Genomic DNA, 115,343 nt, shown 5'->3' with positions numbered 1-115,343 from the left:
TTAACTCTGAAGGTTTTAAAGAAAATGCGGTGTCTATCTCTCCAGATCAAAATATACTTTTCTTTGCCAGTGATAGACCTGGTGGTTTTGGTGGTATAGATATCTACTACAGTATTAAAAATAAAGCAGGTGAATGGACACGCTCCAAAAACCTAGGAGACATTATTAATACAGAATATGATGATGATGGCCCTTTCATTGATTATGATGGTAAAACCCTATATTTTTCTAGTCAAGGTAGAAAAGGTATGGGAGGGTACGATATTTTTAGGTCTGTTTATGATAGTGCTAGTTCTAAATGGAGTGAGCCGGAAAACTTAGGATTCCCAGTAAATACCCCTGACGATGACATTTACTTTGTGGCTACAAAAGATGGCAAAAGAGGATATTATGCATCGGTAAGAGAAGATGGCCAAGGATATACTGATATCTACATGGTATCTATTTTGAAAGAAGGAGAAGAGGTTGAGGAAGTGGCTAGTAGAAAAGGAGATAAAGAAGAGATAGAAAAGCCTGAGACTAAAGATCAAATAGCTAAGGTTGAGAATAATAATACGGAAGAAAATAATGTAACTCAGGTTGAAGCGGAGCCAGATGAGCCGCCAGTGGATACTACCCCTGAGCCTGATGTACAGCCTGAAACGGAACCAGACCCAGAGCCTGTGGAGCAACAAAAGGCCGTGGAATTAAAGCCGGTTATAGTTACCGTAAAAATTACAGATGAAAGTGGTACCCCAATGGATGCAAAAGTTAATATGCATAGTATACCACAAAATATAGTGGCAGGAAAAACTCATAAAGGCACGGGTATTTATGAATTTAGAATGACTAACGAAGATGCGAAGCAATATCAGCTTTCGGTGGAAAGTAATGGTTACGTTTTTCAAAATTTAAAAGTAAATGTGCCTGCATCATCATCAGAAACTCAAGAAGTGATGACAAAGGAAATTACTTTGCAAAAATTGAGGTTAGGTACAAGATCTGTATTGAGAAACATTTATTTCAACTTTGATAAAGCAACATTTAAAAAAGAATCTTACGAGGAACTGAATAAACTGGATGCCATGATGGCTCAAAATCCTGGTATGATCATAGAGATTTCAGGGCATACAGATAATATTGGAGCAAAAGATTATAATAAAATGTTGTCTTACAGAAGGGCGACAGCAGTTAAAAATTACCTCACACAAAAGGGGATAGACACAAGGAGAATTCAGGCTGTAGGCTATGGAGAAGAACGTCCACTGGCTACTAATGATGATGAGAAAGAAGGTCGCGAATTAAATAGAAGAGTAGAGTTTAGGGTAACAGGAGGTAAATAATCATAAAAAAAATATAGATTAAAAAAAGGGGCGTAACAAAGCCCCTTTTTTATTTTTAGCAGAAATAAGATATTTGCAGCAACTTAAACAAGGTCGATGAATATCGGGTTCTTATTCAAATAATAAAAAATGGCTGTATTACCATATAAAGAGGAGAAAAGTGGCAAAAAAGAACAAGTAGCCACAATGTTTAACAACATTAGCAAAAAGTACGATTTCTTAAATCACTTTTTAAGTTTGGGAATTGATATCATATGGAGAAAAATGGCTATAAAAATGCTAAAAACTTCTCAACCCAAATTAATACTGGATATTGCTACAGGTACGGGTGATTTTGCCATAGAGGCATTAAAATTAAACCCTGATAAGGTTATAGGTGTTGATATTTCTGAAGGAATGCTGGCAGTGGGTAAGGAGAAAATGAAAAAGAAGAACCTAGAACATAAAATAGAATTGCAGCTAGGTGATTCTGAGAAGCTGTTGTTTGAAGACAATAAGTTTGATGCAGTTATCGTTTCTTTTGGAGTAAGAAACTTTGAGCATTTAGAAAAAGGACTGGCCGATATGTACAGGGTGTTAAAGCCTGGAGGTAAGGCTGTGATATTGGAGTTTTCTCGACCATCAAAGTTTCCGTTTAAAAATATTTACAATTTTTATTTCAAAGCTATTTTGCCAAAAATCGGGAATATGGTTTCTAAGGACAGGGCAGCATATACCTACTTGCCAGAGTCTGTACAGGCCTTCCCTGATGGTAAAGATTTCTTGAAAGTATTAAACAAAGTAGGATTTAAAGATTCCAAATGCAGGCCTTTAACTTTTGGCGTAAGCTCGATTTACATTGGAGAAAAGTAATACTTGTAGCAGTATTACTGATCTCATTTATTAATTCAGGTAGTGCTCAGCGTCAGGTGGCGATGAATAATCCCAATTATGACGATCGCTTTTTAAGCTATGGATTCTTGATTGGGATTCATACTTCTGCTTATCAACTAAAGTACTCCGATGAATTTGTAACACAGAGTTTAGATTCATTATATTCAATAGACCCCACGTGGGGAGGAGGTTTCTCTCTTGGCTTTATAGTGAATATGCGCGCAGCTGATTTTTTAGATATCAGAGCTATGCCGCAAGTGGCTTTTTATGAGCATAGTTTAGAGTATCGTAGGTTGGATGACCCCGTGGTGACCGAAACAGTAGAAACCACCGTAGTAGAGTTACCTATTTTGCTTAAATATAAATCTGAGCGTAGGGGTAATAACAGAATGTACCTTATTGGGGGAATAAAGCCCGGCTTTGAGGCTGCAGGTAAAAATGAAGTGGAAGCCAGTGGTGATGATAATTTGGTGGTTAAAAACCTTAATTTGTCGTTAGATGTTGGTTTTGGTCTAGACATTTATTACCCATTGTTTAAATTCTCTCCAGAAATAAGGTTTTCAAGAGGAATAACCAATATGCTGGGTTCTGAAAATAACCAGTTTAGTGCTGGGCTGAGCCATATAAATACCAATACCATAACCCTTTATCTTTTATTTCAATAATGACAAAAAAAATAGCCTTAGTTACAGGAGCCACATCAGGCATAGGATTAGCTACTGCCAAAGTATTAGCTAAGAATAATTTTAATGTTATTATATGTGGTAGACGTGAAGAGCGTTTGAAACAACTGGAGGCAGAGCTTGCTCAGGACTGTGAGGTTACATCACTTTCTTTTGATGTAAGAGATAAAGCTGCTGTTGATACAGCTGTGCAGTCATTACCAGAGCAGTGGAAAAAAATTGATCTGTTGATTAATAACGCAGGCAATGCTCATGGACTTTCTCCTATTGAAGAAGGAAGTTCTGATGATTGGGATGCCATGATGGACATCAATGTAAAAGGGTTGCTTTATGTTTCTAATGCTATTATGCCCATAATGACCGAGAGAAAATCGGGGCATATCGTAAACATAGGTTCTATTGCTGGAAAGGAAGTTTACCCTAATGGCAATGTCTATTGCGCTTCTAAGCATGCTGTAGATGCTATTAATAAAGGTATGTTGCTAGATCTTAATAAATACGGTATTAAGGTAACAGCCATTAATCCAGGATTAGTTGAAACAGAATTTTCAGTGGTGAGGTTTAAAGGAGATAAAGAAAAAGCTGACAATGTTTATAAAGGCTTTGATCCTTTAAAGGGGCAAGATATAGCGGAAACGATTCTTTTTGTAGTTACCAGGCCAGCACATGTTAATATTAGTGATCTCACCATCTTCCCCACAGCACAAGCCAGCGCTACGGTAGTCAATAAAAATTAAGAATTTATTAATTTTAATAATTGAAGCCGTGAGATCTCTTACGGCTTTTTTTATTTCTGGTTTTTTAAAATTATATTTCTTTAGTACTAATGAATATAAAGCCGAAGTATTTTATTGATTTAGATTAAAATACTTTGATATAGGTAAGGTTATAAATTATTCTAAGTTTGCAGCATGTTTAATATTACAGATATTTTCTCAGTGACCCTTATTCTATTTTCAGTAATAGATATTTTAGGTTCCATTCCAATTGTGATTAACCTTCGTAAAAGAGAAGGTAAGATAGAATCAGGAAAGGCCACGCTTGTGTCGGGCTGTTTAATGATAATATTTCTCTTTTTAGGGCAGTCAATTCTTAAGTTGTTTGGTCTTGATGTAGGCTCATTTGCTGTGGCGGGAGCTATTATTATGTTTATAATAGCCCTAGAGATGATATTAGGCATCACACTTTTTAAAGATGAAGGAGGAACAGGAGCAGGATCCATAGTGCCGTTGGCTTTTCCATTAATTGCCGGAGCAGGTACCTTAACTACAATATTATCTTTAAGAGCTGTTTACGAAACACCAAATATCTTAAGTGGTATAATCATCAACCTTGCGTTTGTATTTGCGGTACTCAAATCCACTACATGGTTAGAAAAGAAGTTAGGTCAATCTGGTTTTAGTATATTAAGACGTGTATTTGGTATAATATTACTTGCTATAGCAGTGAAAATTTTCAAAGAACATATTCTTATTCCATGATTATAATATATACTGACGGTGCAGCAAAGGGAAACCCCGGGCCGGGAGGGTATGGAACGGTTATGAAAGCGAAAGTTAATGGACAGCCTTATAGAAAAGAATTGTCAGAAGGCTTTCGTAAGACTACCAATAATAGGATGGAGCTTCTGGCTGTGATAAAGGGACTAGAAGCCCTTAAGCATCCTGGTACGGCTGTTACTGTATACTCAGATTCTAAATATGTAGTTGATGCCGTAGAGAAGGGGTGGATCTGGAGTTGGCAAAAAAAAGGATTTAAAAATAAGGCAAATGTTGACTTGTGGCAGCGGTTTATTCCGCTGTTTCAAAAGCATAAAGTTACTTTTCAGTGGGTTAAAGGGCATGCCGGCATCCCTGAAAATGAGCGTTGCGATGAACTTGCAGTGGCTGCCGCTGAAGGTGGTGGCTTAAAAGTAGATGAAGGGTACGAGAATAAAATTTAATTTATTCTCCTATCCTTGGTTTTTGATCGTTCCTTTCTCTAATATCTCTGTCTCTCTCTTGCCTTTCCATCATTTTGATAATAATTCTATCAAATTGTGCTTTTTGTCTTTCATTGCAAATTTGCCTTAGCTTTTTGAGGTGATAGAGGTTTAGTTTCTCTAGCTGTGTATTTTTTACGCTGATGGCATTCAGGTAATCATTTATAGCAGTAGAATCAACTTTTTGGTTGTATAATAATTTTGAGGCCTCTCGTCTATCTTCAGCGATGGATCGCATCAAATTACGAGTTTTTTGAAAATGACCTTTCCTTTCTTCGTTAAAAGCTGCAGCCTGTTGGTCATTAAGGTTTAATTTTTTCTTTAGAAAATTCTCAACCCTAGCGTGCCTTCTAGGTGCACTTCTTTTAATGCTATTTTTTTTATGACCTAAATATAGCATTGCAGACAAGGCTATGTTAAGAATCACCAGAATGGCTATAACTATTTTTAGTAACTTAATTTGTTTCATCTTCTTCCATTATATAGTTGTTGTCATAAATGTCGAAGTCGTCCGATGCATATTCTTGAGATAGTAGTTCAAGTGTGTCTTCTGTTTGAAGATCCTGGTCATTATTATAATTGATTAAAATATATAAGTTGACCATTAATATAATGGCGATAGAAGCCATACTCCATGTCCATACACTTTTTGGGGCCATTTTTGAAGGAGTGAGCTTTCCTTCTAGTCGGGTGTAAAAGTAAGGCTTTGGAGCAGCTCTCTCCAAGCTGTCTAAGCTTTCTATAGTCTTGCTTACTTCTTCATCAATATTCTTTTTCATGACTTATTTATTTTGCTCGTAATAGTCTTTGAGTGATTTCTGAAGGTTCTTTTTTGCTCTGTGCATTAATGACTCTACAGATGATAAGCTTAAATCCATTATTTTACTGATTTCTGCATAGCTAAGTTGCTCTATTTTGCTAAGTGTAAATGCTATTTTCTGATTTTCTGGTAGTGCTTCAATGTGCTGGAATAAAACCTTCGACCTTTCTTTATTCTCTAATGTTACACCAGGGTGTACAAAATCAGCATAGTTCTTTTCAATACTACTTTCGTTGCCAAAAATAGAGGTTAACCAAGCAAAGCGCTTCTGCCGTTTGCGTTTTCTTAGCGATTCTAACGATTTATTGACCGCAATTTTGTATATCCATGTGCTTAGTTGCGATTCACCCTTAAAGGCTTCAATAGAGTTGTAAATTTCTATAAATACCTCCTGAGCTAAATCCTCAGCATCTTCTTCGTTTTTTAAAAAGCCCAAGCACACATTATATACTTTGCTTTGATATGCCTCCACAAGCCTCTTAAAGAAGCTCGCTTCTTGCTTATCATTTAAGAGGCTGAGAAGCTCAGCCTCTTCTTTTGCTAATGTTATATGCTCGGTATTTCTCAAAGTATATTACCTTCTGTTATGTCTTGCTTTATTCATGTGGTGTCCTCTTCCATGTCCTCCACGGCTGTCAAACATAATGCGCTGTTCTTCAGTAAGCTGATTGCGGATTTCCATGCGATTAGCAACACGAGCCTTTTTTAATTCTACCTCTATTTTGCCCATATCTTCTATTAAAAGATTTACCTTTTTCATGTTTGGAGATTCCACGGTGGTTAAGGTTCTTAGCTCAGCCCGCTTTTCATTAAGTTCATTTTTAAGAGGCATTGTTTTTTTTGCTAAATCTAACCTCAACGATTTGATTTTCTCTTTTTGTTGGTCGGTTAATTTTTCTCCTAAAAAATCAGGCCTTTCTCCATGGTGTCTACCTTTTTTATGATGCCATTCTTTTTTATGGTTCGATTTATCCGTTGGCTGATCTGTGTTGCTATCTTGTGCTACTGCAAGAAAACTGCTACCACCTATTAATATTGTTGCTAAAGCGATTTTTAAATTTGAGTTTTTCATCTTTCTTAAATTTTGTTTCAATTAGTTAGATGCCCTTCGTTTTAAAAACTTGCGCCAGATCAGAAAAAAAAATTAAAAAAAGTAAGAAATGTAGTGATACGCCATTATAAGGCAGATAATTACTTTTAAAAAAGTGCCAGCAACAAAGCCAAGAAAAGAACCCCAAGCGGCCTTTAGTGCATTGTTGAATTTATTGCCAGATATTAATTCTCCAATTAGGGCTCCTAAAAATGGGCCTATGATAATGCCAAACGGAGGAAAGAATAATAAACCTACTATTGTTCCTATGGTAGAGCCCCAGACACCATACTTGGTGCCTCCAAATTTTTTGGTACCCAGTATAGGCACATAGTAATCTAGCACTACAGAAGCTATAACTATTACCAACCAAAAGATAATAAAAAAGGTGGTGAAAGGGGGAGGAGTAATCAATTGCATGAGTAATAAGCCTGCATACGAAAGTGGAGGCCCAGGTAATACAGGAAGAAAAGAGCCAACAATACCTGCCACTATTAATATAGCAGATAAGATTAAAATTACAGTTTCCATTTATATAATTGTGTTTCGATAAAATATATACGATTTTAATTGTTAATATGAATAAATATAGTATTTCAGTTTTAAAAAGTAGAGAATTTTATAATGAATTAATAAATTCTGCTTCGCTACGCCATGAAATGATGGAGTATTTTCTTGTTAATGAAAATAGCCGTGTTACGCAGCACTTGGCTACAGCTTTAGCAAATGTTTTTTGTAAAAGGCCCAAATTAATAACACCTTTTATTGATGAGCTTGTATCTAAGCTGGAAGAAGAACCTTCAGAGTTTTTGATTAGAAATATTTTGAGATTACTCCAGTACGCTGAAAGTTTTGAAGCACATGTGGAGGGGCGCTTATATGCAATTTGTTTTGAGTTTCTTGTTCAACCTAAAACTCCAGTTGCTATTAAAGTTTTTAGCATGACTATTATGTTTCGCGTTGTTCAGCATATACCCGAACTAGGCCGGGAGTTAAAAGAGGTTATCGAAGAGCAATTACCTTATGCTACAGCAGGCTATATAAGTAGAGCTACTAAAATTCTTAAAAGGCTTTAACTACAATACTGTTTTTTCGTGCAATTCGAATCCTAGTGTTTTTAATTCTTCTAGTATTGGGTTATACAAGTCCTTATTTATAGGTATTATAACGCCTTTCTGACTAACCTTACCTTCTAATATGAGTTTAGTTGCAATACCAAGTGGTAAACCTACAGTTTTTGACATGGCCGTTTCAATATTATCTTCTCCTACTGCCACTAGCGTACTATGAATTTCTTTTTGTTCATTGCTGGCTTTTTCTATATACTGAAACTTATGCCACATTACTATCATGTCCTTGTCGGTAGAGGTAAGGCTCCATTTCTTCTTTAAAATATGCTCTAATATTTGAGCAGGAGTGCCTTTTGTTAAGCCAATGGGTTCGTTATTGAAAAAGCCAGACCACCTTAACCGGTGCATTTCAGGCCCATCAATATCCAAGTTCATGTAGTGAGCCAACTTAAGCTCCACAGAGTCGTGTGGATTATAAGATAAGAATGAATTGATAAAACTACGATGTGTCATTTTATCTACTCCCTCCATTTCATAGCTATCATCTGTAGCGCCCAGTTGTACAAAAACATCCCACGTACGACAAAATCCAGGCCTTCTAAAAGTGCCTCTAAAAATAGTTTTGATTCCTCTCAGGTTATATACGTCCAAATATTTTAGCGAATCACGATTGGCATAACCTTCAAAGTAGCCATAACCAGGAATGTGTACCAGCTCAGTGCGTCTAAATACTTTGTTGTATGGAATGTATTTATATTGATCTTCTTGAATGAATTTAACCACACCCTGACCTGCTAGTACTACATTTCTTGGGTTCCAAGTGAATTTGTATTCCCAAGGATTGTCTTTGTGAGAGTCCATTGATAACAGGCCTCCTGTAAATGATTCAAATGCGGTAAGCTGATGCTGGTTATCTCTTATGTGGTCTATCACTTTCATGGCAGACATATGATCAATGCCTGGGTCTAGGCCGCATTCATTTAAAAGTACTATTCCGGCTTGTTGTGCTTCCTCATCCATTGCCTTCATTTCTTCTGAGACATAGGAGGCAGTCACAAGGTTTTTCTTAAATTTGATACACGCGCGGGCTACCTGAGGGTGAAATTTGGCCGGTAGCATAGATATCACTATGTCACAGTTGTTTATTTCTTCCTCAGTTTGTAAATTATCTGTGATATCAAATTGAAAAGCTGTAGATTGGCTATGATTGTGGCATTTACTTTCTGCAAGTGATACATCATAATCTCCAACTCGGAGAGTCCAGTTGTATTGTGCAGTATTTTTTTGTAAATAATTAATTAATGAAGATGCAGATCTTCCCGCGCCTAAAATCAATATTTTTTTCATTCCTCATCTTATATTTGAGCAATACCAAATTAAGATATTTGGATAGGTTTAAAGAATTCTTGTCAACAAAAATTTTTCTACTTGCGATGAGATATTATATTGCATAGACAGATTAGAAATATGTCAGATAAAATACTAAACGAAGGTGCTTACATATCATGTGCAGAGACTGACTTCAGCGAAGAAGAACAGCGTTTAATTGCTAAAGCCAGAGAAGCATGCGGTTTATCATACTCACCTTACTCAAATTTTCAGGTTGGCGCAGCAGTTTTGCTGGACAATGATGAAGTGCTATTAGGAGCCAATCAAGAAAATTCATCTTACCCTGCAGGGTTATGTGCCGAAAGGGTAGTGCTTTTTTATGCTAGTGCTAATTATAGTGAACATAAAATAAAAAAAATAGCGGTAACAGCTAAGAAAATTTCTGAAAACAGATTTGTACCTGTAACTCCTTGTGGAGGATGCCGTCAAGTGATTTTGGAAATGGAAGTGAAGCAAGATTATCCTATAGAGGTTATAATTCAAGTTTCTGAAAATCAGTGGGTTAAAACAAAATCTGCTGATGTGCTATTACCTTTTTGCTTTAATAAACATTCATTGTAAAAACAGTGACAAAATTTCTTCTTTTCGTGAGAAGTTGTAAATTCAAAGATTTTATAAATAATTTTTTAAAATGTTCCTGGATTTTAAAAATCTATCGCTCGTAAGGCAAATCATTTTTTTAGGAATAGGCTTTCTTATTCTGGTACTGGTAAACTTTTTAGTAGTAGACCATTATCGCGAAGAGCTGAAGGATAACATGCGTTTAATTAATGCTACAAGAAAGTTAGATAATCTTTCAGTACAGATTCCATTATTAACAGATGCTTATGTTAGAGGCAATACAGACATAGCTAACATTCTTGAAAAATCAAGCGAAGAGTTTGAGAAAAATGTAATGTTGCTAGTGAGCAAAACTGACCAATTAGTTGTGGCCAATGATTCTGCCCTTATTAATGTAGACGGAGTTTATAATGCTACACCTAAAGGCATTGCTGATGCCTGGAGAGCTATGAAGCCGTTTGTAGAAAATGTTCTATTTGAGCCGTTGCAAAGAGATACAGTGGTACAGGAACAAAAAGAAATTCCTCTGTATGATTCTTTAAATACCATAACCACAGAAACAACACAAAAAGTATTGAAGATTAGTAATAACAATCTTCAAAAGGCTAATAATTATGTGCAAGCCCATGCATGGGAGTTGAATAACTTAGTAGGAAACTTATTAAAACAGCAGTTAGAGGGGAATAAGCAAAAGCACGATGCTTTCTCTCATATGCTTTTCTTGTATTTAATAATATTTATTGGGGCTATAATATTTGCTATAGTCTTTATTTATAAGAGGTTTTTAGAGCCTCTCTCAAATATTGAAGATGCCACCAATCGTATAAAAAATGGAGACTTGTCTGATGTGAATTATCATATTTATAATAATGAGTATGGTAAAGTGCTCTATACGCTAGCAGGCATTAAAGATAATCTTAAAAATGCTACAAGCTTCATTAATAAAATAGAGCAAGGAAAACTTCATGAAAACTTTCACGGTATTGATGAAGAGCAGATCTCTAAAGATAGCTTAGAAGGGGCATTGCTCACCATGAGGGAGGAAATGCAGAAAGTGCAGCAGCAAGAGAAAGAAAGAAACTGGTCAACAGAAGGGTTAGCGAAATTTGTTGATATTTTACGTGCCAACGATAGTAACGTAAGAGAATTGGGTGATATTATCATCTCTAACTTGGTGAAATATACAAAATCTAACCAAGGCGCTATTTATATTGTAGATGATGAAGATAGCTCCGAATTAAAGCTAGAATTAATATCGCTCTTTGCTTTCGATACCAAAAAATTTGAAAGACGCACCTACCGCCCCGGAGAGAGTTTAGTTGGTCAGGTTTTTCAAGAAAAAGAGACTATATATCTGCTAGAAGTTCCGCAAGACTATATCAAGATTACTTCCGGTTTAGGTGAGTCTAATCCAAAAGCCATTTTGCTAGTGCCGTTAATGGTGAATAATGAAATTTATGGAATAATAGAATTAGCCTCATTTAATGAGTACCAGCAATTTGAAATAGAGTTTGTAGAAAAATTAGGCGAAAGTATAGCTTCCACTATAGCTGGGGTTAAAAATAATGAACGTACTAAGTACTTGTTAGAAGAGTCGCAAGGATTAACTCAGCAAATGCAAGCTCAGGATGAAGAAATGAGGCAGAACATGGAAGAGCTTCAGGCAACCCAAGAGCAGCTGCAACGACAAATGAATGAGAATAATGATATGCACCAGAATTTGCTTAAAGAGAAGGCATTGCTCGATGCATTGATGAATTATCTGCCAGATTATATTTATTTTAAAGATATTGATTCTAAATTCATCCGAATTAGTAAGTCAATGGAGAAACTCTTCCCATTAAGTATGGAAGAAATGGTAGGTAAGAGTGATTTTGATTTTCAGAGCTATGAAGTAGCGCAAGAGTACTTTAATGAAGAGAAGAAAATTATAGCTTCTAACTCAGGTTATGTAAATAAACTGGTTCATGAAAAAATGAACAATGGTTACGACCAGTGGGCGATTACCACTAAGCTACCGTTCTACGATGAAAGTGGTAAGTGCATCGGAACCTTCGGTATTACCAAAGATGTAACCGAGGTTAAAGATGAATTGGGCGTGAAAGAAGCAGTTTCATCTTTAGAAAATGTTGATGAAGCTGAGGAATTCTTACGTCAGCATCTTGAAGAATTACAAATTACGCAAGAGCAATTAGATGAAAAATTGCAAAAAGCAGAGACTTCACTAGATGCCATAGATAAGGTAGTGAAACTGATATCATTAGATAAATCCGGTATAGTCTCAAATGTAAATTTTGCAGCACAAGTAGAACTTGGCGTCAAAAAAAATGAAATAATTGAGCAAGATATAGCTACCTTAACAGATGTAAATGTATTAACCGACATAGATTGGGGAAAGGTCAATCAAAAAACTATTAACCTTACCATTCATGGGGAAAATACAGAAATAAGTGCTAATATATACGCTGATAAGGGCAGAGCCTTTGTACACATCATGTGGATATAACTTTAGTAAGTTTAAATAATGTTGAATTAAATTAAGTTTTAGGACAGTCGGGAAATTGATATAATGAAGGAAATAGATATTGCAGACTTAAGAAGAATTACAGAATTGGTGAAGACCAAGTATAATTATGATTTCACCAATTACGCCATGTCCTCATTTAAAAGGCGTATTTTAAGAATTCTTGACCTTCAGAACATAACAGTTGAAGTGCTAATAAAAAAATTGCAAGACTCGCAGTTTTTAGATGATTTTTTAACTGAAATCACAGTTAATGTAACCGAGATGTTTCGTGATCCTCCCTTTTGGAGAGTGTTGCGCGATGATATTCTTCCGGCTATACTACTCAATCATCAAAAAATCAGAATTTGGCATGCTGGGTGTTCTTCAGGCGAAGAGGTGTTTTCTATGGCCATTTTATTAAAAGAGATGGGGATCTTGGATCAGGTGTCATTAATTGCTACTGATTTAGATACCGCTATTTTAGAAAAGGCCAAAAGTGGAGAATATAACTTGAAGCACATGGAGCTTAATGAAAAAAACTACATTAGGTATCAAGGTACTTCTTCATTAAAAAACTACTATTCTGAGGTAGGAGGCAAAGCAATAATGGATAAGTCTTTAGTAGAGAATGTTTCTTGGAGAAAACATGATCTAGTAAATGGAGACGTATTCAATAAGTTTGATTTAATACTTTGTAGAAACGTGATGATTTATTTTAATCAAACGCTACAAAATGAAGTATTAAGGAAATTCCATGAGAGTTTGTTTAAGTACGGATATTTGGCTATTGGGTCTAAAGAATCTTTGATATGGTGTGATATAGCCAATAAGTTTCTTGTAGCTAATAACGAGGAAAAAGTATATAAGAAAATTAAAGACTGAGGACTGATTATATCGAATGACTCGTTACAACCTAAATAATAGATATAAAGCTGTAGTTATTGGAGGTTCCGCAGGAAGTTTTCAAGGTATTGTTCGTATTTTATCTCAGTTACCTGCAGATTTTCCTTTACCAATTATAATGTGCTTGCACCGACTAAAGCACGTTAGAAATGGGTTTGTGGAGGCACTTTCTATTAAAAGTATAATGGAAGTGACAGAACCTTATGACAAAGAAAATATAAAAAGGGGCAAGGTATATCTGGCACCAGCTAATTATCATTTGTCAATAGAATTAGGCAACTATTTTAGTTTGTCTACAGAAGAAATGCTGAATAATTCGCGTCCTGCCATAGATATTACGCTTGGTAGTGCGGCTTATGTGTATAGAGATAAGCTCATAGGAATACTGCTTTCTGGAGCCAATAAAGATGGGGCTTTGGGAATGAAATACATTAAAGATAGAGGAGGGGTAACAATAGTGCAAGAGCCAACAGAATGTATGATAGATACTATGCCTAATGCTGCTCTAAATGTAACTACTATTGATCATGTGTTAAAAATTGATGAAATTGTAAACTTTTTCACTGAATTAAATAAACAGTATAAATAGATGAAGCTCAAAATAGGAAAATTAAGCATTGCTCTAATTTGCATATATGTAGCATGTATGATTTTCACTGCGTACACACTTTTTCAACTACAAGATGACTTGATATATAAGACTAGTGCCTTAAATATATCTATGTTGTCAACTGCTGAACCCATTTTTATCAAACTATTTGTTGTGGTAGGGCTCACATTACTAGTCGGTTTGGCAGCCTTGGTGGTGTCTTTTGATAATCGCACGCAAGAAGTGGTTTATGTAGAAGAGAAAAATACAGAAAGTACTGGCAAACAGGCAGGTAATGGTTATAACTCAGATGAAGACGGTCACTCGCTTGACTTAAATGCGATAAAAACCATAGTAGCATCTGAAAATGATAAAAAAGTGTTAGCCAAGGAGCTTTTGATGGAGGTTTGTAGGCAAATGGAAGCCGGAATGGGTGCTTTTTATAAAGTGGCTGAAGAAGGAGAAAAGCGTGTGCTAAGTCTTGAATCTTCTTACGCTTTGTCTTTAGGAGAATCTCAAACTATCACTTTCGAATTTGGAGAGGGCCTTGTAGGGCAAGCTGCTGTTGAACAAAAATCTTTATTGGTTGATGATATTCCTGAAGGATATGTAAAGATCGTTTCTGGTCTAGGCAAAGCAACACCTTCACAATTGTTGATTGTACCTGTAAAGCACAAAAATGAACTTTATGGTATAGTGGAGATTGCATCATTTACCACATTAGGTAAGCAAGAAGAGAAAATGGTTGAAGAGGCTTTTAAGCAATTTATTAAAGCCTTAACTGCTATCGAATCTGAAGCTAATAAAACTTATCCATTAGGAGGATCTTCGAAGGGTAAATCATCAAAATAACCAGAACTCAGAAGCATAAAATATAATTTCATTTATGTTTAGAACATTAACGATCAGTAAAAAAATTACCATTCTGGTAGTTTCAGTAGTAATACTTACTGTGATTTCAATCAGTTTTTTGTCTTATAAATTAACAAAAGACACCATCAGAGAAAGCCATATAGAGGGCTTAAGTGTGGTGGCTAATAGCCGGTCTGATAAATTGCAGTCTTATTTTGACAATGTAATAGCCAACTTAAAATTATTACAAGATACTAAGGCAATAACTGAAGGTGTAATACCTGAAGATGCGGCAGCATCTTCAGGAGGAGGCTTTGATATGTTTTCAATGCCTATGGCCAGTGATGAGCCTGCGGAAGTAGAAGAAGATACCTCAGCTCCAAGTGATAGTTTTGATTCAGGGATGGACATGGGAATGCCAGATGAGTCAGCAGGAATGGATATGGGCTTTGGAGGATTTGATATGGGGGCTCCTGTAAGCGAACCTACGGTTAGTTATGATGTAGATGGTCTTTTGAAAAATGTTAAGAAGTCCTACGGTTATAGTGATATCTATATAACCTCAGCTGGAGGAAAAATTATGCATTCTACTGATCCTTCGCTTTCAGTAGGGAGTAATTTTATCGATCCTGATGGTAATACATTAAACGAGAGTATAAAGAAAATATACTTCAGTAACATTACTAAAAATAAGGAAGGAGATCGGTTTTTTATTTATGCTGGTGCTCCTATCACGCATAACTCAGGTAAAAAATCTTTATTGCTTATAAAGATCTCTATGGATCCTATTTATAATATAGTGCAGGATTCAACTGGTTTGGGACAAACAGGTGAAATTATTTTAGCTCGAATGGATACTGTTTCTAAGCAGATTAATTTCCTTAATACGCTGAGAAATACTTCCGACAAGGCAGTTAAAACCCTTGATTTTGGTGATAAAAAATCAATTGCTGTACAGCAAGCTGTAATGGGAAATGAAGGAGCAGGCAATAATGAAGACTATAATGGAAATGAAACACTAGCTGTTTGGAGGTATATTCCTAATGTGAAGTGGGGTTTTGTTGTAAAGATAAATACAAGTGAAATTTTTAGTGAAATAAACTCACTACTATACAAGCTTTTAATCTCAGGAGTTGCCATTGTAATTTTAGCGGTTTTAATAGCATTGATGTTCTCTAGCTTCTTAACAAAGCCTTTATATTCACTTAAAAAGACATTAGAGTTGGTTGGTAATGGTATATTACCACGAGAAGTAGAACAAAAATCTAATGATGAGCTAGGTATAATGGCTTTAAGCCTCAATCACTTGGTTCAGACCTTGAAAAGAACAGCTACTTTTGCGCAGCAAATTGGAGAGGGAAATTTTGATGCGAATTATAAGCCTATTAGTGACGAAGATGATTTGGGAATCTCGCTAGTAAACATGCGTGATAACCTTATTGAAGCAGAAAAGCGAGATAAACAAAGAAACTGGATTGTTACTGGGGTAGCTGAAATTGGCGAAATTTTAAGAGCTCATGATAATCTTGAAGCGCTTGGAGATGAAACTATTAAGTACATCATTAATAAAATTGGAGCAGTACAAGGAGCCTTTTATGTTACTAATGATGAAGAGGATTACGAAATGAGGCTAGAAATGAAATCTAGCTTTGCCTATAACAGAAAGAAACACCTTAAATCATCATTTAAGTTTGCTGAAGGTCTTGTAGGACAGGCAGCAGCAGAAAAGGATACCGTTTTAAGGACAGAAATACCAAAAGAATATGTCACAATCACTTCAGGTATATTAGGAGATCAGAGGCCTACTTGTATCTTAATAGTGCCTCTTATTACTGATGAGAAGGTATATGGGGTGTTGGAGTTTGCTGGTTTTGGCAAGTTTGATCAGGGGAAGGTTAAATTCGTAGAAGAATTAAGTTTAATCTTAGCTCGAACAGTATTTAATATTAAGGTAAATGAGAGAACCAGAAGATTACTTCAGGAATCTCAAACTATGAGTGCTGAGTTACAGGAGAAGCAGGAAATCTTAAGGCAGAATGCTGAAGAAATGCAGGCTACTCAAGAGGAGCTTCAGAAGTCAAATAGTAAATTAGAAGAACAGATAGAGGAAGTAAATAGAACACAGAAACGAATGCAGTTATTGCTCGAAAACGCCTCTGAGGTAATTACTATTTATGAAGAAGATGAAACCGTAAGGTATATAAGTCCATCTGTAGAGCCTATTTTAGGATATTCTCAAAAAGAAATGATGGGTGTAGCCGATGTGGATAAAGTTCATCCTGATGGGGTAGAAGCGTTTAAAGATATGTTTGAGCAACTTCGAGCAAACCCCGATGAACAAGTAACTATTCAGTACGAGTACAAAACTAAAGAAGGTAATTACATTTGGTTAGAGTCTACAGGTACCAACTTTATGTCAAACCCTGCTATTCATGGCCTCATTGTAAACTCTACGGATATTACCGAAAGAAGAAGAGCCGAACAAGAGCAAAGGATGCGTAGTAAAATGCAGGCCTTATCTGAAAATTCACTAGATCTTATTACGCGTCTAGAATCTGAAACTATCTCTTATATTAACCCTGTTATTGAGGAATATACAGGTAAAAAGCCGGTTGACTACTTGAACCATAAATTGGTAGAGACTGATTTGAACCAACAAATACTTGATCAGTGGTTGGAGATTGTAGAACAGGTGCATCAGACTAACGATAAAGTGGCTACCGAAATGGACTTCCCGTCTGAAATGGGAAGTAAAGTCATGCAGGTGAGTGCAATTCCTGAATATGATGAAGCAGAACACTTAGAGTCAGTGCTTGTGGTCTCTCATGATATTACAGAGCGAAAAATAATTGAATTAGAAATTCAGAATAAGAATAAGAAGATTGCAGACAGTATTAACTACGCCAAGCGTATACAAAATGCAATTCTTCCTAATAATGATGTGATCAATAGGGTATTATCGGATTCATTTATCTTATATAAACCTAAAGATGTAGTAAGTGGTGACTTCCCTTGGTATGTGCAAGTGGGAGATGATATATTCATTGCTGCGGTTGACTGTACAGGACATGGTGTGCCTGGAGCATTATTATCATTGATTGGATACTTCTTATTAAATGATATTGTAAGAAGTAGAAAGATTTCTGATCCAGGGATAATTCTTGATCAACTAGATGAGGGTGTGACCACTACGTTGAGGCAGGATCAGGATGATTCAAAGACTAAAGACGGAATGGATATCGCACTTTGTAAGATTAATACTGTTACAAGGCACGTAGAATATGCAGGTGCACACAGACCTCTTTATATCATGAAAAATGGAGAGATGGAAGAAATCAAAGGTAACAAGTTTGCTATTGGTGGAGGTATCTATAAAAATCAGACGAACTTCACTAATACACAAATAGACTTGAACCCAGGAGATTCTATTTACTTCTGCTCTGATGGATTCCCTGATCAGTTTGGTGGGCCAAATAACCGAAAGTTTGGGCCAAAGAGATTAAGAGAACTTATTAAGGAAGTTTATGATAAGCCAATGATAGATGCATTAGAGGTTTTTGATACAGAATGGGAAGGCTGGAAAGCAGATGAGAAACAAACTGACGATGTATTATTAATAGGTATAAAATTTTAGAGATTATTAATTAAAAGTAGTATTTTGGAGGATAATTATGGCCATAGGCTTAACTCAAAAAAGTAAGTAATTAATCGGCAATAAGAATAAACACAAAACGACTTATGAAGTATATTTTTGATTTACACCAAACCATGTCGGATCACAGTCTGATTTTGGTTTATGAAGGTGAGTTTACCCAAGAGATAACCAAATCAGTATTAGCCATGGCAGAGCGCAACATGGATTCCACAGGAGAGGAGTCTAGCGTGAAAAGAAAGGTGTTTAATGTTATGGTGGAATGTTTACAAAATATTGTAAAACATGCTGATGATGTTAGTAATAATCATTCTGCAGTGTTTATGATTGGTAGACAAGAAAATGAATATATTATCATTTCAGGTAACCCTATTAAAAACGAAAACGTAGAAATGCTTCGAGGTAAGCTCGATCAAATCAACGAATTAGATAGGGACGGACTAAAAGCACTTTATAAAGAGATCATCAAAAACACTGAAATCTCTGATAAAGGAGGAGCAGGATTAGGATTTGTGGATATGGCTCGTAAGTCTGGACAAAAACTTGAATATAACTTCCTTGATATGGAAGATGGAAATTCGTTTTTTTGCCTAAAGTCTTCAATCTTAAAATCTTAAATAATACAGAACACTATTTTTTTTAAATAATTATAGCAACAATGGATATACTTAATTTAGAAGGTACTGAGGATACCCCAAAAATTATATTAGATAAAGGGAACGGAATTTTTGAGATATCTGGCCGTTCACTACCTGAGGATTCAGCAGAATTTTATCAGCCAGTGTTAGAGTGGATCGAAGAATATTCTAAGGATCCTAATGGAAGCACTGATTTTATGTTTAAATTAGAATACTTCAATACTGCATCTTCAAAGTTGATTTTGGATGTACTTTCAGCTCTTGAAGATATTGATGGTGTAAATATCGTTTGGTATTTTCATGAAGATGATGAAGATATGGAAGAAGCAGGAGAGGAGTTTTCTGAATTGGTAGAAATACCTTTTGAATTTAAAACATATTAATTTTAATATTCATTTTTTAGACTTAGCCAAAATTCCCTTTTGAATGGGATGTAGCCTATGAGTGAGGAAATACTTAAAGCACTTACCCAACTATTCGCCATTATTACCAAGCAGGATGGTGGTGTTACTGAAAAGGAACGCCAATTTGTAATTAGTTTCTTTAAACAAGAGCTTGATCAGGATTCTGTTAGAGAGTATCTAGAGTTATATGATAAATTTTCTGGATATGCTGAAGACGATAATGAGGAGGAAGAAGTCGCTACAAAGAAGAGAAAATTAACTTCTGTAAGAGACTCGGTAAAAACTTTAGGGTTATGTAGAAAGATAAATAAAACCCTTACTCAAAAGCAAAAAGTTGTAGTATTAATAAAAATCCTTGAGTTGGTAGGTTCCGATAAGAACTTTACTCCTCAGCGTATGGAAATTATTGATACCATCAGTACTGTTTTTAAAATTGTCAAGGATGAATATAAGCTCATTGAATCTTTTGTTATCCAAGAGAAGATAGATGAGCTTGATTATAATGACATTCTTCTGGTAAATAATACAGAAGAAGAATATAAAGAAGCAAAACATTCTAAATCTGACCTACACGGCAACCTGATATTTTTAAGGGTAAGAAGTGTGGATATGTACTTTATAAAATATCTAGGTACAGATGATATTGTTTTAAATGGCTTCATAATGTTAAAGAATAGGGTGTATCTCTATTCACATGGTAGTACTGTAAAAACACCACAAGGCTCAGCTCTTTATTACAGCGATCTTATTGCTGTGTTTAATGAGGAGTTTAATAACACTAAACTTTCTTTCAACGCTGAAATTAAAGAGTTTAGGTTTCCTAATGGAGGCTTAGGACTTCGCGATGTGCGAATAGCTGAAGGCCCAGGGAAGCTTATTGGAATTATGGGAGCCAGTGGTGCTGGTAAAACCACATTATTGAATGTTTTAGCTGGAATAGAAAAGCCTACCGTTGGAAGTATCGAAATTAACGGTTACGATATTTTTGAAAATAAAGACGAAATTCATGGTGTTATAGGGTATGTGTCTCAGGATGATCTTCTTATTGAAGAGTTGACCGTTTATGAGAACTTATACTATAATGCCAAATTGTGTTTTGCCAACTTTACTGAAGAAGAATTAAGTAAGCGTGTACTAGATGTACTTGAAAGCTTAGGCCTTGATCAGAGGAAAGATTTAAAAGTAGGTAGCGTACTGGATAAAACTATTAGTGGAGGACAGAGGAAAAGGTTGAATATTGCCTTGGAATTGATTAGAGAGCCCGCTATTCTATTTGTGGATGAGCCTACTTCAGGGTTGTCATCTAGAGATTCTGAAAATGTAATAGACCTTTTAAAGGAACTATCATTAAAAGGTAAATTAATATTTGTAGTTATACATCAGCCGTCATCAGACATTTACAAAATGTTTGATAAAATGTATATCATGGATACTGGCGGTTTTCCAGTATTTTATGGTAACCCGGTTGAAGCTGTAAGTTATTTTAAGCGAGCTACTAACCAAGTAGATAGCCAGCGCGGACAGTGTGAGACCTGTGGTAATGTTAACCCAGAACAGATATTTAATATCATTGAAGCTAAGGTGGTTGATGAATATGGTCAGCTTACCAATAAGCGTAAGGTTAACCCTAAGCAGTGGAATGACAGCTTTAAGGAAAACTTCAGCATTGAAAAGGTTGAAGATGTAAAGGAGGAGCCTCCGCATTCACTAAACATACCTAACAGGCTTAAGCAGAGCGCTATTTTTATTAAGCGTGATTTACTGAGTAAGTTGAGTAATAAGCAATATTTGCTTATTAACCTTCTTGAAGCCCCACTACTAGCAATTATATTGGCATTTATTATTAGATATAAAAGTTCTCCTTATGGAGATGAGTATCTATTCAGATTTAATGAGAATATACCTGCTTTTATGTTGATGAGTATTGTTGTAGCTCTTTTTATGGGGCTAACAGTCAGTGCTGAAGAAATTATTAGGGATAGGAAGATTCTTAAAAGAGAATCGTTTCTAAACTTAAGTTGGAATAGTTATTTGGTTTCGAAACTGGGGTTATTGTTTTTGATGTCAGCTATCCAAACTTTAACATTCGTGCTTGTAGGTAATTTGATACTAGAAATCAGGGCGATGACTTTTGCTTTTTGGTTTGTGTTATTTACCTGTTCATGTATGGCCAATGTTTTAGGTCTTAACATATCCAGTGCATTTAATTCTGCTGTTACGGTTTATGTTATGATACCGCTGTTGCTTATTCCTCAAATGATTTTGAGTGGCTTGTTGTTTAGCTTTGATAAGCTTAATAATATGATAAGTACCAAAGGTAAAGTTCCAATAGTTGCAGATATGATGGCTTCTCGTTGGGCATATGAGGCTATGGCAGTGTATCAATTTAAAGATAACCCATATGAAAGCCCATATTATGAGTTTGAGAAGTTTGAATCTCAGGCAGATTTCAAGGCGGCTTATTTGGTAGAAGAGTTAAAAGAGCTTAAGGTTTATGTTGGTGAGCATTATCAGACAGATAACGATTCTATAAAAAATATTGTAAAGAAAGATTTACATATTTTGAAAGATGAGATAACTAAAGATCCTTATAAAAAGGGATTAGAAAATGTAGATATTAATACAGCATTGACAGTTGAGGGTTATAATGCGGAAGTAGATAAAACCTTAACAGATTACTTGAATGAATTTAAAAAGCACTATCAAGATATATATAATAAAATAGTTGCAGCTAGAGAGAAGGCAATGTACAACCTTCAGCAAAATGAGGAGTATGACTTGAATGAGTATAAAAATATATACTTTAATGAAAGTCTTGCTGATTTAGTGACCAATGTAAATGTGAAGGAAAGGATTATTGAGTATAACGGTAAGCTTATTCAGCAGATTAACCCAGTATACAATGAGCCTAATGAGCCTGCGCATTTGTTGGATTATCGTACGCAATTTTTTGCGCCTACGAAATATTTCTTAGGCTTTTACATAGATACCTATTATTTTAACATGATAGTTGTCTGGATAATGACTATTATTCTATATGCTACACTGTATTTCGAAGTACTAAGAAAAGCTCTTGAGGGCTTTGGTAAAATAAACTTTGGTACTAAAAAGTAGATTTGCAGAGTTGGGAAATAGCATTGATAAAGTTTGGAATAGAAAAATGAATTTATAATTTTGTTATCATTCTTAATTTTTTGAACATGAGGATACTACCATTTGGGCTTATTATACTTCTAATTGCAGCATGTAATTCAAGCAAAAAACCAGATGAAACCGCCTTTTTGCAAAGTTTAGACTCTGCTGAGGTTGAAGGGCCAGCTATATCTGAAGAAGTGATAAGTAGTATTTTACAGCAGATTCCATCACCATTAGAAATCTCAGTGTTGCTGAAGGAGTCTGGTAGTAAATATGACAGAACGCTACTTAATTCACCAGATAATATTTCAAAGTATAACAGCAATTATCAAAAGGCTTTAAACCTTGGAGTCTATGGTACCGACTTAGGTTATACTAACATTTATGAGCAAAATCAGGATGGTATAGATTATATGGCATCTATTAAAGATTTGGCTGATAATCTTAGCATTGGTCAATTTTTTGATATAGAAACAATCGGTCGATTGGCTACTAACAGCAAAAATCTTGATTCTTTATTGTTGATTACTACACAAAACTTCAATAATATCAATCGTTATTTGCAAGAGCAAAATAGGGCCAACTTAAGCGTTTTGTCTTTAACAGGTGGATGGATGGAAGCCATGCATATTACTTGTCAGGTGGCATCTAAAAACCCTGAAAACGAGCAGTTAAAGGAGACCATTGGTGAGCAGAAGATTATTTTAGAAAATATTGTATTGCTTTTATCCTTCTATAAAGATGTAGATCAAAACATGGCATCACTTTTGGAGGACATGAAGAAATTACAGAAGGAATACGAATCAGTAGATATTGTTAAAACTTATAAAGAATCTACATTCGAGATTGTTGATGGTGTAATGGTAATTAAAGACAATAGCTCTAGTGAAATTAAGATCACTAAAGAGAATATTGACAATATTAAGGACATTATCTCATCGATAAGAAAAAAAGTAATCAGTTAAGAGGAAAAAACGTGTAATATGAAAAAGGCTATTTATTCAATTTTTGTAATGGGTTTATTATTCCTGTTTTCAGGACAAGCCAATGCACAATGTAACCCAGAACAATATGCCGATACCTGCATACCTAAATTAGCTGCTGGTTTTAATTTTTTGAAGAGCTACAAAATTGATGGACAAGGAGGGGCAAAGAATAAGGTAGAATACTCTTATGTATTTACAAAGGGGACACAATACATGATAAATGTGTGTGCTACTGGCGATGGAACTGATGGTATAGTAGTATCATTATTTGACAGTAATAGAAATCAGGTGGCAAGTAGTAAGGTTAATGGTCAGTATATTTCTGCTATTGCCTATCCGTGTAATACTACGGGTATTTACTACATACAATATACATTCGATAATAGTGCTCAATTCTGTGGTGGTAGTGCCTTAGGATTTAAGCGTTAATATTAAAATATATTTAATGAAGCAGGTTCCTTGTAGGGAACCTGCTTTTTTTGTTTATGGCAGAAGAGAATTATATTCAGACCAAGTTTAAGGCACGCTATTTTAAAGCTGGGGAAATAACCGCACAGACTAAGCGCATTATTTTTGCACTTCATGGGTATGGGCAGCAAGCAAAATATTTTATAAAAAAGTTTGAGCCTTTGGTGTCGGGTGAAGTTTGTGTGGTGGCTCCAGAAGGATTGTCAAAGTTTTATTTGCAAGGCTTTTCTGGCAGGGTTGGGGCTACATGGATGACCTCAGAAGATAGACTTAATGATATTGATAATTATCTGGAATACTTAAATACCTTGGCTAAGTCATTAGTTGTAAGAGAGGATTTGATTATAGATGTAATAGGTTTTTCGCAGGGAGGGGCTACAGCAAGTAGGTGGGCTTTGCAAGCGTCAATAAATTTCAGGAAGGTGGTGCTTTGGGCTGCTGTTTTTCCTCCGGATATGGATCTGGAATTAGCAGGTAAGGTCTTTAATAAATTCGATTTTAAATATGTTTATGGAACGCAGGATAGGTTTGTTACACCTGAAAAATTGACTGATGCGAAAGCGAGATTTTTGCAATATAATTTGAGCCCTGAGATACATTCATTTAACGGGGATCATGAAATCAACCAAGAGTTATTGATTCAAATATTGGGAGATTAAAAACAATTCTTATTGTAACTGTTTAATATTGTTATAATATATTTTAGAATTGCATTAAATTATGTTGATTCATATTTTATAAACCTTTGATTGAAAACCTAAACCATACCATACCTGATCTTATTAATGGAGATCAAAAAGTCTTTGAGTTGATCTTTAAGGAGTTATATAGCCCTTTGTATAACTTGGCTAATGGAATTTTACAAAGCGAAGAGCTTGCCGAAGAACAAGTGCAGGAGGTTTTTATGAAATTATGGGAGAGGAGAAGTAGTTTGCCTCAGAACCTTAATTTATTTCCGTACCTGCTTACCAGTGTTAGAAACCAGTGCTATAATTATTTAAAACATTTAAAAGTAGAGCAACGCTACTTTGATGCTGCCCAACAAGAGCTTCAGGATAATATCTTTTCTAAAATTTCTTATGACGATGTAGATGAAGAAATGATATTAAAGGTACATGCTACTATTGATCGATTACCAGAAAAGTGCAAAGAAGTTTTTATATTAAGCAGATTTAGAAATCTATCGCACAAAGAAATTTCTGAAGAACTTGGCATTAGTACCAAAACTATTGAAAATCATATAACTAAAGCCATGAAATTTTTGAAGCATGAATTTGGTGTGGCGGTGATTATTTTGGTTTTATTATTAGGGGAATTATAAGTCTGGATAGTTTAATAGAATAGATGAATACTGAGGAATATATTAATGATGCATTAATCATCGCTTATCTGAAGGGAGAGCCTATGCTGGCAGCAAAGAAGGAGCAGGTGGAGGAATGGCTTCGAGATGAAGCTAACTCAGCAGAGGCCGCGCAGATTTATAAATTGTGGGAGATAAGTTTATTAGAGCAAGAGAATCTTTCTGAGCAGAAGGTGAATAGTGCTTTTTTAAGAATGCAACAACGAATAAGTCAGGGAGAGGAAAGAGTAGAGGAGAGTCCAAAAGGAGGTAAAACAATCAATTTGCGCTACTGGATGGGGCTGGCTGCTGGATTATTGATATTAGCATTGGCTTATGTTTATTTATACTTGCCTAAGGGTGCTGAGGAAGAAAACTTTGTAAGTAAATATGTTACAAGGTCAGCAGCAGAAAGTGGAGAACAGTTTCAGCTTTCTGATAATAGTTTGGTGAGCATGGATAAGTTGGCTGAGATTAGCTATGATTCGGTAGAATTACTAAATGGTAATGGCAGTAGGCTAGTGAAATTAACAGGGAAGGCATTTTTTGAAGTATCTCATGATGAAACCAGGCCTTTTATAGTGGAAACGAGTGATGCTAGAGTAGAAGTGTTAGGAACCAAATTCATGGTAAATGCCAATGATGAAAGCCCAACTCAAGTTTTGGTTACAGAAGGCAAAGTAAGAGTGACCTATATTAATACCGGGAAAGAGTTTGTTTTGAAGGCTAAAGAAGAAATTGATGTAGAGAGTAAGAATGAAGTTGAAATAAAAGCATCTGATGAGAATAAGCTGTATTGGAAAACCGGGGTGATGACTTTTGTTAACTCAGACTTAAATAATGTTTTTAATACGCTGCAGAGCGAATTTCATAAAAATATAGAGGTCGAAAATAATGCAATTTTGGATTGTGAGATTACTGCTACTTTTAAAAAGCAATCTTTAAATACTATAATCCAAGTGATTCAATCCACGCACAATTTACAAAGCTCTATAAATGGAGATACTATAATTATTAGTGGTAATGGTTGCAAGTAGATGCGTTTATCTAGTTGCAATTATAATATTATTGCTAACTTCTAAAGTGTACGGTCAGCAAAGTAATTTGAAGAGTTTCGATTTTAGAAATAAAAGCAAAACTGAGGTCTTGAATGTACTTGCTGATACCTATAAAGTATACTTTTCTTACGACCCAAAGATATTTCAAGAAAACAATAAAATGGTGTCGTTGCAAATGACCGAGGTCAGTTTGGATGCTGTATTGAGTAAATTACTGGGTGATGAATATAGTTATAAAATTATTCAGGACTATGTAGTTATTACTCCAATAGTACAAGCTGAAGAAGAAAAGCCAAAATTAGTAAAGCAACCGACAGTTAAGAAAGTTATTCATGAAACCATATATGATACGGTTATGGTTGAGAATGTTATTACTAAATACGATACTCAGCTGGTAATGCAAACCGTATATGATACTGTGACGGTGGAAAAGCTGGTGTATGATACGACTTACGTAGAGAAAGAAGTGAAGCTTAGTGAATGGAGTAAATCAATATCTGTAGGTCCAGCAGTATGGTTAAGACGTCAGGATGAAGATGAGGATTTATTTAAAGGTATTGGTGCTGATTTTGGTGTAGAAAGAGATATTAATACTCGGTTTAGGTTTAAGGCGGCTTTAGGTTGGGGGTATTACTCAAATAATGTCCATTATGAATTTACTGAAAGTTATTCTGAAGTTTCCGTAGATACTATTTCTACCTATTATATTATTTCTGATGGTGATAGAATTCCGGTTTATGTGACCGATACGATAACTACGGATAAAACATATGATAGGAATATAGATCAGACTAATTCATTCCATCAATTGTCAATTAATTTAGGCTTTGGCTATTCTAAGTGGATTAATAAGCATCAAAAGTTGGGGCTGACAATATTGGCGAATGCTTCTTTTATTTTATTTGCTGACGAAAAAAGATTGTCAGAAACAGAAGAGGGAATTCAATTAACTAATTATAACTATAATTCGCCTTTGTTGAATGTAGGAATTGAACTTCCGTATACGTTTTATTCTGAAAATATTGGAATTACCATTACCCCATCAATTCTAATGGGTGTAAATAATGATTATCAATTGCCTGATAATCTTAAGGATAGATATGTGATGAGTTTGAGGTTTGGAATTATTTTTTAAAAATTATTTTAATGAATAGGGGAATTTTTAGCTCATGTGGTTTTTAATATGAATTGAAAACTTAAAATTATGAACCTAAATTTATCTTTTATTAAAAAAATGAGATTAATGCTGTTGTTGTATGCAATAGTGGCATTTACAAATGGTGCATGGGCTGGCCATGGAATACAGGCCCAAGTAGATTCGTTGTCAACTTGCAATTCTGAATTCTATTACACTTCTGATTCAATATCTAACACCTATCACTTCTATGCTTCTGCAGTAGATTCAACATCGTCTTATAGCTGGTATGTAGATAATGAATATGTAGGCTATGGCAGCGAAAAAAGCTATACGTTTAATAGCGGTGGAGCTTACGGAGTACGATTAATGGTTATAGCTGATGTTGATACATGCTATACCGATAAAACCATTGAGGTGCTTGGCGATACATTGAGTTTTGCTACTGCACAGTTTAATGATAGCACCAGCTATTGTAACTCTGATTTCTATTACACTTCCGATTCAATATCTAACACCTATCATTTCTATGCTTCTGCGGTAGATTCAACATCAGAATATAGCTGGTATGTAGATAATGAGCTTTTTGGCTATGGAAGTGAAGAGAGTTATACGTTTAGTGATTCAGGGGCTTATGTAGTTAGGTTGGCAGTGAGTGGAGCAGTAGATTCTTGCTCTACCGATAAAACCATTGAGGTGCTTGGTGATACATTGAGTTTTGCTACTGCACAGTTTAATGATAGCACTAGCTATTGTAACTCTGAATTCTACTACACTTCCGATTCAATTTCTAACACCTATCATTTCTATGCTTCTGCGGTAGATTCAACATCAGAATATAGCTGGTATGTAGATAATGAGCTTTTTGGCTATGGCAGTGAAGAGAGCTATACGTTTAGTGATTCAGGGGCTTATGTAGTTAGGTTGTCAGTGAGCGGATCAGTGGATTCTTGCTATACCGATAAAACCATTGAGGTGCTTGGTGATACATTGAGTATTAATAATGTGAGGCTTTTTGCTGATAGTACAGTTAATTGTGATGCGAGTTTCACATATACTATTGACTCTTCTAGAAATGAGCAAGGTGTGCCAACATTCGTATTTACTGCCACTGGAGAAAACCTAGAAGGTAAGACTTTAGAATGGTATATTCCAGGTTATATGGGATGGGATTATTATTATGGAGAATCCGTTGAGATGATTTATTATGATGGAGGATCTTATAATGTTCAACTAAGTGTTATAGGAGAGGCTGACTCTTGCACTACCCTGCAGTATGTTACGCCACCGTATGGATATTTAGAAACCTGTTTCTTTAATTATAAAAAGGTTGATGATAGCAGAATAGTAGAAATTGGTACGTACTTCCCATGGTCTGAATCAGCCAAAAATTTAATAGTTGATTATGGAGATGGATCATCAGTTACCATTGATAGTGCTGAGATAGGAACTAAAGTGGAGCATGAGTATGCTGCTGATGGAAATTATAGAATATGTATGTACACCGTTACACCAGATAGTGTAGGGGTAGATTCATGCTCATTCTGTAAAACAATTGAAGTAGTAGGTGATAGTATAATTAATGAGCCTGATGTATGTAATTCTGACTTTAATATTGATCCAATGAGTAATACAGATTACTTCTTTGGTGCGGCAGATTACAACCCTTCAGATTCATACATCTGGACTATTAATGATGTGTTTGTTTCCGATAGTATATATTTTGTGCATTCTTTTGATGCAGAAGGTACTTATGCTGTGAAATTGACCAGAATAGGTGCAGAAGATACGTGTAGTACAGTGAAACCTATTTTTGTTGATTTCCCTATGGATTCTAGCTTGTGTGGCTTTGACTACGATTATTTGGGCGAAAGCACTACAGTTAAGTTTGTAGCTAATGACTCAAGTGTAAATTCTTATTATGAGTGGAGTTTTGGAGATGGTTTTTATGCTGAAGGGTATGATCAATTCTCACCTAGTCATACTTATGATTCTGTAGGTGTGTTTCAGGCTTGTTTAACCACTTACGGAGATACTGATACCTGTAATGTTTGCAGAGATATTGTAATTGAAACTCCTGCTGATACTTCTATATATCATATTCAAGGCAAGGTTTACGCAGATTTAAGTTTAGTTAGCAGTGGTACCGTAGATCTTTATGCTTTACAAAACGACACTTGGGTGTTCTTAAATAGCTCATCAATATATAATGGTGAATATGGTTTTGAAAACTTAGGAAGAGGTCAGTACATCATTCATGCTAGAGGTGATTCAGCTGTATATAGTAATTATTTGCCGACCTATTATGTTAATGGAGTAACATGGACTGATGCTTACAAGATTAACTTATGGGGATCTGCTGAAGATGTAGACGTTACCCTAATAAAGGCAAGAAATAAATTTACACAGAAAGGTGCTGCCAGTATTAAAGGTTCGGTAGAGTTGATTGGTGATAATGAAAAAGTATTGTTGTTACGAGATTATGTATCAGGTAATACCCTTTACTGGAGTGAAGTGTCCCCTGACGATGGCTTTACGTTCAATCAATTGCCATTTGGTAAATATGTAGTAGCAATAGAAAGCCCAACCGGTATAGTAGCTAAAACAATAGAGGTGAGTGAATCAAACTCTAGTGCTTCGAATGTGGTGCTGAAGGAAGGTTTGGTTTCAGGTACGAGTAATGTAACCAACGAGCTTTCTTTTGATGCTTACCCTACAAGAGTGGAAGAAACGCTTTATGTTAAGAATAACTCAGGTGGTACTCAGCAGATAACATATACTATAACATCACTTTCTGGTGTTGGTTATCAGCAAAATGAAATAAAAGTTAGTCCTAATGAGGAATTAAATTTAGATGTTTCTGATCTACCAAAAGGATTTTATATACTTTCAATAGAAAGCCCTACTGGCGGATACAAAACCCTTAAGTTTATAAAATAATAAAAAAGGAGAGGCAAGGCCTCTCCTTTTTTTTATTCTCCAGTAATGTTGAATTCACTGACATAAAAGTTTTTATCTACTTTTAAATGCTTAGCGTTTATATCATCTAGCTGTTGCCATTGTGTAACAGGTGTTAGCCACTTTTCTTCACCATCTAAATATACCTTAACGGGCATATTGAAGTCAGCTACAGCATTACTCCATCTATAAAACAAAGTGTTATCTTTTGTAAATCTATACTCCAATGTAGGAACATTTACTGTTCTTAAGTATTGATTGAAGAAAGGAGATAAGTCTGTTCCTACTTCTTTGCTCAAATAATCTTCTATTTGCTTTGTAGTGACGGTCTGATGATAAAAGGTTTTGTTCATCCCTCTCAAAATATTTCTCCACTTTTCATCATCGTTGATAATTTGTCTTAAGTTATGGAGCATATTAGCTCCCTTAAAATACATGTCGCTCGATCCACTATGGTTTACATCATAATCACCAATGATAGCTTCATCGTTTTGAATAGCAGATCGAGTTCCTATTACATATTCTTCGCTAGCCTTTTTGCCATAGAAGTAATCTAAAAATAAATTTTCAGAGTAGGCTGTAAAGGCTTCATGAACCCACATGTCGGCAATGTCTTTGTAGGTGATGTTGTTAGCGTACCACTCATGACCAGATTCATGAATAATGATGAAGTCAAACTTCATCCCCCATCCTGTAAGGCTCCAATCACGACCTTTGTATCCGTTTTTAAAGCCATTGCCATAAGTAACCGAACTTTGGTGCTCCATGCCCAGATATGGTACTTCTACCAGTTTGTAGCTGTCTTCATAGAATGGGTACGGGCCAAACCAGTGCTCAAATGCCTCAAGCATTCTGGTGGCATCTTTAAACTGTTCTTTTGCTTTCTTTAAATGCGGCTTCAATACATAATAGCTGCAGTCTAACTTGCCTTTCTCACCATCAAATACTTCTGAAAAATGAACGTAGTTACCGATATTGATATTTACACCATAGTTGTTAATAGGGTTTTTTACTGCCCAGTGGTAGGTGCGAGTGTCTTTTTTTCTATTGTGGTCAACTTTAACTAAACGTCCGTTGCTTACTTCAAATAGGTCTTCTGGCACTGTTACACTAATGTCCATGCTGTCAACCTCGTCATACATATGGTCTTTGCAGGGCCACCATAAGCTTGCCCCTATTCCTTGGCACGAGGTAGAAATAAAAGGATGGCCTTCTTCATCTTTTGACCACGTAAAGCCTCCATCCCAAGGTGGATTTACAGCCACGGTAGGTTTTCCTTTGTAATAGACAACTACACTGCCTACATCTCCTTCTTTTTGAATTTTTTCTAGGTTCACATGAAATACATTGCCATCCCTTGTATATTTTAAAGGTCTATTGTCTTGTGTTATTTTGATTACCTCCATGGGCTTCTGAAGGTCTATCTGCATGGTTTGGTATGGTTTTAAGACTGTGTATTGAATGGTGTTAGAACCAGCAATAGTGCTATCTTTTAAGTTAACCGAAATATCCAGGTGGTAATAAGTTAAGTCCCACCAAGCTCTTTCCTTGGTTATAGAACCTCGCAGGGAATCTTGTCGACTGTACTTAGGGGCTTGCGCTACAGCATTTGTAAACTGCCCCAAAATAAAAATGGTAGTTATATAAAAAAATACTCTCATAGAAATAGGGTTTATACTAAGATAAACACTTTGGTTTATTAGTAATAGATTATTTCTATATACAAGATATTACTTATGTGAGCGGAATGATCTGTTAATGAGAGCGTTTGTAGAGGTAGGATGGAAGGAGGTAAATCCTCCTTCCTGAATAATGCTATTATATGTCAGCGGATTGAATAATGATACCTCGTCTTTTTTGAAACTCAGAAAGTACCTCTTCATATTTTTTGGTGCTCAAAGGTTGTGAAGCATCTTTAATCAGGTATGTTCTAAAGCCTTCTTCCAAAGCATCTTTGGCCGTAAAGAAAACACATATATCTGCTGCCAAGCCACATACATATACTTCTGTAATGCCCCTTTCTTTTAGGTAGCCGGTTAATCCGGTGTTTTTTCTTCTGTTATTGTCATAAAATCCGCTGTAGCTATCTATGTTCAGGTCTGTTCCTTTCCTGAAAATAGCTTCCACTTTATTGGTGTCTAAGTCAGCATGAAACTGCGCGCCTTCGCTGCCTTGTACACAGTGGTCGGGCCATAGTACCTGATCAATGCCGTTGAGTTTTATCACATCCATGGGCTGGTGCCCTTCATGGCTGGATGCAAAGCTTTTATGACCTGTAGGATGCCAATCTTGTGTGGCTATTACTAAGTCAAATTTACTTTGTATTTTATTTATTAATGGAATGATATTGTCCCCGAAAGGAACTTCTAATGCTCCTCCTGGCGTAAAATCATTTTGAATATCAACTATAATTAGTGCTTTCATTTATTTTTCGACCTTATATTTAGTTCTTAAGTCGTCTCTTAATTCTTTTAAATTATTGCTTATACCTACTTTGTAAGTGTGAGGAAATTGAAACCTCTTATACTCAGCAGGTAATTTATTGATTTGCTTTTGAGCAAACGCTTTTATATCACTGATGCTTTTGTTTTCAGATATTTGCTTACCATCTTTCATTACAGGCTTTAGTAGAGCCTCTTTTCTTATCCCTGCTATGTTCATTTGCTTATGTGCCTCAGAAGGATGATACATAATGTCTATAGCTTCTTCTTGGTCCAATGTAACTAAGTCTGCACCAAAGAAACTACCTTCTTCATCAATCAATCTCCATACCTGCTTTTTGTGAGGCAGGGTTGTTTTTTTTATGTTTTCAGAGAGTTTGATTCTAGGAGTGCCGTTGGCATAGCTGAGTTTGTAAACCCCATCTAAAGCTGCATCAGGCTGGCCTGTGACTAAGTTGGTGCCCACACCATAAATATCTATTGCCGCGTCTTGGTCATTTAAACTTTTGATTACAAATTCATCTAGCTGATTAGAGGCAGCAATTTTAACATACTGTAGTCCCTCACTATCTAGCATGTGTCTTGCTTTTTTACTTAGGTAGGCCAAATCTCCGCTATCTAATCTAATGGCCTGAAGTTGATGTCCTTTGGCTTCCATCTCTTTAGCTACTTTTATAGCATTAGGTACCCCACTTTTTAATGTGTTATAGGTATCAACTAGCAGTATGCTGTTGTTCGGTCTTACTTCTGCAAAGGCTCTAAAGGCAGTGAGTTCATCTTCATAGCTTTGAATAAATGAATGAGCCATGGTTCCTGAAATAGGGATATTATAATCTTTACCTGCCATTACATCGCTGGTAGAGTCAAAACCTCCTATCATAGCAGCTCTTGAGGCAGAGTAGCCTCCAAGGCCATGAGATCTCCTTAAACCGAAATCACTTAATACTTTATTGCCTGCCACTTCGCGCATACGTGCGGCTTTAGTGGCTATTAATGACTGGAAGTTGAGGAAGTTCAATAAAAAGGTTTCTATAAGTTGAGCTTCTAGCATGGTAGCTTCTACTCTCAATATCGGCCGTGTGGGAAATATAATATCACCCTCTGGGCAGCTGTATATATCTCCTTTGAATGAAAAGCCTTTCAGGTGCTCTAGGTATTGTGCATTAAAGCCCTGATCTTTTAGGTAAGCGATGTCACTATCAGAAAATGTAAAGTCCTTTAACGTACTTAAAACATCTTGCAGGCCAGCAAAAAGTGTATAGCCTCCGTTATAAGGGTTTTTTCTGAAAAAGTAATCGAATACAGCGGGCTGATCGGCCTTGCCTTCTAAGAAATATACCTGCCCCATGGTAAGTTGGTACAGGTCGGTATATGTAGCAGTAATGTTTAATGAATTCATAGCATGGCGAAGTTACCAAACCCAAATGTTATACACGTTAGCTTAAGGCTTTAATAATAACTTTGGTTTGAAAATGTTTATTAATAGCTTAAATAAATAATTGTAATCTTTTGACGTTTTAAATACAATTGACCTTAATTGTGCTTTGTTGTATCTTTGTAAAGAATGCAAATCACTTAATACCTAATAATATTTAAAATGATAGAGGAAAAATTGAAGTACAAAGTTAAAGATATCTCTTTAGCGGAATGGGGAAGAAAAGAGATAGAGTTAGCAGAGGCAGAAATGCCAGGATTAATGGCTCTAAGAGAAGAGTATGGTAAAGAGCAGCCTTTGAAAGGAGCAAAAATTGCGGGCTGTCTTCACATGACTATTCAGACAGCTGTTTTAATAGAAACACTTGTTGCATTAGGAGCTGAAGTTACTTGGTCTTCTTGTAACATCTTTTCTACTCAAGATCATGCAGCGGCTGCTATTGCAGCAGCAGGGATTCCTGTATATGCATGGAAAGGCATGAATGATGAAGAGTTCGATTGGTGTATCGAGCAAACTTTAATTTTCCCTGATGGAAAGCCTTTAAATATGATCTTAGATGACGGTGGAGACCTTACAAACATGGTGTTTGACAAGTTTCCTCAGTACGTAGATGGAATCAAAGGTCTTTCTGAAGAGACTACTACCGGAGTTCACAGACTTATCGAGCGTGAGAAAAAAGGTACTTTAGTAATGCCTGCTATCAACGTAAATGACTCTGTTACTAAATCTAAATTTGATAACAAATACGGATGTAAAGAATCATTAGTAGACGCTATTAGAAGAGCAACTGACGTTATGATGGCTGGTAAAGTAGCTGTTGTAGGTGGATACGGTGACGTAGGAAAAGGTTCTGCAGCTTCTTTGAGAGGTGCAGGAGCTAGAGTAATTGTTACCGAAATAGATCCTATCTGTGCTTTACAAGCTGCTATGGATGGCTTTGAGGTGAAAAAGATGGACGATGCTGTAAAAGAAGCAGATATCGTAGTTACTGCTACTGGTAATAAAGACATCATCAAAGGTCGTCATTTTGAGGCTATGAAAGACAAAACTATAGTTTGTAACATTGGTCACTTTGATAATGAGATTGATGTTGCTTGGTTAAACGATAATGCTCAAAAAGACGAGATCAAGCCTCAGGTTGATAAATATAAGTTAAGTAACGGTAATGATATTATCTTACTTGCTGAAGGTAGATTAGTAAACTTAGGTTGTGCTACTGGTCACCCTTCATTTGTAATGTCTAACTCATTTACTAACCAAACTCTTGCTCAAATAGAGCTTTGGAATAACTCTGATAATTACGAGAACAAAGTATATACTTTGCCTAAGCATTTAGATGAGAAAGTAGCAAGATTACACTTGATGAAAATTGGTGTTGAGCTAGATGAGTTATCTGAAGAGCAAGCTGAATACATCGGTGTTACAGTAGCGGGTCCTTATAAAGGAGATGCTTACAGATATTAATCCAAATTAATATGATGAAATATAAGGAGAGCCATTTGGCTCTCCTTTTTTATTTAATTTCATTTAAACCTATAAACAAGACCAGCGCCATTTAAAGTAGGTACAAAGCTTAAGCCTGAGTATTTGCCTTGTTTTATTTTAGGGTAAAGCCTTAATACAGACTCAGCACAGGCAATGCCTAATGCGGAACCAAGAAGAATGTCTGAAAACCAATGAGCGCCAACGTACATTCTGGCTACTCCGGTAACTACTGGCACAGAGTAAAATATTATTTTTACGGGTAAATAATTTACCTGATGAGCCAAGATCCATGCAGATGCCAGCGCCAACATGGTATGACCCGATGGGAAGGAGTGGTATGCAGCTCCACCAAAGGGTTTGAATTGATAATTGTTATCCGCAGTGCCGGGGCGAGCTCTTCCTGCTAATTCTTTTACTGCAGTTTGTATTAACCCCGAAGTAGTAACCGAAGCAAAAAGCATTACTCCTGTGTCTCTGAGCCAGTCATTATTGGATACTACTCCACTGCCCCAAATGGCTAGCATAAAAGGATAATTGTGTTCTGGTTGCCCAAGGAAATCTCCAACATCACCTACAGTATTCATGGTGGAGTTTCTATGGTTTTTAAAGTAATCATATATTGGCTCATCTATTAAAGAGGCAGCAGCAGATATGCCTAGTGCCCCACCAAACTGAATCCATTGTTTTTGTTGCCAGTGAAAGGGGCGAGCGTATGTTTTTATAATTGTTTTTCCTGTGTTGGATGCGTCAAAGACTATTCTTTTAAAGAAAGGCTGGCGGGTGGTTTTTACGGAGTCAGAAACTTGTACCTGAGTGCTATAGGCTATAGAAAAGCTGAAGATTAGTATTAAGATATAGCGCATAAAAAAAGGGTTTATGCTATCAATATCATTAATTTAAGTTAATACCACAAGGAGGTGATGGTTAAGAATCTATTAAATAAAAAGCCAGTCTTTTGCGGTCTGACTGGCTTTAGTTGGTCTTAGTGCTTCTCGTATTGTATTTCTTTTCGTTTAATTACCTGCCTCTTTAGTTTGTCTACTGTTTCCATTATGGACTCTCTGAAGCTTTCAGATTGGTGGTCTGCAAATAATGTGGGGCCAGGCACAAAAATTTTTATTTCAGCTATTTTAGTTTCGTCATGGTCGTTTCTTACTGATTTCAAATAAACATCAACACCAGTTATCTGTGAATCTAGCTTTGTTAGGTGCTTAATTCTGTCGTTTACAAAATCAATGAGTTCTTTATTGGCTTCAAAGCCAATGGTTTGTATATCCGTCTTCATATATTCTTTTAGTTCTACGTTTAAAGTTTATCGTCCACCAATGAGCCTAAGTAATAAAAGTATTACGGCAGCTATTAATAATACATGTATAAACCAGCCTATATCAAAATAGAAAAAGCCGAATAGCCAGCCTATAACTAGTATTACTACTATAAGTAAAAAGCAACCTTTCATAATTCTTACAATGCTTTGGTTTAATTTACATTTGGCTACATTCATGCCATTTATAAAAAGCCTAATTTTGTTATTTTAGCCAATATATGGTTGTGGAGTAATAGACACGGTAACCATAAAATTCTACAACAGTACCTAATGAATAAGCCTATGTTTTGCTATGTAAATAACGAATTAAAACTTCATAATGAAGCTACTATAAGTGTCAAAGATTTAAGTGTATTGCGAGGCTATGGTATTTTCGATTTTTTTCGAATCTCTAATGGAAAGCCCCTATTTTATGAAGATCATTTGGCGCGATTTAAATATTCTGCCAATAAAATGTTTGAAGGTTATGAGTTGAGCTTTGAGGATCTTAAGGGTAAGATTAATCATTTGATGGAAGTCAATAAACAAGAGGTGTCTGGTATGCGGTTGTTACTTACTGGTGGAGTGTCTGCAAATGCCTATGAACCCGGCATCCCCAACCTTGTAATTAGTCAAGAGGCCATTAGTTTTCCTTCTGATGATAAATATAAAAATGGAGTTGGACTTATTAGTTATGAGTATCAAAGAGAAATACCAGATGTTAAATCAATCAACTATATAACAGGTATTTGGCTGAGGCGAGAGATAGAGAAACGAATGGCGTTTGATGTTTTATATCATCAGCAGGGCTGGGTAACGGAGCTTACAAGAAGCAATTTTTTTATTATTGATAAAAACGGAGTGTTGGTTACGCCTGCTATTAATTTGCTAAAAGGGGTAACCCGAAAAAAAGTCATTAATTTAGCATCAGCATTTATGCAGGTTGAAGAGAGGGCATTAAGCTTAGAAGAGATATATGACTCACAAGAAGCTTTTTTGACCGGTACTACAAAAAAGATTTTGCCAGTGGTGAAGTTAGATGGGAAAGTGATAGGTGATGGTGTGCCTGGGGCCGTTACTGGTTTGTTAATGAAAAAATTGGATCAACTAGAAAAAGAATATATAGGACAGTTGTCTTAACATAATAAGAATAATTAATAATGAGTAAGAAAAGTATAATTTCCTGGAATGTAAATGGAATCAGGGCTATAGAGAAAAAGGGTTTTTTTGAAAGTGTAGAAGCCATGGCGCCTGATATTTTATGTTTACAAGAAACTAAGGCTTCTGTGTCTGCCGCAAGCAAGGTATTAGAGCAGCTCAGTGAATATAAATTATACCTAAATGACAGTAAGGCTAGAAAAGGGTATTCTGGTACTGCTATACTTACCAAAGAGGAGCCGATATCAGTTAAATATGATTTAGGTTGTGAAGAACATGACCAGGAGGGGAGAGTGATAACTGCTGAGTACCCTACTTTTTATTTGATAACAGTTTATACACCTAATTCTGGGGCCGGTCTAAAACGCTTAGATTACCGCATGACTTGGGATGAGTATTTCTTAAGTTATGTGAAACAGCTAGAAAAAAGTAAGCCTGTAATAGTGTGTGGAGATTTAAATGTAGCTCATAATGAGATAGATATTGCAAGACCTAAGTCTAACTATAATAAATCTGCGGGGTATACTCAAAAGGAGATTGATAGTTTTTCTAATTATATGACGGAAGGATATTCTGATGCATTTCGTCATTTTTACCCAGAGGAAGTAAAATATAGCTATTGGAATTATATGTTTAAGTCGAGGGACCGTAATGTGGGCTGGCGAATAGATTATTTCTTGGTGAGCAATGCATATATGGATAAGGTCTCTGATTCAAAGATTCATAATGAGTTTATGGGATCAGATCACTGCCCTATCGAACTAATTATAGAAGAGTAGGAAAAAAGAAAGGCATACCGTTAGGTATGCCTTTCATATTGTATATAGAAAATAACTATCCGTAGATTTCATTTAATACACCTGCAAGCCTTATTCCTGCTTGGTCAAGTCTAAGCTTAACTGTTTTCCAGTTGTGGTAACGATACTCATAATTAAGGCTTTTGTGCTCTGGTAAATCATATACCTGATCTCTAAAGCTCATTGATTCATACGCCCAGCCTCTTACTGGCGTATTTTGCCATTCTTTTATTTGTTCTTTCGTGGCATGATCTGCAGCGTTGGCTAATTCAGTATAGCTGTATTGTTCTGAGTCAATCATTCCGCTATCCCATACTCTGTGCAAATTAGAGTTTTCCCAAAACCACTTTAATTTTACTTGGTTGCCGCCTAAATCTTCTCCTGTGCCTACATGTAAGGGTTGGTGAATGTCACCAACTATGTGCACTAACATTTTAATGTTTTCCGCTTCTTGCGCTTGAGAAAGGTTGCCCTCTTTTAATTCTTTAATTATTCTTTCGATTGTGGCTATAGCATCTCCATGCGGATTTTTTTCTGTGTCTTCGTACTTTTCTCCGTTAGGAATAGTTACCCAGTGCCAGTCGTGGGTATGATCATAAGCACTGTCAGACTTAATATCGTCCATCCAGTTGCTTACCGTGGCTAGTGATTCGCCATTTAAAATAGCAGTGATTTTCTTTTTTGCCTTTTTAGTAAGATGCTGTTCTGCTATGTAGCCTACAGTACGATGCCCGGTCATGCCCCAGCCAAAAACCTGAAGCGTGGCAAACGTACAGAGTATGAATGTTATTTTCTTGATCATGAGATCTGAGATTAAAAAAAATGAAATAATTATAAACACCTCAAATGTAGAGAGGTATGTTTAGAAATATATGAAGCTTATATTATTTTTTTAGCTCTTCAGATTGCTTTTCAAGATCGAAAAGATCGTTAAGTACATCAATTAAAGTCTCAGCTTCACCACGTTGGCATGCTGCTTTTAATTGTAGTACTGGTAGCTTCATCACTTTTTGCATCATGCTTTTAGTTACCTTATTTACTATGGCAGCTTCTTGTGAGTCAGCATTTTTAATGAACTTAGCCACTTCCTCCTGACGAATATCTTCGAGTGCGTTTTTAAGCTTTTTGATGGTAGGTGATACCATCATTTCTTTTGACCAGTTATTGAACTCGGCAATAGCCTCGTCTATAATCCTTTCTACATCAGGTATGGCAGCTATACGTTTGTTCAGTGCTTCAGAGGTTTTGCTCTGAATGTTGTCTATGTTATATAGTAAGGCGCCAGGCACCTCCTCTATATTCATATCAATGCTGCGAGGTACTGATAGGTCAATAAAGAATTTGAAAGAAAGTATATTGAGCTTTTCTACTATCTCTTTAGTAATAAATGGAGTTTCTGCATATATAGATGAGATAACAACATCTGCATCTTCAATAGCGTCCATTACATTTTCAAAAGGAATGCTCTTATATCCGCACTCGCTGGCCAAAGCCTCAGCCTTAGATGCTGTACGGTTGGTGATGGTTACGTTTTTAAATCTAGAGCCTTCTAAGTTTCTGCATACATCTTTGCCTATCTCACCAAGACCTAAGATAAGTACTCTTGGTTCTATAATTTCTGAAGTAACATCTTCAGCTAATTCTTTAGCAGCATAAGATACAGAAGCAGCCCCATCACGGAAAGGAGTTTCTTGCACTACTCTTTTGTTAGTAAAGAATATGGTGTGCATTAATCTGTGAAGGAAAGGACCAGCCATGTTTTCGTCAGCAGTCCATTGGTAAGCTCTTTTTACTTGATTAGAGATTTGAATGTCTCCTATTACTTGAGCATCTAAGCCCATGGACACTCTGAAAAGATGCTTTACTGATTTTTTGTGGTCATTCTCTTGATCGAAATAACCTTTAATTTCATCAGCAGATAAACCTTTGATTAGTGCTAAGCCTTGCAAAATGGTGTTAGCTTCATCGTTTACGCTTGCGTAATAGACTTCAGTTCTGTTACAGGTTGACAAAATTAATGCATCTGTAGCAGCAGTATAATCCTGAATGAACTTTAAAAGCTTTTTAGCATGACTTTCGTCCAGCGCTAGCTTTTCTCTAGTGTCTAAAGGAGTATTCTTAAATGATAAACCAAGTACTTTAAAACTTTCCTGCATCTCTATCAATTTCACGGCAAATTTAACCAGTTAACCTATACTTTGAAAAACATCAACCTTATTTAGATATTTTTTAAATAAGCACGTTTTCTAGCATCTTCAAATGTACAATGGGCATTGCTTAGGTAAACTGACTTTTGTCAATAAAAGATCCGTTTTTCATCAGTTTACGCATTTATTTTGATTGAGTTTTACTGTAAAAATCGCTATTTTATTATTCTTATAATTAGTTGTAATTACAAATGACTGGTTGGGTAAAGAGAATATTAGGTATATCGCGCCAAGAGGCACGTGGAGTGGTTATTTTGCTGCCATTTACAGTTTTTTGTATGCTGTTGCCTTCGTTGCTGCTAAAGCTTATTTATAATTCTTCTGAATTAAGTGTTGAGTCAAGTCAACTCGATAGTTTGGCAATGGTAATCAATGGTTCTTCGGAGCAAAAAGATGATAAGCAGTTCAAAAATGATCATGAAGCTAAAAAGGTGAGATATTACTCATTTGATCCCAATTTGGTTAAACAAAAAGATTTAGAGGCTTTTGGGTTGAAAGCTTATGTGATTAAAAACTGGTTAAATTACATAGGAAAAGGAGGGCGGTTTAAACAGGTAACTGACATAAAAAGGGTGTATGGACTTACGGAAGCTGATTATAAAAAGCTCAGTCAGTTTGTAGTGTTTAAGGAAATTGATTTTGAACCAAAAATTGAAAGTAAATCACTAAGCCTTGTTAACGATAAAAAGGTGAAGCATGAAATCTTTAACATTAATGAAGCGGATACATCTGACTTAGTGTCTATTAAAGGAATTGGTAAGGTTTATGCCAAACGTATTATTGGTTATAGGAATCTTCTAGGTGGTTTTGTTTCATTAAACCAATTGAGAGAAGTGTACGGTGTGAAAGATAACCCAGAGCTATTAGCCAGACTAGACTCAGTATTGTATGTTGATCGAAGATATCAGCCTAGTAAAATCGATATTAATCATACATCTGAGGCTATTTTAAAAGCGCATCCCTATATAGGCAGAAAGGCAAGGTTTATTGATAGTTATAGGTTTCAGCATGGAGACTTTAAAAGTTCTGATGATCTTTATAAATTAAAAACTTTAGATTCTGCTACTGTCTCGAAAATAACACCTTATATTGTTTTTCGTTAAATGAGATTGTTGAGCATCATCAACAGGTGTTACTATAATATTTATATTCGTTACTTATATTTAGGCTTAATTTTTTAATTCTTGAATCTCTTATATGCACGACCTGCTCAAATCATACCTTAAGCGACTCACTAACTTAACAGGTAATAACAGATCTTTAGTGTTGTTAAGGTTGCCGGCAGAACAATTTATTGATCTGCACGACTTTCAGTTTTTAGTGAAGGAAGGTTCTTTTTCTATTATTGATGCTTTAATAGGAGGCAAGTCATTAAGTTTAGCGCCACAGCTCGATAGCCGTGATGAAGAAGCGAATGTGATGAGTAGAAAGCTGAAACGACTGGTGCGCACCGATAAGTTTATTTATGATGAACGAGGCTCTAAGGATTTATATGTAGGGTGGCCATTTGTGCAGGGTAAATTTGCAGATGGAACAGTGGTGCGATGCCCCCTTTTGTTTTTTCCTGTAGAGGTGGCTTTGGTGCATAATCATTGGAGATTGATACCTCGTAATGATGTAGGTGTGTCTCTAAATAAATCCTTTCTGCTGGGGTATGCTCATTATAATAAGGTGAAAATTCCTGATGAATTAATAGAGCGAAATCTTGAAGACTTTGATACTGATTCTACTGTATTTAGAACTTCGCTTTATCAATTGCTGAAGGAGGCTGATATTGAGCTTAATTTTAACCCTGAGACTTTTGAAGATAAGCTCAATGCATTTGAGATTTTTAGTAAAAAGAATTTTGAAGATCAAAAGAAGAATGGTGAATTAAAATTATTTCCTGAAGCCGTTTTGGGTATTTTCCCTCAAGCAGGATCTTACCTTGTTCCGGATTATAATTATTTGATAGAGCATACTCAGGTTAATGATATAGAGGAGTTTTTTGCAAAGAGGTCACCTTATAAGAATGAAGGAGAAGGTGATGCGGGCCGATTTTTAAGGAGTGTTGAGGAGGAGAAAACTTTCACACCATTTAAGATAGATGCGCATCAGGAAAATGCACTGAAAGCCATAAAGAAAGGTAATAGCATAGTGGTGCAGGGCCCTCCGGGTACTGGTAAGTCGCAGTTGATCTGTAACCTCATAGCTGACCATGTGGCTATAGGTAAAAAGGTGCTGGTGGTCTGTCAAAAACGAGCCGCCTTAGATGTGGTGTATAACCGCATGGGTGAAAAGGATATGACCGACTTCATGGGTTTGGTCCATGATTTTAGAAATGATAGAAAGCCTATATATCATCAAATAGCCAGGCAAATTGATAGAATAGAAGAGTATAAAATTAGGAATAATAGCTTAGACTCCATTCAGCTGGAGCGCAACTTTCTTCAGGTCAGCAGAAGGATAGATCAGATAGCAGAGGAGATGGAGGATTTTAAATTTGCCTTATTTGATGAGTCTGAGTGTGGAGTATCTGTAAAGGAGCTGTACCTCACTTCAGAGATAGAAAAGCCTACCGTAAGTTTAAAGCAAGAATATATCCATTTTCATTTCAATGAAATACCGGCCTTTAAAAATAAACTGAATTTTTATGCGCAGTATGCTGAGAAATTTAATAAAACCGAGTATTCATGGCGTGAGCGTAAATCATTTGAGGCCTTTGGTGTAAGTGATGAGCGTGCTATTGAAGAGGTGCTTCAGGATGTGCCGGCTTATCAGGAAAAGGTGCAGGAGGAACTCTATGGTATTATCGGAGAGCAGCTTTTGTTTGAAGATTGTGAAGCCGTACTGGAGAAGGAGGCTTTGGTCAATGAGATGCTGGAGATTTTAAAAGAACCTCAGACATATGAGTATTTTAGGCATATGATGAGCTATCAGGATGCTGATACCAGTAATTTGTGGCTGTCCAATACTGAGCGTGTACTAATGGAATGCTACCGCGGTGCTGGGCCAGAGGTGACGCTAAAGTCTGAAGATTTAGGGATGTTTCAGGAGGTGCTTCAGAGAAATATGGCTATAAAAAACAATGCTATAAAGCTTGTTTACTGGAATTTATTCTCGAAAGATAAAGCGCTTATTAAAAAGGTGCTGACGTCCAACCACATGAAGGGTAACAAAGAAGGGATGAATCTTCTTGTTGAGAAGGTAGATAATAGGTTGAATCTAGAGCATAATCTCACAAAATTGAAGCAGCGAGATTGGATTACCGGAGTGCCGGAAACCTATGAAAAAGTATTGCTTCAAAACTGGTTTCACCTTCAAAAATTAGCGGTTAAGGCTAAGCTGATCTTTAATTCATTAAGAAATTTTAAGCAATTTTTTAATGTGCAAAAGCTTTCATACCACGAGTTGAAAGAGCGTATAGAAAAAGTTTTTGCCGTGATAAGGCCTATACCTGCCCGTAGGCTGCAATGGCAGTCGTATTTAAGTGCTAAGCAAATACATACGGTGCTTTTATATCCTGAAAGAGTAGATAAAATGCTTACCGTGTTGAAACAGGATTTTGACGCGTTGTGTGAGTATGATAAGCTTCGTAGTGAGTTAACTGCCCAGGAAATACAAGTGATAGATAGGATTATGGAGGCTGATGAGACTATGAGCTCCGAAGCGGTAGAAAGTGTTTTTGATAATAGTATACGTATAGCTTGGATAGAGCATATTGAAACGAAATACCCTATTTTAAGGTCGGTTTCTTCTATGAAATTGCAAAAGTTGGAGGCCGATTTGCAGAATAACGTTAAGGAGAAATTGCTGATTAGTAATGATATGCTATTGCTAAGGGCAAGGGAGAAGACCTATGAAACAGTGGAGTATAATAGGTTGAATAATATGGTTACTTACCGAGATTTACACCATCAGGTGACCAAAAAGAAACGTATTTGGCCTCTTAGAAAGCTAATAGCTGAACATTATGAAGAGCTTTTTAATTTAATGCCATGTTGGCTTGCATCACCGGAATCGGTCTCTGCTATTTTTCCGATGCAAGAGATGTTTGATTTGGTGATTTTTGATGAGGCTTCACAGTGTTTTGTAGAGCGCGGTTTGCCCGCCATGTATAGAGGTAGGCAGGTAGTAGTAGCAGGAGATGATAAGCAGTTGAGACCAAGTGATTTGTATCATGTGAGGTATGAAGAAGATGAGGTGCAGGAGAATGCTGCGCTTGAGGTAGATTCTTTGTTGGAATTGGCAGATCAGCACTTAATGAGTGTGCAGCTTAATGGGCACTATAGAAGTAAGTCACTGGATCTTATAGATTTCTCTAATAGGCATTTTTATGATAACAAATTAAGGTTATTGCCTGATTTTGAAGTGGCTAATGCCAATGAGCCAGCTATAAAATACATTAAGTTAGATGGTGTTTGGGAAAATAACATTAACACCGTAGAGGCTCAAAAAGTAGTGGAATTAATGGTGGATGTGCTTAAAGAGTCTCCGTCAAAGCAAGTGGGGGTGGTAACATTCAATGCACGCCAGCAGCAGCATATTTTAGATTTATTGGAGAATGAGCTGCTTGAAAAGCAGCTGGTGATGCCATCGACTTGGTTTGTTAAGAATATAGAGAATGTTCAGGGAGATGAAACCGATGTCATTATATTTTCTACAGGCTATGCACCTGATGAAGAAGGAAAAATGATGATGCAGTTTGGTAGTTTAAATGCCGTTCATGGTGAAAATAGATTGAATGTAGCCATTACCAGAGCGCGTGAAAAGGTAATAGTTGTAAGCAGTATTATGCCGCAAGAATTGAAAGTGGAGAATACTAAAAATGATGGGCCTAAATTATTGAAGGCTTATTTGGAATACGCGTGGAAAGTTTCTCAAGGGGGCTTTGTTCCAGAGCCTGCTGAAGGTAAAAAGCATCAGGCAGGCTGGTACTTGAAACGTAAACTCATAGCTTGGAATAAAAATAGAGCTGATGAATTTACCTTTGAAGAAGAGTTGCCTTTCGCTGACCTTACCATAAAACAAAATGGTGATTACAAAGGACTTTTGCTTACTGATGATGATCTGTATTACCAAAGTATATCAGTGAAGGATACGCATGTTTATACGCCATTTACATTAGGGAAAAAACACTGGAATGTAAAAGGTATTTATAGTAGAGAGTACTGGCACAATAGGGAACAAGCGCAAGAAACGATTTATCGTTTTATCAATCACTATAATAGTAAAGACGAGTAAATGAAAAAGCAGGCAAGGCCTGCTTTTTTTTAATCTTCTTCTAATAACTTATTGAGAATAGATGTAGCGGCTTCGGTTATAACGGTGCCAGGCCCGAATATTCCAGCCACACCAGCCTGATATAAGAAATCATAATCTTTTGGAGGTATAACCCCACCAACGGTTACTAATATGTCGGCTCTGCCAATTTTTTCAAGTGCTTTAATAAGTTGTGGTATTAAAGTTTTATGACCTGCAGCCAAGCTAGAAGCTCCTATAACGTGAACATCATTTTCTGCAGCCTGTTTGGCTACTTCTTCAGGTGTTTGAAATAAAGGGCCTATGTCTACATCAAAGCCTAAATCAGCAAAGCTGGTAGCGATTACCTTTGCTCCGCGGTCATGCCCATCTTGCCCCATTTTAGCTACCATAATTCTAGGTCTGCGGCCTTCTAGTTCTGCAAACTTGTCTGATAATGCTTTTGTAGTTTTAAACTTGTTGTTCATGCTCAGTTCTTGTGAATATACCCCGGAGATTGACCTAATGGTGGCTTTATGCCTGCCGTAAACCTTTTCCATAGCATCAGAAATTTCTCCTAATGAAGCTCTTTTTTTAGCCGCATCTACTGCAGCTTCTAATAAATTTCCTTCTTCTCCTTTCGCAATGGCAGTTATTTTTTGAAGAGCCAGTTGGGTGGCCTCCTCTTCTCTTTCTTCTCGTAATTGGTTTAGGCGAGCTATCTGCTGTTCCCTTACTCTGGTGTTGTCTACTTCTAGTATGTCAAAGTCTGGGGTATCATCAGTGGTATACCTGTTTACTCCTACAATTACATCTTTACCTGCGTCTATACGTGCTTGCTTTCTTGCTGCGGCTTCCTCTATTCGCATTTTGGGTAAGCCACTTTCTATAGCCTTCGCCATGCCTCCAAGTTCTTCTACCTCTTCAATAAGTTTCCATGCTTTATCTACTAATTCAGAAGTTAAAGACTCTACATAATAAGAGCCTCCCCAAGGGTCTACTACTTTTGTTATGTTAGTCTCTTTTTGTAGATAAAGCTGTGTGTTTCTTGCTATTCTGGCAGAGAAGTCCGTTGGTAAGGCAATGGCTTCGTCAAGGGCATTAGTGTGCAGTGATTGCGTATGGCCAAGTGCTGCAGCCATGGCTTCTATGCAAGTTCTGGTTACATTATTATAAGGGTCTTGTTCCGTTAAGCTCCAACCAGAAGTTTGGCTATGCGTTCTTAGCGCTAAAGATTTTGGGTTTTTAGGATTGAATTGACTGACAATTTTTGCCCATAATAACCTTCCTGCTCTCATTTTTGCTATTTCCATAAAGTGATTCATGCCTATAGCCCAGAAAAACGAAAGTCTGGGGGCAAAATCATCTATGTCCATGCCTGCCTTCAGTCCTGCTCTGATATACTCTAAGCCATCGGCCAAAGTATATGCAAGCTCTATATCGGCAGTGGCACCTGCTTCTTGCATGTGATAGCCGCTGATACTGATAGAGTTAAAGCGAGGCATGTGTTTTGAAGTGTATTCGAAAATATCAGCAATAATCCTCATGGATGGTAAAGGAGGGTATATGTAAGTATTTCTTACCATAAACTCCTTTAATATATCGTTTTGTATGGTGCCGCTCAGTTGCTCAGGTTTAACGCCTTGCTCTTCTGCAGCAGCTATGTAAAAAGCCATAATTGGAAGTACAGCACCATTCATGGTCATAGATACAGACATTTTATCTAGCGGTATCTGATCAAACAATACCTTCATGTCTAGTATTGAATCTATAGCTACTCCAGCTTTTCCTACGTCTCCTGTTACTCTGGGGTGATCGGAATCATAGCCTCTGTGGGTAGCAAGGTCAAATGCCACAGAAAGTCCTTTTTGACCTGCGGCCAGATTTCTTCTGTAAAAGGCGTTGGACTCTTCCGCTGTAGAGAATCCTGCATATTGCCTTACAGTCCAGGGTCTGCCGGCATACATTGTGGAGTAAGGGCCTCTAAGGTAGGGTGGAATACCGGCTGAGAATTCGGTGTGCTCTAATTTTGTAAAATCTTCTTTAGTGTACACCGGCTTTATTTTTATATGCTCAGCAGAAGTCCATGCTGCTTCATTGTTATTTTCCTTGCTACTAGGAGTATATTGATTGTATTTTATGTTTTTAAAATCGGGCCTTGTCATTCAGTAGTGTGCGTTAGTGGTTTCTATAATAGGTTTTGGAATTCGCTCCACGCTGCTTTTGCTAGCTCATCGGTTAATGTTTCAATATAGTAACTGCCCGCTACCGGGTCTGTTGTTTTGTTAAAATAGCTTTCTTCTTTTAGCATAGAGCTAGTGTTTCGGGCTATTCTGTTCATAAAATTGCTTTTAGGATCTTCTGGTTCTACCTCTAGGCTATTGCAGCCTCCTAGAACTGCTGCCATGGCAGAAGTAGTACTTTGTAGCATGTTTGCATGAGGCATATAGGCTTCTTTGTTCCACGCGGGGCTATAGGCATGAATGTGTAGAGTGTGGAGGCTGTAACTGCTACATTCATAAGCATGTGCTACTTGGTAAACCAATTGACGTAACGCTCTCATTTTTGCTATTTCTTCAAAATATTTTTCAGAAAGTTCTACTGAAATAAAAAAGTGGTCAAAAATAGTTTCAACATTATGCCCTGCTGCAAGATTGTAATCAATGACTTTTGTGAGTAAATGTAACGTGCCGGCTATAGACGTAGCTAGTGAATTTGTCACATGTTTTATTTCTATATATTTTAAGTTGGGGTAATTTTTTATATCACTCGGTAAGGCTTCAGCTTTAGAAAATACAAGCGAAGACATTGATTTCTCCGCTGATTTGGACTCGTTAAACCATGTTAATAGTGATGGAATGTGTACCTCCGGATGTGGAGTATTCAAGGAAACATTACAAAACTCAGGTAGTACATCTTTTAGTAATTCTGAAAAGTTTACTCTTTGCGCTTTTTGTACATCCAGTATAATGCCATCGGCTCCATTGTTTAAACTATCCAATATTGTAAGGTTGTTTTCCCTTTCATTACTAACAGATATTTTTTGCATGTTTTGCCAATACCGGATGTCTCCATTAGTATTATTAATGTTAGTTAATTGATTTTGGAAGTAATATTGTGATGAAGGGATGTCGCTATTGTCGTGGTACGGAGATGCTGTTATATTGCTATCTGCCTGCCAAGAGAAGCTTTTAAACGGATTTTCGCCCTTTAAATCCTTAGTAGCTTGCGCCTCCCAGTCCTTTTTGGAATTTTTTTTGAATGAATTGAATAAGTTGTTGCGCTTTTCAGTCATGGGAAATGTAAGTTTACCTTATAAAGTTAATCGATTTTAGATAACTTCAGTATATATGTAGGTTATCATAACAAATAGTGAAAAAATAGGTTAAAGTATACTAGTAAATTAAAAGGGTAAAAGGGGGCTGGCTATGGTGAAGTGAAAAAAATCTTTGCAATACACATAAGACTATCTTTTATGTTCGTGATTTTTTTTACAATTTTGTTACCCTTTTTCTCTGAGAGGAATTAATAAATTTTACCATCTACTTATTAGATAATTAATAATAATACATGCGCTCTGATTGTGAAACAGTATGGGAGGATTGTCTGCGGATAATCAAGGAGAATGTAGCCGAACAGAGTTTCAATACTTGGTTTAGACCTATTATTCCATTAAAGTGTACTGATGATGCTTTGACCATTCAGGTACCTAGCCAGTTTTTTTACGAATGGCTAGAAGAGCATTACGTGCATGTATTGAAAACGGCCATCTCAACTGTAATGGGCCCGCGAGCTCGTTTGGAGTATTCCGTTATTGTAGATAGGGGAAATAGTAATTCATCTCCGTTATCGGTAAACTTACCTAACCGTAATACTGCTACTAACAGGCCTACAGGCAATAAAATGAAGGATGATTACATATCTCCTTTCCATTTGAAGTCAGTAGATTCGTTGTATCAGGAGTCTCAGCTTAACCCCAACAACACTTTTGATTCTTATATAGAAGGTGACTGTAATAGGTTGGCAAGATCAGCAGGGTATGCTGTAGCGCAAAAGCCTGGGGTTACATCATTTAACCCATTAATGTTGTATGGTGGAGTGGGTTTAGGAAAAACGCACTTGGTGCAGGCTATTGGTAATGAGATTAAAAACAACCTTGGCGGTAGCTTTGTGTTGTATGTTTCTTCAGAGAAATTTACCAACCAGTTTATTGATGCACTGAGAAATAACAAGGTGCAGGAGTTTCAAAATTACTACATGCAAGTAGATATTTTGATTATAGATGATGTTCAATTCCTGGCAGGTAAAGAAAAGACTCAAGAAATATTCTTCCATATATTTAATCACTTACATCAGGCTGGTAAGCAAATTGTGATGACAAGTGATTGTCCTCCTCGTGATTTAAAAGGCTTGCAAGAGCGTCTTTTAAGTAGGTTTAAGTGGGGGTTGACGGCAGATCTACAGCAGCCTGACTATGAAACAAGGGTGGCTATTATTCAGCGTAAAATGCAGTCTGATGGAATTTATATTCCTGAAAATGTAATTGAATATTTAGCTTATAGTGTAGATACCAATATCAGGGAGCTAGAAGGAGTATTAATTTCTTTGATAGCTCATGCCTCACTAAATAGAGTGGATATTGATTTGGAACTAGCAAAGCAGACGCTTAAGAATATTGTGCAAGATATCGAAACGGAAGTAGGTATTGATTATATTCAGAAGACTGTAAGCGAGTATTTTAAAGTTGATATTGAAGCGCTGAAAGATAAAATCAGGAAAAAAGAAATAGTGATAGCACGCCAGGTTGCTATGTATTTTAGTAAAGAATACACTAATCTGTCGTTAAAATCGATAGGGTATCACTTTGGTGGTAGAGATCATAGTACAGTAATACACGCGGTGCAGTCAGTAAATGATATGATGGATACCAATGCGGCTTTCAAAGCTCAGGTAGAGGAGCTTAAGAAGAAGCTTAAGATGAGAGCAATTTAAGGCTTTCATCTGCTATAATATTTATGGCATATTCTATTTCTCTTTCATTTAACGATGCAAACCCAAGTCTCAGGAAGTTTCCTTTTCTATGGTAGCTTTTATTGGTATTGAGGTAAAGTCCGCTTTTTAGGCAATTGTCATGAAGCTGGTGTATATCTATATTTTTAAAATCTACCCATACGGCCATCCCTCCTTCTGGTATTTCGAATAGTATGTGATGATTCAATTTTTCTTTGAGTAGAGAGCAAAAGAGGTTTCTTCTGCTTTTGTATTCCCTTACCACCTTTTTTAGATGTCTGTTAAGTTCTCCACTGGTAATGCTTTCTGCTACGGCCCTTTCCATAATGGCATCACCTTGCCGATCTATTATTCTTCTCAAGCGTCCTATCTGGTCTATTATTGCTCTGTCAGCCACTACATAGCCTACTCTAATAGAGGGGGCGAAAATTTTGCTAAAAGAACCTATGTAGGCAACTCTGCCTTGGTGAGGTAAACTGGCTAAAGGTAAGATGGGACTACTGTTATAATGAAAATCATAATCATAATCATCTTCAATGATAGTGAAATTGTATTTTAAGCTAAGTTGTAGCAGTGCTATTCTTTTTACGCTTGATAGTGTTACGGTGGTAGGGAAATTATGGTGCGGAGTAATATAAACTGCTTGTACGTTTTTGATTTTGCATGCCTTTTCTAATGAGTTTATGCATATACCGTCATGCTGAACGGGTATATGATAAATTTCACCTTCATTGAAGGTAATGCACCATTCTGAGGCGTCATAATTAAAGTTGGCTACTACTACGGTAGCGCCTTTGCTGATTAATAAATTACTAAGTAGAAATATGCCCATCTGGCTTCCTCTTGTGATGAGAATATTTTCTTTGGAACAACTGATTCCTCTCGTTTCTGACAAGTACTTGGCTAATTCATTCCTTAATTTGATATCACCTCTAAAATCATCATACTTTAATAATGGCTTGCCATAGTTACTTTTGCTGATGGCTCTACATTCTTTGTATAGCCAGTCTGTGGGAGCAAGCCTATGATCAGGACTGCCATCATTTACCTGTATTTGTGGTTGGGTAGTGAAATCGGGTATGTAATCAAAACATGGAGGAATGACATGCTCTGTGCTTTTGAGGTTTAAATCTTGGTTAGCTAGAGGTATCAGTTTTTGTTTAGGGAGGTTTTTATTTACAAATGTCCCTTTGGAGGGGAGGGAGGTGAGCCACCCTTGTGCTATAAGTTCATCATAAGCATTGATGACGGTTTTTCTATTGAGGCTTAATAATTCGCTCATTTTTCTCGTTCCAGGTAAGGGAGTGCCTGGAGGTAGCTTGCCTTCGGAGATTAAATTGATGATCTGATTACAGATTTGTAAGTAAGTAGGATGATTGACTTTACTATTAATTTCAATAGATGTTTTCCATGGGAACATACCGGACCATTAATTAAATGAAAATTGGATCCTTAAGATACTCCGGGTGAGCTTTAAATTCACCAAAAAAAAGAAATTATTATGAGTGAATATCCTGTTGATGCCCGTAACCAAGTAAAGAGAGTGCCTAATAGGGGGCATTACGATAAAGCAACGGTATACAGTATTTTGGATGATGCTTTTATTTGTCATGTGAGTTTTGTAGCAAGTGGTCAGCCCTTTATGATACCGACTTTATATGGTAGGGAAGGAGATAAAATATATATTCATGGGGCTACTACAAGTAGAATGATCAAGAATCTTGAACAAGGGATACCTGTTAGTTTAGCCGTAACTCATGTGGATGGCTTAGTGTTGGCTAAGTCGGCTTTTCATCATTCTGCTAATTATAGGTCTGTGGTGGTTTTTGGTACAGCTAAGGAGGTTAGTGCTGAAGAAAAAGAGCGTGCGTTGAAAATAATATCAGATAATGCATTGGCAGGTCGATGGGAGGAAGTGAGGCGGCCCAATGACAAAGAATTGAAGGCTACCTCAGTTTTAGCCATTCACATAGAGCAGGCTTCAGCTAAAATTAGAGAAGGAGGACCAAGCGATGATAAGGTGGATGAGGAGCTCGATATATGGTCTGGAGTATTGCCTTTTGAGCAGAATATTGGGGAATTGCAACCCGCAGAAGATAATAGAGAAATTCCAGCATCGCTTCGCGCAATTTTGAAAAAGTAACGTTTGCAATAATATATTTTCAGAAGAGTGTAAATAAATGAAGGTCTTTAGGCGTTAGAGAAGTAAATGAGCCTTAAATCGGTTCGTTGAAACAATAAAAGGCATAAAAAGTTTTCTGGGCTGCCTGATAAATCTTACATTTAAGCAAGTCGACTATAGTATTAAGATTTTTTAAATGCATATTGGCTGGTATTTTTTGCGCTAAATATTGGCTCTACCAGCAATCACTTTTATATCAATATATTATCTTAAGCTAATAGTGCTATGCTAGACACACATAAATACACTCATATATGAAAATTAAATTTAATGGACGAAAACGCCCCGGATTTTATGCAGAAGTCCGGAAGGAGGTAGACCTTTACTTTAAGGAAAACCAAATAAGTAAGCATGCCAATGCTGAAATGGTATTCAAAACAGTGCTTTTTTTATCGTTGCTTTTTGGGTTGTATCTACTAATAGTGTTTGGAGGATTTAATATGTGGGTAAACTTGGGGCTGGCAGTACTGTTAGGAATGGTCCAGGCTTTTATAGGCTTCAACGTATGTCATGATGCTATTCATGGCTCTTACTCTTCTAGTAGAAAAGTGAACGGTATACTAAGTCTTAGCTTTAATTTGATAGGAGCTAATGCTTATGTTTGGAAGGTGACTCACAATCAGGTGCACCATACTTACACTAATATTCCAGGGCATGATGAGGACCTTGATGTGGCGCCTGGCTTAGTGCGCTTGTCTCCACAAGAAGAAATGAAAGGTATTATGAAATACCAACATTTTTATGCTTTTTTCCTGTATGGATTAGCTTCTTTGTCGTGGGTATTTAGAAAAGATTATATTAAGTTTTTTCAAAAAACTATAGGGCATACAGAAAACACTAACCATCCAAAATCAGAGTATTTTAACTTGTTTTTCTTTAAGATACTCTATTACGCTCTTTTTATAGTGGTGCCTTTGGTAGTGATGGATATTGCTTGGTGGCAATTTGTAATAGGCTTTTTGTGCATGCACTGGGCAGAGGGGTTAGTGTTAGGGCTTGTGTTTCAGTTAGCGCACGTAGTGGAAGGTACTTCTTTTCCTGAGCCAGAAATGGACGGGCAGGTGGATGAGTGCTGGGCAATACATCAAATGATGACCACTGCTAACTTTTCTAGAAAGAGCTATATGGCAAAGTTTCTATGCGGAGGGTTAAATTTTCAGGTAGAACATCATTTATTCCCTAATATTTGCCATGTACATTATCCAATCATATCTAATATTGTGAAGAAGGTTGCTGAAAAGCATGATGTGCCTTATCATGAAAATGAAACATTTACAGGAGCTTTGGCTTCGCATTATAGAATGCTGAGAAAATTTGGTAAAGAGTCTTATATGACTCCTGCTGTATCGTAACAGATAGACATTTATAAGTTGAAAAGCCGATCCATTAGGGTCGGCTTTTTTTGTGGTATACTCCTCTGTATTTCAATTGATGGTTGTGTGGATAATGTGTAGTTTTAAAAGGAATAAACACGCAGCTACCATGAAAAAATTAACTTTCTGCTTATGTCTGTTTCTAGGGCATATATCTTACGGGCAAACTACTTTACTTCAAAATTCATATTCTAGAAATGTAACCAGTCTCAATGGGCTATGGCATTATATTGTGGACCCTTATGAAAATGGGTTTTATAACTATCGTTATGAGCCATTTGAGGAACAGGGTAACCCGGGAAAATCGGCCTTTTTTATGAATGCCGTGGCAGAAAATAAATCTGAATTAGTAGAGTATAACTTTGATAAATCTCCCACTATGCTTGTGCCTGGTGATTGGAATACTCAAAGTGATAAGCTTTACTACTATGAAGGTACAGTGTGGTATAAAAAATCATTTGATTATAATATAAAACAGCAAGGAAATCATGTTTTTCTTCGTTTTGAGGCTGTAAACTATCAAGCAGATGTCTACTTAAATGGTAAAAAACTAGGTAGGCATATAGGAGGGTTTACGCCATTTGAATATGAAGTGACCTCTAGTCTTAAGCCTAAGAATAATTTTTTGGTGGTAAAAGTTGATAATAAGCGTAAACGAGAAGGGGTGCCAACGTTAAATACCGATTGGTGGAATTATGGCGGAATAACAAGAAGTGTGAGTTTGGTGGAAGTTCCTAAAACTTACGTAGAGGACTATGGTGTGCAGTTAGCAACAGTAAATAATAAATTAATTACAGGATTTGTAAAAGTTAATGGCAGTGAGGTAAAAGGAGCTGAAATAACACTGGAAATACCTGAATTAAGAATATCTCAGAAGATGAGAGCTGATGAAAATGGTAAAGCAGCTTTTGAAGTAAAGCAAAGTAAGATTACTTATTGGAGCCCTGAAAATCCGAAATTGTATGCTGTAAATATTACCGTGGGAGGTGACGAAATAGCCGATAAAATAGGCTTTAGAACAATATCTACAGAAGGAACGTCCATTTTATTGAATGGAAAACCTGTTTTTTTACGAGGAATTAGTATTCATGAAGAAAGTCCTTTTAGGGATGGTAGAGCATATACCGAGGCTGATGCTGAGCAGCTGCTTCTTTGGGCTAAAGAGTTGGGTTGTAATTATGTGAGGTTGGCGCATTACCCCCACAGTGAGCATATGGTAAGGCTGGCCGATAAGCTTGGTATATTGGTTTGGGAAGAGAATCCTGTTTATTGGACTATAGATTGGGAGAATGAAGCTACGTATCGTAATGCAGAAAGCCAACTGAGCGAAGTGATGAGTCGTGATAAAAATAGAGCTTCTGTAATAATATGGTCTATGGCTAATGAAACGCCAAACAGTAAGGCTAGGAACGAATTTTTGGGTAGGCTGGCGGCTTATACTAAAAGTCATGATAAGACACGCCTTATTAGTGCAGCCTTGGAGCAAAGTAATTATCAAGGAAAGCCTAATGTAAAAACTATAGATGACCCGTATGCCGAGGTGGTAGATATATTAAGTTTTAATCAGTACACCGGATGGTATGGAGGTACGCCAGAGTTGGCCGCACAGACGCAATGGCACATTACTCAGAATAAGCCTGTAATGATATCGGAGTTTGGTGCTGGTGCTAAGTACGGCCTGCATGGAGATAAAACCGAACGTTGGACTGAGGAGTATCAGGCTTATCTTTATGAAGAAACTTTAAAGATGATCTCTAAAATAGGTCAGCTACAAGGGCTTTCTCCTTGGATACTAGTTGATTTCAGATCTCCGCGAAGGGTGTTGCCCGAAGTTCAGGATGATTATAATAGAAAGGGATTAATTTCTGAAGACGGTAATAAGAAAATGGCATTTTATATACTTCAGCGGTATTACAATGAAAAGTCTGTCCAAAATAAATAACTGTCATTGGAAAGATACCGTAGGTATTAAAGAGTGATTCTCAACCTTATTTTTTTATTAATTAATTACCAATTATGTATTTACTTTTTCCTGGGCGTCATCATTTGATGACGAGTTTCCAATATCGCTATATCACTGAGCTTTTACAGAATAATAACACTATTGAAGGGGTGGTTTTTGCTGTCACCAGTTCAAATCATAGTGGTACCAAGAGAAACCCGATACCGTTTTATCTTAGAGCAATGATGCTTCAGGAGTTTTGCAAAAATTTGGCTATGCCTACTTATGTGTATGGAATAGATGATGTGGGTGTTCTTGAAAATTTTGCCTCTTACACCTTAAAGCAAATAAAGCATCAAAGTGATGGGGTGCTGGATCTTACTCCTGACAATTGTGAATTAATATGTTCTACTGCGGTAATGAAAATGTATCAGGAATTAGACTTCAAAATACACACTGCTGAGTGGGATGAGCATGATAATACTTTTACTGAAGATTTACCTTGGGGCTTAGTAGAGGCAGTTGCCGCGGATGTTAATTGGCAAGATAATGAAGAGCTATCTGGTAAGTTGCACGATGCTACTAAAAAAATCTGGTGTACTTATAAGTTGGCTGAGCGAGTGCGTAATATTCTTTCTGATCCTATTATTAGTGAAGATGGAGACTTAACAGAGTCAAGAGATTATACTTCTTATGTTCGGCAAATGGATGAGATAGCTAATTTGAAATACAAAGAAACAGCCCCATTTATAGAAGGAGGTATAATCGGAGATATTGGTTGTGCTGTAGGGTCATGGATAAAGCAGGCCAGTGAAGATGCTAAGCTACGAGAGTCTGATTTTTATGGCATTGAATTGGCCAGGCAGCTGTTTGAGATTTGTAATCAGAGAAAGTTAAACGGTGAATTTGGTAACCCTAATGTGTTTTTTGCTCAGAAAAATGCAGTGAGCTCATTGGTTTTTGATCGTGGTGTAATGAGCACAATACACACCAGCTCCCTTACGCACGAAATAGAATCTTACGGCAGCAGAACAGATTTGCTAAGCTTTATTCAAAACCGTTATGAAGAATTGAAGTTTGGTGGTGTGTGGATCAATAGAGATGTAATTGGCCCTGAAGATGGAGAGCGTAAAGTGCTGATGAAGCTGATTGACACTGATGGTGAAAATGATAATTGGGATAAAGCCATAGGTGATCAGCAGGAATTGGCTGATTACTTGAATAACCTCTCCACTAAAGCTCGTTTTTACAGATTTGTATCCGATTTTAGAAAGCATGAGAATGACCCTATAGCTTACGAGGAAATTGAGCGTGATGGTGACATATATTTTGTGGTAAAATATAAAGATGCTGCAGAGTTTATGCTTACTAAAGATTACACTGATAATTGGCATAGTGAAATGCACGAACGTTTTTGCTTCTGGAGTTTTAGTGATTGGAAAAATGCATTGGAAAATGTAGGCTTTGCTGTAGATATGGCTTCTAATGCTTATACCAATCCATGGATATCCGAAAACAGATTTAAGAATAAGGTGGAGTTGTTTGACTATGACCTGAAAGCAGTAGCAGAGCCACCAACAAATGCATTGATCATAGCAAGAAAGATGTGATTTGTGTTAAAATTACATTAATATGTATCTTTGAACTATGGTGTTACAGGATATTAAGCTTTCGGTAGATGCAGTGGTTTTTGGATATACTTCAACTGAAGGGCTCTCAGTATTGTTGATTAAACGGTCGTTAGAGCCTTATCAGGGAGATTGGGCATTGCCAGGAGGCTTGGTTCATAATGATGAAACGCTAGAAGAGGCCGTAGAAAGAGAGTTGAAGGAGGAGACAAATGTCGAGATCAATTACTTGGAACAACTCTATAGTTTTGGTGCTATTGGAAGAGACCCTAGAAATAGGGTAGTGTCCATTGCTTATTATGGGTTAGTAAAACCACAGGCGTTTGAGCTGGAGGCAGATACTGATGCTGATGATGTAGCATGGTTTAAGGTGAGCGAATTGCCTCAGTTGGCTTTTGATCATGATAAAATTATAAATGTAGCCCTTGATAGGCTGAGAGGTAAAATCACTTATGAACCGGTAGGGTTTGAGCTGTTGGATAAAAAATTTCCTTTTAGCGAACTGGAAAAGCTTTATAGTACTGTGCTAGGCAGACCTGTGGATAGGAGAAATTTTAAAAAGAAAATTTTAAAATTCGGCTTCCTAGAGGAGACTTCGGAAAAACAAGTTCTTGCAGGAGCAGGAAGACCCGGAAATTTGTTTCGATTTAATGAAGATAAATACTTTCAACTCAAAAAGGAAGGAATAAACTTTGAAGTGTGATGAGGAGAAATCATACTTAAATGGCTCTAATTGAGCCTTTTTTTATATTTAATTCAATTTGTGTAAAAATAACATTAATTTTATTGAGAAATAATTTGTGTTATTAAAACGCATATTTATATTTGTGTAACAATAACGCAAATATAAAATGAATACAGCAGTAATTGTAGCCCGATTTCAGACGCCTTATTTGCATGAAGGCCATAAAGATTTAATCAATCAAGTAACTGAGAAGCATAAGAAGCTCATTATTGTTTTGGGCATGAGCCCGGTGTCAGGTCGAAGAAACCCTTTCGATTTTTATACAAGAGAAAGAATGATCAAAAAAGAATATCCAAATGCAGTGGTTTTACCATTGGGTGATCATCCTTCTGATAAGCAATGGTCTAAAAATCTTGATGAACTTCTTTCTGCGGCCTTTCCTACTGAGCGTTTCGTTTTGTATGGTAGCAGAGATAGTTTTATTCCATATTATTCTGGTGTTTATAAGACGGTAAACTTAACTGAGCATGGTGAGTTTAATGCTACCACTTTGCGCAATGAGCATGCTGATTTAGTCTTGGATTCGCCAGATTTTAGAGCTGGTATATTGTATGCATTGGCGCACCAATATGATAAAGTATATCCTACAGTAGACATTGCCATGTTTAGAGATAGTAAAAAAGAAATATTACTCGCCAGAAAATCTACCAGTGAGCAATGGAGGTTAATCGGTGGTTTTGCCGATCCTGAAGATGATAATTTTGCTTGTGCCGCCAAAAGGGAACTTATAGAAGAATGTGGAGAAGTAGTGGTGAGTGAGATGCAATACGAAACTTCATCAAAAATTGATGATTGGCGGTATCGCCCAGAGGTAGATAAGATTATTACTACGCTTTTTAGTTGTGACATGAGCTCTGGAGCACTCCAGGCTCAGGATGACATTGAAGAGGTGAAGTGGTTCAGGGTTTCAGAACTGCCACTAATGCTTAAAAGCAGTCAATTAAGTGCGGAGCATCATGTGCTTTACAATCACCTCATTAATAAATATAATCACTGAATTTAAACTTTACGATCATGAATACTAACAATTTAATATTATTAGCCGATGCCTATAAATACTCTCACCATAAATTATACTACCCTGGCACTAATAAAGTATATAGCTATTTAGAATCAAGAGGTGGTAAATTTGACAATACCGTTTTTTATGGGTTGCAATACTTTATAAAGCAGTACTTAGAAGGGCAGGCCTTTACTCAGCAGGATTTAGATGAAGCCGAGCCATTTTTGCAGCAAGTATTTGGTAGAGATGATGTGTTTGATAAAAGTAAGTTTCAATACATATTGGATAAATATAATGGTCATCTTCCTGTTAAAATTAAAGCAGTAGCCGAAGGCACTAGTGTGCCCACTAATAATGTGCTGATGACTATAGAAAATACGGACCCTAATTGTTATTGGTTAACTAATTTCCTTGAAACACTTTTAATGCAGGTATGGTACCCTAGTACTGTAGCTACCCTTAGTAGAGAGGTGAAGAGGATAATCATAGATTATTATGATCAAACTGCATCAGAGGAGGCAAAAGCAGGGATAGATTATGTTTTGAATGATTTTGGCTTTAGAGGAGTAAGTGGTGTGGAAAGTGCAGGTTTAGGAGGTAGTGCTCATTTAATTAACTTTAGTGGTAGCGATACTTTGGCAGGTTCATTAATGGCGCTCACCCACTATAAGGCTCAGGAGGTTTATGGTAAAAGTATACCTGCTACAGAACATAGTATATGTACTTTATTAGGCAAAAAAGGGGAAAAGAAAATGTTTGAGCATGTTTTGAATGCTTTTCCTTCAGGTGTTTTGGCATGTGTGTCTGATAGTTATGATATATTTAACGCATGCAAAGAATATTGGGGGGAAGATCTTAAAGATCAGGTGCTTAACCGTGATGGTGTGTTGGTGATCAGACCGGATAGCGGTGATCCCATTAAAACTTTGTTGGCTGTATTTGATATCCTATTTGAGAAGTTTGGATTTACAGTAAATGATAAAGGCTTTAAGGTTTTGCCACCTCAAATTAGAGTTATTCAAGGTGATGGTGTTAACTATGAGGCGATAAAAGAGATTTACGCCTCACTTAAAAATAATAACATAAGTGCTGAAAATCTCGTCTTGGGTATGGGGGGAGCCTTGTTGCAGAAAGTGGATAGGGATACTCAGAAGTTTGCATTGAAATGTAGTTATGCTGAAATAAATGAGGAGCCGGTTATGGTTCAAAAAAGCCCTGTAGAGATGAATGAGTATGGTGAGGTGGTGGAGAGTTTCAAGAAAAGTAAAGCAGGGAGATTGAAATTAGTAGAACTGGGAGGTGAATATAAAACAGTTACAGAGGAGGAGTTTCCCGAATTGCAGGACGAATTGATAACTGTTTTTGCTAATGGAAAGTTAATAAAGGAATATAGTTTTGAAGAGGTGAGGCTCAATGCTGCTTTGCCCATAAAGGAGGAAGAAAATGATTACGCGAGCAATTAAAAAAGCCTTTATTCATGCCGAGAAAAAAGGTTGGAGTAAAACGTACTGGGCATTTGATATACATGATACTATAATAAAGCCCAATTGGTCTACCAAGGAAATACCTACAGAGTTTTTTCCTTTGGCAAAAGAGGCCTTGCAGTTGATAACTAAACGACCTGATGTGGTTTGCTTGCTTTATACTTGCTCACATCCACATGAGTTGGACAATTATCTGAATTTTTTCAAATCGCATGATATTCACTTCGATTATGTAAATGAAAACCCGGAAGTGGAAAGTCAGAAGTATGGTTACTATGAGCGGAAGCCCTATTTCAATGTGCTGTTTGAAGATAAAGCAGGTTTTGATCCTTATGAAGACTGGCAAAAGGTAATTGAAATGATGCGAGAAACCGATAATTACCTAAAAGAATAGAAAATGACCCCGAGTCTAAAACTGAAGGCTCGGGGTCATTAATTTTATTGCAATTGATAACAGGTGATTATTTGATTTTTTTCATTTAGAAATATTCTATTATCAACTTCGTCAACAGTATAACTTGGGGTTTTGTCAATCAGGGTTATTTTCTGATTAATTTCTCCTGTGTTTTTGTCTACTGAACAAATGTATTTAACTCCATCATCTTGTTTAGTAAGTATAAACTTATGATCTTTTGTAGTCCTAGAGTTGAAGTACCTTGTTTTGGTGATTTCAAATATAGGAGTCATGTTCTGTGAGTTGGAGCCTACATATAGTCCAGTCACTACGGAAGTTGATGAAGATCCTTCTGTTTGGTCTCCTTGAGTGAAAACTACTCCGTTGCTCAAGTTCTGTAGCGTTTTTAAGTTGTTAATAGAACCTTGAATGTCTAAATCTACACCTGCAGCGTTAAGTCCTGTTTGTGCTAAGTCAACAAATCCGTCTAATGATGATACAGGTTTAAAATACTTCGTATATACTATTTTTCCTTCTGGAGATAATACACTGGCATGTTGATCAGCCGTGATGAAATATCCAGCAGACACGTATTCTGCTTCTAAAGGTGTTTTTCTGTTTACTTCCGCAAGTTCAATGTCTTCAGCAAAGAGTTCGATTTCACCACTTTCTAAATCAAACTTGTACCCTTTCTTGTTTTCGAATAAAACTACCTTGTTTTCTTTAGTGTCAAATGTTACCGCTGGAATTGATTTGAACTTAACATCTTTTTTCCAGATGTCTTTTCCATCGCTGTATGAAAGAATGTTTGAGCGTTGAGTGGAAATATATAGAATACCTGATTTGCTAGGAGTAGCATAGTAAGCATAGCCTTTAACCTTGCTGTCCCATACTTTTTTCCCATTTTTATCTACCAATGAAATAGATCCGTCTTTTTCGTCTTTTCCAATAGCTATGAAGCCGTTTTCGTATGGGATTACTTCGTCTAAGAATGGTATTTTATAACTTTTCTTCCATATTAGCTCTCCGCTTTTCGGGTCTATCAGGTTAAAACCTTCTGTTTCTACCAGTACCAGATGACCTTCTCCGTCCTCTACAATGTCTAATAGAGTGCCTTTCAGTTTTAATTTCCCTGGGGTAATATCTTTTCCTGTAGAAGGGTCAAATACAGTGAGTTTCTTGCTTTTTCTGATGCCCAAATAAAGACTGTTGTTTAAGTCAGAGTAAACAAGAGCTTTAATTTTTTTGTCGGTAGAATGTCCCCATGCTACTTTACCTGAGTTTTTATCTATAGAGTAGATCTCATCTTTTAGTCCAACAATTAATTCATTGTTTTTAGTGAAAATCGGCCCTTGAGTTATGAAACTTGTAGTGCTTAAATCATTTATTTTAGCGCTTAATCCTTTGATGTTGCCTACAGGCACAGTCCATTCTTCGCTCCAGGTTTTTAAGCTAAATTTCATTAAGTACCTGTTGCCTTCATCAATAAGCTCAAATAATATACAAGCTTCTTGCGGTAGTACATGATAAGTTTTTATTCTATATCCAGCTTCTTTGGTGTCATAAATGATGTCTCCGTTAGCGGCATTCATAATGATGCCTCGTGACCTGCCAACCGCGGGAGTATATTCGGCAAAAAATAAAGGTAAACCTTCTATATTTTGAAAGGAGCTGCGGCTTACGGCTTTTAAGTCGTTTTTAAACCAAATCTCTTCGCCAGTATTATTGTCAAGGCCTAAGAGACCTTTGTCGCCAGCGGCTATTATTACACCGTTGTTAGTTTGTTCTATCCAGCTTACAGTATTAAGCTTTTGTTTTAAGTTCAGTTGCCATAGTTGCTCCTGAGCTGTGGCTTTATTGGCATTTAAGCATGCGACTAAAGCGATGATGAAAAAGTATAAATATTTCATTTAAAATTATTTAAAAAATTATAGTAGATGCAGTTTATATTTATTTATAAAAAATGAAAATGTTTTTGAAAATAATTTAATTAAATCAAATGCCTGGCATTGAGTAAATTATAATGATGAGTGTGTTAGGTGGTGTTTTACAGTTAACTAATTTTTAACTTTACACTCTATTTGGATCAGTTATAAAAAATCATTTTAATATGAAAAAAATATTATTCCACACTACCGATTATGATTATCTGGCTCAGCAGGTTTTGGCTTCTGGAAAGTTTGAAGCTGGAGAGGTGGAGGTGAAAAGATTTTCTGATGGAGAGCGGTATCAGCGTATTTTAACTGATGTGGAGGATAGGAATGTGGTATTGCTGGGGGGAACCATTAACGATGAGGCAACCTTAGAAATATATGATTTGGCATCATCTATAGTGAGTTTCGGAGCTAATTCATTAAGCTTGGTGGTGCCTTACTTTGGGTACTCTACCATGGAGCGTATTGTGAAAAAGGGAGAGGTGGTGACTGCAAAAACCAGAGCGAGATTGCTTTCTTGTATACCTAAAAGTTATAAAGGTAATAGAATTTACTTGTTTGATCTCCATACTGAAGGTACTCCTCACTATTTTGAAAGTAGTATTAGGGCGGTGCATGTTTACTGTAAGTCTATAGTATTAGAGGCTGCTAAAGAATATGGAGGGGATAATTTTGTAATGGCTAGTACTGATGCGGGCAGGGCCAAGTGGGTAGAGTCATTGGCTAATGATTTAGGTGTGAATGCGGCTTTCGTGTTGAAGCGGAGGTTGGATGGAGATCAAACGGAAATTAGTGCTGTAAATGCCGATGTGGAAGGTAAGGCTGTAGTTGTTTATGATGACATGATCAGGTCTGGAGGTAGCATAGTGAATGCGGCAAAGGTGTATAAGGAAGCCGGTGCTGAGAAGATTTATGTTATCACTACACACGGCCTTTTTATTAATGATGGTCTGAATAAGCTTAAAGATTCAGGAATAATTGAGAAGGTGATAAGTTGCGATACGCATCCTAATGCTGTGGTTCTAAATGATGATTTTCTTGAGGTGAGGAGCATTTCTGGGTTAATAGATGAAATAGCGCATCACTAAATAATAAGAATCGGCATAATAGAAAATAGTTGCTATTTTCTATTATGCCGATTGATTTATTCTGTAGTTAGAACTTCACTCTTTTCTGAAATTCCATTTTCATTAAATGCTTCTACCTGATAGAAGTATTGTTGGACGCTATTAAGTGCTCTTAATTCGTAGCGGTTTTTGTCGTAAATCATTACCGAATTATTGAGTCTATCTTTTTTGATACCCCAGTAAAGGACATATCCACTTGCGTTTGGAGATGTGTCCCAGTTTAAGTTTGCATTTCTTCTGTCGGTATCTCTTTTTACTATAAAGTTGCTTGGGCTTTTTGGGGCAGGCTGATGACCTTTTCCAAATACTCTGAAGTCAGAAATGGCCAGGTATTTATTAGGGATAGAAACATGTTTGTATTTAATATATCTTGCTTCTCGCGGTTCTTGCAACTCAATGTATGCGTGAGGTTGATCTTTCTGGTTTTTGCTATAGTCGGCCATTGTATTCCATGTTTTGCCATCATTGGAGTACTCTAATACAAATTGAGTTTTTAGGGTGTCAGGTCTGCCAAATATTTCAGAATTAAAATCTTGAAAGTTAATCTGAATGGCATTGATAGTCATGGTTTCTTTTAAATCAACAGTTAGTTCAGGTAGTTTGCTGGTTTCTGCTACCCAATATGTTCTGATGTTTTCATCTGTGGTCATGGCAGGAGAGTAGTCGGGCTTCTCTTGGTTAAGCATGTAGCCAGTATTGCTTTCATCTACTACATGTCTTTTAACGGAGTTATCTATAGTAGAACTGGCCGTAACAGGTTTGTTGTAAGAAAGGAGCATCCATCCTGTAAATCTATTTTTATGATTATCAACTTCTGTGTTTGGCAGGTAGTGTGGGTAATCTCCGTATGCAGTGTTTACGTACATTTGATTTTCTTCATACCCTGCAGGAAACATGCCTATCCTTCTTTCGAATTTGTAGTTAACCGATATGGGCATGCTAGCGAAGTGCCAGAAGTTGCCGTTGTTGTCTTTTACTGTGCTTCCATGTCCTGCTCCTGTAAGAAAACCTCCGGGTTTATAGCTGATGGGGTTGTATGGTGCATATTCGAAAGGTCCCATAGGGCTTTTGCTGGTGTAAACACCGTCTGCGTAAACATTCCATTGTGTGCCAGGCGCGCTATATTCTAAGTAGTAGGTGTCATTGTGTTTGGTCATCCATGGTCCTTCTAAGTAGGGGGCAATGTCTGATTTGTGGTCTTGCCCAAATCTTTCCCAGCCATGTATTTCGGGCTTAAGCATAAATAAATCTTTTTCTTCGCCTTTAGGTATAAAATGATTGTCTGCATCCAGCTCTACCACACGTAACGGGAAGGTATTGGAAGATTCTTCAAATAAATAAACTCTATTATCATCATCAACAAATAAGTCAGGGTCCTGTATAGCAAAAGGAATTACGCTGTAGGTAGTTTGCCAGTTTCCTAGCTCGGGGTTGTCAGTTTTGATTACCGCTGCTTGGCCTGAAGGGTCGCCTAAAACAATTATTTCATCTTTGTAAATGGCGGCTGCAGGTGCGTTGCTGCCATTAAAATACCAGCTTTGTGGTTTTATGAACTTCCAATTGCTCATGTCGTCAGATACCCAGTATCCATGCGATCGAGTAACGAACATATAAAATTTGCCTTTATAATTAATTACTGCTGGGTCAGCGCCTGATCTGTACGATACACCCCGGTATGCATAGTGTGACATATAACTGTAGTCAATGTCTACAGGGTTACAGTAGGTGGATTTTTTGAATTGAGCTTTGTTATTTTTGCTGCTATGGGTTGAGGTGTTTTGTTCTTTTGAGCAGCCTAAAACAACTAGTACGGTTAAGGTTAGGTTTATGATTTTTTTAAGTGTGTTTTGAATCATAAATATTGAAATAATTAATTTAATGTGCTCAAAGCTAAGGTTTAATGAGTAGGCGAGCCTCTTGTTTTTAGGAAAACTGTTCGGTAGGTTTATTGTTTAGCCTTTGTCCGCGTATCATTGTGAGTTACATTATGTTCTATTAAAATTTTCTTATGAGTTTATTTCATATACTGTCTTTTATTATTCTTTTTTCGGCTGGTATAGCTTATTTAAATGAAAAGTATATCAAGCTTCCTTCGGCTATAACCTTGCTGTTGGCTGGTGTTGTAATGTCACTTTGTGTTATGTTTTTAGGAGGGATTTTCCCTGCATTAAGTGACAAGGTGAAAGAGTCTTTGGAGTCTTTAAATTTTGCTGAGATAGTGCTGGAAATGATGTTGAGTTTTTTGCTGTTCGCAGGAGCACTTCACACAGATTATTCTAAGCTAAAAAAAATGAAGGGTGCCATATTTACTTTTGCTACACTGGGTACTTTAATTTCAACGGGGATAGTAAGTGTTCTTATGTATTATCTGTTTGCGTTATTTCATCAGCCTTTGCCATACATTTATTGTCTTTTGTTTGGGGCGTTGATTTCCCCCACCGATCCTATTGCGGTTTTAGGTATATTGAAAAAGGCTAATGTTCCAGATAATATTGAAATTAAATTTGTGGGAGAGTCGCTATTTAATGATGGAGTTGGGGTGGTTGTATTCACTTCAGTTTTTATGGTGGCTAAGCAAGGAGTGGCCTCATTTAGTGTGGGTGAAATAGGTCTTTTGTTTCTTGAAGAAGTAGGTGGTGGGCTCTTGCTAGGTTTTGTTTTAGGATATGGAGGCTATTATCTCATGAAAAAAATTGACCATTACAAAACTGAGATTTTAATTTCATTGGCGGTGGTAATGGCTGGGTATAGTTGTGCGCATTATTTACATTTTTCTGGTCCATTAGCTATGGTTATAGCAGGTTTATTTATAGGTAATAAAGGGGCAAGCGAAGCTATGTCTGATATCACTAAAGATTATATTCATAAGTTTTGGGAAATGGTAGACGAGGTGATGAATGCCATTTTATTTGTTTTGATAGGTCTTGAAATGGTAATTATTCCTTTTGATGCTCAGCTTTTGCTTTATGGGGCAATTGCTGTTGTCGTAATCGTGGCAGCTAGGTTTGTTTCGCTGTATTTGCCGGCTCATATGTTTGGGTTGAAAAAGACTTTTGCTCCTAATACCATTTCTATTATGGCTTGGGGAGGCCTTCGGGGTGGCATTTCAATTGCTTTAGCTTTATCGCTGTCAGAAGATATGGGGAGGGAGGTTATTGTGCCTGTTACCTATATAGTGGTGTTGTTGTCACTTGCAGTTCAGGGCTTAACAATAGGTAAGTTTATACAATTTTTGAAGAAAGAAGAGGTGGAATAGGTAATTAATATATTTAATTAATTATATTTATATTGAATAAAATAATTTTTTGATATGAAAAAGATTTTAATGGTTATGTTTTTTGCTTCTTTGTCGTACGTTTCTTACGCTCAAAAGGTGCAAGTAGTGAGTAGTTCCAATGATGCAGATTTTACCATGCAAATTGTAAAATCATCAAATGACGCTGATCTTAAGGTGTATAAGGTGAGTTCAAGTAGCTCTGCAAGTGGTAATGAAGGCAAATGGTATTTTGTAAATTCATCTAATGATGCAGATGTGCAGGTATATATTACAAGTTCATCTTCTGCTGATTTAAAGGTATATTATGTGAGTTCTTCTAATGATGCAGGCTGGAAAAATTCATCTAAAAAGCGACTATTAGATTAATTATCTAATTGAAATATGGTAAGCTGCTTCTTATAAAGGAGCAGCTTTTTTATTGTCTTTAATTTCCGGCTGTTGGTGGGGATGTAGCTTTGCTGATGGTGTTTAATTTCCAATAAGTATAATTTGTAATAGTTAGCTCAATCTTTTTTCTAGTTTCGAAAGCCTCATTTCCAAAGTGCTAACCCGTTCTTCAAGTCTGGAAGGTGATTGCAAATTGGTACTAAAAATAGCTTTAGCTTTCCATATTTCTAGTATCTCCTTCTGCTTTACTTCCACTCTGTCATAAGCGGGGTTGTCTGCTCTAAAAATGTATTTTTCTTTTTTCTTGTGAAATCTCCTAGTGTAAATTTCCTCCGCAGTTACCAGTATGTATAGCTGATCGTGTATTAAATCATCAAGGTTCTCAACGGCAGTGGTTAATATAATGTCTTTGTGGTGCACTCCATGGTTTTCGTACACCATTTCATTTCCGCTGACTTGAAATGCCCTTGATTTTTTTGTCTGGGTGAAGGGAAATTGAGTTACCGGGAGGTTGTTGACATAATCTTTACTTTGGTGGTTGACGATGTAATCTAGGTATTTGTCAAGTGTAATTAAGGGCGTTTGCTCTTCTATATCATCTTTATTGCTAAGCTTAGGAATTTCATTGGGGTCAAACTCTTTTTTGAAAATATCAAATTTATACAGCTCGTTAATAGTCAGCTCTTTGGTCAGTAGGGTGTCTATAGACAATTCGAAATGCTTAGCTATTTGAATTAATGTTTCAATTTTTGGTTCGGTTCTGCCTTCTTCGTAAGCGCCTACACTAGGCCTGGCTAGGTTAAATAGCTGAGCGAAATCTGATTGGCTCATTTTTTTGACCGCTCTGATTTTTTTGATGTTTTTTCCTATAAATGACATTCTAGCTCCCTCTTTTAATTTTTTTCAAAATTCGCATAACCTTTTTTAAAATACTAGCGTATATGTAATTAATTGATTGCTCATAAAAATAGCATAGCTCAAATAAATAGATAAAACAATGAGGATGAAACCAAAAAGAGTTGAAATTTTTAAACCTCCATAGGTTTTTGTAATACTTCAATATTTAGAATTTTAATTTTTTTAATAAATTGCAATAAATTTGATTTATTTAAAGTATAAATAATAATATATATGACTCATTATTTTGATAAAGTAAAAGAATACCTCATTGAGTTGAATTATGAAATAACATTTGAGAATAGTGATGAAGGTGTCTTTGTGGTAAGTGATGCGCAAGCGGGTATCAATAATATGGTGCTGGGGTGTGCTGATCCTATCTTAATAATAGAGCAATTTATTTTTCAAGTAAAAGCAGATAATGCTTCTGTATATAAGCGGCTGTTACAGAAAAACAGAGACATCATACATGGAGCATTTGTGCTAGACGATTCAGGCGTGAAGGTAATATTTAGAGATACTCTTCAATTAGAAAACCTGGATTTAAATGAATTGGAAGCTTCTTTTAACTCATTGGGGCTTCTTCTAAGCGAATTTTCTAATGAGTTAATAGAATTATCAAAACAATAAAGAATTACAGAAATGAATATATTCAATAGATTATTTAAAATCGGTCAGTCTGAGGCTCATGCAGCAATAGATAAGCTTGAAGACCCTATAAAATTAACAGAGCAAGGCATCAGAGATATGAAGGTAGACTTAGATAAAAGTTTGCAAGCTCTTGCGGAGGTGAAAGCTATGGTGATAAGATCTAATGGCGATATCAAAAAATATAAGGATGCTGCTACGGGTTACGAAGGTAGGGCAGTGATGCTATTAAAAAGAGCGGAGAGCGGAGAGTTAGAGGCAGCGGAAGCTGATAGATTAGCTACGGAGGCTCTTATGTTGAAAGAAGAAAATTTGAAACATGTAGAGCAAGCTCAAAAGGAGAAAGCTCAATATGATACTTCTGTTGCTCAATTGGAGAGCAATGTTAAAAAAATGAGATCAAACATTGCTAAATGGGAGAACGAATTGAAGACTTTGAAGGCTAGGGTGAGGGTGAGTTCTGCTACTAAAAATATAAATAAGCAGTTGGCTCAAATAGATTCTGGTAGCACCGTGGCAATGTTAGAAAAAATGAAAGACAAGGTCGCACAGGAAGAGGCTTTGGCTGAATCTTATGGTGAGATAGCTAATGAGAGTAGGAGTATCGATGAAGAGATAGATCAGACGTTGGCTTCTAGTGCTTCTTCTGAAAGAAGTGATGAATTGGCTAAGCTGAAAGCAAAATTAGGTATGAATAAAGAGCAGTCTTAAATGTTATAAAATGAATGAATTACTTGATGCAGCTGTAAATCCAGCAAACATAATCATCACCATAATGGCAATATTCATTGTCATTTATTGGCTTACTGTAATTGTAGGTGTAATGGATGTAGATTTCCTCGACTTCGATATAGAACTAGAGGCAGAAGCAGAAGTGGATGGTGTTTCGGTAACTTGGCTTAATTCAGTTTTAAGTTTTTTCAATTTGGGTCAGGTGCCGGTAATGATCTTTTTCACATTTCTGATTATCCCTGCGTGGGCAGTAACGCTTCTGGTTAATGATTTCATCGGTAATTCATCATTTTTCTTCGGGTTAGTTGTCTTGTTGGCTGTGCTCTTTGTGAGTTTGTTTATTGCTAAAGTTCTTACTACGCCTTTTGTGAAAATATTTGCTAGGCTTAGTAAGGAGGAGGGGGCCAAGGATGTGTTGATGGGTAAGGTTTGTACAGTTACAATAAGTACCAGTGAAAATAAAACGGGCTTAGCAGCCATAAAAACCGAAGGAGCTCCGCATATAATTAATGTGAAGACTGTCCCGGGAGCCGACATGGAAAAAGGCGAAACAGGATTAGTTATTGAGCATTTGCCTTTGGAAAATATATATATCATAGAACCTTTTAACTAATTAACATATCAACTATGGCAAGTAATGTACTTCTAATTTTAATCATTGTCGGGGTCGTGTTCGTCATTGGCCTACTTGCAATGTTCATCAAAATGTATAGAAAGGCTATACAGGGTGAAGCCCTTATCCGTACAGGTTTGGGGGATGCCAAAATTTCTTTCTCGGGTATTTTTGTGGTGCCTGTACTTCATAAGTTGGAAATTATGGATATCACGCTTAAGACACTTACCATTTCCAGAATGGCTAAAGATGGTCTTATCTGTAAAGATAATATGAGGGCAGACATCAAAGTAAGTTTTTTCATTCGAGTAAATAAAACTACTGAAGATGTAATACATGTAGCTCAAAGCATTGGATGTCACCGAGCATCAGACATTCAGGAGCTTGAAATACTTTTTGATGCTAAATTTTCTGAGGCTTTAAAAACTGTCGGTAAACATTTCGATTTTGTTGAATTGTATAACTCAAGAGCTTCTTTTAAAGAAAAAATATTGGAAGAAATAGGCACAGACCTCAATGGATATGTTTTGGATGACTGTGCTATTGACTATGTAGAGCAAACATCTATACATGATCTCAATGAAAGTAATATTCTTGATGCTCAGGGTATTAAGAAGATTATAGAACTTACTTCATCAGAAAAAATTAAGTCAAACCTGATTGAAAGAGAAAAGGAAAAGACCATTAAGAAGCAAGATGTTGAGGCCAGAGAAACTATTCTGGAGTTAGAAAAACAGCAAACTGAGAAAGAAGAGCAGCAGCGCAGAGAGATTGAAAATATTAGATCTAGAGAGGCAGCTGAAATTGAAAAGGTTCGTCAGGAAAATGACTTAAAATCTGCTCAGGCTCGCATAGCTACTGAAGAAGAAATTGGAGTGGCTGAAGAGAATAAGCTAAGACAGATAGTTGTGGCTCAGAAGAATAAAGAGAAAACTGATGCTGTAGAAACTGAAAGAGTAGAGCAGGCAAGAGCGTTAGAGGCTACTGAAAGAGAAAGAGTAGTAGAGTTAGCTCGTATTGATAAAGAAAAGTCGCTTGAAGTAGAGCGTAGAAATATACAAGAAGTTATCCGTGAGCGTGTTACAGTGGAAAAAGCTACTGTGGCTGAAGAAGAGAAGATAAAAGATACTCGTGCTCAGGCGGAAGCTGATAGAAATAAAATGGTGGCTATCACGGTTGCGGAGCAAAAGGCTGAAGAGGCTTTAGTTCAGGAAATTAAGGCCGCGGAAGCAGCTCGCCAAGCAGCAGATTCATTGGCTAAAAAGTCATTGATTGATGCGGAAGCTGAGAAAGCAGCGGCTAATCATAAAGCTGAAGCTATGAAAACATTAGCAGATGCTGAAGCAGCACAGAAGGCAGCCATAGGTATGTCTGAGGCTCAGGTTATGACCGCCAAGGCCGAAGCCAAAGAGAAAGAAGGAGAGTCTGAGGCTTCTGTAATAGAGATGAAGGCTGATGCTGAAGCTAAAGGTATAAGATTGAAGGCCATAGCTCAGTCTGAGGCTGATGAGAAGCTAGGTTTTGTAGCAGCGAAAGTGGCGCGCGAAAAAGGAACTGCCAATGCTGAGGTTACTGAAGTACAAGCTGTGGCTGACGAGAAGAAAGGTATGGCAGAAGCGAAAGTGATGGCGGAGAAATTCAAAGCCGATGCAGAAGGTATCAAGCAAAAAGCTGCTGCTATGAAAGCGCTGGATGGTGCGGGAATGGATCACGAAGAGTTTAAGTTGAAATTAGAGAAAGACAGAGCCATAGAATTAGCTCAAATAGATGTGAGCAAGTATATTGCTGAGGCTCAAGCTCAAGTGCTTGGTGAAGCCATGAAATCAGCTAAGATTGATATTATAGGAGGAGAAAGTATGTTCTTCAACCAAATAGCAGGATCTGTAGCTAAAGGAAAATCTTTAGATGCCTTTATTAATGGGAGCGAAGTGGCTACAGATGTGAAAGCGGCCTTTTTGAGCACTGATGGAGGTAATTCTTTCAAGGAAAATGTAGGTCAGCTATTGAAGAGCTTTAACCTTACCTCAGAAGATGTGAAAAACATCACAGTATCGGCCTTATTATTCAAGATGATGGGTAGCGCTGAGGATGAAGGTATCAAGAATAGCCTTAGACAAATGATGAGCGTGGCTAAATCAGCCGGTCTTGATAACGAGACTCCCCGCTCACTGGGATTGATTTAAGTATAGTCTCTAAGTAAACACCAATCTCTGCGTTAAGCTTGCGCCATAATATTCCGTTTTTCGGTACTGCGCAAGCCTCGCTCTGGGTGTTTTCTTAGAGCCACCAAGTACACAAAATACTCAATACTAGTTTCTCAATACTCTATACTAGATTCTCAATACTAACTACTAACTATGTCTCAGGAACAGACAGAAAATACTAACCCATCTCAAGTGACATTGGAAGGCGGTACCTATGAGGTTTTGAAGAACCGATTGGAGGGGAGTACCAAAGAGCTGTCACAGGTTTTGAAAAAGCTTAATGAGGCCAGGAAGCAAGTTTTTGGTTCATTAGAGACTAAGCTGATTGCTACCGAGCGCATTACTACGGAGCATAATTGTATCCCGTGGGATATGGTGCCCATCGGCAATAGCTTTCTGTTCGGCTTTAATGTTCATTTAGGACTCAAAACTCAGGTAGAGCTATCAGACGTTTTTAGTATTCATGAATATAAAGATCATGCTTTTCCAGCCAAAGATATGGCTATGATCGATGATGAGCAGTTTAGAACAGACTTTCAAAAGTTATACAAGTATTATAAAGATACTCAGTTTGTAAAGTTCGCTCTTATTGGGCCACATCTTTATATGATCTTCCGCATTGGAAAAGCTGTAACTGATATCAAGGCCTTTAAATGGCTGGTAGAAGGGGAAAAGCTTACCTATCTGGATAATCGTAGTGAGCATGAGTTTTCTTTCCCTGCACAGCATGCGTTTCAATGGAAAAGAACTACCAGAGATTACCATCGTGAGGGTAAATATCCGCATGTTTCTATAGAAGACAAGGTGTTTGTAGAAACGGTAGGCGGTGATCTTACCATCAAGGTGGAGGATAATACAGATTCTGGTAAAGGCGTGTATCATGAAGATGTAGAGAATCCTGATCAGACGCTGGATGATGCCGAAATCATGTATGCCATTCTTGGGAATCTTATTCTTCTAAAAATAAGACCTTATCAAGAGAAAGATTATCGCTACATCGTTTTCAATAGTAAGCTGAATGAAGCGCGAAATATCAAAGCCATAGCTGATGCCTGTATTCTGTTGCCAGATGATCAAGGTATTATATTCTCTAATGGTTATTACTTGCAAAGCGGTGATTATAAGGTATTTGATAATAACCTGAAAGACATGATTTATGAGAAAACCATACCTTCTCCGAACGGTGAAGATTATTTGTATGTGTTTTACAATCGCCTTCATGGTACTTATTTGCTATTGCCTTACAATATCATTCAGCAGAAAGTAGAGAATCCTATCATCTGCCATGGCTATTCTATTTTTGATAATGGTGAAATGTGCTTTTTTAATGCTGATAATGAGCCGAAAAAGCATCATGCAACCAAAATCTGGCAAACACCCTTTACCGGTCCTGATTTTCAGGCTGAAGCCAATAACGACTCTTATTTATTCAAAATAGGTAATAAGGAAATCGTAAGGGCTATGGCCGAGTGTAATGAGCTGATTACGCTGGTAGAGAAAGGTGAGAGCTATTCGAATTTGTATTCAGATCTTCAAAAACAGTCTACTGATATCATTGATACTTACCACTGGCTGGGAAAAGAGGAAGCTTTTAAGGCGCTGGAGCCACTTAAGGCGATCCGCCAGACCGCCTCATCAGCTATTGATGAGTACGAAAAAGTGGTGAGCATCCGAAAAAACACGGCTGATCAGGTGAATGATGTGCTCAGCCGAGTGGATGACATGACGAAAAAGATCAGTCGTGAAACGCAGCCTAATCTTGAGAAATTCGTCAATAACCTAAATGCGCTCAGAGAACTGAGAGGCGAAACTGAATCATTGAAATCTCTACGCTATGCTGATGAAGCACGAATTGAGAAATACGAAGGGCTGCTTAAAGAAACCAATCTTAAGTATGCCGACAGTTGCGTGCGCTTCTTGCTTCGCGATGATGCTCTGAATGAATACGAAAGTAAGGTTCAGGGACTGGAGAAGGAAATCCAGGAGGTGAATAAGGTGATCGATATCGATGAGCTGGAAAAGAAAATTGACCAAATAGCTCATGATTTGGAGATGCTTATTGATATAGTGAGCAATCTGAAAATTTCTGATGCCACTCAAACCACTCAGATCATAGATAATATATCTGCTTTGTTTTCTATTCTTAATAAAAACAGAGCCGCCTTAAAGAAGAAGCGTAGAGATCTCATGCTGGTGGAAGGTAAGGCTGAGTTCAATGCTCAGATCAAACTTCTGGAGCAGGGAGTGACTAACTATCTCGACCTTTCTGATACGCCTAAAAAGTGTGATGAGTACCTGGCCAAGCTCATGGTGCAGCTGGAAGAGCTGGAAGGGAAGTTTGCAGAGTTTGATGACTTTGTGGAGAAAATATCTGAGAAAAGGGAAGATGTTTATAATGCCTTTGAGTCGAAAAAGGTGGCTTTGGTGGAGTCCAGAAACAAAAGGGCTAACTCACTGCAGCAATCTGCTAACAGAATATTAAGTGCCGCTCAAAGTAGAACGGAAAGAATGGCTACTGCTGCCGAGATCAATGGCTATTTCTCATCAGATATGATGATTGAGAAGCTGCGAAACATTGTGGCAGAGCTCAAGGAAATAGGTGATTCTGTAAAGGCTGATGATGTCCAAAGTAAGTTAAAGGCTCTAAAGGAAGATGCTATCCGTCAGCTTAGAGATAAAACTGAGCTTTTCGAGTCTGGGGAGGATATCATCAAGTTTGGTAAGTATAAGTTCTCTGTAAATACCCAGTCACTAGAAGTGACGGTAGTGCCGAGGGACGAAAGCCTGTTTTTTCACCTTACCGGAACTAACTTATATGAAGAGATTAAAAATGAGCAGATCAATGCTAGCCGTCCTGTATGGAACCAGGCGGTAATTTCTGAAAATGATAAACTCTACAGGTCTGAATATCTGGCTTATAAAATATTAAAAGCAGGTGAGAAAAAGGCCAATGGAGAAGAGGTACATAAAACTTTAGATGAGCTTTATAAGCTTACTCCTGAGCAGTTATTAAACTATGTACAACAGTTTATGGGGCTCCGATATAATGAAGGCTACATGAAGGGTGTGCATGATCAGGATGCTACGCTTTTGCTAGGTTCTTTGCTTACCTTCTATCAATCTGGTGGTTTGCTTACTTATGCTTCCGAAACCAGAGCTATGGCAGAATATTACTGGCAATACGCTGTAGATCAGGAATATAAGCAGTTGCTGGATAATAGAATCAAAGGCCTTGGTATAATCATAGATGTATTTCCAAACCTGCAGGAATATGCTCAGGTTATTGAAGAGATCAGTAAAGACATTGAAGCTAAACTGACTGGTGTTTTTAAAACGGATCAAAGCAGTAAAGCGGCCCAATATCTTTTCTTTGAAATAAAGGATAACAATGACTTTTTAAAGTCGGGTGATGCCATCACTCTTTCAGAAAACTTCCTTCATTATTTGAAAGATAAGAAGGCCACTAAAAAGTTTGAGGATTCGGTGAAGAAGCTAAAGGCTGATGAGGATCAGTATCAGTTGATAAGAAAGTGGGTTCAGGCGTATGCCGAGTCCAACGGAAGTGTGGATGATCTTCAGTTCCTATCTGAAACGGCTCTTATTCTTATGGAAGATAAGGCTCAGCCAAGGGCAGTTAACATTCCTTTGGTAGAGGAAATAGCTGGATTACAGGGAAGTCATGGTGTAGTAGAAGACGGCAAGTATCACATGAACTTTAATCAGTTTTTGCTGAAGCTGGAGACTTTTGAAAATACTACAGTGCCGGCATATAAAGCATTCAATGCTTTGAAGAAGGAACTGGTATCTGATTTTACCGATGAATTGCGTCTCGGTGAATTTAAGCCCAGGGTTATGTCTTCTTTTGTTCGTAATAAGCTGATCAATGAGGTATATCTGCCTTTGATCGGTGCTAACCTGGCCAAGCAGATAGGTGAGGCAGGCGAAAGCAAGCGTACTGACCTGATGGGGATGCTATTACTGATATCTCCTCCGGGATATGGTAAAACCACGTTGATGGAATACATCGCTAACCGACTGGGAGTGATTTTCATGAAGATCAACGGACCGGCCATTGGTCATCAGGTAACGTCAGTAGATCCGGCAGAAGCTCCTAATGCTGCGGCAAGAGAAGAGCTGCATAAGCTTAACCTTGCCTTTGAAATGGGTGATAACGTGATGATCTATCTGGATGATATTCAGCACTGTAACCCTGAATTTTTACAGAAGTTCATCTCTCTTTGTGATGCTCAGCGTAAGATCGAAGGGGTGTACAAAGGCAAGAGTAAAACCTATGATTTCAGAGGAAAAAAGGTGAGTGTAGTGATGGCCGGAAACCCTTACACCGAAAGTGGTGAGAAGTTCCGTATTCCTGATATGCTTTCTAACAGGGCCGATGTTTATAACCTGGGAGATATCATTGGAGATTCTGATTCGGCCTTCAAACTGAGCTATCTGGAAAACTGTATTACCTCCAATCCTGTACTTAATAAGCTGGCAGGTAAGAGTTTAAATGACGTGTATTCTCTGGTGGGTGCAGCCGAAAAAGATACTTTGGAAGGCGTAGAATTCGAAACCAACCATTCCGCTGAAGAAGTGAGGGAATATATGAATGTGTTCCAAAAGCTCATGAAAGTACGTGATGTTATTTTGAGGGTAAATCTGGAATATATCCGCTCTGCAGGGCAGGCTGATGAATATAGAACAGAGCCGGCTTTCAAACTACAGGGATCATATAGAGATATGAATAAAATTGCGGAGAAAGTATTCTCTGTGATGAATGATGATGAGTTAACCACTTTAGTAAATGGCCATTATAATAATGAAGCCCAAACCTTAACCACAGGTGCGGAGGCCAATTTGCTGAAATTTAAAGAGCTGAATGGAGATCTGGGCCCGGATAAAAGCGCGCGCTGGGCTGAAATTAAAGAGATCTTCATGAAGCAGCAGCGTACCAAAGGCTTCGGCATAGGCAACCAAATGGGACTAATGCTCAGCCAGATCGAAGAAGTAGCCAAAGGCCTTGATGGTATCAGGGATGCTTTGACAAAGAAGTGATGAGGTGTAATTTAACCTCATCATTTCTTTTGAATTCAATCTACTTTTAGTTTATTTTTTTATCAACTTAAATTGCGAACTGACGTTTTTTTGCCTTAAACGTAAGATATACAAACCATCGGTAATGTTTTCTGAGTCAATAGTTAATGTTTTGTGTGGAGTGATGCTTCCTTTTGATATTGTATTGCCTAATGTGTTTATTAATTCATACTGAAAAGGTATTGATGATGTGTTTTTTAAATTAATTACAGATTGAAAAGGGTTGGGATATATGGAAAATTCTTCTTTTAGGGAAGTTCTGTTGTTGTTTATTCTTCGAGCTTCTAAATTATTACTGCTGATTGAATTTGAACATATTTGAAAGTGGAACTCTTTGTTGTTTAATATTGCAGTTTTTTTAAATCCGTCAGTTAATTTAATGCTTTCATTCCCTGTAATCGTATAGGCGTTTTTGTTTTCATTAATGCTGATTATTTTATCGAAAGTAAAGTTAGAGCCACTGATATAATATCTATCATTAGAGAATAAATAGTCAGAGTTTTTGATGTTATCCGAATTTATTGAATAATTATTAAGTATAGGAAGAGAACAGCTGGTGAAGCTATTGTAAAGGCGTTCTTTGGCTGGGATTGTGTTATTAAGACTCTTCGCATTAATATTAAGAGGAGGGCCAATTAGTGGCCAATCAAATTTTTCATCTATAAATTCTGGGCGTTCTTGATGATATAATGATGCTATTGGGTAATAAGAAGTGATGTTTTCGTTTAACACTATATTCCTAATTATTTTATCATCTTTATCGTATCCGTATACATTGTTTATACCCTTTGAGGAGGTTATTTTGACTGTGCCTAACGTTCCAATGACATATGTATTTGATGTGCTTTCTAGAAAAATGTCATCATATTGAGCTAGATTTCTAAAAAATGTGTTCCAATATCCGTTTTTAGCATGATAAAAGTCGGCTTTTGCGAGATTAAAAATATTTCCTTCTATTAAATTGGAATACGGAAAAAAACCGTGAATACTTATATCTAAGAAAGGAGAGGAGTCAGTCCATGTGGAATTAGAAGTATCGTAATCTTTACTCTCCATGCTCTGAAAAGAATAATTATATCCAATTACATTATTGTTGGCGCTAAATGCAAGAACGATTGAATGTCTTAATTTTTGAAAAATATTATTTTCGATAAGACAATTATTCGATCGATGTTGCAATTGGACTCCATATCCATGTCCTTCGGGGCCGTGAAATGGGCTGTTGTAGAAATAGCAGTCTCTTATTTCTATCTGAGTGGATTGGCTGACTTGTATGTGTTGATTTTTTGCTCCTATACTCGCAATGTTTTTTGCCCAACAGTCAGTTGAGTAATTAAAAAATACATTGGTCTCACTAATTGTATTATTTAAATAAATTTCGGAAAAAACATCTATTGGCTCTAATTTTATGCTTAAATTTTCAATTCCTATTTCTTTTATTGGCTCGAAAGTATATACTTCAATGTCTGAGTTCGTACCTTTAATTATGTTCCATAGAGTGGTTAAGTCTTCGTTTGCTTTTAGGAATGAACTGTTAATTTGTTTAATACTTAGTATTTTGCCTAAAAAATTTCTATCAGTTGTGCTATTGAAAGGTTCATACCATTCATCATTATTTTCAACAATTAAATCAATAAGTATCATATCTTGTTTAGATACTAAGTCACTGAAGTCTCCATCTAGCCTCTTATTTATAGGGTCGTAAGATACTTTTCGTTTCGTATTTGAATTTACTCTTCCATTTAGATTAAATATAGAGGATCTGTCGTTTAATTTTCTATGGGTAATTAAGGTGTTATTTATTCCCATTCCTCTGATTGTAATGAAGTTATCTTCAGGATAGAGTGATATTGATTTTTCAATTTGATATGAGCCTTCTTGTAGTTGAATTAAAACTCTTTTTGTATTTGATTTTTCATAGGATTTTGCTTCATGAATTGCATTAATGATATTTTCATAATCAAGGTTTGCATTTCCAGAGGGTTTTGCAACATTAACAATATGTGCATAATTAATGTCAGAAGGTATCTCTTTTGATGCTTTATGGTATCCTGCTTTTTCCCATCCTTTTAATGATGGTTCAGGTGGTAATTGTGCGAATAATGCTTGTGATAATGTAACGTTAAGTAAATATAGATATGAAATTAATTTATACTTCATTATTTTTTCAGGGCTTTAATTTGTTCCTTTAGTGAATCAATTTCTTTTTGTTGAGATATAGTATAAAGTGTTAGCTCTTCAATTTTTGCCAAAAGAACGGTTACAGTATTGCCTAATTCCATTCCTGATTTTTGCATATCGCTAGCAGGTTTTACATTTTGAAGATGGTGATTAGTCTTTATAAATTCTTCAACTTCATTTAAAGGTTTGAGGGTATAACCTTTAGCGAACACATAGTCAGCTCCATCACTATTAATAACTAGCTCATTACTACGGATACTACCAAATACATTTAGCCTATAATTGTTGTTTAAAATTTCGTTAGCATTATTTCCAATTAATACATTTCCAAATTTATTTATTGTCATCCTCGTTTGGAATGTTTGGCTATTACCCGTGGCGAATTTAATAGAACCTTCATAGCTTTCGACTTCGAATAGCATAGACCCATTCGCGTTGTCGTGAGTTTTTAAATTGAAGTGAACTGCTCTGCTGTTTGGAGCTTCTTGCCAAATTTTTAAGCCAAGCTGCCCCATGTTTTCATCTAAGTAGAGTTGGGGTGTTTCATATGACGGAGAGGTACTCCTTATACTCAATTTTCCTTTAGGTATGTCAGTTTCTCTTCCTATTTGAATGTTGTCGCCAACTGTATGTATTTGAGAATAAGATATAAATGGAATTAAAATAATTAATAATGTGGTAAATATTGATTTTGATTTCACTTTTTATTTAATGTTTTGTTTTTTTTGCAAAATATAAACTTTCAACAACTATAGCAATATTGAGAGGGATAGTCCCCAAATTAAGCCACGCCTTACTCCCTGAATTCAGTGAAAATGCACGCTCTCAAGTGCATCTTTCTGTATTCGTATAAAGCTTTATTTTGTATTGTTTCAATATTGCATGAGTCAACTTATAGTAAAAATGAAACAAGTAAAGCTTAGTTTAATATTATTATTTATAGGCCTTTTAGGCGCATGTAATTTTGATGGGTCAACGGGAAAAAAACTGTTTGGTTCAAAAAAAACAGTGCCAGCTTATGCTAATGGAAAGCAGATTTTTCATATTGAAAAGGTTATCGAAAATAAGAACAATCTATCGCAAAATTCAAAAATGTATTCTTGTAATATGGATTGGGAAGTGGTGAAAAATGAGGAAGGATTCCAGATTACTATTTTAGATGCCAGTTATCAACTGCAAGCGGCTGTAATGGATTTTGTTTTTGACACCAAAATAGATAGTGTAGAAGTTATCAGTAAACTCCCAGGGACTCAATTGGCATTAAATAAAAACAATAGAGCCAATGCTGTTTTAGAGCATTTCAAGAAGATTAAAGGGTATAAGTTTTATGTTAATACATCTAATGGAGTGGTGGTGGATATCCCTGATTTGCCGTTTTCATCAGAAGTAGAGACGTTTGTTTTTTCTCCATATGAGCAGGTGAAAGCTGACCTTGATAGGGCTTATATTAACGATGTAGTTTCTTTGATGTTGGTGCACTTGTCGGGTGATTTTGATGATGGAGAAACTTTTAAGCGCCCTTTTAGATCAGATTCTATTGAGTATAATATTAATTACTTACACGGAGGTAAGACAGCCTCAATATCTGGTAATTATTTGGTAGAAGGAGATAATGTAAAGCTGGCTTTAGGTGTGGAGACAGAGAATGGACATATTAATAGTGCTGAATTAGTGACTGTGAAGCGAGAAGGTAAATCCCCAGCATCAAATAAGTCTACTTTTAAAGCATATACCGAGCATATCGAGAAAACTGTTTTGACTAATGTTGAAAGTGATACAACTCAATTAGCCCTGAATAATATCTAGTTCGATTTCTTATCCCTCTGGATAATTATTGTTTTAGTTTAAATAGTTAGTGGCAGGCTCAATTTAGAGCCTGCCACTTTTTTATTTTATGCTGCTATTGTCAAAATCAATAATATCAATTATTTGTGTGGCGTCATCGTCATAGGTAATAGTTACACTATCTGATTTTTGGGTCATTATAATGTCACTGCTCAATAGCGATGTACCTACAAAAGTTTTGGATGAACTATTCAGTTTCAAATAGTAGAAGGTGTTGCCATCTCTCACATCTGCCGCAAACCTCGTTACTGCCCCTGAAACTTTGCTATGTACTGCCTCAGAGGTAATGTTGATGTCGCTGTTGCTGTTAAGAATATTTTTATAGCTGCGTAAGCACTCTTTTATGGTGCTGCCTACGCCTACAATGGTGTAATCTTCTACCGAAACCATTGAAACCATTTTCACCAAACCAGCCTGGTCTTTCAGGGACATCACATAAGTAGGAATGCCATTGATGTTATATGTTGCAGGAAAAGTGGCCTCATATCCTTTTTCTTGTACTTTACCCATGGCTGACTGCTGTGCAGCTTCTTCAGTGGCTCCAATGTGCTTGTACCAGAAAGTTTGTTTTGTTCGGGTGTTTATTAAGGCAAAGCCTACTGTACCTTCGTCTTTCCCGACAGAAGTTAACCCGGTATACCAATAAGCTTCATTGTTGGGCCCGTAGACTAAAGTTATGCCGTTGGTGGCTTGCAGTTTGTCCTTATTAGACGGGTTCCAAAAGCCGTGTACATATTCTCCCCAGTCATTGAGTTGCTCTATTATGAAATCGGCCGGCTGTATTCTGTCTACCCATTTGGGAGCGTCTTTAATGTCATAGCGCTCAATTTTTCCGCTAGTAGGCTCCACTGTTGCAATGCCAATGGCATTTTTTCCTGAGAAACCTATTTTTTTATCATATAATGTGATGACCCAAAAAGGGTTGCCGGCATCATCAGTTTCAAAGGTGAAATCTGTAAAGCCTACATCCATAAACCCATTAAGATATAAGTGTCTTGCTAAATCTGATGAAAAGTAAGCATTGGGTTGGTATTTAATTTGAATAGGCTTGCCATTTACAGATTGTACCAATTCTACGTCTCTTTCATTGGTTGCAGAAACTTTGATGTAGCCACCAGTGCCATCAAGGTTACTGAGCCACTTAAAAAAACCAGAATGGACTAATGGAGCTATCCAATATAGTTTTTGACCTATTTTCTGTAAAGTGAAATGACCTAGCTCTGTTTGGCTACCTAATGATGGCACAGAGCCCATAACTTTATCTCCTAATCTATAGGCTATAGATTTGTCAACGATAACTATTTCATCTGTGCTTATAGGGGCCATATGTTCAGAAAAATCCTGACCTATTTTTACCTTGCCAATTAGGTTTTGATAGGCTTCGCTTCTAAATATGGGAAATGTGGAGAAGGCTACCGTGAAAAAGTATAGTACCAGAAAAGTGAATGAAATCGCCAGGATTGTTTTGTTGCTTCGGCCAGAAGATTGAAAGCCGTAGTTAATTATATTTAAGCAAAGGGCGATTAATAGAGGTAATCCATGGTATCCAAACTGAAAAGTAGGTAAGCCTATATAAAAGAAAAGTGCAATGAATATCGGTAGTAAAACAAAAGTTAAAGTTTTTCTCATTAATGTAAAGTTCTGATCTATAATGCAAAATAGTTTATATGATTGAAATTATTTAAATTAATGTTGATAAAATTTTATATTTGATATTGATATGAGTACAGATCAAGCATTGTGGAAGGCCGTAAAGGCATTTGATTTAGATAAGCCTCTTGGGGAATATAGTTTTTCTATTCGTTTAAAATATGAAAATAAATGGACTGAGAATTTTACTCAATTGGCTATTTTGGAATACAAGAAATTCATGTATCTCGCAGCCACGTGTAATGCCATGGTGTCTCCTTCAGAAATAGTAGATCAAGTTTGGCATTTACATTTAATTTATACTGAGAATTACAAGGCATTTTGTGGTGTGCTTGGTCAGAATATTCAACATATTCCTTCAACGCATAATAGAAGTGAGAAATCTAAATTTTTAGAAGCGAAAAACAGAACGGAGCAGTGTTATAAAAAAGAGTTTGGAGAGCAGCCAGAGGCGATTTGGAAGCATTACAGTATGATGGATAGCTTGCCATTTAAAGAGATGAAAATGAGCAATGGCTGGGTATTATTCTTCGTTTTTTTGCTAGCTCTTCTTTTGTCTCATCCTTTGTCTCTAGCATTGAGGTCGTTTTTTATGCATGTCTATGGAATGGCATTTCTTAAGTATTTTCTTCCGGCTTCAGTGGCGTGTTATATAATTTTTAGAGTCTATACGAATTTATATATTCAGAGGCTTTTCGCTTCCTTAACTCAAAGTTCCTTTTTAAAAAACTTGACGCCTTGGGAGGTGATGTACGTCCATAAAGGTAAGCTGAGTAATGTTGTTCATGGCGTTTTGAGCAAGTTGTATGCTAAGAAGTTTTTTGAACTGAGTGATAGTAATATGATTAAGGGAAGCTTTCTCATTAAAAAGAAACCCAAAACAAGTATTGAATCTGCTGTAAAGGAAGAAGTTGAAGGAAATAGTGATATTACGTACGAACAGCTAACGGGAGCTTTGGAGTTAAAACCTGTTTTTTTAGCTCAGATTACTTTCTTTACAGAGCTCAAAAATAGGTTTGATGAGTCTACGCATAAAATTAAGTTCAGCGTTATCAGCGCGTGTATTTTTTCACTTGGACTAATGTTTGGCGCTAGTAGATTAATTATGGGCATTCAAAATAATAAGCCGGTAACATTCCTTGTTGTCTTGCTTTTGATCTACATGTATATAGCTGTGAATGCTATAGTTGGAGCTAACAAGCGTCTTCTCCGTAAGGCTGTAGCTGACATGTATAAAAAGGAGAAGTTAATGGAGCATACTGAAGAGTTACATGCAGACTGGCAATTTTATTATTTAGGTACAGCAGCTTTATCGGCTAGTCTAATGCCTTTTCTTAATGATGCAGAGATAAAAAATTTTGATAGCGGTAGCTTTGGAGGGGGCAGTTCTTGGTATAGTGGAGGAGCATCCAGCAGCTGTGGAGGGGCTAGTTGTGGTTCAAGTTGTGGAAGTTCATGTGGAGGAGGCTGTGGGGGTTGCGGTGGAAGTTAAGTTATTAATGTCCCCGCTGTCTGCAGCAGGGACATTTCAATTTATATTTTATGCTGGTATTTGATCTTTTTGCTCTCTTTCCCAGTGTCTTTTCTTCAGTGCATTTTTAAATGAATTAAAGAAATCTTCGTTAGTGCTACCGGCTGTTACCACACCTTGATCTGCTTTTGTGGTGCCGTCACTAAATTGTACATCTTTGATGTCCGAAGCTTTCAATACTTCTATTCCCTCTTTTGTAGCAGCTATGGCTTTACAGTGTTTAAAGGTTTCATTAATGAAGTAAAGCACCGCGCCTTGTGATTTTAGTGTTTTTGCGCTTTTTTCTCCTGCAGGGATGTAAACAGCATCATAAAGAACCGCATCTACCGTAGGCATACTTTTGTCAGCTTCTAATGTGCTTCCATCGTTAGCTTTAACAGGGCCTAAGGTTTTGGCAATTAATTCAGCTTTAGCTTTGTGTTTTTTTAGGTATTGCTGTAGTGCCTTTACTGCTGCTGCATCAAATCCTTCAGCAATTAATATTGCTACTTTGCGTGCTTCTATGCTATCCTTTTGGTTTTTCTCCATGCTTAAAGCAGGCGATTCTTTGGTGTAGTCTTCATCTGCAGCACTTGAAGAAGGAGGAGTTACACCTATGTTGTTGGCAATTTCTTTGGCCATATCATGATCTACGTGGTTAAAGTGCTCCACCATTTTTTCTCTTATATGCTTGTGCTCTACTTTGCCCAATTCAAAGCTAAATGCATCTATAATGTGCTGTTTTTCTGGAGGAGTCATGCTATTATAAAATAGCCTTGCCTGAGTATAATGATCATTAAAACTTTCGGCTCTTTTTCTCACTTTTACGCCACTCATAGGCTCAGGGTAACTTACATAGCCACCTTTATCTTCTGGAACTTCAGCAGGTTTGTTGTTGCTAAGTGAGTTGGGCTCGTAATTGGTTCTGCCTTTGTTTATCGTTTGGCGCATATAGCCATCTCTCTGGTTATTGCTAACCGGATTGATAGGCCTATTGATGGGGATTTCAGCAAAATTAGGCCCACCTAACCTTATCAGCTGAGTGTCAGTATACGAAAATAACCTTCCTTGCAACAGCGGGTCGTTGGTGAAGTCTATTCCTGGTACTACATGCCCGGGGTGAAAGGCGGCCTGTTCTGTTTCAGCAAAGAAATTTTCAGGGTTTCTATCTAGAACCATTTTCCCTAGCATTCTAACAGGAAAGTCTTCTTCAGGCCATATTTTAGTAGCATCGTGTATGTCAAAGGGCAGTTTTTCCTCTTCTCCTTCCTTTATTACCTGAACACCAAATTCCCATTCAGGGTAATTTCCATCTTCAATATTTTCCCATAAGTCTTTACGATGAAAATCAGCATCCTTACCTGCAATTTTCTGTGCTTCATCCCAAACTAAGCCTTGGAGTCCTAACTTAGGTTTTAGGTGGAATTTTACGAAATGAGATTCACCTTTTGAGTTAATAAAACGGAAAGTATGAATTCCAAAACCTTCCATCATGCCAAGGCTTCTAGGTATGGCTCTATCAGACATTACCCACATCATCATATGCATGGCCTCTGGGGTGAGGCTAATGAAGTCATAGAAATTGTCATGTGCTGATGCCGCCTGAGGTACCTCATTGTGCGGTTCGGGTTTTACTGCGTGTATTAAGTCCGGAAATTTAATAGCATCCTGAATGAAGAATACAGGCATATTATTCCCTACCATGTCAAAAATGCCTTCATCAGTATAAAATTTAATGGCAAAGCCTCTCACATCTCTAGCAGTATCTGCGGAACCTCTAAAGCCAGCTACCGTTGAGAAACGGGCAAATACCGGTGTTTTCTTTCCTTTAGTATTTAGGAACCCTGCTTTCGTTAGATCTTCGCATGTACCATACGTTTCAAAATACCCATGAGCACCAGAGCCTCGTGCATGCACTATTCTTTCCGGAATACGCTCGTGATCAAAATGGGTGATTTTTTCACGCATAATAAAATCCTCTAGTAGAGATGGCCCGCGCTCACCTGCGCTTAATGTGTTTTGATTATCGTTAATGCTCACCCCTTGGTTAGTCGTAAGCTTGTCACCATGATCATGAGTATGATTCTTCAGTTGTTTATTTTTCTCGTCCATTAGCTCGTTTTCTTAGTTGGTTAATTCATGATATTTAACATGGAGCAGGTATTTATGTTGATCGAAAAAATTAAAAGAGTAATAAGTTTTAGTGATGCTGTATAAATATTAATTATTTAATAATTGCAAAGCTTTCATTTTCAGTATTTTATGTTTTGTTGAGGTGTGCTTCTATATTTTTTTATGAAAACTCTATGCTTTAGTTGTGTGTTCATGATTAAAATAAACGCTACAGATATGAAAAATGAAATGAACTCTACATCTGAAGTATTTGATGTTGTTAGAGCAAATGATGCCAAAATTTTAAAGACTTTGATTGAAAATGGTACTGATTTAAATGCTGTTGATGGCAAAGGTTATACTCCGCTAATTTTGGCAACTTACCATGGGCATTTGGAAAGTACTCAGCTTTTAATTGATGCCGGAGTAGATTTAAACGTGCAAGATGCTTCTGGAAATACGGCACTAATGGGAGTGTGTTTTAAAGGGGCTTATGATTTGGCTCAGATGTTAATTGATGCAGGGGCTGATTTAAAGGTAAAAAATGGAAATCACGGAACGGCTTTAATGTTTGCAGCCATGTTTGGACACGAAGACATTGTAAAGCTTTTGGTGGCTAATGGAGCTGATTTATACGCTCAAGATATAAGAGGAATGCGACCTATAGATCTTGCGGCTATGCAAGGAAATGAATCCATGGTAGAAACAATAAAAGATTTAGCTACAGCTAAGAATAAAATGGCATCTTAAGGAGCTCTTTAATAAGTGAGATTTAATAATGTGATTTTTTTATGTTAAAAAATGATTTAGTGATTAGTTAAATTTGGTTTTTTGTAAATGGAGGATGTATATTGTGAATCCATTTAGTTGGATTATGATCAAATTCATTATTTAATCCTCATTTTTTTAACATTAATTATTCATGAAAGTCTTATTATCCTTGTTAGGGATGTTACTTCCATTTGTGTCCTTTTCACAGATTGACTCTGCTCAGGTTATTGCTGATCAGTACCAATACCTTATTGATAGTATAGAAAGCCAATTATCTTACCAGCATGGTGAAGTGGAGTTGGAAGGGGGTATGGCCACTTTAAATATTCCTGAGGGGTACAAGTTTTTAGGCCCAGAGCAAAGTAGTTATGTATTAACTGATTTATGGGGTAATCCTCCAGAAGATGTTTTAGGCCTGTTGTTTCCAGAAGATGTTACTCCGCTTAGTGATAATTTTACTTATGCTGTGGAAGTTACTTATTCGGAGGAAGGTTTTATTGACGATGATGAAGCTGAAGATTTGGATTATGATGATTTGCTAGAGCAAATGCAAGATGATGCCAATGAGATCAATAAAGAACGTGAAAAGCAAGGTTATGTGCCGGTTGAATTGGTAGGGTGGGCGTCACCTCCATTTTATGATAAAGAGTCAAAAAAGCTGCACTGGGCTAAAGAATTAAAATTTGGAGATACAGAAGGGAATACGCTTAATTATAATATCAGGATTTTAGGAAGAAATGGCTATCTCAATATGAATGCCATAGGACAAATGACGGTTTTACCTGAATTTCAGAAAGACATTGATGGTATTTTGGCTAGTGTGGAGTTTAATGATGGATACAAGTATACAGACTTTGATCCTGAGTTCGATAAAGTAGCCGCTTATGGAATAGGAGGTCTTATAACAGGGAAGATCTTAGCAAAAGCAGGTTTTTTTGCTTTAATAGCCAAATTTTGGAAAATAATAGCCGTAGCAGTAGTAGGTTTTTTTGGAACTATTCGTAAAAAGCTATTTGGCTCGAAAGAAGAAAATTAGTTCATCTAATTTTATATAAGTAGCAAAGAAAAGCCCTGAGCTAATTACTCAGGGCTTTTTTGTTTTATTTCTTTATCTCCTTCAGGTCGATATTTAATTCAGTTAGTTGCTCATTGCTAATTGGACTAGGAGAGTCGATCATTACATCTCTTCCTGCATTGTTTTTAGGGAAGGCAATGAAATCTCTAATGCTATCCGAGCCCCCGAATAATGAACACAGACGATCAAATCCGAAAGCGATACCACCGTGAGGAGGAGCTCCAAATTCAAAGGCATCCATTAAGAAACCAAACTGAGCTTTGGCTTCCTCTTCTGTAAAGCCCAATTGTTTAAACATTCTTTGCTGTATTTCTCTATCGTATATTCTGATAGATCCACCACCAACTTCTACACCATTAACTACTAAGTCATAAGCATTGGCTTTTACCTCACCAGGTGCACTTTCTAATTTTTCTAAATCAGATGGTATAGGTGAAGTGAAAGGGTGGTGCATAGCATGGAACCTATTTGTGTCCTCATCCCACTCAAGTAGAGGGAAGTCTAGTACCCAAAGTAATTTGTAATCATCTTTATTTCTTAAGCCAAGCTCGCTACCCATATGAAGGCGAAGCTCATTCATTGCTTTTCTCGTATGAGCTGTATCTCCACTTAATACTAGCATCAAGTCTCCTGGCTTGGCGTTCATTGCGTCAGCCCAGGTTTTTAAATCTTCTTGGCTGTAGAACTTGTCCACAGAAGATTTAAAGCTGCCATCAGTATTGTATTTTACATAAACTAAACCTTTCGCTCCAATTTGAGGGCGTTTTACAAAGTCAGTTAAAGCATCTAGTTGCTTTCTGGTGTATTCTGCTGCTCCTTCCGCACAAATACCTACTACTAATTCAGCGCTATCAAAAACGTTGAAACCTTTATTTTGAGCTAAATGATTTAATTCTACGAATTTCATTCCGAATCTAATATCAGGTTTATCAGATCCATAATACTTCATAGCATCATCATAACTCATTTTTTCAATAGTCTCGATGTCTATTCCTTTTACATTTTTAAAAAGGTGCTTTACCAATCCTTCAAATGTTTCAATAATATCTTCTCTCTCCACGAAAGACATTTCGCAGTCTATCTGAGTGAATTCGGGTTGTCTGTCTGCTCTTAAATCCTCATCTCTAAAACACTTTACTATCTGGAAATATCTGTCAAAACCAGATACCATTAATAACTGCTTAAATGTTTGAGGAGATTGTGGAAGAGCATAGAATTCCCCTGGGTTCATTCTAGAAGGTACTACAAAGTCACGAGCCCCTTCAGGTGTTGATTTAATTAAAACAGGAGTTTCTACCTCAGTAAATTTAGCACCGTCTAAATATGCGCGAGTTTCTTGCATCATGCGGTGTCTCAATAATAAGTTTTCTCTTACCGGTTTTCTTCTTAAATCAAGGTAACGGTATTTCATTCTTAAGTCATCACCACCATCAGTATCATCTTCTATAGTGAACGGAGGCGTTTTTGATTCATTAAGTATGCTAATCGCTTTTACTTTTACTTCAATATCTCCTGTGGGGATTTTATCGTTTTTAGAAAGTCTCTCAATAACGGTACCCTCTACTTTTACTACATATTCTCTACCTAATTGATTGGCAATTTCTATTGCAGCAGTGTCGGTGGTGCCTTCTTCAAAGATTAGCTGTGTAATACCATATCTATCTCTTAAATCTACCCAAATTACACTTCCTTTATTTCTTACGCGTTGTACCCATCCGCATAATACTATATCTTTATTTACATCGTTAATTCGTAATTCACCACAGGTATGTGTTCGAAGCATGCTAAAATATTTTAATTTTGAAGCGCAAAGTTAATTGTATTTAATTCTGAGTAAAAAAAGATAGGGCATAAATTTCCTTCATAATAATGTTAAAACTTACTATTCTTATTCCATGGCTGTTTTTGATGCTGCCTCAGCAAGATAAATTAGTGAAAACTAAAGTGTCTGATAACATCACTGCATCACTACCAACCAACTTTTACCCCATGACTCCGCAAGATTTGGCGCAGCGTTTTCCTTCTGTAAGAAAACCTATAGCCGCTTATACCGATGAGTCTACTTTTGTTAATTTCAGTGTGAATGTTTCTGCCACCCAGTGGAGACCTACAGATACGGAAATAGCAAAGGATTTTTTCAAATCTAGTGTGTATAACCTGTATGACAAGGTGGAAATGCACAATGAAGGCATCAAAGAGATAAATAAGAAGGATTTTATCTATTTTGAATTTGATGCCATAATAGATGGTGATGAAATGTCTTTGAATAAAAGAGATGCGGTGAGAAAGTATGTTTATATTCAATATCATATTGTTCATGGCAAAACTTTGGTTTTTAGTTTTACTTGTCCTTCTCAAATAAAGGATAAATGGCAGGCTACTGCTGGAGAAGTGATGAATAGCATTAAAGTAAAAGGAATGTAATGGGGCTAACTATTCATAGCGATGAGCATTACATGCGCGAAGCTTTAAAACTGGCGGAAAGGGCTAGGGAAGAGGGCGAAATACCAGTAGGGGCTCTGGTGGTGGCAGATAATGTAATCATAGCCAGAGCTTATAATCAAACAGAGCGGCTTACTGACCCTACTGCGCATGCCGAAATGCTGGCGTTAACTACAGCTACTAATTCGCTGGGAACAAAATACCTTAAAGACTGTTCATTGTATGTGACTTTAGAACCCTGTGGCATGTGTGCCGGGGCGCTTTATTGGAGTCAGTTAGGGAAGTTAGTTTATGCAGCCGCTGATGAAAAAAGAGGCTTCACAAAAATTAACCCAAATATGGTACATCCTAAAACCCAAATAGTGCGCGGTCCGTTTGCTGAAGAGGCGGGTAATTTAGTTACATCGTTTTTTCAAGGTTTGAGAGGCAAATAGTTGAATTTGGCGAGTTATAGAATTTCATTATCAGCGGATAGATATATGTTAATAAATTCAATTTTTTGTTCAGGCTCTAGCTTGTATCTTTAAACCGCAAATTGTTAAACAATAAAACCAATAAAATTATGGCTTTCGAATTACCAGAGTTACCATATGCACATGATGCATTGGAACCACACATTGATGCGAGAACAATGGAAATTCACCATGGTAAACACCATGCAGGATATACAACAAAATTAAATGGAGCTGTTGAAGGTACTGACTTAGAAGGTAAGTCTATCGAAGAATTACTTGCTAGTAGCTCAGATAATAAGGCTATCAGAAACAATGGTGGTGGATATTACAACCACAATTTGTTCTGGACTGTAATGTCTCCAAACGGAGGAGGCGAGCCTACAGGAGAATTGGCTGATGCTATCAATGAGGCTTTCGGATCTTTCGAGAAATTCAAAGAAGCTTTTGCTGATGCTGCTGCTACAAGATTTGGATCTGGTTGGGCTTGGTTATGTGTTAAAGGTGGTAAAGTAGAAGTTTGCTCTACAGCAAACCAAGATAACCCTTTAATGCCTGATGCAGGATGTTCTGGTACACCTATTTTAGGATTAGACGTATGGGAGCATGCTTATTATCTAAACTACCAAAACAAGAGACCTGAGTATATTACAGCTTTCTGGAGTGTAGTAAACTGGGACGAAGTAGCTAAAAGATATGCTAGCGCAAAATAATTTTGCTTTGTACATAGATTGATGAAAAGAGGCTTTTGGCCTCTTTTTCTATTTATAGAGATATTGCTTCTTTAATGATAATAGCGTTGATGGGGCCATATTTGTCTTTAGCGCCTTCTATTGTAATTACAATTTCACCATTGGAATTTGGAGTTACTTTACTCCATTTTAGAAAATCCTGAGTATTTCCATTTACCAAACTAAAATTTTGAATTTTCTTATTGCCTTCAATGGTTACAGCCACTTCTTTACCTGTGCCTGCCCATATGTCTCTTCCATTGCTTAGGGTTTCAATGCTATAACTACTGTCTTTTGATAGGCCCGAGATCTTTACATGGGCGATTTTTGAAGTACAAACAAAGTCTTTAAGAATGGCATCGGATACTGCGCCAGAATTGTTGCCAGTGGTCTTTCCTGTGTTTAACCCATTGGTGTAATTGAATCCTTCATTTTCATCTTTTATAACGGAAACAGAAATAGCGCTTGGTTTCTGGTCGATGCTAAGAATTTCATCTAAATGGTAGTTGCCATTAGAGTTGCTGATTACCAAGGAATTCCAGTAGTTGTTTTTATTACTCACTATCTTTACATCCGATTGTTCGTGACTGATGTGAATCTGAAAAGTATTTTTGCTGTTTTTGTCTTCTTCACCCTTCCTTACTTTTAGTTTATTCACTGATTCCTTTGTAACTACATTGCTGCTGCCATTTGTTGTATTGGGTTGTGCGTCATTGTGTGTAGCTGCACGTTCTTTTTTAGAATGATGCATGTCAATGTTTTTCGTCTTGGCAATATATGGATAGCTAATGTCAGTGATAATATTGCGAGATTGCTGTACTGTAAGCCCCATTCCACGTTTGTCATAATAGCTTCTTTTTAATAGCAGCGGAGTATAAGCAGGTTCATCAGTTCCGTCCCAAGTTAGTTTTTCCCAAAAATCGGGAGATGTGGCAGGAGGTTTCGGTGTCTGATGTTTTTGAATACACTGGTAATAAGTAGTCTTATTGTTAGAGATGGTAAATATTATGTCTTCTTTGTTATAAGCTATTGGCCCTTTTGCTGTTACTTTTTCATTATATTCTCCAGTAAGCCATACTCCTCTAAATTGTAGAATATCTTTTGGATCAAAGCCAAAATGACTATTCATTTCTAAGGAAGGAGCTTGTTGCTGCTTCGATTTTGCCTCTTGGATGTTTTTTGCATTACCAGAGCCCGTGATTAGCGGTCTCCCTGCAGGATATATGTTGTTTTTTACTTCAATAGCATCGGTTCTATTGGCGCAGTTGAAGTACCCTACGTCATTTTTTAATTCTTCATGGGTATAAGCATCGTTGCTAGGAGGAAAGGTGATATCTGCTAGCACGTTGTTTTCTATAATATATGGTACCCTGCCTAAAGAGTCTCCAGTAAAAATGTAACCCGCTGAGCGTTTTGACGGGCCTAATAAGTTGTTATTAAGAGATATATCTCCAGGTGTTACTTTAAAGCGCGATTGTTCTTGGAAACGAGGGCCCACTAGGATGTTGCCTGCATTTCCTGTGTAAATAATGTTATTTTGCATTTTAACATCGCTATTCACATGAGACCATTGCACACCATTTTCTTGGAAATGATTACCTTGAAAAGGAACCTGGTAAAAACAACCTGTTTTGTAAAAGAAGTTGTTTTCTATTCGAGATCCACTATTTAAAAAATCGGCCTGTAAGGCTTCGCTACCAGTGAATAGGGTTACGTTATTTCTAAATATAAGTACATTGTCTGATACTTCATTGGCATTAGCACTACCATTATAGCCAATGTAGAAGCCTTCCGATTCATGCCAGCCAGAAAGGCATCGTTCTACTTCGATGTAGGTTTTTCTAGTGTCCTTTTTGTCATTCTTAATGTTAAAACCTGAAAAATAACCGTGTACCACACTAATACCTCTAATCTTTGCACTTTTAAAGCCAGCCACTCGCAAGCCGTTACTATGAGGTTGATTAGTAGAAAATGAAGTGTAATGTTGATCTCCTAATAAACCAAACTGCTTGTACCAACCTTTTTGTGTTAGGTCACCTCTTAAGCCAAGGTAGTATGGGTGTCCCGTGCCTAATTTTTTATCATACTCGCCACTAATTAATACATGGTCAATGCCTCCTACCGTAAATGAACGATAATGATCGTTTTGATAACTTTCTCCCCACCTTACCTGTCCGCCAAGGTTGGTGATGATGCAGGGCTGCTTAAACGATGATTCAACATCAAGATTGTCACCATTTAATAACAATATTCTTTCATATTCACCCCGCCATAAGAATATTTTGTTACCTAGACCTACATGCACTTTTTTCTTATACTTTCTAGAGTCGATACGGAAGGGGAGTGAGCCCTGAAAAATTAATAAGTCTCCTTTATTTACTTGGGGCCAATATTCATGGTCATTATCAGTGGCATACCTCCAGCCCTCATTGCCACCTAGAGTGTCAGGTATTGGAAGACTTTTAGGTTTAAAGCTAACAGTTTGGGCTATCGATGTGTGGTTGGAATCGGAGGTACTTTTAGTACAGCTTAGGAAACACATCACAAAAGTAAAAGCACAAGCAAACGCAAGTAACTTTCTCCTTTTAAGCATGGTGACCATATAATTTATATTTGCGAGCATTGATTTTTTCGTGGTTTCTAAATAATATAAAAGAGAAGGCTTTCATAATGTTTAGAATAAGTGGCTAAACTTTATGACACTAAACTCTTATTGTACGATTTTAAGAGGTTTTGGGCTGAGTATTTTACATATCTTTTCAGTTAATCAAATGATCGGTCTTAGAGACGCTTCAAAGCTTTGTTTAAGAGATATAATCTTCTATTTTTGTGCAAATTTTTAACCTACGATTCCATGAGCGTTTTAGTAAATAAAGATTCCAAAGTAATAGTACAAGGTTTTACAGGTTCTGAAGGTACATTCCATGCAGGGCAAATGATAGAATATGGTACTAACGTAGTAGGTGGGGTAACTCCAGGTAAAGGTGGACAGACTCACTTAGACAAGCCAGTATTTAATACTGTTCAAGATGCTGTTGATAGCACTGGAGCGGATGTATCAATCATATTTGTGCCACCAGCTTTTGCTGCTGATGCCATTATGGAAGCTGCTGACGCTGGTATAAAGGTGATTATAGCTATCACTGAGGGTATCCCTACGAAAGATATGATCGATGCCAAAAACTATATTAAAGGTAAAGGTATTGTTCTTGTTGGACCTAACTGTCCGGGTGTTATCACTCCTGGTGAAGCAAAAGTAGGAATTATGCCTGGTTTTGTTTTCAAACAAGGTAAAATTGGTGTTGTATCTAAATCAGGTACTTTAACTTATGAAGCTGCTGATCAAATTGTGAAAGCAGGTCTTGGAATTTCTACAGCTATTGGTATTGGAGGAGACCCTATCATTGGAACTTCTACAAAAGAAGCTGTTGAATTACTAATGAACGATGATGAAACTGAAGCAGTCGTAATGATTGGTGAAATCGGTGGTAATTATGAAGCTGAAGCTGCTCGTTGGATTAAAGCGCAAGGTAACCCTAAGCCTGTTGTAGGTTTTATTGCAGGTCAGACTGCTCCTAAAGGTAAGAGAATGGGACATGCTGGTGCTATCATTGGTGGTGCTGATGATACTGCAGAGGCTAAGATGAAAATTATGGCTGAGTGTGGTCTTCACGTTGTTGCTTCTCCTGCTGATATTGGTGAGACTATGTTGAAAGCGTTAGGTAAATAATTTACCGCTTTCATGAAAATATAAAAGGCGACTATTATGGTCGCCTTTATTGTTTAAAAATGGTCTCTTTTTATTTCATCTAATACTTGTGCTATTTTATCTAAGCACCAAGTTATTTTATTGCCCATTTCTTCGTGGTCTCCATCATCTGGCCATAGCTCAATCTCTCTCATTACAGGGGCAGCCTCAAATTTTAAGTTCAGTAAACTAGGTTTTATCTTGTGGGCTACCAGTTTTACCGTTTTATAATCTTTGTTAGCGTAAGCCTGCTTAATTTTGTCAAGCTCAGGAGGCATAGTGTCTAAAACTGTTTTAAGCATTTTTTTAATAAACTCATGATCACCTCGTGACATTTGTTCGAGCATATCAATGTTGTAAGCTTGCTTTTTATTAGAGGTTTCTTCTGGATATGTCTCTTTCTTTTGAGCGATAATGTTTTCAGAAGGCTTAATGGCTAAGAGGATCTTGGCTATTAAATCTTGCTCTTCAAATGGCTTTGTTATATAATCATTCATCCCTGCATTTAAGCATTTTTCGCTTTCTCCTTTTACGGCATTAGCAGTTTGTGCTATAATGGGAACTTCTTTACTTATATTTTCTCTGATATACTTTGTAGCTTCATAGCCATTCATGATAGGCATTTGAATGTCCATAAGTATGATATCAAATGCTTTTTGTTGCGCTATCTTTGTGGCCTCCAAGCCATCTGGAGCTTCCGTTACAGTGGCGCCATGGGCGGTTAAAATAGTGCTGGCCAAAAGCCTGTTGAATTCATTGTCTTCTACCAACAAAACATGACTGCCCTTCAGTGATTCTTCTCCTTGTTCGGTAGGTATAGTAGGTTTTACCTCTTGTTTCTTTTGACCTATAGATAAAGGTATTACAAATGAAATAGTTGTTCCTTTATCCTTTTTACTTTTAATTTCAATTGACCCTTCCATTAAATTGATCAATTTCCGAGATATGGCAAGGCCCAAACCCGTACCTCCGTATTTACGTGTGATTCCGGTATCTTCCTGGCTAAAGTCCTGAAACAGGCGTTCCTTGTACTCTTCGTTCATGCCTATGCCTGTATCCTTCACTTCAAATTTTATGAAATAAGAACTTCCTTCTTTAGACTCTAGGTTTATATTTACTTCAATGCCTCCTTCCTGTGTGAATTTAACGGCATTTCCTACCAAGTTGACTAGTACTTGGTTGATTCTATACGGATCACCTTTTAGCTGTAAAGGCAGGTCTGGTGACGTGTTGATCTTATATAATAGCCCTTTTTCCTCTACTTTATAATAAAACATTTTGTTCAGCTGATCAAGTAGTTCAGTAAGGTCAAAGTCTACCTGTTCTATCTTCAATTTACCTGCGTCAATTTTTGTAAGGTCAAGTATGTCGTTAATAATCACAAGCAGGTTTTCTGCTGAAGTGTTTATGGCTCGCAGGTAATTATTTTGGTCTGAGTTAAGGTTAGTCTTCTGAAGTAGATTACTCATGCCCAATATAGCATTCATCGGAGTTCGTATTTCATGGCTCATATTGGCCAGAAATATCTCTTTGGCTTTTGATGATTCTTCAGCTATTAACTTCGCTTCTCTTAATTCTTTTTCTAAATTTTTCTGATCTGTGATATCTAAGTGAATACCTATAGAGCCTATTAGCTCTTGAAATTCGTTATATAACGGGGCGCCACTGATTAAAAGCCATTTAGGGTTGCCATTTTTATCTTTTATTGGGATTTCGTACATATCAGCAATGCCATCTTTTCGTTGCCGATTCTTATGCCTCATAATGTCAGCTCCTTCTCCTTGCAAAAAGAAATTACTGGCTTCATTTCCTATAAGTTCTTCCTGTGAATATCCTGTGATGTTGCAAAAGCTTTCGTTCGCATATAAAATAAGTTCTTTATTATCGACCTCTAATAAGCCTAGGTTCATATTTGCTATAATACTTCTGTATTTTTCCTCACTAGACCTAAGTAGCTTTTCGGTTAATTGAGTATCGGTAATGTCTTGGTACTTCCATAGATGGCCAAAATATTTGTCATCAACACTTATGGGAATGAAGTCCCTTGTTAACACCCGGCCGTCAGCCATTTCTAAAACTTCTCCTAGTTGTTTCTTTTTCTCTTTTAATATGTCATTAATTCTAGAAACGAATAATTCGGGATCTTTAAAAAGGTGTTTTGCTTGCTCTGCGGAGCCTTCACAGTTCAATCCTATCATATCAGGAGGCGGGAGTGGGATTTCAAATAAATCGCAAAATGATTGATTGGTGAGAATTATGTTTCTTTTTTCGTCTTCTAGCAGAATCCCATTGTTTAAGCTAGAAATGGTAGTGCTAAGCCTAAAGTTAGTTTTTAAAGTATTGAGTTGAGCCTTTTTAAGTGATGATATGTTGGAAAATAAACCGGTGATAATATATGGAAGGCCTTCTTCGGTGATTTCAGTCACCACACCTCTGACCATAACCCATCGGTACTTGTTTTTGCCATTGCTTACCCTTAGTTCTGCTGTTATTTTATCATTTTTCTGAAGGGTTGGATCTTCAATTTGGTGCTGGAAATCAAATTTGTCATCGGGGTGAATTAAGTTTAGCCAGTAGTCATAATCTTGCTCATTAGCGTTATTGTTGACTTTGAAAATCGAATTGTTGAGGCTTAAAGTAATTTTCTTCGAAAGAAGGTTGATCTCCCAAAAACTATCTTCTAATTCGCGCATAGCACGATATTTTCTTAAGCTAGCTTCTAAGTGAGATGAGTTCTCCGTGTTAAGTTCTCCTTGTGATGCTGAAATTTGATGTTTAATTTCTTCGGAGACCTTATCAATGTGATTAAACTCGCTATTTTCCTTCTTTTGATTGTTCATACAAGTTTATCTACTAAAGCTCACCTTCTTTGAGCATTTTGTATATTGTTGATTTTCCTATATCCAATTTTTTAGCAATTAATAATACGTTGTGATCATATTTTTCTAAGAAATGACGAATAATATCTTTTGTGTATTCCTTCATAGTCTTTTCTTGTGCGATAAAATTGTTTTTTCGATCAGTCGGAACGAAAGATATGTCTTTGTCCATAATAATATTATCATCGCACAGTACAGCTGCCAATTCAATTATGGATTTTAACTCCCTTATGTTGCCAGGAAAACTGTAGCTAAACAGTTTGTCTTTGGCTGACTTATCGATAGTGATTTTGTCTAACCTGTTTTCTTTTGAAAATTCTTTTAAAAAGAATTCGCCTAAAATAAGAATGTCGTTGCCTCTATCTCTTAAAGGTGGCATGGTTAGCGGTAAACCCATTACTCTGTAATAAAGGTCTTCTCTAAAGTTGCCATCTCTCACTTCTTCCGCAAGATTTTTATGAGTGGCCACTATTATTCTAATGTCTAGAGATACACTTTTATTGCTTCCTAGCCTCGTTACTTCTCTTTCTTGAAGCACTCTTAGTAATTTGCTTTGTAGCTCAAGCGGCATTTCACCTATCTCATCAAGGAATAAAGTGCCTTTATGAGCTTCTTCAAACTTACCCGCTTTGCTTGCCGATGCTCCGGTAAATGCCCCTTTTTCGTAACCGAACAGCTCACTTTCAAGCAAGTCTTTAGGTATTGCCGCCATATTTACAGGTACAAAGGTATTATTCTTACGTGGTGAATTGTAATGTATGGCTTGTGCCACTAGTTCTTTACCAGTTCCGGTTTCGCCAGTAATAGATACATTTATATTAGTTTTTACGGCTTTGCCCATCACCTCAAACAGTTTTTGAACTTGCGGGCTGTTACCTTTTATGATTTTACTGAAATCGTATTTTTCCTCCAGTTTCTCACGGAGGTTTTTAACTTCTTCTTTTAAGTCTTCAGTTTCTTTTATTTTGTTGACAGCGTTCCATACTAACTCTTTTGTGTCGTCATTTTTAAGGAAGTAATCTGATACGCCCATTTTTAGTAGGCGCAAAGCTACTCCTACCTGCTCTTGTCCACTGATTACTATTACCGGTACTTTGGGTAGCTTTTCCTTTATTTTCACAAAAAGTTCATCTCCGTTTATATCAGGAAGAGAATAATCAATTGTAATAAGGTCTGGGCCTTCTACAAGTGCCTTTAGCAAATCCGTTGCTGTTTGAAAAAGTTTTACCTCATGGTCAGGGTTTTGGCCCAAGTGATACTTAAGCATTTCACCAAACCATGGATCATCTTCTACTATAAAAATCTGATAAGATTGGGGCATTTTTTATTTGTCCTCCTTGCTATATGCCAGAGATTTTGTCTCTGTTTTTTTTGATGAATTCTGATACCTATACCAAAAGATACATAACAAGTATTCAAATATCAATATACATAATAAAATAGCTAGAGGAAGTTTCGCAGACAATAAGGCCGTAGCAACAAAAATGATATGTATAAAATAAATAATATATGAGGCTTTCATATGACTAGAATACTTGTTTAATATGATATGATGGATATGATTTTTATCTGCGGAAAAGGGCGACTTGCCTTTTAATAGCCTTTCAGCAAATAATCTCAGAGTGTCAAAAACAGGTAAAGCTAAAAGACCTATAACTACATTTACGTTGTATTCTACAGGCCTGAAGGCTACTTCACCCTGATCTATAATGTAAATTCCTATTGCTGAAAAGATGAACCCTAAAACTAAGGACCCAGAATCTCCCATGAAAAGTTTGGCTGGGTGAAAATTATATACTAAAAAGCTGAATAATACACCTGCTAAGGCTGCAAAAAATAGCGCAAGGTCATCCATGTTAATGGTATAGCAGATGACAGATAAGACAGTAGCGTTAATGAAAGAAAGACCTCCTGCAAGGCCATCAATTCCATCGATTAAGTTAAATGCATTAGTAACTCCTGCAATAATTACTATGCTAAGTGGAATTTGTAAACTTGTCGGTATTTCATCAAACCCCAAAAAACCATACAAGGAAGTGATTTTTATCCCACTTAAAACTATGGCTGTAGCGCATGATAGTTGAATAATTAATCTGACGAAAGAGGGGAGTTCAAATTTATCATCTAAAAGCCCGGTAATAAATAAGATGGTAATTAATAGCATGAAAACTTTCCAGTATAAAAAGGGAGAGGTATATGTGGGGAGTAATGCAAAATAACTTGCAATGCCAAAGAATACGGCTACTCCTCCTAAGGCCGGAATGGCTTTAACATGAACTTTTCGTGTGTTTGGTTTATCTACGAACTTGAGTTTGATGCCCCAGTATCTGATAATGGGTAATAAAACAATGCCCACTATAAACCCGGTTAAAGCATATACAATAGTGAGTTGCATAGTGTTAGGTTTAATCGTTGTAAATAGAATCTAAAGATGAAAAATGAGCCATTTCATAGTCTATGAGCTCTTTTGTTTCCACATTCATTAATGTTGGTTTAATGTGGCTTTTTGCTCCTCGATAAACTAGCTTGTCTACAAGGTAACCATATTTATTCGCTATGATCTCCCAGTTATACCGTCTATCTGCAATGCTTTTCATAGAGGCGCTGAGTATCTCTGTATCTTTGATGCTTGTAGCTTGTAAGAGCTCTATTAAGTTATCAGAAGAGTTAAAATATTTAGCTTTATTTTCTGTTGTAGCTCTGTTGTAAGATACATCGTAACAAAATATTGCTCTACTTAAATACATGGCTTCAACAAGAGATGGGTTGGTTCCTCCTGCGCTATGCCCATGTATATATAGAAAACAGTTTCCTCTAAGCACATCTAAAGTTTCTTGATGATATATAGGATCCAATAGGTGAATGTGCGAATATTTTTTGTATTGATTTCTGCAAGATTTTCCATATTCACTATTATTCCAGTTACCGACTATTACCAGAGGCAAGGAGTTGTATTTTGCAAATGCCTCTAATACTGTGTGAATATTATTTTCAGGCTCTATTCGACATACTTTAAATGCATATGAGGATTTTAAAAAAGGATAATTTTCGATAGCTTCTTTTGTTATCTCTCTTTTTAAAGTATGATTGCCTCCATACTCAATTACATTGCTGAGGGTCTTGTATTCTGCAGCTGTATAGTCTTGTATGGCTTCATTATCAGATATGTCAACATGAGAGTATTTTACAGCTAACTTTTCACAGTACTTTAAGTACTTTTTAACGAATTTGCTCCATTTGTCTCTCTTCCATTCTAGGCCATCTATAGAAATCACGATTTTCTTATTAGTAAACCACTTTACAAATGGTAAAATGATAGCGCCAGGAACACCCAAAATCAATAAGACATCTGCATAGAATATTGCATGTATAATAGAAGTTATATCGTAAATGATGCTTTGAGCACCATTAGCGTCAAAGGGTAGGTAAATCAGTTTAGCTCCATTATACTTTTTATGTCTACTATGCTTGGGGTATTTTTTTCCACTACAATATACATAAAGGTCATATCTTGTTTTAAGATAAAGCGTAAGATAATTTACTAAGGTCTCGAACCCACCATAGTTAGCAGGAAGACCTACTGTACCTATAACTGCAATTTTCTTTGATTTCATGGTAGTCTCTTTTGAAAACTACTTCCCGAATTCATGCCAAATTATAAATATTTGATTATCAGTGATATGTGATATTTTAATATTTATATTCTTCCAGTGGTTGGAATAAGGTTCTAATCTATAGATATTTTTCCGGAAGAATTAAATATTGATTTAATGGAATTTTTAAATGATTCGGGGTTGAAATTTTGAGCTTTTTTTATGGCGTTATGCGAAACCATCAAATAGATGGAATGGTCTTCAGCAAGGGTGTGAATTGTTTTTTTTATAGAATTTGTTTTCACTCCATTTATATGATATCCATTGAAATTATGCTCTACTAATTCACTGGCACCTCCTTTTTCAGGCACAATACATGGCTTTCCATAATACATACCTTCGAGCACAGTCATTCCAAAAGTTTCTAACCATTCATCTGTTCTTGATAAGTTTACTAGCACATCACAGTTTTTATAAAATGGGTGGACATTAGTTTGGGCAGGATATATAAGTAAGTTTTTAGGAATATTATAATTACTGAAATAATTGTTAATCTCTACATCATTTGCATTTAAAACTAATTGGAAGCAATACTCAGGCAGGGACTGAGATAGTTTTATAAATTCTGGTATTCCCTTAAAATCTTTTAAAGAACACACCATTAAAATTGTGAAATTTTCACTTTTCACTTTTCCTGCTGAGCTCTTTTGTGCTGTATCAATAAAATCTTTGGGTAAACTATTGTATACTACTGCTTGCTTTTGGATTTTTAACTTTAGCGCATCTCTTAAAAAATTAGAAACATGAATACATTGAGTAGCGCATATGTTGACTACTTTAATAAGCCAATTTTTTAATGCCTTTGGTTTTATAGATACTTCATGCATGTGAAATATTACTTTCTTTCTTCTTATTTTACCGGCAATCGCAGCGCCATAAGGTAACATAGAATTGATATATACCACATCATCTTTCTTAATGAGAATTATGAAAGATATTGTGATTATTAGATTCACCCAGAGATAACGTAGTAGTGTTATCAATTTTACCGGGCTCCATTGGTATTTTAGGTATTTGTATTCAACGCCTTTTATATCAGATAAAAAACCATCTTTTGATTTGGACGTGAATAGGACTACACGATTTCCTGACTCAACAAGAGCTTCAAGGGATTGCCTAAATACAAAAGGGCTACCACTTCTATCATTAAGCAAATGAATGGCTAATATTCTTTTCATAACTTAAAATTTCTTGATAGATGTGTTTATACTGTATGCCGCGTATATCCCAATTTAACCAAGCATTAAAATGCTCTTTCCCTAAATGTCCTTCATGTTGTTGCAGGTCTTTGTCGTTATAGAGGGCTAATAATTTTTTTGTAAAAAGCTCAATAGAGTCATGATATGTGCTATATGGTATTTTAAGTGATGATTTAGGGGGCGTTAACTCTCCTGGGCCATAATTGTCAAAACATAGCACAGGTACGCCATACGACAGAGCTTCTGCTACTACCATACCTGCACCCTCGTGTGAAGGAAAAAAGAATACAGAAGTCTGTCCATATAGCTTAAGTAAGGACTTCCTTTCTAACCAAGGAATAAATTGTGTTTCATCTCCCAACTCATGTTTTATCACTAAATCTTTTAATTGTTTTTCTTCAGGTCCGCTACCTATTAGTTTAAGTTCTACCCTGTGATGTTCTTCTTTAGGAATGTAGCTTTTGAATAAGGCAAATGCTTTAATCACAACATCAAATGCTTTTAATGGAACCATTCTGGCAGCAATCATAACAGTGAACTTTTCTTTCTGCTCAAAGTTGATGGGTTCTGGCTTTTCTACTGCTACGGAAGGTATTATGCGGTATTGATGTTTTGAAAGGGAGAGTTTTTTCGGTACAGAAGAATTCATGCAAATAATTCTTTTTGCTTTGAGCCTTGTTATCCATAGAAAAGGGTCGAGAGTCCAGAATAAGTTTTTCATACCCCAAAGTATTCGATCTTTTAATAAGGCTTTAAATCCGTATTGTTGTAAAAATTGTTTAGGGATTAGTGAATGGTGTCCAATAGGCCCCCAAACCAAGGGTTTTCTTAAAGCCCATAAAAATGTTGGAGTCCAGTCGTTGTGAAAATTTAAGTTATGAGCAATATCAAATTTTAGCTTTTTGGCTGAAACAAAAACTACTAGGCCCATTTGCCACATGTAGAAGTATAATACTGATAATAAAGGACCTTTTTTCCACCATCTCGTCCATTTAGGTAAATCAAAATATTTAAATTCTATATTGTGCTTTCCTGTGATGCAGGCAGGGTTTTCAGATATATACTTTTCAATATCTTCTCTATTGTTCCTCCTAGTAATGGCAATTACACTGTTGAATCGCGCAATTTGTAAAATCGCATTCCAACCCATGCCATCTTCCGATCCCTTGTAAGGGTTTACCGCATATGCTGTGACTAAAATAGTTTTCATTAGGCTACATTTAGTTGAGCATCTTCATCAGTATTTCTACTTTTTATAAGCTTAGCAGGTACCCCACCTATTACTGAAAAAGGAGGGAATGACTTTGTTACTACAGAACCGGCAGCAATTACGGATCCATGACCTATGACTACTCCATCAAGGACAGTAACTTTGCTCCCAATCCAGCAATTTTTGCCTATGGCAATGCCTTTTCTATCTACCCCCTGATTTTTGATTAATTCTTTTGCATTTGAATAATTATGATTTTCAGGATGGCAACTAAAATATTGGCCCACAATGCAATCACTTTCTATATCTAGGCCTCCTGCACCACCCAAATATGCATACTCACCAATACCTACATTATTACCTATGGTAATGTGGCTACCTGGATTATCCAATGTGGTAGAAACTATTATGCGAGAGAATGCTCCAAGGCTTACGTTATTACCTAGCTTCAAACCCTTTTGAGAAAGCCCACTGAGTTCTAAGTAATCTCCTAATTTCATGAGCTTTCCGAATTTAATTTTGTGCACATATTTAAAGTTGACCCCTTTTCCTAGCATAGCTCCTTTTGGGTTTTTAAAATTTAAAACAAGCTTTAAACCTCTGAGCAGCGATAACGCTGTATTAAAAAAGAAGGCAATTAAAGTTCTATTATCGATAGCCTCATTTAATTTAAATGCAGGGTTTCTTTTCTGTATTAGTTTTTCAAGTAGGTTTTTCATTGTAATGCGGTTTTAATGGTCTGCATTATACCTTGAAGGGTATGGTCTAACTGTACGTTCTCCATAGGGAGGTACTTGGAGCGATGATACTTCTTTGAGTATTGATTGAATAGAGTAAGATATTTGTTGGTTAATTCCTCTATTACAGGTTTGGATAACTCTTGCTTTCTTCTTGTGATAGTTTCTGCATCAGCGTATAAGAAGAAATTAAGCTGGGGCTTGGTAACAAATGTATAGAGAGATTTTACTAGCGATTCGGAAACATAAATATTAGAACGTTTGCTGTCGTTGATGAAGTCATAATAATACCTATCGTATATTACAATATATCCCCTTCTTAAGTATTTAAAGTAAACCACCCATTGGCCTATTATATAATCTATGTAATAGTATAAAAACCTGATAATAGATGATATTTTGTTCTTGTTACCACCTTGACGAGGTAGTTTGGAAACAGAAATTTGTTCTGCTTTTTCTTTGCCATAACGCCAAGCACTTAGAATAGGTAGTATTGATGGGCGATGCCTTAGTACAACTACATTTTTTCTGTATACCTTTTCCAAATCATGCTTAACATGATTGATGACCGTTGATTTGCCTGCGCCATCAACACCGCTAAATGTAATTATTATTCCAGATGAGCTCATAAATTGATATGCTGAATCAATGAGATAGTTGATTTTACTTTTTAACTTTTTAATGCCCTTGTTGCTAGGCATCTTTGTTAGGTGTTTGATAGTGTCACCTTTCAATTTTAAGTTATTCAGCATGAGGTTTCTTATTGAATTTCCTTCATACTTAAAACTGGTGTTAGCTTTGAAAAGGATGACACTTTTATCTTTTATTGAAAGACTATCAAAATACTCTATATATTTTTCAGGTATGGGATGGTTATTGAGTGTGTAAAAGCACCATACATACATGAAATTATCTGTGTAGCTCGGTATGTTAAGGCCGTTGCTCAATGAAATGGCACTTTTTAAGATTTCTGAGCTATCTGCTAAAGTCAGTTCTTTTCGTTTTAATTGATGAATTAAATCAATTGAGAAAAATTCTCCATTTGAGGTGAAGCAATCGATAGAAGTCATAAAGCTTTTCTTTCTAACTTTTGCTTTTTCTACGCATGGATGTTGCTGTATATAGAAGGTTATTTCTTTTGCTGTAGTTTCATCTACCAAAACATCGATGTCTGATTTAATGCTTAGAGCGTATGGATTGTCATTGGTGAACTTTAAAATCGAATGAGGTCGGAAATGTAATTGGTCTAACACATCACCAATAAGCAAATCCCTTGAGTTATTAGAGCTTTGAGATAAGAAGCTCAGCGCGTCACTCCAAGTTTTCAATAACCACTGTATTTGCATGTGCCACACTTCTTGTTGGTTGTAAATGACAAGCGAGTGTGCTATATGCTTTAAAAGATATATTTTTAAATATTTGATTGTGCTCCCATGGAAGCTTTCTGAAAGGAAATTGATGATTTTGGTACAGATGTTTTTGCCATCAAAATTGTGTTTAACCAGAATTTCTTCTTGAAAATGAAAATGTATGATATCATAATATAGAGGAGATATTTCCTGACTAAACTCAAGGTCATAAACATATATTTTTCCATCTTTTACCCAGCTATTCCACGAGGTGAAGTCTCCGTGAGAAATTGTAAAGTCGTATGACTCGAAGTAATTTACTTTTTTGAACGAGTGGGTAAGCTTTTGTTTAATCCCAAAAGGAATTTTGCTATTGTCCATTAAAGAAATAGCCTGCATATCTTGCATTAAGCTTTTCCAGAATGATGTGTTCTGTAATTTTGACTTGCGAAAAGTCTGATTAATTAATTCTTTTTGGTAATAGAAGTGATTTCTGCTATAGGCCTTTATTTTACTCGCTCCATTTTCTTTTATTGAAGAGATGGTTAATTTTTTGTCATAGGTAAAATCTTGTATTTGTGGTACCTGAATGAGGTTGAAGTCTTGATTATGCCATAATTTTATTTGTTCGTATTCACAGTTTAAAATTGAGGCTGAGTGGCTGGATAAAGCCACTTTAGTGAAATAATCTTGCTTGTTTGTCCGGTGAAAACACACAGCTTTTCTGTATTTTCCCTTTGTCCCTGTGAAAATTGCGAATTTATGCTCTATTAAACTTTCTATTTTGATTGCATTTTCATGCGTTAGTTTAATGGTGATTGTTGGAAATATAAACCTCTGTAATTTGAAAATGAAAATGAGCTTTACAGCTATGGAAAAAATTAAAGAACGAGTACTTGTAACGTTGTAAAAGTTTAAAAAATAGGGTTTGTTTATAGAGGCAGGCCAGAGCCATCTGATACTTCCATCGGTGTTTTTAAAAATATAAAATTGAGTTTTATCATCATCATCTACTGAGAGTATACTTATGTTTATATCAAAAGCCTCTAGTGATTTTTCAATGATTTTATAATCCTCGTTCGATAAATTATATTTTTTCATACAATAAGCAATACGAATAAAATGCCATATTCTGTATTGTATGTAAGAGTCTGATATTTAGTATTTTGTGTTGAGGTTGAGCGGGTCTACGTTCCGTGACTAGGAGTCACTTCCACTCGATGGAAATTTAAATCAGGTCTATTTTTTCGTAAAAATAATTTTTGAGCTCTTGTTAAAATAGGGTCGTATTCAAATGCTATTCCAAATATGAGTAGTTGATAAAACAAAATGCCGTAATTGGTTTCTCCAAAAATTCCAAATTCCGTAAATGAATTAATCAATATAGGTATTAATATGCCGAGTAGCATAAGCTTACGTTCTTTGTCTTCGAATGATAAAAAACCTCTAATGGTAAATATCATTTGTAGTAGTATTAATGTGAAGCCTACAAAGCCTAAATTCATTAGTACTTGAATGAATGTATTGTGCGTCATTTGACCGGCATATGTATGTACTCCTTTGAAATAGTCTTTGTATGCAATGCGCATGAAACCAAAACCTAACCAGGGCTCTTTTGGAAGTCCTTCACTTAATAAGGCTTTCCAAAAAGGAAGTCTACCGGTCATGCTTAGCACTTCTTCTACATCTCCTTGTTTGATGAAAATGGTTTGTACAATAACAGGGATTGATACCACAGCCCCAACGTTAATGGCTAATTTTAACTTAAGGTTATTAGATTGGCGAATATGAAAAAATACAACCAGCAAAACTCCTATCATAGAAGATCTTGACCCTGTAAGAACCAAGGCATAAAAAACTAATAATATTTTTACCATAGTCCATACTTTTCGATGGTTACGGTAAAGGTTAAATATATAGCAGCAGATGCACACCACACAAAGCATTCCTAGTTCATTAGGGTTCATCATATAGCCTCCAAGGCGAGCTTCTTCGCCACCATGTGTCATCCTATAAAATTCGTCAGGGGCTATCATGAGACCCACTATAAATATTAGTATAATAAGAAATGACGAATTGGCTAATATGTGGTAAAACTTAATTTCAGCCTTGGAGTAGAACACATTGAGTACCTCGAAGCTTTTCATGAAATAATAGCAGAATACAAAGCTTTCTAAGTCCATAAACCATTGAAGTGCACTGTGGCTGGGCTTGGTAGACCACATGAATGAAATAAAGCCTAGTAGTAGATAGCCAGCATAGAGTAAGGGGCTTAATCCGTTGGTCCATTTAAAGGAATCCACCGCCCCTTTTTTTAAAATGTATTTATAGGCGTAGTATATTGCCACTGTCATAGCAATACGGCTAAACACCTTAAATACCCGAGTAATGGCCACGTTTTCACTCCAGGTAAAGAAACCTGCAATTTTCAGGGCCATAATTATGGTGAATATCAGGTATATTTTTTTAGCAAATTTATCTATGTCAAGCTGCTGTTGCATGTGTTTTTGCTTGGTACATATCTGCATATCCGTTCAGCAATTCAAACCAATCAAAACTCTGTTCTACCATGAGTTTGGCTTGAAGCTTCATTGCTGAAGATTCCTGTTCTATTTTTTTCTTAAGGTAATTTAGACCGTCACATAGTTCATCGCCTTTAGTTTGCTGCATTACAAATCCACACTTATATTCATTAACGAAATCACCTAAATTGGTAGCTTCTGTAATTAAAGTAGGTATTCCCATGGCCGCAGCTTCAAGTACTGCTGTTGGTAGTCCTTCATTTCTTGATGGGTGAGCAAAAACATCTAATTGGTTGAGTAAGTCAAATTTGTCTTTCCCATATTTACTACCATGAAAAATAATTTTACCAGAGCTATAAGGCATAATATCCTTTTTTAGGGAAGTAAGGTCTTGCCCATCTCCAATTATCCATAGTTCTGCTTCTGGGGTCTGCTGAGCGAATTTTAAGAAGCCTTCAGTCAAAGCATCCAGCCCTTTTGTGTATGCATCTATCCTTCCGCAAAAACCTACTATAAATTTATTAGTTTCCGCTTTAGGTATGTAGTCTTCTTTTGTGGATTTGAACCCATATGGTATCAGGTGTGTTGCGGCCTTCTTAAATAATTTCTTAGTTCCTTTTACCTCACTTTTTCCTAAACAGTGTACCCTTCTTGCTCGTGTTGCAAGGTGTTTTTCAAAAAGTTTAATATATAGTTTTTTCAAATGCAGGCTTCTTCTTAAAGCAATTTCATTATAACTTCCATGAGGAGTAAAAATATATGGAATTTGCAGTAGTGTTATTTTTTTAGATAAGGTGTAAAAAGTAGGAATAAAGCCACCGTGTAAATGAAGTACTGTGGTTTCTTTGTCTTCATTTTTTAAAGCTTCAATTAGTAGTTTGTCCACTTTAAAAAGGTTTCTGTACGCTTGAAACAACCTTAGTTTATAACTTCTTTCAGGTGAATCATCAGAATGTAATGTTTTTGTTATACCCCATACTTCTACATTCCAGCCTGCCATAGCTTGATGTGTGGCCAGTTCATGCACCACTTTGTTTACGCCATTCATTCTTAATGGGTTAGCTTTCCCTAATACGATATGAATTACTTTAGTATCCATCTGAATTGCTTTTTAGATATGATGATAGACCAAAAAATGTTGATTACAAGCTGGCTTAACAACCAACCTATAACTACACCTACAGCTTGATAAGTATTGATTAACCAACTTGCTGTAAGAACGGAAACACTAATGCTGATGAGATAACCAATGAAATAGTACCGAGAATCTCCTAAAACTCTGATGTACATTTTGAGAGGAAACGATGCTAAAATAATTATATAAAGTATACAGCACCATCTAAAAAGAGCTGCATGAGCTGAAAATTCTGGATTTATGAGGCCTATAATTGAAGCAGAGAATAACCCCATGATTATTAAAATAGGGGCAGAAATTAATGTTATTTTTTTGCTCATTAATAGCATGAATTTTTTTGCTTCATTTTTTCCTGAGCTCATTAATTTGCTCATATATGGGAGGAGGTAGTTTTCTAAGCCTTGAATTGCAACATTGAAAACACCCATAATTGTTTGGGCGAGCCTAAGCACTCCTAATGTTGCGGTGCCTGAAATTACTGCTGATGCTGCAAGTAGATAATTGGAAGCACCCCATTGTATCAGTGCTGTAGGAATTAGCCAGCGAGCACTACGCCAGTGTTCTTTTATATATATAAGGGTGTATCTGCTAAAGCTTATATTTTTACGCTCAATTATAATTACTGTTAGTATGGCGGGTAGTGTTGTGAACCCGTTAATAAAAAAGACCGATGCTATGCTGAGACGAGAATGCGATGCCCATGCCCAGCATAATAAAGCCAGTTGACCAAAGCATGATATAATATCGCTCATGAAAGATAGTTTAAGATTGCCTTTGGCAATTAAGAACCTTCGAAAGTGTTCTTGACTTAAGTAAAATACAGAATAAACGGTAAATGCTGCAATTAAGGTGAGCGGAAACTGATTGTTGAAAACAGCAAAAGAGCCAACTAAAGTTAATATTAAAATTAGAAATAGAGCTTGAATACTAAATACAGTTTTAATGTATCTTAAGTTGTCTTCCCCCTTTTTGTTGCCCATAAAAACTTGCATGGGTTGCCCTACTATGGCTATTTGAAATGCTAGCATTAGCATGGCTGCCATTTGCCATGCACTGAAAAGCCCAAAGTTAGATATTCCACAAATGCTGGCTATCATTATATTGGAAGCAAAAGAAGTACCGCTAACAACTATCTGATTACCAACTACAATCAGCTTGTCATTTTTTAATATTTTGTTTAGAGCTTGTTTCATTTTACTACTTTTTTTAGTCGTAATAAAACAAGTATAGGGTTGTAATATTTTCGTATTAACCTTAGGCCTTTTCTGAAAACTAGTTTTATGAGACTAGGGTTGTATTCAGCTCTGTTAAGACCGAAAAAAGTGTTTGGCAGGTTGTATTCTTCATGCAATAAATTGAATTCCATTATTCGTTTTGCGGGAGTAAGCCTGCTATCTAAAATGAATAAATTTACATCGGCTGCCGACATCAGCATTATAGCATAGTTGTCATCATCAACGGGAACATTATCAATGATTTTGATGGTGCTTGGGCTCAAATCTTTGAATATTAACCGCTGATCGTCTCGGTCAAAGTGAGTGTCATAAGCATCTACTAGTTCCACATTGAACCCCCTTTTTTTCAACGATTTGGTTAAATGTTTAGAGAAAAAGCTGTTGCCATCGGATCTTTTAAACGAGCTGACACATACTATTTTTCCGGGAGTAAAAAACTCTTTTAATTCTAATTTTATACCTATTTGCTGAAAACCTCGGCTGATATTGGAAGGGTTTATGTATTTCGGGATTTCAATGCCAATAGGTAATTCTGAGTTTTTTTCTATGGTATATACATCGTTTACTTTAGCTTTTAGTGAATGCACGATAAGAATGGAGGCCACTCCAAAGCCAAGTCCTAAAATTCCACATACAAATGTGATCAATGTCTTGTTTGGGGAAACGGGTTTACTTGGTATTTCTCCGCGAGAAATAATTCTGTGGAAAGATATGGTGGCTGCTCTTGCAATTTCAGCTTCAGTATGTTTTTCATGCAAAAAAGTATAAAGCTTTTGGTTTAGTCCAAACTCTCTTTCTAAGATAGTGAGCTCCTTTTCCTTAGTGGGGACACCTATAAAAGCTTCTTCTGCTTTTTCTATTGCAAGGGCTATTTGATTATGCTTAATCTCTAAATTTTGCTTAGTATTTTTTATGCTTTCTATTAAATAACTAGAGAGGTCCAATATTTTTTGATTAATAACCTTAACCTTCGTTTCCTCTTCTGTATAAGTACTTAAAAGCTCATTTCGTTCTGCCTGCAAGACCTTTAAATTCTTAATTATTTCCGTACTTAAAAGGTCGTTAAATGCTTCAAAATTAGGAGCTAGAGCTAAGAAATTATCTTCACCGCTTTTAACATAATTGTATAAAGAGTCTATAGCAGATAAATTCATTTTAAGGTTTGATAGCTGAATTTTCATTTGAGCTATTTTTCTTAAATCTGTTTCCGTTTCCTGCCTGATATTTATTACATTTTTTTGATTTCTGTAGCTCTCTATATCAATTTCCGACTGGCTTAGTTTGCCTCTTACAAGGTCTAGCTGATCTGCTAAAAATTTTACAGTTAAATCAGTGGCTTTGTATTTGTCTTCTATATAATCTTCAATGTATGATTCACACAGCTGGTTAACTAATTTTGCGGCCTTTTCAGGTACTGTACTTTGGTATCCCACCCTTAGTATTGCAATGTCTTTATCTATAGAAACTATATCCAGATTTGATGATACTTCTTTAATGAGCTTTGCTCGGTCTCTGATTTTTATTTTATATAGATCAATAAGTTTCGTGTTTGCTTTTTGCTGTAGCAAGGAATCATTTTTGGTGATACGCAAATACCCTTTTCCATATTTAACGGAATCCCCAAATGAATGCTTGATTCCGGGTGTTTCTTGGCTTGTGGATACTTTATATTCTTCGCTGCTAATGACTTTTATAAAATAGAACTTTTCATAAAAGTCATATGGCAAGTTTTTGTAATCTATTAATATGGGCGAGTCATTATAAAGCTCGCT

91 protein-coding genes (2 of these 91 cut by a window edge) are annotated in these 115,343 nt (G+C 36.5%); 53 read left to right on the top strand and 38 right to left on the bottom strand.

Features of this window, described 5'->3' with window-relative positions:
• From ACXACQ_RS01295 to rnhA, 6 genes are all read left to right on the top strand, one after another.
• On the top strand, positions 1 to 1,322 hold the 3' portion of the coding sequence (locus tag ACXACQ_RS01295; protein ID WP_474974108.1) for an OmpA family protein. The gene continues 874 nt to the left of window position 1, outside the view; 1,322 of the gene's 2,196 nt are visible here — the last part of the coding sequence; its start codon lies off the left edge, out of view; it ends in the stop codon at positions 1,320 to 1,322.
• 129 nt (positions 1,323 to 1,451) lie between these two features.
• On the top strand, positions 1,452 to 2,174 hold the full coding sequence (ubiE, locus tag ACXACQ_RS01290; protein WP_474974107.1) for a bifunctional demethylmenaquinone methyltransferase/2-methoxy-6-polyprenyl-1,4-benzoquinol methylase UbiE: 723 nt from the start codon (positions 1,452 to 1,454) through the stop codon (positions 2,172 to 2,174).
• Positions 2,123 to 2,860, top strand: coding sequence for a type IX secretion/gliding motility protein PorT/SprT (gene porT, locus ACXACQ_RS01285; RefSeq protein WP_474974106.1), 738 nt, complete (start codon positions 2,123 to 2,125; stop codon positions 2,858 to 2,860). The genes ubiE and porT overlap by 52 nt, the downstream gene beginning before the upstream one ends.
• A complete protein-coding gene (locus ACXACQ_RS01280; RefSeq protein ID WP_474974105.1) occupies positions 2,860 to 3,615 on the top strand; it encodes an SDR family NAD(P)-dependent oxidoreductase in 756 nt (251 codons plus the stop codon). Before porT ends, ACXACQ_RS01280 begins: the two co-directional genes overlap by 1 nt.
• A 174-nt stretch (positions 3,616 to 3,789) precedes the next feature.
• Positions 3,790 to 4,359: a MarC family protein gene (locus tag ACXACQ_RS01275; RefSeq protein WP_474974104.1), complete on the top strand. Its 570-nt coding sequence runs from the start codon at positions 3,790 to 3,792 to the stop codon at positions 4,357 to 4,359.
• Positions 4,356 to 4,820 (top strand): ribonuclease HI, encoded by a 465-nt coding sequence (gene rnhA / locus ACXACQ_RS01270; RefSeq protein ID WP_474974103.1) that lies wholly within the window; start codon positions 4,356 to 4,358, stop codon positions 4,818 to 4,820. The genes ACXACQ_RS01275 and rnhA overlap by 4 nt, the downstream gene beginning before the upstream one ends.
• Before the next feature lies 1 nt (position 4,821).
• On the opposite strand, the gene ACXACQ_RS01265 is transcribed toward rnhA, so the two are convergent.
• From ACXACQ_RS01265 to ACXACQ_RS01245, 5 genes are all read right to left on the bottom strand, one after another.
• On the bottom strand, positions 4,822 to 5,328 hold the full coding sequence (locus tag ACXACQ_RS01265) for a Spy/CpxP family protein refolding chaperone (protein WP_474974102.1): 507 nt from the start codon (positions 5,326 to 5,328) through the stop codon (positions 4,822 to 4,824).
• Positions 5,315 to 5,638, bottom strand: coding sequence for a hypothetical protein (locus tag ACXACQ_RS01260; RefSeq protein ID WP_474974101.1), 324 nt, complete (start codon positions 5,636 to 5,638; stop codon positions 5,315 to 5,317). The genes ACXACQ_RS01265 and ACXACQ_RS01260 overlap by 14 nt, the downstream gene beginning before the upstream one ends.
• A 3-nt stretch (positions 5,639 to 5,641) precedes the next feature.
• A complete protein-coding gene (locus ACXACQ_RS01255) occupies positions 5,642 to 6,247 on the bottom strand; it encodes an RNA polymerase sigma factor (RefSeq protein WP_474974100.1) in 606 nt (201 codons plus the stop codon).
• Positions 6,248 to 6,253: 6 nt separating this feature from the next.
• Positions 6,254 to 6,751 carry a Spy/CpxP family protein refolding chaperone gene (locus ACXACQ_RS01250; RefSeq protein WP_474974099.1) on the bottom strand — a complete coding sequence of 166 codons (498 nt, stop codon included), beginning with the start codon at positions 6,749 to 6,751 and terminating at the stop codon, positions 6,254 to 6,256.
• 72 nt (positions 6,752 to 6,823) lie between these two features.
• Positions 6,824 to 7,300 carry a DUF456 domain-containing protein gene (locus ACXACQ_RS01245; protein WP_474974098.1) on the bottom strand — a complete coding sequence of 159 codons (477 nt, stop codon included), beginning with the start codon at positions 7,298 to 7,300 and terminating at the stop codon, positions 6,824 to 6,826.
• Positions 7,301 to 7,347: 47 nt separating this feature from the next.
• Between ACXACQ_RS01245 and ACXACQ_RS01240 the strand changes: the two genes are divergently transcribed.
• Entirely contained in the window at positions 7,348 to 7,845 is a 498-nt protein-coding gene (locus tag ACXACQ_RS01240; protein ID WP_474974097.1) for a hypothetical protein, read from the top strand.
• On the opposite strand, the gene ACXACQ_RS01235 is transcribed toward ACXACQ_RS01240, so the two are convergent.
• Positions 7,846 to 9,186, bottom strand: a complete 1,341-nt coding sequence (locus ACXACQ_RS01235; protein WP_474974096.1) for a saccharopine dehydrogenase family protein — start codon at positions 9,184 to 9,186, stop codon at positions 7,846 to 7,848. It abuts the gene before it with no gap.
• A gap of 120 nt (positions 9,187 to 9,306) precedes the next feature.
• Between ACXACQ_RS01235 and cdd the strand changes: the two genes are divergently transcribed.
• The 16 genes from cdd to ACXACQ_RS01155 all read left to right on the top strand — a co-directional run bounded on the left by cdd (position 9,307) and on the right by ACXACQ_RS01155 (position 30,394).
• Positions 9,307 to 9,789 (top strand): cytidine deaminase, encoded by a 483-nt coding sequence (cdd, locus tag ACXACQ_RS01230; protein WP_474974095.1) that lies wholly within the window; start codon positions 9,307 to 9,309, stop codon positions 9,787 to 9,789.
• Between the two features lie 70 nt (positions 9,790 to 9,859).
• Positions 9,860 to 12,295 (top strand): GAF domain-containing protein, encoded by a 2,436-nt coding sequence (locus ACXACQ_RS01225; RefSeq protein ID WP_474974094.1) that lies wholly within the window; start codon positions 9,860 to 9,862, stop codon positions 12,293 to 12,295.
• A 63-nt stretch (positions 12,296 to 12,358) separates the two neighbouring features.
• Positions 12,359 to 13,177, top strand: coding sequence for a CheR family methyltransferase (locus ACXACQ_RS01220; RefSeq protein ID WP_474974093.1), 819 nt, complete (start codon positions 12,359 to 12,361; stop codon positions 13,175 to 13,177).
• A 16-nt stretch (positions 13,178 to 13,193) separates the two neighbouring features.
• Complete coding sequence (locus tag ACXACQ_RS01215) at positions 13,194 to 13,787, top strand: chemotaxis protein CheB (RefSeq protein ID WP_474974092.1); 594 nt, start codon at positions 13,194 to 13,196, stop codon at positions 13,785 to 13,787.
• Positions 13,788 to 14,639 carry a GAF domain-containing protein gene (locus ACXACQ_RS01210; protein WP_474974091.1) on the top strand — a complete coding sequence of 284 codons (852 nt, stop codon included), beginning with the start codon at positions 13,788 to 13,790 and terminating at the stop codon, positions 14,637 to 14,639.
• Between the two features lie 34 nt (positions 14,640 to 14,673).
• Positions 14,674 to 18,273, top strand: coding sequence for a PAS domain S-box protein (locus ACXACQ_RS01205; RefSeq protein ID WP_474974090.1), 3,600 nt, complete (start codon positions 14,674 to 14,676; stop codon positions 18,271 to 18,273).
• Between the two features lie 104 nt (positions 18,274 to 18,377).
• Positions 18,378 to 18,908 carry a SiaB family protein kinase gene (locus ACXACQ_RS01200; RefSeq protein ID WP_474974089.1) on the top strand — a complete coding sequence of 177 codons (531 nt, stop codon included), beginning with the start codon at positions 18,378 to 18,380 and terminating at the stop codon, positions 18,906 to 18,908.
• Positions 18,909 to 18,949: 41 nt separating this feature from the next.
• On the top strand, positions 18,950 to 19,312 hold the full coding sequence (locus tag ACXACQ_RS01195) for a DUF1987 domain-containing protein (protein WP_474974088.1): 363 nt from the start codon (positions 18,950 to 18,952) through the stop codon (positions 19,310 to 19,312).
• A 57-nt stretch (positions 19,313 to 19,369) separates the two neighbouring features.
• Complete coding sequence (locus ACXACQ_RS01190) at positions 19,370 to 22,447, top strand: ATP-binding cassette domain-containing protein (protein WP_474974087.1); 3,078 nt, start codon at positions 19,370 to 19,372, stop codon at positions 22,445 to 22,447.
• Between the two features lie 86 nt (positions 22,448 to 22,533).
• Positions 22,534 to 23,433 carry a hypothetical protein gene (locus ACXACQ_RS01185; protein WP_474974086.1) on the top strand — a complete coding sequence of 300 codons (900 nt, stop codon included), beginning with the start codon at positions 22,534 to 22,536 and terminating at the stop codon, positions 23,431 to 23,433.
• An 18-nt stretch (positions 23,434 to 23,451) separates the two neighbouring features.
• Positions 23,452 to 23,883, top strand: a complete 432-nt coding sequence (locus tag ACXACQ_RS01180) for a hypothetical protein (protein ID WP_474974085.1) — start codon at positions 23,452 to 23,454, stop codon at positions 23,881 to 23,883.
• A gap of 56 nt (positions 23,884 to 23,939) precedes the next feature.
• On the top strand, positions 23,940 to 24,581 hold the full coding sequence (locus ACXACQ_RS01175; protein ID WP_474974084.1) for an alpha/beta hydrolase: 642 nt from the start codon (positions 23,940 to 23,942) through the stop codon (positions 24,579 to 24,581).
• Between the two features lie 86 nt (positions 24,582 to 24,667).
• The gene (locus ACXACQ_RS01170) at positions 24,668 to 25,243 is read left to right on the top strand and encodes an RNA polymerase sigma-70 factor (RefSeq protein ID WP_474974083.1); all 576 of its coding nucleotides are present in this window, start codon (positions 24,668 to 24,670) and stop codon (positions 25,241 to 25,243) included.
• Positions 25,244 to 25,266: 23 nt separating this feature from the next.
• Positions 25,267 to 26,298: a FecR family protein gene (locus ACXACQ_RS01165; RefSeq protein ID WP_474974082.1), complete on the top strand. Its 1,032-nt coding sequence runs from the start codon at positions 25,267 to 25,269 to the stop codon at positions 26,296 to 26,298.
• Between the two features lie 109 nt (positions 26,299 to 26,407).
• Positions 26,408 to 27,454, top strand: coding sequence for a hypothetical protein (locus tag ACXACQ_RS01160; RefSeq protein ID WP_474974081.1), 1,047 nt, complete (start codon positions 26,408 to 26,410; stop codon positions 27,452 to 27,454).
• Positions 27,455 to 27,523: 69 nt separating this feature from the next.
• On the top strand, positions 27,524 to 30,394 hold the full coding sequence (locus tag ACXACQ_RS01155) for a T9SS type A sorting domain-containing protein (RefSeq protein WP_474974080.1): 2,871 nt from the start codon (positions 27,524 to 27,526) through the stop codon (positions 30,392 to 30,394).
• 32 nt (positions 30,395 to 30,426) lie between these two features.
• Here ACXACQ_RS01155 and ACXACQ_RS01150 read toward each other — a convergent pair whose 3' ends face one another.
• The 3 genes from ACXACQ_RS01150 to ACXACQ_RS01140 all read right to left on the bottom strand — a co-directional run bounded on the left by ACXACQ_RS01150 (position 30,427) and on the right by ACXACQ_RS01140 (position 34,252).
• Positions 30,427 to 32,073, bottom strand: a complete 1,647-nt coding sequence (locus ACXACQ_RS01150) for a M1 family metallopeptidase (RefSeq protein ID WP_474974079.1) — start codon at positions 32,071 to 32,073, stop codon at positions 30,427 to 30,429.
• A 157-nt stretch (positions 32,074 to 32,230) separates the two neighbouring features.
• The gene (gene pncA / locus ACXACQ_RS01145; RefSeq protein WP_474974078.1) at positions 32,231 to 32,836 is read right to left on the bottom strand and encodes a bifunctional nicotinamidase/pyrazinamidase; all 606 of its coding nucleotides are present in this window, start codon (positions 32,834 to 32,836) and stop codon (positions 32,231 to 32,233) included.
• On the bottom strand, positions 32,837 to 34,252 hold the full coding sequence (locus tag ACXACQ_RS01140) for a nicotinate phosphoribosyltransferase (protein ID WP_474974077.1): 1,416 nt from the start codon (positions 34,250 to 34,252) through the stop codon (positions 32,837 to 32,839). It abuts the gene before it with no gap.
• 198 nt (positions 34,253 to 34,450) lie between these two features.
• Here ACXACQ_RS01140 and ahcY point away from each other — a divergent pair, with 198 nt between their 5' ends.
• Complete coding sequence (gene ahcY, locus ACXACQ_RS01135; protein ID WP_474974076.1) at positions 34,451 to 35,752, top strand: adenosylhomocysteinase; 1,302 nt, start codon at positions 34,451 to 34,453, stop codon at positions 35,750 to 35,752.
• Between the two features lie 59 nt (positions 35,753 to 35,811).
• Here the strand turns inward: ahcY and ACXACQ_RS01130 are convergent, their stop codons facing one another.
• The 3 genes from ACXACQ_RS01130 to ACXACQ_RS01120 form a co-directional block, all read right to left on the bottom strand.
• Positions 35,812 to 36,636: a phosphatase PAP2 family protein gene (locus tag ACXACQ_RS01130; protein ID WP_474974075.1), complete on the bottom strand. Its 825-nt coding sequence runs from the start codon at positions 36,634 to 36,636 to the stop codon at positions 35,812 to 35,814.
• A 119-nt stretch (positions 36,637 to 36,755) separates the two neighbouring features.
• The gene (locus ACXACQ_RS01125; protein ID WP_474974074.1) at positions 36,756 to 37,058 is read right to left on the bottom strand and encodes an HPF/RaiA family ribosome-associated protein; all 303 of its coding nucleotides are present in this window, start codon (positions 37,056 to 37,058) and stop codon (positions 36,756 to 36,758) included.
• A gap of 27 nt (positions 37,059 to 37,085) precedes the next feature.
• Positions 37,086 to 37,232, bottom strand: a complete 147-nt coding sequence (locus ACXACQ_RS01120; protein ID WP_474975030.1) for a lmo0937 family membrane protein — start codon at positions 37,230 to 37,232, stop codon at positions 37,086 to 37,088.
• A gap of 138 nt (positions 37,233 to 37,370) precedes the next feature.
• Between ACXACQ_RS01120 and ACXACQ_RS01115 the strand changes: the two genes are divergently transcribed.
• Positions 37,371 to 38,219, top strand: a complete 849-nt coding sequence (locus ACXACQ_RS01115) for an aminotransferase class IV (protein WP_474974073.1) — start codon at positions 37,371 to 37,373, stop codon at positions 38,217 to 38,219.
• Between the two features lie 20 nt (positions 38,220 to 38,239).
• The gene (locus ACXACQ_RS01110) at positions 38,240 to 39,016 is read left to right on the top strand and encodes an exodeoxyribonuclease III (protein ID WP_474974072.1); all 777 of its coding nucleotides are present in this window, start codon (positions 38,240 to 38,242) and stop codon (positions 39,014 to 39,016) included.
• Positions 39,017 to 39,071: 55 nt separating this feature from the next.
• Here the strand turns inward: ACXACQ_RS01110 and ACXACQ_RS01105 are convergent, their stop codons facing one another.
• Together ACXACQ_RS01105 and hemA are read right to left on the bottom strand one after the other, a co-directional pair.
• Positions 39,072 to 39,836, bottom strand: a complete 765-nt coding sequence (locus ACXACQ_RS01105; protein ID WP_474974071.1) for a S1/P1 nuclease — start codon at positions 39,834 to 39,836, stop codon at positions 39,072 to 39,074.
• An 82-nt stretch (positions 39,837 to 39,918) separates the two neighbouring features.
• The gene (hemA, locus tag ACXACQ_RS01100) at positions 39,919 to 41,190 is read right to left on the bottom strand and encodes a glutamyl-tRNA reductase (protein WP_474975029.1); all 1,272 of its coding nucleotides are present in this window, start codon (positions 41,188 to 41,190) and stop codon (positions 39,919 to 39,921) included.
• Positions 41,191 to 41,432: 242 nt separating this feature from the next.
• Between hemA and ACXACQ_RS01095 the strand changes: the two genes are divergently transcribed.
• Entirely contained in the window at positions 41,433 to 42,344 is a 912-nt protein-coding gene (locus ACXACQ_RS01095) for a ComEA family DNA-binding protein (protein ID WP_474974070.1), read from the top strand.
• A gap of 94 nt (positions 42,345 to 42,438) precedes the next feature.
• Positions 42,439 to 46,464 (top strand): AAA domain-containing protein, encoded by a 4,026-nt coding sequence (locus ACXACQ_RS01090; protein ID WP_474974069.1) that lies wholly within the window; start codon positions 42,439 to 42,441, stop codon positions 46,462 to 46,464.
• A gap of 29 nt (positions 46,465 to 46,493) precedes the next feature.
• Here ACXACQ_RS01090 and scpA read toward each other — a convergent pair whose 3' ends face one another.
• Positions 46,494 to 48,626 (bottom strand): methylmalonyl-CoA mutase, encoded by a 2,133-nt coding sequence (gene scpA, locus ACXACQ_RS01085; protein ID WP_474974068.1) that lies wholly within the window; start codon positions 48,624 to 48,626, stop codon positions 46,494 to 46,496.
• A 23-nt stretch (positions 48,627 to 48,649) separates the two neighbouring features.
• Complete coding sequence (locus ACXACQ_RS01080) at positions 48,650 to 49,756, bottom strand: methylmalonyl-CoA mutase family protein (protein WP_474974067.1); 1,107 nt, start codon at positions 49,754 to 49,756, stop codon at positions 48,650 to 48,652.
• 275 nt (positions 49,757 to 50,031) lie between these two features.
• Between ACXACQ_RS01080 and dnaA the strand changes: the two genes are divergently transcribed.
• The gene (dnaA, locus tag ACXACQ_RS01075) at positions 50,032 to 51,453 is read left to right on the top strand and encodes a chromosomal replication initiator protein DnaA (RefSeq protein ID WP_474974066.1); all 1,422 of its coding nucleotides are present in this window, start codon (positions 50,032 to 50,034) and stop codon (positions 51,451 to 51,453) included.
• Here the strand turns inward: dnaA and pdxR are convergent.
• Positions 51,434 to 52,891 (bottom strand): MocR-like pyridoxine biosynthesis transcription factor PdxR, encoded by a 1,458-nt coding sequence (gene pdxR, locus ACXACQ_RS01070; protein WP_474974065.1) that lies wholly within the window; start codon positions 52,889 to 52,891, stop codon positions 51,434 to 51,436. The two genes, dnaA and pdxR, sit on opposite strands and share 20 nt — an antisense overlap.
• Before the next feature lie 81 nt (positions 52,892 to 52,972).
• Between pdxR and ACXACQ_RS01065 the strand changes: the two genes are divergently transcribed.
• The 8 genes from ACXACQ_RS01065 to ACXACQ_RS01030 all read left to right on the top strand — a co-directional run bounded on the left by ACXACQ_RS01065 (position 52,973) and on the right by ACXACQ_RS01030 (position 62,222).
• A complete protein-coding gene (locus tag ACXACQ_RS01065; protein WP_474974064.1) occupies positions 52,973 to 53,614 on the top strand; it encodes a pyridoxamine 5'-phosphate oxidase family protein in 642 nt (213 codons plus the stop codon).
• Positions 53,615 to 53,907: 293 nt separating this feature from the next.
• The gene (locus ACXACQ_RS01060; RefSeq protein ID WP_474974063.1) at positions 53,908 to 55,005 is read left to right on the top strand and encodes a fatty acid desaturase family protein; all 1,098 of its coding nucleotides are present in this window, start codon (positions 53,908 to 53,910) and stop codon (positions 55,003 to 55,005) included.
• Positions 55,006 to 55,135: 130 nt separating this feature from the next.
• Positions 55,136 to 56,968 (top strand): glycoside hydrolase family 2 protein, encoded by a 1,833-nt coding sequence (locus tag ACXACQ_RS01055; protein ID WP_474974062.1) that lies wholly within the window; start codon positions 55,136 to 55,138, stop codon positions 56,966 to 56,968.
• A gap of 74 nt (positions 56,969 to 57,042) precedes the next feature.
• On the top strand, positions 57,043 to 58,578 hold the full coding sequence (locus tag ACXACQ_RS01050) for a transferase (RefSeq protein WP_474974061.1): 1,536 nt from the start codon (positions 57,043 to 57,045) through the stop codon (positions 58,576 to 58,578).
• Positions 58,579 to 58,615: 37 nt separating this feature from the next.
• Positions 58,616 to 59,299: an NUDIX hydrolase gene (locus tag ACXACQ_RS01045; RefSeq protein ID WP_474974060.1), complete on the top strand. Its 684-nt coding sequence runs from the start codon at positions 58,616 to 58,618 to the stop codon at positions 59,297 to 59,299.
• A 148-nt stretch (positions 59,300 to 59,447) separates the two neighbouring features.
• Positions 59,448 to 60,338: an NUDIX domain-containing protein gene (locus ACXACQ_RS01040; protein ID WP_474974059.1), complete on the top strand. Its 891-nt coding sequence runs from the start codon at positions 59,448 to 59,450 to the stop codon at positions 60,336 to 60,338.
• 17 nt (positions 60,339 to 60,355) lie between these two features.
• Positions 60,356 to 61,807, top strand: coding sequence for a nicotinate phosphoribosyltransferase (locus ACXACQ_RS01035; RefSeq protein WP_474974058.1), 1,452 nt, complete (start codon positions 60,356 to 60,358; stop codon positions 61,805 to 61,807).
• A complete protein-coding gene (locus ACXACQ_RS01030) occupies positions 61,788 to 62,222 on the top strand; it encodes a hypothetical protein (protein WP_474974057.1) in 435 nt (144 codons plus the stop codon). The genes ACXACQ_RS01035 and ACXACQ_RS01030 overlap by 20 nt, the downstream gene beginning before the upstream one ends.
• A 44-nt stretch (positions 62,223 to 62,266) precedes the next feature.
• Here the strand turns inward: ACXACQ_RS01030 and ACXACQ_RS01025 are convergent, their stop codons facing one another.
• The gene (locus ACXACQ_RS01025) at positions 62,267 to 64,132 is read right to left on the bottom strand and encodes an outer membrane protein assembly factor BamB family protein (RefSeq protein ID WP_474974056.1); all 1,866 of its coding nucleotides are present in this window, start codon (positions 64,130 to 64,132) and stop codon (positions 62,267 to 62,269) included.
• A gap of 200 nt (positions 64,133 to 64,332) precedes the next feature.
• On the opposite strand from ACXACQ_RS01025, the gene ACXACQ_RS01020 reads away from it, so the two are divergent.
• Complete coding sequence (locus ACXACQ_RS01020) at positions 64,333 to 65,244, top strand: ribose-phosphate diphosphokinase (RefSeq protein ID WP_474974055.1); 912 nt, start codon at positions 64,333 to 64,335, stop codon at positions 65,242 to 65,244.
• Positions 65,245 to 65,300: 56 nt separating this feature from the next.
• Here ACXACQ_RS01020 and ACXACQ_RS01015 read toward each other — a convergent pair whose 3' ends face one another.
• Positions 65,301 to 67,139, bottom strand: coding sequence for a family 43 glycosylhydrolase (locus tag ACXACQ_RS01015; protein ID WP_474974054.1), 1,839 nt, complete (start codon positions 67,137 to 67,139; stop codon positions 65,301 to 65,303).
• A 152-nt stretch (positions 67,140 to 67,291) separates the two neighbouring features.
• Between ACXACQ_RS01015 and ACXACQ_RS01010 the strand changes: the two genes are divergently transcribed.
• Both ACXACQ_RS01010 and ACXACQ_RS01005 read left to right on the top strand, forming a co-directional pair.
• Positions 67,292 to 68,539 (top strand): cation:proton antiporter, encoded by a 1,248-nt coding sequence (locus ACXACQ_RS01010; protein ID WP_474974053.1) that lies wholly within the window; start codon positions 67,292 to 67,294, stop codon positions 68,537 to 68,539.
• Between the two features lie 54 nt (positions 68,540 to 68,593).
• Positions 68,594 to 68,926, top strand: coding sequence for a 7(1) septoil knot domain-containing protein (locus tag ACXACQ_RS01005; RefSeq protein WP_474974052.1), 333 nt, complete (start codon positions 68,594 to 68,596; stop codon positions 68,924 to 68,926).
• A 132-nt stretch (positions 68,927 to 69,058) separates the two neighbouring features.
• Here ACXACQ_RS01005 and ACXACQ_RS01000 read toward each other — a convergent pair whose 3' ends face one another.
• Positions 69,059 to 69,826, bottom strand: a complete 768-nt coding sequence (locus ACXACQ_RS01000) for an XRE family transcriptional regulator (protein ID WP_474974051.1) — start codon at positions 69,824 to 69,826, stop codon at positions 69,059 to 69,061.
• 252 nt (positions 69,827 to 70,078) lie between these two features.
• On the opposite strand from ACXACQ_RS01000, the gene ACXACQ_RS00995 reads away from it, so the two are divergent.
• The 5 genes from ACXACQ_RS00995 (at position 70,079) to ACXACQ_RS00975 (ending at position 79,096) form a co-directional block, all read left to right on the top strand.
• Entirely contained in the window at positions 70,079 to 70,474 is a 396-nt protein-coding gene (locus ACXACQ_RS00995; RefSeq protein ID WP_474974050.1) for a YbjN domain-containing protein, read from the top strand.
• Between the two features lie 12 nt (positions 70,475 to 70,486).
• On the top strand, positions 70,487 to 71,203 hold the full coding sequence (locus tag ACXACQ_RS00990) for a PspA/IM30 family protein (RefSeq protein WP_474974049.1): 717 nt from the start codon (positions 70,487 to 70,489) through the stop codon (positions 71,201 to 71,203).
• A 10-nt stretch (positions 71,204 to 71,213) separates the two neighbouring features.
• Positions 71,214 to 71,837 (top strand): hypothetical protein, encoded by a 624-nt coding sequence (locus tag ACXACQ_RS00985; protein ID WP_474974048.1) that lies wholly within the window; start codon positions 71,214 to 71,216, stop codon positions 71,835 to 71,837.
• A 14-nt stretch (positions 71,838 to 71,851) separates the two neighbouring features.
• Positions 71,852 to 74,020 (top strand): flotillin family protein, encoded by a 2,169-nt coding sequence (locus ACXACQ_RS00980; protein WP_474974047.1) that lies wholly within the window; start codon positions 71,852 to 71,854, stop codon positions 74,018 to 74,020.
• 174 nt (positions 74,021 to 74,194) lie between these two features.
• Positions 74,195 to 79,096 carry a DNA repair ATPase gene (locus ACXACQ_RS00975; protein WP_474974046.1) on the top strand — a complete coding sequence of 1,634 codons (4,902 nt, stop codon included), beginning with the start codon at positions 74,195 to 74,197 and terminating at the stop codon, positions 79,094 to 79,096.
• A 51-nt stretch (positions 79,097 to 79,147) separates the two neighbouring features.
• On the opposite strand, the gene ACXACQ_RS00970 is transcribed toward ACXACQ_RS00975, so the two are convergent.
• Together ACXACQ_RS00970 and ACXACQ_RS00965 are read right to left on the bottom strand one after the other, a co-directional pair.
• Positions 79,148 to 81,295 carry a T9SS type A sorting domain-containing protein gene (locus ACXACQ_RS00970; RefSeq protein WP_474974045.1) on the bottom strand — a complete coding sequence of 716 codons (2,148 nt, stop codon included), beginning with the start codon at positions 81,293 to 81,295 and terminating at the stop codon, positions 79,148 to 79,150.
• Complete coding sequence (locus ACXACQ_RS00965) at positions 81,295 to 82,017, bottom strand: hypothetical protein (protein ID WP_474974044.1); 723 nt, start codon at positions 82,015 to 82,017, stop codon at positions 81,295 to 81,297. The genes ACXACQ_RS00970 and ACXACQ_RS00965 overlap by 1 nt, the downstream gene beginning before the upstream one ends.
• Before the next feature lie 202 nt (positions 82,018 to 82,219).
• Here ACXACQ_RS00965 and ACXACQ_RS00960 point away from each other — a divergent pair, with 202 nt between their 5' ends.
• The gene (locus tag ACXACQ_RS00960; protein ID WP_474974043.1) at positions 82,220 to 83,122 is read left to right on the top strand and encodes a hypothetical protein; all 903 of its coding nucleotides are present in this window, start codon (positions 82,220 to 82,222) and stop codon (positions 83,120 to 83,122) included.
• A gap of 81 nt (positions 83,123 to 83,203) precedes the next feature.
• Here ACXACQ_RS00960 and ACXACQ_RS00955 read toward each other — a convergent pair whose 3' ends face one another.
• Positions 83,204 to 84,790: a hypothetical protein gene (locus ACXACQ_RS00955; protein WP_474974042.1), complete on the bottom strand. Its 1,587-nt coding sequence runs from the start codon at positions 84,788 to 84,790 to the stop codon at positions 83,204 to 83,206.
• Between the two features lie 91 nt (positions 84,791 to 84,881).
• Between ACXACQ_RS00955 and ACXACQ_RS00950 the strand changes: the two genes are divergently transcribed.
• Positions 84,882 to 86,303, top strand: a complete 1,422-nt coding sequence (locus ACXACQ_RS00950; protein ID WP_474974041.1) for a glycine-rich domain-containing protein — start codon at positions 84,882 to 84,884, stop codon at positions 86,301 to 86,303.
• 48 nt (positions 86,304 to 86,351) lie between these two features.
• On the opposite strand, the gene ACXACQ_RS00945 is transcribed toward ACXACQ_RS00950, so the two are convergent.
• On the bottom strand, positions 86,352 to 88,433 hold the full coding sequence (locus tag ACXACQ_RS00945) for a catalase (RefSeq protein ID WP_474974040.1): 2,082 nt from the start codon (positions 88,431 to 88,433) through the stop codon (positions 86,352 to 86,354).
• Positions 88,434 to 88,646: 213 nt separating this feature from the next.
• Here ACXACQ_RS00945 and ACXACQ_RS00940 point away from each other — a divergent pair, with 213 nt between their 5' ends.
• Together ACXACQ_RS00940 and ACXACQ_RS00935 are read left to right on the top strand one after the other, a co-directional pair.
• Complete coding sequence (locus ACXACQ_RS00940) at positions 88,647 to 89,183, top strand: ankyrin repeat domain-containing protein (RefSeq protein ID WP_474974039.1); 537 nt, start codon at positions 88,647 to 88,649, stop codon at positions 89,181 to 89,183.
• A 172-nt stretch (positions 89,184 to 89,355) separates the two neighbouring features.
• Positions 89,356 to 90,240 carry a DUF2167 domain-containing protein gene (locus tag ACXACQ_RS00935; protein WP_474974038.1) on the top strand — a complete coding sequence of 295 codons (885 nt, stop codon included), beginning with the start codon at positions 89,356 to 89,358 and terminating at the stop codon, positions 90,238 to 90,240.
• A gap of 64 nt (positions 90,241 to 90,304) precedes the next feature.
• Here ACXACQ_RS00935 and aspS read toward each other — a convergent pair whose 3' ends face one another.
• On the bottom strand, positions 90,305 to 92,062 hold the full coding sequence (aspS, locus tag ACXACQ_RS00930) for an aspartate--tRNA ligase (protein ID WP_474974037.1): 1,758 nt from the start codon (positions 92,060 to 92,062) through the stop codon (positions 90,305 to 90,307).
• An 86-nt stretch (positions 92,063 to 92,148) separates the two neighbouring features.
• Between aspS and ACXACQ_RS00925 the strand changes: the two genes are divergently transcribed.
• The 3 genes from ACXACQ_RS00925 (at position 92,149) to ACXACQ_RS00915 (ending at position 93,886) form a co-directional block, all read left to right on the top strand.
• Complete coding sequence (locus ACXACQ_RS00925) at positions 92,149 to 92,703, top strand: hypothetical protein (protein ID WP_474974036.1); 555 nt, start codon at positions 92,149 to 92,151, stop codon at positions 92,701 to 92,703.
• Entirely contained in the window at positions 92,703 to 93,155 is a 453-nt protein-coding gene (locus tag ACXACQ_RS00920; protein WP_474974035.1) for a nucleoside deaminase, read from the top strand. Before ACXACQ_RS00925 ends, ACXACQ_RS00920 begins: the two co-directional genes overlap by 1 nt.
• 128 nt (positions 93,156 to 93,283) lie before the next feature.
• Positions 93,284 to 93,886 carry a superoxide dismutase gene (locus ACXACQ_RS00915; RefSeq protein WP_474974034.1) on the top strand — a complete coding sequence of 201 codons (603 nt, stop codon included), beginning with the start codon at positions 93,284 to 93,286 and terminating at the stop codon, positions 93,884 to 93,886.
• Positions 93,887 to 93,938: 52 nt separating this feature from the next.
• Here the strand turns inward: ACXACQ_RS00915 and ACXACQ_RS00910 are convergent, their stop codons facing one another.
• The gene (locus tag ACXACQ_RS00910; protein ID WP_474974033.1) at positions 93,939 to 96,497 is read right to left on the bottom strand and encodes a hypothetical protein; all 2,559 of its coding nucleotides are present in this window, start codon (positions 96,495 to 96,497) and stop codon (positions 93,939 to 93,941) included.
• A gap of 261 nt (positions 96,498 to 96,758) precedes the next feature.
• On the opposite strand from ACXACQ_RS00910, the gene sucD reads away from it, so the two are divergent.
• Positions 96,759 to 97,634 (top strand): succinate--CoA ligase subunit alpha, encoded by an 876-nt coding sequence (gene sucD / locus ACXACQ_RS00905; protein ID WP_474974032.1) that lies wholly within the window; start codon positions 96,759 to 96,761, stop codon positions 97,632 to 97,634.
• Positions 97,635 to 97,687: 53 nt separating this feature from the next.
• Here sucD and ACXACQ_RS00900 read toward each other — a convergent pair whose 3' ends face one another.
• The 12 genes from ACXACQ_RS00900 to ACXACQ_RS00845 form a co-directional block, all read right to left on the bottom strand.
• Positions 97,688 to 100,492, bottom strand: coding sequence for a hybrid sensor histidine kinase/response regulator (locus ACXACQ_RS00900; RefSeq protein WP_474974031.1), 2,805 nt, complete (start codon positions 100,490 to 100,492; stop codon positions 97,688 to 97,690).
• A gap of 13 nt (positions 100,493 to 100,505) precedes the next feature.
• A complete protein-coding gene (locus ACXACQ_RS00895) occupies positions 100,506 to 101,852 on the bottom strand; it encodes a sigma-54-dependent transcriptional regulator (protein WP_474974030.1) in 1,347 nt (448 codons plus the stop codon).
• 3 nt (positions 101,853 to 101,855) lie between these two features.
• The gene (locus ACXACQ_RS00890) at positions 101,856 to 102,926 is read right to left on the bottom strand and encodes an MraY family glycosyltransferase (protein ID WP_474974029.1); all 1,071 of its coding nucleotides are present in this window, start codon (positions 102,924 to 102,926) and stop codon (positions 101,856 to 101,858) included.
• A gap of 10 nt (positions 102,927 to 102,936) precedes the next feature.
• Positions 102,937 to 104,145, bottom strand: a complete 1,209-nt coding sequence (locus ACXACQ_RS00885; protein WP_474974028.1) for a DUF1972 domain-containing protein — start codon at positions 104,143 to 104,145, stop codon at positions 102,937 to 102,939.
• A gap of 113 nt (positions 104,146 to 104,258) precedes the next feature.
• A complete protein-coding gene (locus tag ACXACQ_RS00880; protein WP_474974027.1) occupies positions 104,259 to 105,362 on the bottom strand; it encodes a glycosyltransferase family 4 protein in 1,104 nt (367 codons plus the stop codon).
• On the bottom strand, positions 105,331 to 106,593 hold the full coding sequence (locus ACXACQ_RS00875; RefSeq protein WP_474974026.1) for a glycosyltransferase: 1,263 nt from the start codon (positions 106,591 to 106,593) through the stop codon (positions 105,331 to 105,333). The genes ACXACQ_RS00880 and ACXACQ_RS00875 overlap by 32 nt, the downstream gene beginning before the upstream one ends.
• Positions 106,593 to 107,093 (bottom strand): acyltransferase, encoded by a 501-nt coding sequence (locus ACXACQ_RS00870; RefSeq protein WP_474975028.1) that lies wholly within the window; start codon positions 107,091 to 107,093, stop codon positions 106,593 to 106,595. The genes ACXACQ_RS00875 and ACXACQ_RS00870 overlap by 1 nt, the downstream gene beginning before the upstream one ends.
• Positions 107,094 to 107,308: 215 nt before the next feature.
• Positions 107,309 to 107,959 (bottom strand): nucleoside/nucleotide kinase family protein, encoded by a 651-nt coding sequence (locus ACXACQ_RS00865; protein ID WP_474975027.1) that lies wholly within the window; start codon positions 107,957 to 107,959, stop codon positions 107,309 to 107,311.
• A gap of 1,907 nt (positions 107,960 to 109,866) precedes the next feature.
• Positions 109,867 to 111,180: an O-antigen ligase family protein gene (locus ACXACQ_RS00860; RefSeq protein WP_474974025.1), complete on the bottom strand. Its 1,314-nt coding sequence runs from the start codon at positions 111,178 to 111,180 to the stop codon at positions 109,867 to 109,869.
• Positions 111,164 to 112,300, bottom strand: a complete 1,137-nt coding sequence (locus tag ACXACQ_RS00855; protein ID WP_474974024.1) for a glycosyltransferase family 4 protein — start codon at positions 112,298 to 112,300, stop codon at positions 111,164 to 111,166. The genes ACXACQ_RS00860 and ACXACQ_RS00855 overlap by 17 nt, the downstream gene beginning before the upstream one ends.
• On the bottom strand, positions 112,285 to 113,529 hold the full coding sequence (locus ACXACQ_RS00850; protein ID WP_474974023.1) for a lipopolysaccharide biosynthesis protein: 1,245 nt from the start codon (positions 113,527 to 113,529) through the stop codon (positions 112,285 to 112,287). The genes ACXACQ_RS00855 and ACXACQ_RS00850 overlap by 16 nt, the downstream gene beginning before the upstream one ends.
• A protein-coding gene (locus ACXACQ_RS00845; RefSeq protein WP_474974022.1) for a GNVR domain-containing protein crosses the window boundary here: on the bottom strand, positions 113,526 to 115,343 show its 3' portion. It continues 333 nt past the right edge of the window; the window shows 1,818 of its 2,151 coding nt (coding positions 334-2,151); the start codon falls outside the window, past its right edge; its stop codon occupies positions 113,526 to 113,528. Before ACXACQ_RS00845 ends, ACXACQ_RS00850 begins: the two co-directional genes overlap by 4 nt.

The organism is Fulvivirga sp. AWR4_260, from assembly GCF_056158185.1.
The sequence above is the reverse complement of the archived record's forward strand: the minus strand, read 5'-3'. Positions and strand labels throughout refer to the sequence as shown.

What these genes read in the sequence shown, in the direction of transcription:
- ACXACQ_RS01250 (WP_474974099.1), bottom strand. Translation starts at nt 6,751, where the DNA reads ATGAAAAACTCAAATTTAAAAATCGCTTTAGCAACAATATTAATAGGT.
- pdxR (WP_474974065.1), bottom strand. Translation starts at nt 52,891, where the DNA reads ATGTTCCCATGGAAAACATCTATTGAAATTAATAGTAAAGTCAATCAT.
- ACXACQ_RS00850 (WP_474974023.1), bottom strand. Translation starts at nt 113,529, where the DNA reads ATGAAACAAGCTCTAAACAAAATATTAAAAAATGACAAGCTGATTGTA.
- ACXACQ_RS00895 (WP_474974030.1), bottom strand. Translation starts at nt 101,852, where the DNA reads ATGCCCCAATCTTATCAGATTTTTATAGTAGAAGATGATCCATGGTTT.
- ACXACQ_RS00950 (WP_474974041.1), top strand. Translation starts at nt 84,882, where the DNA reads ATGAGTACAGATCAAGCATTGTGGAAGGCCGTAAAGGCATTTGATTTA.
- ACXACQ_RS01020 (WP_474974055.1), top strand. Translation starts at nt 64,333, where the DNA reads ATGAAAAAAATATTATTCCACACTACCGATTATGATTATCTGGCTCAG.
- ACXACQ_RS01165 (WP_474974082.1), top strand. Translation starts at nt 25,267, where the DNA reads ATGAATACTGAGGAATATATTAATGATGCATTAATCATCGCTTATCTG.
- ACXACQ_RS01155 (WP_474974080.1), top strand. Translation starts at nt 27,524, where the DNA reads ATGAACCTAAATTTATCTTTTATTAAAAAAATGAGATTAATGCTGTTG.
- ACXACQ_RS01215 (WP_474974092.1), top strand. Translation starts at nt 13,194, where the DNA reads ATGACTCGTTACAACCTAAATAATAGATATAAAGCTGTAGTTATTGGA.
- ACXACQ_RS01060 (WP_474974063.1), top strand. Translation starts at nt 53,908, where the DNA reads ATGAAAATTAAATTTAATGGACGAAAACGCCCCGGATTTTATGCAGAA.
- ACXACQ_RS00885 (WP_474974028.1), bottom strand. Translation starts at nt 104,145, where the DNA reads ATGAAATCAAAGAAAATTGCAGTTATAGGTACAGTAGGTCTTCCTGCT.
- ACXACQ_RS00935 (WP_474974038.1), top strand. Translation starts at nt 89,356, where the DNA reads ATGAAAGTCTTATTATCCTTGTTAGGGATGTTACTTCCATTTGTGTCC.
- ACXACQ_RS01235 (WP_474974096.1), bottom strand. Translation starts at nt 9,186, where the DNA reads ATGAAAAAAATATTGATTTTAGGCGCGGGAAGATCTGCATCTTCATTA.
- ACXACQ_RS00980 (WP_474974047.1), top strand. Translation starts at nt 71,852, where the DNA reads ATGGCAAGTAATGTACTTCTAATTTTAATCATTGTCGGGGTCGTGTTC.
- ACXACQ_RS00995 (WP_474974050.1), top strand. Translation starts at nt 70,079, where the DNA reads ATGACTCATTATTTTGATAAAGTAAAAGAATACCTCATTGAGTTGAAT.
- dnaA (WP_474974066.1), top strand. Translation starts at nt 50,032, where the DNA reads ATGCGCTCTGATTGTGAAACAGTATGGGAGGATTGTCTGCGGATAATC.
- ACXACQ_RS00920 (WP_474974035.1), top strand. Translation starts at nt 92,703, where the DNA reads ATGGGGCTAACTATTCATAGCGATGAGCATTACATGCGCGAAGCTTTA.
- ACXACQ_RS01120 (WP_474975030.1), bottom strand. Translation starts at nt 37,232, where the DNA reads ATGAAAGGTTGCTTTTTACTTATAGTAGTAATACTAGTTATAGGCTGG.
- ACXACQ_RS00880 (WP_474974027.1), bottom strand. Translation starts at nt 105,362, where the DNA reads ATGAAAAGAATATTAGCCATTCATTTGCTTAATGATAGAAGTGGTAGC.
- ACXACQ_RS00975 (WP_474974046.1), top strand. Translation starts at nt 74,195, where the DNA reads ATGTCTCAGGAACAGACAGAAAATACTAACCCATCTCAAGTGACATTG.
- ACXACQ_RS01045 (WP_474974060.1), top strand. Translation starts at nt 58,616, where the DNA reads ATGGTGTTACAGGATATTAAGCTTTCGGTAGATGCAGTGGTTTTTGGA.
- hemA (WP_474975029.1), bottom strand. Translation starts at nt 41,190, where the DNA reads ATGCAGGAAAGTTTTAAAGTACTTGGTTTATCATTTAAGAATACTCCT.
- ACXACQ_RS01080 (WP_474974067.1), bottom strand. Translation starts at nt 49,756, where the DNA reads ATGACTGAAAAGCGCAACAACTTATTCAATTCATTCAAAAAAAATTCC.
- ACXACQ_RS01265 (WP_474974102.1), bottom strand. Translation starts at nt 5,328, where the DNA reads ATGAAACAAATTAAGTTACTAAAAATAGTTATAGCCATTCTGGTGATT.
- ACXACQ_RS00985 (WP_474974048.1), top strand. Translation starts at nt 71,214, where the DNA reads ATGAATGAATTACTTGATGCAGCTGTAAATCCAGCAAACATAATCATC.
- cdd (WP_474974095.1), top strand. Translation starts at nt 9,307, where the DNA reads ATGTCAGATAAAATACTAAACGAAGGTGCTTACATATCATGTGCAGAG.
- ACXACQ_RS00970 (WP_474974045.1), bottom strand. Translation starts at nt 81,295, where the DNA reads ATGAAGTATAAATTAATTTCATATCTATATTTACTTAACGTTACATTA.
- ACXACQ_RS01035 (WP_474974058.1), top strand. Translation starts at nt 60,356, where the DNA reads ATGAATACTAACAATTTAATATTATTAGCCGATGCCTATAAATACTCT.
- ACXACQ_RS01130 (WP_474974075.1), bottom strand. Translation starts at nt 36,636, where the DNA reads ATGCGCTATATCTTAATACTAATCTTCAGCTTTTCTATAGCCTATAGC.
- ACXACQ_RS01005 (WP_474974052.1), top strand. Translation starts at nt 68,594, where the DNA reads ATGAAAAAGATTTTAATGGTTATGTTTTTTGCTTCTTTGTCGTACGTT.
- ACXACQ_RS00925 (WP_474974036.1), top strand. Translation starts at nt 92,149, where the DNA reads ATGTTAAAACTTACTATTCTTATTCCATGGCTGTTTTTGATGCTGCCT.
- ACXACQ_RS01040 (WP_474974059.1), top strand. Translation starts at nt 59,448, where the DNA reads ATGAATACAGCAGTAATTGTAGCCCGATTTCAGACGCCTTATTTGCAT.
- ACXACQ_RS00910 (WP_474974033.1), bottom strand. Translation starts at nt 96,497, where the DNA reads ATGCTTAAAAGGAGAAAGTTACTTGCGTTTGCTTGTGCTTTTACTTTT.
- ACXACQ_RS00860 (WP_474974025.1), bottom strand. Translation starts at nt 111,180, where the DNA reads ATGCAACAGCAGCTTGACATAGATAAATTTGCTAAAAAAATATACCTG.
- ACXACQ_RS00960 (WP_474974043.1), top strand. Translation starts at nt 82,220, where the DNA reads ATGAAACAAGTAAAGCTTAGTTTAATATTATTATTTATAGGCCTTTTA.
- ACXACQ_RS01240 (WP_474974097.1), top strand. Translation starts at nt 7,348, where the DNA reads ATGAATAAATATAGTATTTCAGTTTTAAAAAGTAGAGAATTTTATAAT.
- ahcY (WP_474974076.1), top strand. Translation starts at nt 34,451, where the DNA reads ATGATAGAGGAAAAATTGAAGTACAAAGTTAAAGATATCTCTTTAGCG.
- pncA (WP_474974078.1), bottom strand. Translation starts at nt 32,836, where the DNA reads ATGAAAGCACTAATTATAGTTGATATTCAAAATGATTTTACGCCAGGA.
- ACXACQ_RS01125 (WP_474974074.1), bottom strand. Translation starts at nt 37,058, where the DNA reads ATGAAGACGGATATACAAACCATTGGCTTTGAAGCCAATAAAGAACTC.
- ACXACQ_RS00915 (WP_474974034.1), top strand. Translation starts at nt 93,284, where the DNA reads ATGGCTTTCGAATTACCAGAGTTACCATATGCACATGATGCATTGGAA.
- ACXACQ_RS01150 (WP_474974079.1), bottom strand. Translation starts at nt 32,073, where the DNA reads ATGAGAGTATTTTTTTATATAACTACCATTTTTATTTTGGGGCAGTTT.
- ACXACQ_RS01225 (WP_474974094.1), top strand. Translation starts at nt 9,860, where the DNA reads ATGTTCCTGGATTTTAAAAATCTATCGCTCGTAAGGCAAATCATTTTT.
- ACXACQ_RS01185 (WP_474974086.1), top strand. Translation starts at nt 22,534, where the DNA reads ATGAGGATACTACCATTTGGGCTTATTATACTTCTAATTGCAGCATGT.
- ACXACQ_RS01095 (WP_474974070.1), top strand. Translation starts at nt 41,433, where the DNA reads ATGACTGGTTGGGTAAAGAGAATATTAGGTATATCGCGCCAAGAGGCA.
- ACXACQ_RS01210 (WP_474974091.1), top strand. Translation starts at nt 13,788, where the DNA reads ATGAAGCTCAAAATAGGAAAATTAAGCATTGCTCTAATTTGCATATAT.
- ACXACQ_RS00945 (WP_474974040.1), bottom strand. Translation starts at nt 88,433, where the DNA reads ATGGACGAGAAAAATAAACAACTGAAGAATCATACTCATGATCATGGT.
- ACXACQ_RS00900 (WP_474974031.1), bottom strand. Translation starts at nt 100,492, where the DNA reads ATGAACAATCAAAAGAAGGAAAATAGCGAGTTTAATCACATTGATAAG.
- aspS (WP_474974037.1), bottom strand. Translation starts at nt 92,062, where the DNA reads ATGCTTCGAACACATACCTGTGGTGAATTACGAATTAACGATGTAAAT.
- ACXACQ_RS01200 (WP_474974089.1), top strand. Translation starts at nt 18,378, where the DNA reads ATGAAGTATATTTTTGATTTACACCAAACCATGTCGGATCACAGTCTG.
- ubiE (WP_474974107.1), top strand. Translation starts at nt 1,452, where the DNA reads ATGGCTGTATTACCATATAAAGAGGAGAAAAGTGGCAAAAAAGAACAA.
- ACXACQ_RS01115 (WP_474974073.1), top strand. Translation starts at nt 37,371, where the DNA reads ATGAATAAGCCTATGTTTTGCTATGTAAATAACGAATTAAAACTTCAT.
- ACXACQ_RS01220 (WP_474974093.1), top strand. Translation starts at nt 12,359, where the DNA reads ATGAAGGAAATAGATATTGCAGACTTAAGAAGAATTACAGAATTGGTG.
- ACXACQ_RS00855 (WP_474974024.1), bottom strand. Translation starts at nt 112,300, where the DNA reads ATGGATACTAAAGTAATTCATATCGTATTAGGGAAAGCTAACCCATTA.
- ACXACQ_RS01105 (WP_474974071.1), bottom strand. Translation starts at nt 39,836, where the DNA reads ATGATCAAGAAAATAACATTCATACTCTGTACGTTTGCCACGCTTCAG.
- ACXACQ_RS01110 (WP_474974072.1), top strand. Translation starts at nt 38,240, where the DNA reads ATGAGTAAGAAAAGTATAATTTCCTGGAATGTAAATGGAATCAGGGCT.
- ACXACQ_RS01050 (WP_474974061.1), top strand. Translation starts at nt 57,043, where the DNA reads ATGTATTTACTTTTTCCTGGGCGTCATCATTTGATGACGAGTTTCCAA.
- ACXACQ_RS00940 (WP_474974039.1), top strand. Translation starts at nt 88,647, where the DNA reads ATGATTAAAATAAACGCTACAGATATGAAAAATGAAATGAACTCTACA.
- ACXACQ_RS01025 (WP_474974056.1), bottom strand. Translation starts at nt 64,132, where the DNA reads ATGAAATATTTATACTTTTTCATCATCGCTTTAGTCGCATGCTTAAAT.
- ACXACQ_RS01015 (WP_474974054.1), bottom strand. Translation starts at nt 67,139, where the DNA reads ATGATTCAAAACACACTTAAAAAAATCATAAACCTAACCTTAACCGTA.
- porT (WP_474974106.1), top strand. Translation starts at nt 2,123, where the DNA reads ATGCAGGCCTTTAACTTTTGGCGTAAGCTCGATTTACATTGGAGAAAA.
- ACXACQ_RS00890 (WP_474974029.1), bottom strand. Translation starts at nt 102,926, where the DNA reads ATGCAACTCACTATTGTATATGCTTTAACCGGGTTTATAGTGGGCATT.
- ACXACQ_RS01195 (WP_474974088.1), top strand. Translation starts at nt 18,950, where the DNA reads ATGGATATACTTAATTTAGAAGGTACTGAGGATACCCCAAAAATTATA.
- ACXACQ_RS01205 (WP_474974090.1), top strand. Translation starts at nt 14,674, where the DNA reads ATGTTTAGAACATTAACGATCAGTAAAAAAATTACCATTCTGGTAGTT.
- ACXACQ_RS01260 (WP_474974101.1), bottom strand. Translation starts at nt 5,638, where the DNA reads ATGAAAAAGAATATTGATGAAGAAGTAAGCAAGACTATAGAAAGCTTA.
- ACXACQ_RS01010 (WP_474974053.1), top strand. Translation starts at nt 67,292, where the DNA reads ATGAGTTTATTTCATATACTGTCTTTTATTATTCTTTTTTCGGCTGGT.
- sucD (WP_474974032.1), top strand. Translation starts at nt 96,759, where the DNA reads ATGAGCGTTTTAGTAAATAAAGATTCCAAAGTAATAGTACAAGGTTTT.
- ACXACQ_RS00870 (WP_474975028.1), bottom strand. Translation starts at nt 107,093, where the DNA reads ATGAAATTAGGAGATTACTTAGAACTCAGTGGGCTTTCTCAAAAGGGT.
- ACXACQ_RS01280 (WP_474974105.1), top strand. Translation starts at nt 2,860, where the DNA reads ATGACAAAAAAAATAGCCTTAGTTACAGGAGCCACATCAGGCATAGGA.
- ACXACQ_RS00990 (WP_474974049.1), top strand. Translation starts at nt 70,487, where the DNA reads ATGAATATATTCAATAGATTATTTAAAATCGGTCAGTCTGAGGCTCAT.
- ACXACQ_RS01000 (WP_474974051.1), bottom strand. Translation starts at nt 69,826, where the DNA reads ATGTCATTTATAGGAAAAAACATCAAAAAAATCAGAGCGGTCAAAAAA.
- ACXACQ_RS01030 (WP_474974057.1), top strand. Translation starts at nt 61,788, where the DNA reads ATGATTACGCGAGCAATTAAAAAAGCCTTTATTCATGCCGAGAAAAAA.
- ACXACQ_RS01065 (WP_474974064.1), top strand. Translation starts at nt 52,973, where the DNA reads ATGAGTGAATATCCTGTTGATGCCCGTAACCAAGTAAAGAGAGTGCCT.
- ACXACQ_RS01180 (WP_474974085.1), top strand. Translation starts at nt 23,452, where the DNA reads ATGAAAAAGGCTATTTATTCAATTTTTGTAATGGGTTTATTATTCCTG.
- ACXACQ_RS01245 (WP_474974098.1), bottom strand. Translation starts at nt 7,300, where the DNA reads ATGGAAACTGTAATTTTAATCTTATCTGCTATATTAATAGTGGCAGGT.
- scpA (WP_474974068.1), bottom strand. Translation starts at nt 48,626, where the DNA reads ATGACAAGGCCCGATTTTAAAAACATAAAATACAATCAATATACTCCT.
- ACXACQ_RS00865 (WP_474975027.1), bottom strand. Translation starts at nt 107,959, where the DNA reads ATGAGCTCATCTGGAATAATAATTACATTTAGCGGTGTTGATGGCGCA.
- ACXACQ_RS01190 (WP_474974087.1), top strand. Translation starts at nt 19,370, where the DNA reads ATGAGTGAGGAAATACTTAAAGCACTTACCCAACTATTCGCCATTATT.
- ACXACQ_RS01175 (WP_474974084.1), top strand. Translation starts at nt 23,940, where the DNA reads ATGGCAGAAGAGAATTATATTCAGACCAAGTTTAAGGCACGCTATTTT.
- ACXACQ_RS00955 (WP_474974042.1), bottom strand. Translation starts at nt 84,790, where the DNA reads ATGAGAAAAACTTTAACTTTTGTTTTACTACCGATATTCATTGCACTT.
- ACXACQ_RS00875 (WP_474974026.1), bottom strand. Translation starts at nt 106,593, where the DNA reads ATGAAAACTATTTTAGTCACAGCATATGCGGTAAACCCTTACAAGGGA.
- ACXACQ_RS01275 (WP_474974104.1), top strand. Translation starts at nt 3,790, where the DNA reads ATGTTTAATATTACAGATATTTTCTCAGTGACCCTTATTCTATTTTCA.
- rnhA (WP_474974103.1), top strand. Translation starts at nt 4,356, where the DNA reads ATGATTATAATATATACTGACGGTGCAGCAAAGGGAAACCCCGGGCCG.
- ACXACQ_RS01090 (WP_474974069.1), top strand. Translation starts at nt 42,439, where the DNA reads ATGCACGACCTGCTCAAATCATACCTTAAGCGACTCACTAACTTAACA.
- ACXACQ_RS01055 (WP_474974062.1), top strand. Translation starts at nt 55,136, where the DNA reads ATGAAAAAATTAACTTTCTGCTTATGTCTGTTTCTAGGGCATATATCT.
- ACXACQ_RS01140 (WP_474974077.1), bottom strand. Translation starts at nt 34,252, where the DNA reads ATGAATTCATTAAACATTACTGCTACATATACCGACCTGTACCAACTT.